The sequence below is a fragment of the Achromobacter sp. SX5 genome (genome assembly GCF_056711425.1).
The window spans coordinates 1,076,475-1,184,967 of sequence record NZ_CM160041.1 but is presented as its reverse complement, the minus strand read 5'-3'; the positions used below and the strand labels follow the sequence as shown (position 1 = coordinate 1,184,967).

At 69.3% G+C, this 108,493-nt stretch carries 117 protein-coding genes (2 of these 117 only partly in view); 64 read left to right on the top strand and 53 right to left on the bottom strand.

Annotated elements, in window-relative coordinates; genetic code table 11:
* The 9 genes from urtB to AC1M14_RS05450 form a co-directional block, all read left to right on the top strand.
* Positions 1 to 245 carry the 3' end of an urea ABC transporter permease subunit UrtB gene (gene urtB / locus AC1M14_RS05490; RefSeq protein WP_479731167.1) on the top strand. Its footprint begins 1,375 nt before the window's first position, so only the last 245 of its 1,620 coding nucleotides appear in the window; its start codon lies off the left edge, out of view; the stop codon is at positions 243 to 245.
* Positions 242 to 1,369 carry an urea ABC transporter permease subunit UrtC gene (urtC, locus tag AC1M14_RS05485; RefSeq protein ID WP_102773765.1) on the top strand — a complete coding sequence of 376 codons (1,128 nt, stop codon included), beginning with the start codon at positions 242 to 244 and terminating at the stop codon, positions 1,367 to 1,369. The genes urtB and urtC overlap by 4 nt, the downstream gene beginning before the upstream one ends.
* Complete coding sequence (urtD, locus tag AC1M14_RS05480) at positions 1,366 to 2,205, top strand: urea ABC transporter ATP-binding protein UrtD (protein WP_102773766.1); 840 nt, start codon at positions 1,366 to 1,368, stop codon at positions 2,203 to 2,205. The genes urtC and urtD overlap by 4 nt, the downstream gene beginning before the upstream one ends.
* A 1-nt stretch (position 2,206) precedes the next feature.
* The gene (gene urtE / locus AC1M14_RS05475) at positions 2,207 to 2,905 is read left to right on the top strand and encodes an urea ABC transporter ATP-binding subunit UrtE (protein WP_479731166.1); all 699 of its coding nucleotides are present in this window, start codon (positions 2,207 to 2,209) and stop codon (positions 2,903 to 2,905) included.
* A 36-nt stretch (positions 2,906 to 2,941) separates the two neighbouring features.
* On the top strand, positions 2,942 to 3,355 hold the full coding sequence (locus AC1M14_RS05470) for a DUF2946 domain-containing protein (protein WP_102773768.1): 414 nt from the start codon (positions 2,942 to 2,944) through the stop codon (positions 3,353 to 3,355).
* A gap of 188 nt (positions 3,356 to 3,543) precedes the next feature.
* Positions 3,544 to 5,745, top strand: a complete 2,202-nt coding sequence (locus AC1M14_RS05465) for a TonB-dependent receptor (protein ID WP_479731165.1) — start codon at positions 3,544 to 3,546, stop codon at positions 5,743 to 5,745.
* A 15-nt stretch (positions 5,746 to 5,760) separates the two neighbouring features.
* Complete coding sequence (locus AC1M14_RS05460; RefSeq protein WP_479731164.1) at positions 5,761 to 7,272, top strand: PepSY domain-containing protein; 1,512 nt, start codon at positions 5,761 to 5,763, stop codon at positions 7,270 to 7,272.
* 66 nt (positions 7,273 to 7,338) lie between these two features.
* A complete protein-coding gene (gene arsC, locus AC1M14_RS05455) occupies positions 7,339 to 7,767 on the top strand; it encodes an arsenate reductase (glutaredoxin) (protein WP_111825707.1) in 429 nt (142 codons plus the stop codon).
* Positions 7,768 to 7,858: 91 nt separating this feature from the next.
* Entirely contained in the window at positions 7,859 to 8,464 is a 606-nt protein-coding gene (locus AC1M14_RS05450; RefSeq protein WP_102773773.1) for a phosphatase PAP2 family protein, read from the top strand.
* Positions 8,465 to 8,466: 2 nt separating this feature from the next.
* Here AC1M14_RS05450 and AC1M14_RS05445 read toward each other — a convergent pair whose 3' ends face one another.
* From AC1M14_RS05445 to AC1M14_RS05435, 3 genes are all read right to left on the bottom strand, one after another.
* Positions 8,467 to 9,447 carry a tripartite tricarboxylate transporter substrate binding protein gene (locus AC1M14_RS05445; protein ID WP_209165726.1) on the bottom strand — a complete coding sequence of 327 codons (981 nt, stop codon included), beginning with the start codon at positions 9,445 to 9,447 and terminating at the stop codon, positions 8,467 to 8,469.
* Between the two features lie 41 nt (positions 9,448 to 9,488).
* Entirely contained in the window at positions 9,489 to 10,574 is a 1,086-nt protein-coding gene (locus AC1M14_RS05440) for a tartrate dehydrogenase (RefSeq protein ID WP_102773774.1), read from the bottom strand.
* 93 nt (positions 10,575 to 10,667) lie between these two features.
* Positions 10,668 to 11,207, bottom strand: coding sequence for a methylated-DNA--[protein]-cysteine S-methyltransferase (locus AC1M14_RS05435; RefSeq protein WP_479731163.1), 540 nt, complete (start codon positions 11,205 to 11,207; stop codon positions 10,668 to 10,670).
* 146 nt (positions 11,208 to 11,353) lie between these two features.
* On the opposite strand from AC1M14_RS05435, the gene AC1M14_RS05430 reads away from it, so the two are divergent.
* The gene (locus tag AC1M14_RS05430; RefSeq protein WP_479731162.1) at positions 11,354 to 12,799 is read left to right on the top strand and encodes an AlkA N-terminal domain-containing protein; all 1,446 of its coding nucleotides are present in this window, start codon (positions 11,354 to 11,356) and stop codon (positions 12,797 to 12,799) included.
* Position 12,800: 1 nt separating this feature from the next.
* On the opposite strand, the gene AC1M14_RS05425 is transcribed toward AC1M14_RS05430, so the two are convergent.
* The 9 genes from AC1M14_RS05425 to AC1M14_RS05385 form a co-directional block, all read right to left on the bottom strand.
* Complete coding sequence (locus AC1M14_RS05425; RefSeq protein ID WP_102773777.1) at positions 12,801 to 13,706, bottom strand: LysR family transcriptional regulator; 906 nt, start codon at positions 13,704 to 13,706, stop codon at positions 12,801 to 12,803.
* A 23-nt stretch (positions 13,707 to 13,729) separates the two neighbouring features.
* Positions 13,730 to 14,212: a YajQ family cyclic di-GMP-binding protein gene (locus tag AC1M14_RS05420; RefSeq protein ID WP_102773778.1), complete on the bottom strand. Its 483-nt coding sequence runs from the start codon at positions 14,210 to 14,212 to the stop codon at positions 13,730 to 13,732.
* Positions 14,213 to 14,280: 68 nt separating this feature from the next.
* Positions 14,281 to 15,069, bottom strand: coding sequence for a heme ABC transporter ATP-binding protein (locus AC1M14_RS05415; protein WP_479731787.1), 789 nt, complete (start codon positions 15,067 to 15,069; stop codon positions 14,281 to 14,283).
* Complete coding sequence (locus tag AC1M14_RS05410) at positions 15,066 to 16,040, bottom strand: FecCD family ABC transporter permease (RefSeq protein WP_479731786.1); 975 nt, start codon at positions 16,038 to 16,040, stop codon at positions 15,066 to 15,068. The genes AC1M14_RS05415 and AC1M14_RS05410 overlap by 4 nt, the downstream gene beginning before the upstream one ends.
* 22 nt (positions 16,041 to 16,062) lie before the next feature.
* Positions 16,063 to 16,896, bottom strand: a complete 834-nt coding sequence (locus tag AC1M14_RS05405) for a heme/hemin ABC transporter substrate-binding protein (protein ID WP_102774150.1) — start codon at positions 16,894 to 16,896, stop codon at positions 16,063 to 16,065.
* An 8-nt stretch (positions 16,897 to 16,904) separates the two neighbouring features.
* Positions 16,905 to 17,948: a hemin-degrading factor gene (locus AC1M14_RS05400; RefSeq protein WP_479731161.1), complete on the bottom strand. Its 1,044-nt coding sequence runs from the start codon at positions 17,946 to 17,948 to the stop codon at positions 16,905 to 16,907.
* Between the two features lie 55 nt (positions 17,949 to 18,003).
* Complete coding sequence (locus AC1M14_RS05395) at positions 18,004 to 20,322, bottom strand: TonB-dependent hemoglobin/transferrin/lactoferrin family receptor (RefSeq protein WP_479731160.1); 2,319 nt, start codon at positions 20,320 to 20,322, stop codon at positions 18,004 to 18,006.
* Between the two features lie 36 nt (positions 20,323 to 20,358).
* Entirely contained in the window at positions 20,359 to 20,655 is a 297-nt protein-coding gene (locus AC1M14_RS05390; protein ID WP_102773781.1) for a FecR/PupR family sigma factor regulator, read from the bottom strand.
* Positions 20,634 to 21,143: a sigma-70 family RNA polymerase sigma factor gene (locus tag AC1M14_RS05385; RefSeq protein ID WP_246842443.1), complete on the bottom strand. Its 510-nt coding sequence runs from the start codon at positions 21,141 to 21,143 to the stop codon at positions 20,634 to 20,636. Before AC1M14_RS05385 ends, AC1M14_RS05390 begins: the two co-directional genes overlap by 22 nt.
* A gap of 141 nt (positions 21,144 to 21,284) precedes the next feature.
* On the opposite strand from AC1M14_RS05385, the gene AC1M14_RS05380 reads away from it, so the two are divergent.
* From AC1M14_RS05380 to AC1M14_RS05365, 4 genes are all read left to right on the top strand, one after another.
* A complete protein-coding gene (locus tag AC1M14_RS05380) occupies positions 21,285 to 21,752 on the top strand; it encodes a CopD family protein (protein ID WP_111825714.1) in 468 nt (155 codons plus the stop codon).
* A gap of 122 nt (positions 21,753 to 21,874) precedes the next feature.
* Complete coding sequence (locus AC1M14_RS05375; protein ID WP_479731159.1) at positions 21,875 to 22,738, top strand: hypothetical protein; 864 nt, start codon at positions 21,875 to 21,877, stop codon at positions 22,736 to 22,738.
* Positions 22,739 to 22,814: 76 nt separating this feature from the next.
* Positions 22,815 to 23,507 carry a helix-turn-helix transcriptional regulator gene (locus AC1M14_RS05370; protein ID WP_102773785.1) on the top strand — a complete coding sequence of 231 codons (693 nt, stop codon included), beginning with the start codon at positions 22,815 to 22,817 and terminating at the stop codon, positions 23,505 to 23,507.
* A gap of 66 nt (positions 23,508 to 23,573) precedes the next feature.
* The gene (locus tag AC1M14_RS05365) at positions 23,574 to 23,996 is read left to right on the top strand and encodes a VOC family protein (RefSeq protein ID WP_102773786.1); all 423 of its coding nucleotides are present in this window, start codon (positions 23,574 to 23,576) and stop codon (positions 23,994 to 23,996) included.
* A gap of 14 nt (positions 23,997 to 24,010) precedes the next feature.
* Here the strand turns inward: AC1M14_RS05365 and AC1M14_RS05360 are convergent, their stop codons facing one another.
* Both AC1M14_RS05360 and kynU read right to left on the bottom strand, forming a co-directional pair.
* On the bottom strand, positions 24,011 to 25,417 hold the full coding sequence (locus tag AC1M14_RS05360) for an amino acid permease (RefSeq protein ID WP_102773787.1): 1,407 nt from the start codon (positions 25,415 to 25,417) through the stop codon (positions 24,011 to 24,013).
* 83 nt (positions 25,418 to 25,500) lie between these two features.
* Positions 25,501 to 26,751, bottom strand: a complete 1,251-nt coding sequence (gene kynU / locus AC1M14_RS05355) for a kynureninase (RefSeq protein WP_102773788.1) — start codon at positions 26,749 to 26,751, stop codon at positions 25,501 to 25,503.
* Positions 26,752 to 26,890: 139 nt separating this feature from the next.
* Here kynU and AC1M14_RS05350 point away from each other — a divergent pair, with 139 nt between their 5' ends.
* Positions 26,891 to 27,364: an Lrp/AsnC family transcriptional regulator gene (locus tag AC1M14_RS05350; RefSeq protein WP_102773789.1), complete on the top strand. Its 474-nt coding sequence runs from the start codon at positions 26,891 to 26,893 to the stop codon at positions 27,362 to 27,364.
* A gap of 175 nt (positions 27,365 to 27,539) precedes the next feature.
* Here the strand turns inward: AC1M14_RS05350 and trhA are convergent, their stop codons facing one another.
* Together trhA and AC1M14_RS05340 are read right to left on the bottom strand one after the other, a co-directional pair.
* Complete coding sequence (trhA, locus tag AC1M14_RS05345; RefSeq protein ID WP_102774151.1) at positions 27,540 to 28,178, bottom strand: PAQR family membrane homeostasis protein TrhA; 639 nt, start codon at positions 28,176 to 28,178, stop codon at positions 27,540 to 27,542.
* Between the two features lie 91 nt (positions 28,179 to 28,269).
* On the bottom strand, positions 28,270 to 29,355 hold the full coding sequence (locus tag AC1M14_RS05340; RefSeq protein WP_210405804.1) for a P1 family peptidase: 1,086 nt from the start codon (positions 29,353 to 29,355) through the stop codon (positions 28,270 to 28,272).
* A 193-nt stretch (positions 29,356 to 29,548) separates the two neighbouring features.
* Here AC1M14_RS05340 and AC1M14_RS05335 point away from each other — a divergent pair, with 193 nt between their 5' ends.
* The 3 genes from AC1M14_RS05335 (at position 29,549) to AC1M14_RS05325 (ending at position 31,863) form a co-directional block, all read left to right on the top strand.
* The gene (locus AC1M14_RS05335; protein WP_102773791.1) at positions 29,549 to 30,331 is read left to right on the top strand and encodes an amino acid ABC transporter substrate-binding protein; all 783 of its coding nucleotides are present in this window, start codon (positions 29,549 to 29,551) and stop codon (positions 30,329 to 30,331) included.
* 84 nt (positions 30,332 to 30,415) lie between these two features.
* The gene (locus tag AC1M14_RS05330; protein WP_102774152.1) at positions 30,416 to 31,096 is read left to right on the top strand and encodes an amino acid ABC transporter permease; all 681 of its coding nucleotides are present in this window, start codon (positions 30,416 to 30,418) and stop codon (positions 31,094 to 31,096) included.
* Entirely contained in the window at positions 31,093 to 31,863 is a 771-nt protein-coding gene (locus AC1M14_RS05325; protein ID WP_111825720.1) for an amino acid ABC transporter ATP-binding protein, read from the top strand. The genes AC1M14_RS05330 and AC1M14_RS05325 overlap by 4 nt, the downstream gene beginning before the upstream one ends.
* 12 nt (positions 31,864 to 31,875) lie before the next feature.
* Here the strand turns inward: AC1M14_RS05325 and AC1M14_RS05320 are convergent, their stop codons facing one another.
* Positions 31,876 to 32,559, bottom strand: a complete 684-nt coding sequence (locus AC1M14_RS05320; protein WP_246842483.1) for a peptidoglycan DD-metalloendopeptidase family protein — start codon at positions 32,557 to 32,559, stop codon at positions 31,876 to 31,878.
* A 188-nt stretch (positions 32,560 to 32,747) separates the two neighbouring features.
* On the opposite strand from AC1M14_RS05320, the gene AC1M14_RS05315 reads away from it, so the two are divergent.
* The 10 genes from AC1M14_RS05315 (at position 32,748) to AC1M14_RS05270 (ending at position 41,165) form a co-directional block, all read left to right on the top strand.
* The gene (locus tag AC1M14_RS05315; protein WP_479731158.1) at positions 32,748 to 33,188 is read left to right on the top strand and encodes a DUF2946 family protein; all 441 of its coding nucleotides are present in this window, start codon (positions 32,748 to 32,750) and stop codon (positions 33,186 to 33,188) included.
* A 61-nt stretch (positions 33,189 to 33,249) separates the two neighbouring features.
* Positions 33,250 to 33,870, top strand: coding sequence for an SCO family protein (locus tag AC1M14_RS05310; protein ID WP_479731157.1), 621 nt, complete (start codon positions 33,250 to 33,252; stop codon positions 33,868 to 33,870).
* 33 nt (positions 33,871 to 33,903) lie between these two features.
* Complete coding sequence (locus AC1M14_RS05305) at positions 33,904 to 34,392, top strand: copper chaperone PCu(A)C (protein ID WP_102773795.1); 489 nt, start codon at positions 33,904 to 33,906, stop codon at positions 34,390 to 34,392.
* Between the two features lie 186 nt (positions 34,393 to 34,578).
* Entirely contained in the window at positions 34,579 to 35,793 is a 1,215-nt protein-coding gene (locus AC1M14_RS05300) for an ATP-binding protein (protein ID WP_479731156.1), read from the top strand.
* Between the two features lie 5 nt (positions 35,794 to 35,798).
* On the top strand, positions 35,799 to 36,350 hold the full coding sequence (locus AC1M14_RS05295) for a response regulator transcription factor (protein WP_102773797.1): 552 nt from the start codon (positions 35,799 to 35,801) through the stop codon (positions 36,348 to 36,350).
* 258 nt (positions 36,351 to 36,608) lie between these two features.
* Positions 36,609 to 37,517: a ubiquinol oxidase subunit II gene (cyoA, locus tag AC1M14_RS05290; protein ID WP_102773798.1), complete on the top strand. Its 909-nt coding sequence runs from the start codon at positions 36,609 to 36,611 to the stop codon at positions 37,515 to 37,517.
* 2 nt (positions 37,518 to 37,519) lie between these two features.
* Entirely contained in the window at positions 37,520 to 39,496 is a 1,977-nt protein-coding gene (cyoB, locus tag AC1M14_RS05285; protein WP_102773799.1) for a cytochrome o ubiquinol oxidase subunit I, read from the top strand.
* A gap of 3 nt (positions 39,497 to 39,499) precedes the next feature.
* Positions 39,500 to 40,114, top strand: coding sequence for a cytochrome o ubiquinol oxidase subunit III (cyoC, locus tag AC1M14_RS05280; RefSeq protein ID WP_102773800.1), 615 nt, complete (start codon positions 39,500 to 39,502; stop codon positions 40,112 to 40,114).
* The gene (cyoD, locus tag AC1M14_RS05275; protein WP_102773801.1) at positions 40,114 to 40,464 is read left to right on the top strand and encodes a cytochrome o ubiquinol oxidase subunit IV; all 351 of its coding nucleotides are present in this window, start codon (positions 40,114 to 40,116) and stop codon (positions 40,462 to 40,464) included. Before cyoC (AC1M14_RS05280) ends, cyoD (AC1M14_RS05275) begins: the two co-directional genes overlap by 1 nt.
* 107 nt (positions 40,465 to 40,571) lie before the next feature.
* On the top strand, positions 40,572 to 41,165 hold the full coding sequence (locus AC1M14_RS05270) for a nitrogen fixation protein NifQ (RefSeq protein WP_209165712.1): 594 nt from the start codon (positions 40,572 to 40,574) through the stop codon (positions 41,163 to 41,165).
* On the opposite strand, the gene AC1M14_RS05265 is transcribed toward AC1M14_RS05270, so the two are convergent.
* A complete protein-coding gene (locus AC1M14_RS05265; RefSeq protein WP_479731785.1) occupies positions 41,159 to 43,234 on the bottom strand; it encodes a TonB-dependent receptor family protein in 2,076 nt (691 codons plus the stop codon). The two genes, AC1M14_RS05270 and AC1M14_RS05265, sit on opposite strands and share 7 nt — an antisense overlap.
* Positions 43,235 to 43,323: 89 nt before the next feature.
* On the opposite strand from AC1M14_RS05265, the gene AC1M14_RS05260 reads away from it, so the two are divergent.
* From AC1M14_RS05260 to AC1M14_RS05250, 3 genes are all read left to right on the top strand, one after another.
* Positions 43,324 to 43,539, top strand: coding sequence for a SlyX family protein (locus AC1M14_RS05260; RefSeq protein ID WP_102774154.1), 216 nt, complete (start codon positions 43,324 to 43,326; stop codon positions 43,537 to 43,539).
* A 202-nt stretch (positions 43,540 to 43,741) separates the two neighbouring features.
* Positions 43,742 to 44,104 (top strand): DUF4148 domain-containing protein, encoded by a 363-nt coding sequence (locus AC1M14_RS05255; protein ID WP_102773803.1) that lies wholly within the window; start codon positions 43,742 to 43,744, stop codon positions 44,102 to 44,104.
* 389 nt (positions 44,105 to 44,493) lie between these two features.
* On the top strand, positions 44,494 to 44,796 hold the full coding sequence (locus tag AC1M14_RS05250; protein ID WP_479731155.1) for a hypothetical protein: 303 nt from the start codon (positions 44,494 to 44,496) through the stop codon (positions 44,794 to 44,796).
* An 82-nt stretch (positions 44,797 to 44,878) separates the two neighbouring features.
* Here AC1M14_RS05250 and AC1M14_RS05245 read toward each other — a convergent pair whose 3' ends face one another.
* Complete coding sequence (locus AC1M14_RS05245; protein ID WP_111825725.1) at positions 44,879 to 47,179, bottom strand: NADP-dependent malic enzyme; 2,301 nt, start codon at positions 47,177 to 47,179, stop codon at positions 44,879 to 44,881.
* 104 nt (positions 47,180 to 47,283) lie between these two features.
* Here AC1M14_RS05245 and AC1M14_RS05240 point away from each other — a divergent pair, with 104 nt between their 5' ends.
* From AC1M14_RS05240 to AC1M14_RS05220, 5 genes are all read left to right on the top strand, one after another.
* Positions 47,284 to 48,246, top strand: a complete 963-nt coding sequence (locus AC1M14_RS05240) for a LysR substrate-binding domain-containing protein (RefSeq protein ID WP_102776399.1) — start codon at positions 47,284 to 47,286, stop codon at positions 48,244 to 48,246.
* 176 nt (positions 48,247 to 48,422) lie between these two features.
* Positions 48,423 to 48,905, top strand: a complete 483-nt coding sequence (locus AC1M14_RS05235) for a hypothetical protein (RefSeq protein WP_111826312.1) — start codon at positions 48,423 to 48,425, stop codon at positions 48,903 to 48,905.
* Positions 48,905 to 49,393: a hypothetical protein gene (locus AC1M14_RS05230; RefSeq protein ID WP_102776401.1), complete on the top strand. Its 489-nt coding sequence runs from the start codon at positions 48,905 to 48,907 to the stop codon at positions 49,391 to 49,393. The genes AC1M14_RS05235 and AC1M14_RS05230 overlap by 1 nt, the downstream gene beginning before the upstream one ends.
* Positions 49,394 to 49,458: 65 nt before the next feature.
* Positions 49,459 to 50,262 (top strand): AraC family transcriptional regulator, encoded by an 804-nt coding sequence (locus tag AC1M14_RS05225; RefSeq protein WP_479731154.1) that lies wholly within the window; start codon positions 49,459 to 49,461, stop codon positions 50,260 to 50,262.
* An 87-nt stretch (positions 50,263 to 50,349) separates the two neighbouring features.
* Entirely contained in the window at positions 50,350 to 51,246 is an 897-nt protein-coding gene (locus AC1M14_RS05220) for a DMT family transporter (RefSeq protein WP_102773806.1), read from the top strand.
* A gap of 19 nt (positions 51,247 to 51,265) precedes the next feature.
* On the opposite strand, the gene AC1M14_RS05215 is transcribed toward AC1M14_RS05220, so the two are convergent.
* On the bottom strand, positions 51,266 to 51,748 hold the full coding sequence (locus AC1M14_RS05215) for a MarR family winged helix-turn-helix transcriptional regulator (RefSeq protein WP_102773807.1): 483 nt from the start codon (positions 51,746 to 51,748) through the stop codon (positions 51,266 to 51,268).
* 100 nt (positions 51,749 to 51,848) lie between these two features.
* Positions 51,849 to 52,748: a LysR substrate-binding domain-containing protein gene (locus tag AC1M14_RS05210; protein WP_111825728.1), complete on the bottom strand. Its 900-nt coding sequence runs from the start codon at positions 52,746 to 52,748 to the stop codon at positions 51,849 to 51,851.
* Between the two features lie 152 nt (positions 52,749 to 52,900).
* Here AC1M14_RS05210 and AC1M14_RS05205 point away from each other — a divergent pair, with 152 nt between their 5' ends.
* Positions 52,901 to 53,671: a sulfite exporter TauE/SafE family protein gene (locus AC1M14_RS05205; protein ID WP_479731153.1), complete on the top strand. Its 771-nt coding sequence runs from the start codon at positions 52,901 to 52,903 to the stop codon at positions 53,669 to 53,671.
* A gap of 19 nt (positions 53,672 to 53,690) precedes the next feature.
* Here AC1M14_RS05205 and AC1M14_RS05200 read toward each other — a convergent pair whose 3' ends face one another.
* Positions 53,691 to 54,470 (bottom strand): SDR family NAD(P)-dependent oxidoreductase, encoded by a 780-nt coding sequence (locus AC1M14_RS05200; RefSeq protein ID WP_111825730.1) that lies wholly within the window; start codon positions 54,468 to 54,470, stop codon positions 53,691 to 53,693.
* Between the two features lie 162 nt (positions 54,471 to 54,632).
* Positions 54,633 to 54,788, bottom strand: a complete 156-nt coding sequence (locus tag AC1M14_RS05195) for a hypothetical protein (RefSeq protein ID WP_168202170.1) — start codon at positions 54,786 to 54,788, stop codon at positions 54,633 to 54,635.
* A 149-nt stretch (positions 54,789 to 54,937) separates the two neighbouring features.
* On the opposite strand from AC1M14_RS05195, the gene AC1M14_RS05190 reads away from it, so the two are divergent.
* The gene (locus tag AC1M14_RS05190) at positions 54,938 to 55,270 is read left to right on the top strand and encodes a hypothetical protein (RefSeq protein ID WP_102773811.1); all 333 of its coding nucleotides are present in this window, start codon (positions 54,938 to 54,940) and stop codon (positions 55,268 to 55,270) included.
* A 3-nt stretch (positions 55,271 to 55,273) separates the two neighbouring features.
* On the opposite strand, the gene AC1M14_RS05185 is transcribed toward AC1M14_RS05190, so the two are convergent.
* Positions 55,274 to 55,810 (bottom strand): GNAT family N-acetyltransferase, encoded by a 537-nt coding sequence (locus tag AC1M14_RS05185; protein ID WP_102773812.1) that lies wholly within the window; start codon positions 55,808 to 55,810, stop codon positions 55,274 to 55,276.
* Between the two features lie 7 nt (positions 55,811 to 55,817).
* Positions 55,818 to 56,390, bottom strand: coding sequence for a helix-turn-helix domain-containing protein (locus tag AC1M14_RS05180; protein ID WP_479731152.1), 573 nt, complete (start codon positions 56,388 to 56,390; stop codon positions 55,818 to 55,820).
* 80 nt (positions 56,391 to 56,470) lie between these two features.
* Between AC1M14_RS05180 and AC1M14_RS05175 the strand changes: the two genes are divergently transcribed.
* From AC1M14_RS05175 to AC1M14_RS05160, 4 genes are all read left to right on the top strand, one after another.
* Complete coding sequence (locus AC1M14_RS05175; RefSeq protein WP_209165705.1) at positions 56,471 to 58,015, top strand: phospholipase D family protein; 1,545 nt, start codon at positions 56,471 to 56,473, stop codon at positions 58,013 to 58,015.
* 8 nt (positions 58,016 to 58,023) lie between these two features.
* On the top strand, positions 58,024 to 58,683 hold the full coding sequence (alkB, locus tag AC1M14_RS05170) for a DNA oxidative demethylase AlkB (protein WP_479731151.1): 660 nt from the start codon (positions 58,024 to 58,026) through the stop codon (positions 58,681 to 58,683).
* A gap of 91 nt (positions 58,684 to 58,774) precedes the next feature.
* Entirely contained in the window at positions 58,775 to 59,764 is a 990-nt protein-coding gene (locus AC1M14_RS05165; protein ID WP_479731150.1) for a formylglycine-generating enzyme family protein, read from the top strand.
* Between the two features lie 48 nt (positions 59,765 to 59,812).
* Positions 59,813 to 60,559, top strand: coding sequence for an SDR family oxidoreductase (locus AC1M14_RS05160; protein ID WP_102773817.1), 747 nt, complete (start codon positions 59,813 to 59,815; stop codon positions 60,557 to 60,559).
* Positions 60,560 to 60,566: 7 nt separating this feature from the next.
* Here the strand turns inward: AC1M14_RS05160 and AC1M14_RS05155 are convergent, their stop codons facing one another.
* Positions 60,567 to 61,085, bottom strand: coding sequence for an MgtC/SapB family protein (locus AC1M14_RS05155; protein ID WP_479731149.1), 519 nt, complete (start codon positions 61,083 to 61,085; stop codon positions 60,567 to 60,569).
* A 130-nt stretch (positions 61,086 to 61,215) separates the two neighbouring features.
* Between AC1M14_RS05155 and AC1M14_RS05150 the strand changes: the two genes are divergently transcribed.
* Complete coding sequence (locus AC1M14_RS05150) at positions 61,216 to 61,998, top strand: SDR family oxidoreductase (RefSeq protein ID WP_111826313.1); 783 nt, start codon at positions 61,216 to 61,218, stop codon at positions 61,996 to 61,998.
* Positions 61,999 to 62,002: 4 nt separating this feature from the next.
* Here AC1M14_RS05150 and AC1M14_RS05145 read toward each other — a convergent pair whose 3' ends face one another.
* From AC1M14_RS05145 to AC1M14_RS05135, 3 genes are all read right to left on the bottom strand, one after another.
* On the bottom strand, positions 62,003 to 62,695 hold the full coding sequence (locus AC1M14_RS05145; RefSeq protein WP_102773820.1) for an HAD family hydrolase: 693 nt from the start codon (positions 62,693 to 62,695) through the stop codon (positions 62,003 to 62,005).
* A 66-nt stretch (positions 62,696 to 62,761) separates the two neighbouring features.
* Positions 62,762 to 63,004: a hypothetical protein gene (locus tag AC1M14_RS05140; RefSeq protein WP_102773821.1), complete on the bottom strand. Its 243-nt coding sequence runs from the start codon at positions 63,002 to 63,004 to the stop codon at positions 62,762 to 62,764.
* Between the two features lie 198 nt (positions 63,005 to 63,202).
* Complete coding sequence (locus AC1M14_RS05135) at positions 63,203 to 64,090, bottom strand: prohibitin family protein (protein ID WP_102773822.1); 888 nt, start codon at positions 64,088 to 64,090, stop codon at positions 63,203 to 63,205.
* Between the two features lie 352 nt (positions 64,091 to 64,442).
* Here AC1M14_RS05135 and AC1M14_RS05130 point away from each other — a divergent pair, with 352 nt between their 5' ends.
* Both AC1M14_RS05130 and AC1M14_RS05125 read left to right on the top strand, forming a co-directional pair.
* On the top strand, positions 64,443 to 65,504 hold the full coding sequence (locus AC1M14_RS05130; protein WP_479731148.1) for a M4 family metallopeptidase: 1,062 nt from the start codon (positions 64,443 to 64,445) through the stop codon (positions 65,502 to 65,504).
* Positions 65,501 to 65,830 carry a protealysin inhibitor emfourin gene (locus tag AC1M14_RS05125; RefSeq protein ID WP_111825737.1) on the top strand — a complete coding sequence of 110 codons (330 nt, stop codon included), beginning with the start codon at positions 65,501 to 65,503 and terminating at the stop codon, positions 65,828 to 65,830. Before AC1M14_RS05130 ends, AC1M14_RS05125 begins: the two co-directional genes overlap by 4 nt.
* A gap of 15 nt (positions 65,831 to 65,845) precedes the next feature.
* Here AC1M14_RS05125 and tam read toward each other — a convergent pair whose 3' ends face one another.
* On the bottom strand, positions 65,846 to 66,619 hold the full coding sequence (tam, locus tag AC1M14_RS05120) for a trans-aconitate 2-methyltransferase (RefSeq protein WP_102773825.1): 774 nt from the start codon (positions 66,617 to 66,619) through the stop codon (positions 65,846 to 65,848).
* Between the two features lie 120 nt (positions 66,620 to 66,739).
* Entirely contained in the window at positions 66,740 to 67,738 is a 999-nt protein-coding gene (locus tag AC1M14_RS05115) for a TerC family protein (protein WP_102773826.1), read from the bottom strand.
* A 108-nt stretch (positions 67,739 to 67,846) separates the two neighbouring features.
* Here AC1M14_RS05115 and AC1M14_RS05110 point away from each other — a divergent pair, with 108 nt between their 5' ends.
* From AC1M14_RS05110 to AC1M14_RS05100, 3 genes are all read left to right on the top strand, one after another.
* On the top strand, positions 67,847 to 68,740 hold the full coding sequence (locus AC1M14_RS05110; protein WP_102773827.1) for a LysR family transcriptional regulator: 894 nt from the start codon (positions 67,847 to 67,849) through the stop codon (positions 68,738 to 68,740).
* An 83-nt stretch (positions 68,741 to 68,823) separates the two neighbouring features.
* Positions 68,824 to 69,222 carry a hypothetical protein gene (locus tag AC1M14_RS05105; protein WP_209165698.1) on the top strand — a complete coding sequence of 133 codons (399 nt, stop codon included), beginning with the start codon at positions 68,824 to 68,826 and terminating at the stop codon, positions 69,220 to 69,222.
* Positions 69,223 to 69,274: 52 nt separating this feature from the next.
* Positions 69,275 to 69,874 (top strand): hypothetical protein, encoded by a 600-nt coding sequence (locus AC1M14_RS05100; protein WP_479731147.1) that lies wholly within the window; start codon positions 69,275 to 69,277, stop codon positions 69,872 to 69,874.
* A 28-nt stretch (positions 69,875 to 69,902) separates the two neighbouring features.
* On the opposite strand, the gene AC1M14_RS05095 is transcribed toward AC1M14_RS05100, so the two are convergent.
* Positions 69,903 to 70,304: a hypothetical protein gene (locus AC1M14_RS05095; protein WP_102773829.1), complete on the bottom strand. Its 402-nt coding sequence runs from the start codon at positions 70,302 to 70,304 to the stop codon at positions 69,903 to 69,905.
* Between the two features lie 122 nt (positions 70,305 to 70,426).
* Between AC1M14_RS05095 and AC1M14_RS05090 the strand changes: the two genes are divergently transcribed.
* Positions 70,427 to 71,020, top strand: a complete 594-nt coding sequence (locus AC1M14_RS05090; RefSeq protein ID WP_479731146.1) for a hypothetical protein — start codon at positions 70,427 to 70,429, stop codon at positions 71,018 to 71,020.
* Positions 71,014 to 72,057: a histone deacetylase family protein gene (locus tag AC1M14_RS05085; RefSeq protein ID WP_102773831.1), complete on the top strand. Its 1,044-nt coding sequence runs from the start codon at positions 71,014 to 71,016 to the stop codon at positions 72,055 to 72,057. Before AC1M14_RS05090 ends, AC1M14_RS05085 begins: the two co-directional genes overlap by 7 nt.
* Here the strand turns inward: AC1M14_RS05085 and AC1M14_RS05080 are convergent.
* Positions 72,045 to 72,944: a LysR family transcriptional regulator gene (locus AC1M14_RS05080; protein WP_111825742.1), complete on the bottom strand. Its 900-nt coding sequence runs from the start codon at positions 72,942 to 72,944 to the stop codon at positions 72,045 to 72,047. The genes AC1M14_RS05085 and AC1M14_RS05080 overlap by 13 nt on opposite strands.
* Positions 72,945 to 73,086: 142 nt before the next feature.
* Here AC1M14_RS05080 and AC1M14_RS05075 point away from each other — a divergent pair, with 142 nt between their 5' ends.
* Both AC1M14_RS05075 and AC1M14_RS05070 read left to right on the top strand, forming a co-directional pair.
* Positions 73,087 to 74,415, top strand: a complete 1,329-nt coding sequence (locus tag AC1M14_RS05075; protein ID WP_479731145.1) for an aspartate aminotransferase family protein — start codon at positions 73,087 to 73,089, stop codon at positions 74,413 to 74,415.
* A 52-nt stretch (positions 74,416 to 74,467) separates the two neighbouring features.
* On the top strand, positions 74,468 to 75,484 hold the full coding sequence (locus AC1M14_RS05070) for an amino acid ABC transporter substrate-binding protein (RefSeq protein WP_111825744.1): 1,017 nt from the start codon (positions 74,468 to 74,470) through the stop codon (positions 75,482 to 75,484).
* Positions 75,485 to 75,579: 95 nt separating this feature from the next.
* Here the strand turns inward: AC1M14_RS05070 and AC1M14_RS05065 are convergent, their stop codons facing one another.
* Positions 75,580 to 76,914: an MFS transporter gene (locus AC1M14_RS05065; RefSeq protein ID WP_209165694.1), complete on the bottom strand. Its 1,335-nt coding sequence runs from the start codon at positions 76,912 to 76,914 to the stop codon at positions 75,580 to 75,582.
* A 222-nt stretch (positions 76,915 to 77,136) separates the two neighbouring features.
* On the opposite strand from AC1M14_RS05065, the gene cyoA (AC1M14_RS05060) reads away from it, so the two are divergent.
* The 7 genes from cyoA (AC1M14_RS05060) (at position 77,137) to AC1M14_RS05030 (ending at position 84,694) form a co-directional block, all read left to right on the top strand.
* Positions 77,137 to 78,180 carry a ubiquinol oxidase subunit II gene (gene cyoA / locus AC1M14_RS05060; RefSeq protein ID WP_479731144.1) on the top strand — a complete coding sequence of 348 codons (1,044 nt, stop codon included), beginning with the start codon at positions 77,137 to 77,139 and terminating at the stop codon, positions 78,178 to 78,180.
* 48 nt (positions 78,181 to 78,228) lie between these two features.
* Positions 78,229 to 80,235 (top strand): cytochrome o ubiquinol oxidase subunit I, encoded by a 2,007-nt coding sequence (gene cyoB / locus AC1M14_RS05055; protein WP_102773836.1) that lies wholly within the window; start codon positions 78,229 to 78,231, stop codon positions 80,233 to 80,235.
* On the top strand, positions 80,228 to 80,869 hold the full coding sequence (cyoC, locus tag AC1M14_RS05050) for a cytochrome o ubiquinol oxidase subunit III (RefSeq protein ID WP_479731143.1): 642 nt from the start codon (positions 80,228 to 80,230) through the stop codon (positions 80,867 to 80,869). Before cyoB (AC1M14_RS05055) ends, cyoC (AC1M14_RS05050) begins: the two co-directional genes overlap by 8 nt.
* Positions 80,866 to 81,267 (top strand): cytochrome o ubiquinol oxidase subunit IV, encoded by a 402-nt coding sequence (cyoD, locus tag AC1M14_RS05045; protein WP_102773838.1) that lies wholly within the window; start codon positions 80,866 to 80,868, stop codon positions 81,265 to 81,267. The genes cyoC (AC1M14_RS05050) and cyoD (AC1M14_RS05045) overlap by 4 nt, the downstream gene beginning before the upstream one ends.
* Positions 81,267 to 82,043, top strand: coding sequence for an SURF1 family protein (locus AC1M14_RS05040; RefSeq protein ID WP_102773839.1), 777 nt, complete (start codon positions 81,267 to 81,269; stop codon positions 82,041 to 82,043). Before cyoD (AC1M14_RS05045) ends, AC1M14_RS05040 begins: the two co-directional genes overlap by 1 nt.
* 102 nt (positions 82,044 to 82,145) lie before the next feature.
* Entirely contained in the window at positions 82,146 to 83,252 is a 1,107-nt protein-coding gene (locus AC1M14_RS05035) for a porin (protein ID WP_479731142.1), read from the top strand.
* 119 nt (positions 83,253 to 83,371) lie between these two features.
* Entirely contained in the window at positions 83,372 to 84,694 is a 1,323-nt protein-coding gene (locus tag AC1M14_RS05030; protein ID WP_479731141.1) for a ParB/Srx family N-terminal domain-containing protein, read from the top strand.
* Between the two features lie 96 nt (positions 84,695 to 84,790).
* Here the strand turns inward: AC1M14_RS05030 and AC1M14_RS05025 are convergent, their stop codons facing one another.
* Both AC1M14_RS05025 and AC1M14_RS05020 read right to left on the bottom strand, forming a co-directional pair.
* Positions 84,791 to 85,420: a DNA-3-methyladenine glycosylase I gene (locus AC1M14_RS05025; protein ID WP_209165691.1), complete on the bottom strand. Its 630-nt coding sequence runs from the start codon at positions 85,418 to 85,420 to the stop codon at positions 84,791 to 84,793.
* A 13-nt stretch (positions 85,421 to 85,433) separates the two neighbouring features.
* A complete protein-coding gene (locus tag AC1M14_RS05020; protein WP_102773843.1) occupies positions 85,434 to 85,859 on the bottom strand; it encodes a lysozyme inhibitor LprI family protein in 426 nt (141 codons plus the stop codon).
* A 115-nt stretch (positions 85,860 to 85,974) separates the two neighbouring features.
* Here AC1M14_RS05020 and AC1M14_RS05015 point away from each other — a divergent pair, with 115 nt between their 5' ends.
* The gene (locus AC1M14_RS05015; RefSeq protein WP_102773844.1) at positions 85,975 to 86,793 is read left to right on the top strand and encodes a metallophosphoesterase; all 819 of its coding nucleotides are present in this window, start codon (positions 85,975 to 85,977) and stop codon (positions 86,791 to 86,793) included.
* Between the two features lie 36 nt (positions 86,794 to 86,829).
* On the opposite strand, the gene AC1M14_RS05010 is transcribed toward AC1M14_RS05015, so the two are convergent.
* Together AC1M14_RS05010 and AC1M14_RS05005 are read right to left on the bottom strand one after the other, a co-directional pair.
* Positions 86,830 to 87,261, bottom strand: a complete 432-nt coding sequence (locus AC1M14_RS05010) for a YciI family protein (protein WP_102773845.1) — start codon at positions 87,259 to 87,261, stop codon at positions 86,830 to 86,832.
* A 109-nt stretch (positions 87,262 to 87,370) separates the two neighbouring features.
* Positions 87,371 to 88,420 carry an NADP(H)-dependent aldo-keto reductase gene (locus AC1M14_RS05005; protein WP_102773846.1) on the bottom strand — a complete coding sequence of 350 codons (1,050 nt, stop codon included), beginning with the start codon at positions 88,418 to 88,420 and terminating at the stop codon, positions 87,371 to 87,373.
* Between the two features lie 133 nt (positions 88,421 to 88,553).
* Here AC1M14_RS05005 and AC1M14_RS05000 point away from each other — a divergent pair, with 133 nt between their 5' ends.
* Positions 88,554 to 89,330, top strand: coding sequence for a bestrophin-like domain (locus tag AC1M14_RS05000; protein WP_479731140.1), 777 nt, complete (start codon positions 88,554 to 88,556; stop codon positions 89,328 to 89,330).
* On the opposite strand, the gene AC1M14_RS04995 is transcribed toward AC1M14_RS05000, so the two are convergent.
* The 3 genes from AC1M14_RS04995 to AC1M14_RS04985 form a co-directional block, all read right to left on the bottom strand.
* Positions 89,302 to 90,297 (bottom strand): Dyp-type peroxidase, encoded by a 996-nt coding sequence (locus tag AC1M14_RS04995; RefSeq protein WP_102774156.1) that lies wholly within the window; start codon positions 90,295 to 90,297, stop codon positions 89,302 to 89,304. The genes AC1M14_RS05000 and AC1M14_RS04995 overlap by 29 nt on opposite strands.
* A 96-nt stretch (positions 90,298 to 90,393) precedes the next feature.
* Positions 90,394 to 91,377, bottom strand: a complete 984-nt coding sequence (locus tag AC1M14_RS04990) for a tripartite tricarboxylate transporter substrate binding protein (protein ID WP_168202172.1) — start codon at positions 91,375 to 91,377, stop codon at positions 90,394 to 90,396.
* A 14-nt stretch (positions 91,378 to 91,391) separates the two neighbouring features.
* Positions 91,392 to 92,378 carry an alpha/beta hydrolase family protein gene (locus AC1M14_RS04985; RefSeq protein WP_479731139.1) on the bottom strand — a complete coding sequence of 329 codons (987 nt, stop codon included), beginning with the start codon at positions 92,376 to 92,378 and terminating at the stop codon, positions 91,392 to 91,394.
* 124 nt (positions 92,379 to 92,502) lie between these two features.
* Here AC1M14_RS04985 and AC1M14_RS04980 point away from each other — a divergent pair, with 124 nt between their 5' ends.
* Positions 92,503 to 93,438, top strand: coding sequence for a LysR family transcriptional regulator (locus AC1M14_RS04980; RefSeq protein ID WP_168202174.1), 936 nt, complete (start codon positions 92,503 to 92,505; stop codon positions 93,436 to 93,438).
* Here the strand turns inward: AC1M14_RS04980 and AC1M14_RS04975 are convergent.
* From AC1M14_RS04975 to AC1M14_RS04955, 5 genes are all read right to left on the bottom strand, one after another.
* Positions 93,435 to 94,217 (bottom strand): alpha/beta fold hydrolase, encoded by a 783-nt coding sequence (locus tag AC1M14_RS04975; protein WP_479731138.1) that lies wholly within the window; start codon positions 94,215 to 94,217, stop codon positions 93,435 to 93,437. The genes AC1M14_RS04980 and AC1M14_RS04975 overlap by 4 nt on opposite strands.
* A gap of 61 nt (positions 94,218 to 94,278) precedes the next feature.
* Positions 94,279 to 94,575: a DUF1634 domain-containing protein gene (locus AC1M14_RS04970; protein ID WP_102774157.1), complete on the bottom strand. Its 297-nt coding sequence runs from the start codon at positions 94,573 to 94,575 to the stop codon at positions 94,279 to 94,281.
* Positions 94,572 to 95,435, bottom strand: a complete 864-nt coding sequence (locus AC1M14_RS04965) for a sulfite exporter TauE/SafE family protein (RefSeq protein WP_111825751.1) — start codon at positions 95,433 to 95,435, stop codon at positions 94,572 to 94,574. The genes AC1M14_RS04970 and AC1M14_RS04965 overlap by 4 nt, the downstream gene beginning before the upstream one ends.
* Positions 95,432 to 96,172, bottom strand: coding sequence for a GntR family transcriptional regulator (locus AC1M14_RS04960; protein WP_102773851.1), 741 nt, complete (start codon positions 96,170 to 96,172; stop codon positions 95,432 to 95,434). The genes AC1M14_RS04965 and AC1M14_RS04960 overlap by 4 nt, the downstream gene beginning before the upstream one ends.
* 60 nt (positions 96,173 to 96,232) lie before the next feature.
* Complete coding sequence (locus AC1M14_RS04955; protein WP_102773852.1) at positions 96,233 to 96,997, bottom strand: class II aldolase/adducin family protein; 765 nt, start codon at positions 96,995 to 96,997, stop codon at positions 96,233 to 96,235.
* A gap of 175 nt (positions 96,998 to 97,172) precedes the next feature.
* On the opposite strand from AC1M14_RS04955, the gene AC1M14_RS04950 reads away from it, so the two are divergent.
* The gene (locus tag AC1M14_RS04950) at positions 97,173 to 97,883 is read left to right on the top strand and encodes a hypothetical protein (protein ID WP_479731137.1); all 711 of its coding nucleotides are present in this window, start codon (positions 97,173 to 97,175) and stop codon (positions 97,881 to 97,883) included.
* Positions 97,884 to 97,887: 4 nt separating this feature from the next.
* On the opposite strand, the gene AC1M14_RS04945 is transcribed toward AC1M14_RS04950, so the two are convergent.
* Genes AC1M14_RS04945 through AC1M14_RS04935 form a run of 3 tightly spaced genes read right to left on the bottom strand, consistent with a single transcriptional unit; the run spans position 97,888 to position 101,526 of the window.
* The gene (locus AC1M14_RS04945) at positions 97,888 to 98,826 is read right to left on the bottom strand and encodes a VOC family protein (protein WP_102773854.1); all 939 of its coding nucleotides are present in this window, start codon (positions 98,824 to 98,826) and stop codon (positions 97,888 to 97,890) included.
* A gap of 30 nt (positions 98,827 to 98,856) precedes the next feature.
* Positions 98,857 to 100,632: an FAD-dependent monooxygenase gene (locus tag AC1M14_RS04940; RefSeq protein WP_479731136.1), complete on the bottom strand. Its 1,776-nt coding sequence runs from the start codon at positions 100,630 to 100,632 to the stop codon at positions 98,857 to 98,859.
* Positions 100,633 to 100,686: 54 nt separating this feature from the next.
* Complete coding sequence (locus AC1M14_RS04935) at positions 100,687 to 101,526, bottom strand: fumarylacetoacetate hydrolase family protein (protein WP_102774158.1); 840 nt, start codon at positions 101,524 to 101,526, stop codon at positions 100,687 to 100,689.
* 210 nt (positions 101,527 to 101,736) lie between these two features.
* On the opposite strand from AC1M14_RS04935, the gene AC1M14_RS04930 reads away from it, so the two are divergent.
* Positions 101,737 to 102,453 carry a GntR family transcriptional regulator gene (locus AC1M14_RS04930; RefSeq protein WP_102773856.1) on the top strand — a complete coding sequence of 239 codons (717 nt, stop codon included), beginning with the start codon at positions 101,737 to 101,739 and terminating at the stop codon, positions 102,451 to 102,453.
* 8 nt (positions 102,454 to 102,461) lie between these two features.
* Here AC1M14_RS04930 and AC1M14_RS04925 read toward each other — a convergent pair whose 3' ends face one another.
* The 4 genes from AC1M14_RS04925 to AC1M14_RS04910 all read right to left on the bottom strand — a co-directional run.
* Positions 102,462 to 103,541, bottom strand: coding sequence for a formylglycine-generating enzyme family protein (locus tag AC1M14_RS04925; protein WP_479731784.1), 1,080 nt, complete (start codon positions 103,539 to 103,541; stop codon positions 102,462 to 102,464).
* Positions 103,542 to 103,560: 19 nt separating this feature from the next.
* Positions 103,561 to 105,279, bottom strand: a complete 1,719-nt coding sequence (locus AC1M14_RS04920) for an arylsulfatase (protein WP_479731135.1) — start codon at positions 105,277 to 105,279, stop codon at positions 103,561 to 103,563.
* A 209-nt stretch (positions 105,280 to 105,488) separates the two neighbouring features.
* Complete coding sequence (locus AC1M14_RS04915) at positions 105,489 to 106,097, bottom strand: LysE family translocator (RefSeq protein WP_102773859.1); 609 nt, start codon at positions 106,095 to 106,097, stop codon at positions 105,489 to 105,491.
* A 92-nt stretch (positions 106,098 to 106,189) separates the two neighbouring features.
* Positions 106,190 to 108,493 carry the 3' portion of a carbohydrate-binding family V/XII gene (locus tag AC1M14_RS04910; protein ID WP_479731783.1) on the bottom strand. It continues 180 nt past the right edge of the window, so only the last 2,304 of its 2,484 coding nucleotides appear in the window; its start codon lies off the right edge, out of view; its stop codon occupies positions 106,190 to 106,192.

Here is a 108,493-nt window from a genome sequence, read left to right as displayed (position 1 = left end):
GCAACGTCGGACCGGACCTGGGCCGCGGCTACATCGTGGATTCGTTCATGGTGGTGGTGCTGGGCGGCGTGGGCCAGCTGGCCGGCACCGTCGTCGCCGCGCTGGGCCTGGGCGGGGTCAATAAATTCCTGGAACCTTACGCAGGAGCCGTCATGGCCAAGATCATCATCCTGGCGCTCATCGTGCTGTTCGTCCAAAAGCGGCCGCAAGGCCTGTTCGCCCCGCGCGGCCGGAGCGTCGAATGAAATCGAGTTTCCCGATCGATCCGACCCTGCCCGTCCGCGCCCCGCTGTACTCGCGCCGCGCCTGGGCGGCGCTGGCCGCGGCCGCCGCCGCGCTGGCGCTGCTGCCGCTGCTGAACCTGGCGTTCCCGCCCGGCCATCCGCTGCACGTATCGGCCTATGCCGTGGCGCTGCTGGGCAAGTTCATGTGCTACGCCATGGCCGCGCTGGCGCTGGACCTGGTGTGGGGCTACGCCGGCATCCTGTCGCTGGGCCACGGACTGTTCTTCGCGCTGGGCGGCTATGCGCACGGCATGTACCTGATGCGCGCCATCGGCCGCGACGGCGTCTACCAGAGCGACCTGCCCGACTTCATGGTGTTCCTGGACTGGAAGGACTACCCCTGGTACTGGTCCTTCACCGAGCATTTCTGGTACGCCATGCTGCTGGTGGTGCTGGCGCCCGGCGTGCTGGCCTTCGTGTTCGGCTACTTCGCCTTCCGCTCGCGCATCAAGGGCGTGTACTTCTCCATCATCACGCAGGCCCTGACCTTCGCCGCCATGCTGCTGTTCTTTCGCAACGACACGGGGTTCGGCGGCAACAACGGCTTTACCGACTTCAAGCGCATCCTGGGCTTCGACATCACCGCTCCGGGCACCCGCGCCGCGCTGTACTGGATCACGCTGGCGGCGCTGGCCGGCGCGCTGATCGCGGCGCGCCTGGTCACCCGCAGCAAGCTGGGCCGCGTGCTGACGGCGGTGCGCGACGGCGAAAGCCGGCTGCGCTTTCTCGGCTACGACCCGCTGGGCTTCAAGCTGTTCGTCTGGACCCTGTCGGCCGTGCTGTGCGGCATCGCCGGCGCGCTCTACGTGCCGCAGGTCGGCATCATCAATCCCAGCGAAATGTCCACGGAAACTTCCATCGAGATGGTGATCTGGGTCGCCACCGGCGGACGCGGCACGCTGATCGGCCCCATCGTCGGCGCGGGCGCGGTCAACGGCCTGAAGACCTGGTTCACCAGCGTGCTGCCTGAATTCTGGCTGTATGCGCTGGGCCTGATTTTCGTGCTGGTGACGCTGTTCCTGCCCACCGGCCTGGTCGGCCTGGCGCGCCGCGCCGCGCAGCGCATCCAAGGGAGAAAGGCATGAACGCGCCCCGCATCGACTCCGCCGCGCTGGACGGCGGCCCCAGCGGCGAGGCCGGCTACGGCCGGGTCAGCCCCAAGGGCCTGGACACCAGCCACGGCGCCATCCTGTACCTGGAAGGCATCACGGTCAGCTTCGACGGCTTCAAGGCCCTCAACGACCTGACGCTGGACATCGGCGTGGGCGAACTGCGCTGCATCATCGGCCCCAACGGCGCGGGCAAGACCACCATGATGGACGTCATCACCGGCAAGACCCGTCCCACCGCGGGCAGCGCCTACTTCGGCCAGAGCATCGACCTGAGCACGCTGAACGAAGCGCAGATCGCGCACGCGGGCATAGGCCGGAAATTCCAGCGGCCCACCGTGTTCGAACAGCACACGGTCTTCGAAAACCTGGAACTGGCCATGAAGACCGACAAGCGCGTGCGGCCCACGCTGTTCGCCCGCCTCAGCGGCGAGCAGGCCGACAGGATAGGCGAAACGCTGGACCTGATCCGGCTGCGGCCCGAGGCGGCGCGGCCGGCCGGGCTGTTGTCGCATGGCCAGAAGCAATGGCTGGAAATCGGCATGCTGCTGATGCAGGAGCCGAAGCTGCTGCTGCTGGACGAGCCGGTGGCCGGCATGACCGACGCCGAAACCGAGCGCACCGGCGAACTGCTCAACGAACTGCGCGGGCGCCATTCGCTGATGGTGGTCGAGCACGACATGGATTTCGTCAATCAGATCGCGGACGGCGGCAAGGTCACGGTGCTGCACGAGGGCTCGGTGCTGGCCGAAGGGCCGATGAGCAAGGTGCAGGCCGATCCGCGCGTGATCGAAGTTTATCTGGGGCGCTGAAATGCTGGACGTGAACGCGATCGACCAATACTACGGCGGCAGCCATACCCTGCGCGGCGTCTCGCTGTCGCTGCGGCAGGGCGAATGCCTGACGCTGCTGGGGCGCAACGGCGTGGGCAAGACCACGCTGCTCAAATGCGTGATGGGCGTGCTGCCGGTGGCCCGCGGCAGCATCGTGTTCGACGGCGCCGACATCACCCGCCTGGCCCCGCACCAGCGCGCCGCGCGCGGCATCGCCTACGTGCCGCAGGGCCGCGACATCTTCGCCCGCCTGACGGTCGAAGAGAACATCCTGATGGGCATGGCGGTCAGGCCGGCGGCGCGCGCGCGCCGCATCAAGGAAGAGGTGTTCGAACTGTTTCCGGTGCTGGCCACCATGCTGTCGCGCCGCGGCGGCGACCTGTCCGGCGGGCAGCAGCAACAGCTGGCGATCGCGCGCGCCCTGGTGGCCGAACCCAGGCTCATCATCCTGGACGAGCCCACCGAGGGCATCCAGCCTTCGATCATCAAGGACATCGCCCGCGTCATCCACATGCTGCGCCGGCGCGGCGACATCGCCATCCTTCTGTGCGAACAGTATTTCGATTTCGCCCGCGAGCTGGCGGACCGGTTCGTCGTGCTGTCGCGCGGCGAAGTGGTGGCCAGCGGCGAGCGCGAGGCGATCGACGGCGACGACGTGCGACGGCATTTGTCCGTATAGAAAGAAACGTGGCGCCCTCCGATATAATTTCGCGCCATGAGCTTCGCATCGTTCCTGACCCGCCCCGCAACATGGATCGCACTCGCCGCGATCCTGTGGGCGTCGTTGGCGCCATCGCTGGCTCATGCGCTGGGCCTGCCCTCGGACGCCCACGGCGCGCATCGCAGCATCAGCGTCGATTACTGCGTCGGCGGCGACCAGGCGCCGGCCTCCCTGACCCTGGACGTGCCGCCGGCCGGCGACGGCACCGCGACCGACACGCACGGCGACAGCCACCACTGCCCGCTCTGCCGCAATCCCCATGCCGACGTGGGCATCCTGCCCGCGCCGGTGCCGGTGGTGCCCGCTCCGGTCGGGCGCGCCGTCACCTACCCGCCGCTGTTCTTCCTGGCGGCGCACCCGCTTCATGCCTGGAGCGCGGCCCAGCCGCGCGCCCCGCCCGCGAACTGAGCCCGCGCCGCCGCGCCGCCTGAAGGCGGACCGCGCGCGCCCGTCCGCTCGTTTCCCCGTCGCCACGTTCCCGCCGCGCGCCCTGCGCCGGCGGCGGCGCGCCGTCATCCCGGCCCTCGCGATCCGACCCGCCCTGCCCGTTTTCGGCAGCGCAGCCGGGCGCGCGGGACGGACCACCGGTTCCAGACATGAAGAAAACCACCCGCTATACCCTGCTGCTCGGCGCGCTCGCCGGCGGCAACGCCTGCGCCCAGGGCGCCGAACCCGCCGTGCAGACGCTGGCCCCGACCACCGTGGTCGGCGCCGCCCACGAGGCGCCCGCGCCCAACGGCCCGATCGACCTGGACGTGCAGGACAGCACCGGCAGCCGCCTGGGCCTGACCCTGCGCGAGACGCCGGCCAGCGTCACCGTGATCACGCGCGACCAGATCGAGGCGCGCGGGTCGCTGAACACCCAGGAAATCGCCCGCGGCATCGCGGGCGTGGACAACGCCTCGCCGCCGGGCAACCCCGGCGCGGTGAGCTACCGCGGCTTCTCCGGCGGCCAGGTCGGGCAGCTGTTCAACGGCATCTCGGTGCAGTACGACGCCGTCGCGGGCCGGCCGGTGGACAGCTGGATCTATGACCGCGTCGAGGCGATCGGCGGGCCGTCCACCTTTCTGTTCGGCGCGGGCGCGGTCGGCGGCGCCATCAACTACGTCACCAAGCTGCCGCAGCGCGATACCTTCTACGAAGGCCAGCTGCGGATCGGTTCGTTCGACAGCCGCCAGGCTTCGGTCGGCCTGAACCAGCAGCTGGCCGGCGAGCCGGGCGGGCGCGGCCATTACCTGCGCCTGGACGCCAACACCGGCTCCAGCCACGGCTGGATCGACGGCAACCACAGCCGCGCCAGCCAGGTGGCGGTGTCGCTGCTATCGGACCTGGGCGCCGACGTGACCCAGACCTTCGCCTTCGAATACCAGCGCGAGCAGGTGGACCGCCCCTACTGGGGCACGCCGCTCAAGACCGGCCCCGACGGCGTGGTGCGCGGCACCGGCCACATCCTGGACGGCACCCGGTTCAAGAACTACAACGTCAACGACGGCCTGTACGAGCAGTCCGTGCTGTGGGCGCGCTCGCTGACGGAATGGCGCGCCGGCGCCAACCTGACGCTGAAGAACACGCTGTACTACTACCGCGCCGAACGCGACTACCGCAACCTGGAGAATTACCGCCTCAATGCCGGCAACAGCCTGGTGCTGCGCTCCGGCGCGCTGTTGCAGCGCCACGAGCAAAGCCTGCTGGGCAACCGTGTCGAAGGCCTGTACCGCTCCACGCTGGCCGGCCTGCCCAGCGACTGGTCGTTCGGCGCCGATTTCAGCGAGAACAAGGTCACGCGCTATCCCACCAGCCTGCCCGCGCAGGTGGACGCGGTCGATCCCTACGACTTCGCGGCCGGGGACTTCTACGACATACCCGGCATGACGCGCGGCCACGTCGCCGACCGCGACAACCGCATCCGCACCCTGGCGCTGACGCTGGAAAACCGCACCGAAGTGCTGCCCGGCGTGGCCATCGTGTCGGCGCTGCGCAAGGACTTCATCGACCTGGACCTGACCAACCGCCGCGCCGTCACCGCCGCCTCGCCGGCCAGCGCGCAGCGCAGCTATTCGCCCCTGACCGGCAGGCTGGGCGTGAACTGGGAGCTGAGCCCCGAGGCCTCGCTGTACGCGCAGTACGCCACCGCGGCCGATCCTCCCTCGGGCCTGCTGGCCACGGCCTCGTTCGCCGACGTGCTGAACAACGACAAGCTCACCACCGGCTGGCAGGCCGAGGCCGGCGCCAAGTTCAATTTCTGGGACGGCCGCGGGTCGGCCACCCTGGCCGTGTACGAGATCAGGCGCAAGAACATGGCCACCTCCGACCCGGACAATCCCGGCGTCAGCGTGCCGGTGGGCGCGCAGTCGGCGCGCGGCATCGAACTGGCCGGCGGCCTGCAGCTGAGCTCCAGCCTGTCCCTGCAGGCCAACGCCGCCTTCGTCGATCCGCAGTACGACGATTTCTCGCAGGCGGTGGGCGGCGTGCCGGTCTCGCGCAACGGCAACGTGCCGGCCAACACGCCGCGGCGCCTGGCCAACGTCTGGCTGGACTACGCCTTCGCGCCCGACTGGAGCGCCAGCCTGGCCGCGCGCTACGTGGGCCGCATGTACGCGGACGCCGCCAACACGGTGCAGACGCCGTCCTACACCGTGTTCGACGCGGCGCTGTCGCACCGCATCAACCGCAGCCTCAGCGTCACGGCGCGCGTGCGCAACCTGACCGACAAGGTCTATGCCGCGTACGCGACCCCGACCATGTACTACCTGGGCGCGCCGCGCTCGGTGGAACTGAGCCTGCAGGCCCGTTTCTGACCAGGCGCGCCCATCATGAAAGCCTCCTCTTCCGCGCCGCCCGCCGCCCGCGTCAAGCGCTGGCTCTACCTGACCCACCGCTGGGCCGGCATCGTGCTGTGCCTGTTCTTCGCCATGTGGTTCGTTTCGGGCGTGGTGATGATGTACGTCGGCTATCCCAAGCTGACGCCGCAGGAGCGGCTGGCCCACCTGCCCGCGCTGGACGCCGCCGCCATCGCCGTGACGCCGGCCCAGGCGCTGGCGGCCGCGGGCGCGGCCGACGCGCCCGGACTGACCCTGGCCGCCGCGCGCGGCGGCGCCCCGGTCTATTTGGTGCCCGGCGGCCGGCGCGAAGCGCCCAAGGTGGTGGACGCGGCGACCGGCGCGCTGCTGCCCCGCGCCGACGCCGCGGTCGCGCAGGCCACGGCCGCGGCCTGGTCCGGCGGCCGTTACGCCGCGCGCTACGACGGCCTGGTCGACGAGGACGCCCATACCCATTCCCGCGCGCTCGACCCCGACCGCCCGCTGCACCGGCTGGAGCTGGACGATCCGGCGGGCACGCGCCTGTACGTGTCCTCGGCCACCGGCATGGTGGTGCGCGACGCCACGCGCGCCGAACGCATGTGGAACTACGCGGGCGCCTGGATCCACTGGCTCTATCCGCTGCGCGGCAACGCCCTGGACCCGTGGTGGCACGACGCCGTCGTGTGGCTGTCCGTAGCCGGCGTGCTGCTGGCGCTGACCGGCACCGTGGTGGGCCTGCTGCGTTGGCGCTTCTCGCGGCCCTACGCCAGCGGCAGCCGCTCGCCCTACCGCGAGTCCATGATGCGCTGGCACCACCTGAGCGGGCTGCTGTTCGCCGTCATCACCATCACCTGGATCTTCAGCGGGCTGATGTCCATGAATCCATGGAAGATCTTCTCGGGCCACCAGGCGCCGCTGGCGACGGCGGCCTACGCCGGCCAGCCCGAGGCAGGGCCGCCGCTGGCCGCGCCGGAGGCGCTGATCGCCGCCCTGCCCGCGCCCCCGCGCGAATTGACCTGGGCCCGCGCGCAGGGCCGCGACCTGGCGCTGGCGCGCAGCGGGCCGGGCGCGCCGCAAGTGCTGTCGGCGCGCGCCGCCGCGCCAATCAGCCTGGACCCGGCGGCGCTGCGCGACGCGGCCGCCCGGCTGCTGCCCGGCGCGCCGCTGCTGCGCATCGAAGAACTGGACGCCTACGACTTCTACTACTACGCGCGCGATGCGCACGCGATGCTGGGTCACGTCGAAAAACCGCTGCCGGCCTGGCGCGCGGTGTTCGGCGACGCGCGCGCGACCTGGGTCTACCTGGACCCGCGCACCGGCCAGATCCTGGCACGCCAGGACAGCGGCGCGCGCGCCAGCCGCTGGCTGTTCGCCTTCCTGCACAGCTGGGACTGGACCGGCCTGCTGGCCCGCCGCCCGCTGTGGGACGCGCTGCTGATCTTCCTGAGCCTGGGCGGCGCGGCGCTGAGTCTGACGGGCGCGGTCATCGGCTGGCGCCGCCTGGGCAGGAAGCTGCGTGCCTGAAGCCCGGGCGCGAATGCACTATGCTCACTGCCTCGCATGACGATTCACCGGAAAGAGGAGCCTGACATGTCCGACGTAACCATCTATCACAACCCCAAGTGCGGCACCTCCCGCAATACCCTGGCCATGATCCGTAACGCCGGCATCGAACCCGAGGTCGTGCTGTACCTGGAAACCCCGCCCTCGCGCGACACCCTGAAGGCCCTGTTCAAGCGGGCCGGCATCGGCGTGCGCGACGCCCTGCGGGAAAAAGGCACGCCCTACCACGAACTGGGCCTGGACGACGCTTCCCTCTCTGACGAGGCGCTGCTGGACGCCATCGAGCAGCACCCGATCCTGCTCAACCGCCCCTTCGTCTCCACGCCGCTGGGCGCGCGCCTGTGCCGCCCGTCGGAACTGGTGCTGGACATCCTGCCGGCCCCGCAAAAAGGCGCTTTCGCCAAGGAAGACGGCGAGCCGGTGATCGACGCGCAGGGCAATCGCATCCAGAAGTAAAACCACGGGATTCGGCGCATTTTGTAAGCAGACTGACGGGAATCCTCACTACCATCGTGGCTATTCATTTATTACGCTGCGATGACGTGTCATGAATTCCCTGGAAAACCTTAACCAGTCCCTGTTCCTGCTGCTCAACGCCGACCCGGCCACGCCGGCATGGCAGCTGCACGCCGCCATGCTGGTGGCCAACCGCTTGATCCTGCTGGTCCCGGCCGGATTGGCCGCGGCCTGGCTGTGGGGCGGCGCGGCCCAGCGCGACCTGGCGCTCAAGGCCCTGGCCAGCGTGGCCCTGGGGCTGTTCGCCAGCTATCTGTGCGGCGCGCTGTGGCCGCACCCCCGCCCCTTCGTCATCGGGCTGGGCCATGCGTTTTTCTCGCATGCCGCGACTTCGTCGTTTCCCAGCAACCACACCATCATCATCGCCACCCTGGCCTGGGCGCTGATCTTCGACCGGCGCTGGGCGGGCCTGGGCTGGGCCGCGCTGGCGCTGGCCGTGGCGGTCGGCGTCTCGCGGGTGTACCTGGGCGTGCATTTCCCGCTGGACATCGCCGGCGGCCTGGCCCTGGCTCCGCTGGCCGCGGCGGCGGCCGTGCCGCTGTGGAACCGCGCGGGCGCGCCGCTGACCGACTTCGCCCAGGCCGTGTACCGCAAGCTGCTGGCCCTGCCCATCGCGCGCGGCTGGATCCGCGCCTGACGTCAGTTGATCGCGACCTTGGCTTCCTTGACCAGCTTGGCGTAATTCGCGGTGTCGGTCCCGATGCGGGCCTGCATTTCGGCCGGGCTGTCGCCGATGGGCACGGCGCCGATCTCCGCCATGCGGCGCGAGAAATCCGGCGAGCGGATGATCTTCACCATCTCCGCATTCAGCCGCTGCACCACCTCCTTGGGCACGGCCGCCGGCGCCAGCACGCCGAACCACGTGCCCATGTCGAAGGGCTTGAGGCCGGCCTCCTCCATCGTGGGCACGTCGGGCAGGGCCGCCGAACGCTTGTTCGTGGTCACGGCCAGCGCGCGCAGCTTGCCGCTCTGGATGTGCGCCAGCACCGGCGTGATGGTGTCGAACGACATGTCGATCTGCCCGCCCAGCAAGTCCGTGGTCAGCGGGCCGCTGCCCTTGTAGGGCACGTGCAGCAGCTTCACGTGGCCTTCTTTCTCGAACTGCGCGCCGATCAGGTGCTGGCCGGTGCCCATGCCGTTCGATCCGAAGGTCAGCTTGCCGGGCGCGGCCCGCGCCATCGTCAGCAGGCCCTGGACGTCCCTGGCCTCCAGCCTGGGATTGACCACCAGCACGTTGGGCACCAGGGCCACCGTCGTGACCGGCGCGAAATCCTTCTGGAAGTCGTAATGCAGGCTCTTGTAGACGCTGGTGGCGATGGTGTGGTGCACCGCCCCCATCAGCAGCGTGTAGCCGTCGGGCGCGGCCTTAGCCACGTAGTCGGCACCCAGCGTGGAGCCGGCGCCCGGCTTGTTCTCCACCACCACCGGCTGGCCCAGGCTCTTGCTCAGTTCCTGGCCCAGCGCGCGGGCCAGCACGTCGGTGGTGCCGCCGGCCGGGAACGGCACCACCAGGTTGATCGGCCGCGCCGGATAGGTTTGCGCCGACGCGGCGCCGGCGAAAGACAGGCCCAACAGACAGGCGAACGCCAGGGCGCGCGCGCGAACGGCTTTCTTGTGCATGGTTGTCTCCTCGTTATGGGTATGGCCGTGTCGCCGGCGCCTCAGGCCGCGCGGGCCGGCGCCAGCGCGGCCAGCTTGGCGCAGACCGCCGCAGTGACCTGCTCCGTGGTCGCGCTGCCGCCCAGATCGCCGGTGTGCAGCGCCGGATCGGCGGTGACGCTTTCGATGGCCTGCATGAGCCGCGCGGCCGCCTGGGTTTCGCCCAGGTGCTCCAGCAGCATGACCACCGACCAGAACGTGCCCACCGGATTGGCCAGGCCCTTGCCCATGATGTCGAAGGCCGATCCGTGGATGGGCTCGAACATGGACGGATAGCGGCGCTCGGGATCGATGTTGCCGGTGGGCGCGATGCCCAGGCTGCCGGCCAGCGCCGCCGCCAGGTCGCTCAGGATGTCGGCGTGCAGATTGGTGGCGACGATGGTGTCCAGCGACGCCGGGCGGTTGACCATGCGGGCGGTGGCGGCGTCGACCAGTTCCTTGTCCCAGGTCACGTCCGGAAATTCGCGGCTGACCTGCAGCGCGATCTCGTCCCACATCACCATGGCGTGGCGCTGCGCGTTGGATTTGGTGATGACGGTCAGCAGCTTGCGCGGGCGCGACTGCGCCAGCCGGAACGCGAAGCGCAGGATACGCTCGACGCCGGCGCGGGTCATGATGGACACGTCGGTCGCCGCTTCGATGGGATGGCCCTGGTGCACGCGGCCGCCCACGCCCGAATATTCGCCTTCGGAGTTCTCGCGCACGATCACCCAATCCAGCTGCGCCGGCGCGCAGCGCTTGAGCGGGGCGTCGATGCCGGGCAGGATGCGCGTGGGGCGCACGTTGGCGTACTGGTCGAAGCCCTGGCAGATCTTCAGCCTCAGGCCCCACAGCGTGATGTGGTCGGCGATGTGCGGATCGCCGGCGGAACCGAACAGGATCGCGTCCTTGTCGCGCAGCGCGTCCAGGCCGTCGGCCGGCATCATGACGCCGTGCTTGCGGTAGTAGTCGCCGCCCCAGTCGAAATCCTCGAACTCGAAACGCAGGCCGCCCTGTCCGGCCAGTTCCTGCATGACCCGGCGGCCGGCCGGAATCACTTCCTTGCCGATGCCGTCGCCGGGAATGGTTGCGATGCGGTAAGTCTTCATATGCCGACAGGGCTCCTTGCAGGTGAGGGTCTGTCGGCACTGTACCGAGGCGCTTTGTTCGCGGCCGCCCCGGAATTCAAAACAACTTTAACTTCAGGTTGAAGATCGCGGGCACCAGCGCGCCTCGTGCTCCAGCAGCCAGCGCTTGCGGTGCAGGCCGCCGCCATAGCCGGTCAGCGACGCGTCCGCGCCCACGACGCGATGGCAGGGCACGACGATGCCCACCGGATTGGCGCCGTTGGCCAGCCCCACCGCGCGCACGGCCGTGGGCCGCGCGATGCGCTGCGCGAGCGCGCCATACGTGATCGGCGCGCCGACGGCGATGCCGCGCAGGGCCTGCCAGACCTGGCGCTGGAAAGCGGTGCCGCCGGTGGCCACGTCCAGCGCGTCGATGGCGCGCACCGCGCCGTCGAAGTACGCCTCCAGCGCGCGGCGCGCGGGCGAGGCCTGTGCGGCGTCGCGCAGCGCGATGGGCTGCCGGCGGTACTGCGTGCGCAGCAGCCTGTGCATACGCGGCTCGTAGTCCTCCCAGTCCACCGCGCGCAGCTGCCCGCGCTCGTCGCCGAGGATCAGCATGCGGCCGATGGGCGTGGGCGCCCGTTCGAGAAAAAAGATCTGCGGCTGCACGGACATGCGGGCTCCGGTTATGCGATGGACATGGGCAGAATATAGAACCGGCCGCGGACCGGCGCTCGCGGTTTTCGGACAGCAATGCCGCGTGCACAACAATGTCCGAAAACCGCTAGATCGGAGCCGCGCGGCGGCGTTAGCATGGCCGCATGGACTTGAACCACGACGCCTGCTACAGCGCCATCCAGGTGCGCGACGCCCGTTACGACGGCCGCTTCTTCACGGCCGTCAAGACCACGGGCATTTATTGCCGCCCGGTCTGCCCGGCGCGCACCCCGCTGTCGAAGAACGTGACGTTCTACGCCACGGCGGCCGCGGCGCAGGAGGCCGGCTACCATCCCTGCCTGCGCTGCCGGCCCGAAACCGCGCCGGAGCTGGGCCCGGGGCACGAACTGCCCGACAGCGTGTCGCGCGCGCTGCAGTTGATCGAACTCGGCGCGCTGGACGAGGACGGCGTGGACGCGCTGGCCCGGCGGCTGGGCGTGGGCGAACGCCAGCTGCGGCGCCAGTTCCGCCAGCACCTGGGCGCTTCGCCGGTGGCCGTCGCCCAGACGCGGCGCGTGCTGCTGGCCAAGCAGCTGATCCACGAAACCCGGCTGCCGATGGCCGAGATCGCCTTCGCCTCGGGCTTCGGCAGCATCCGCCGCTTCAACGAGATATTCCACGATCTGTTCGGCCGCGCGCCGGGCGAGCTGCGGCGCTCCGGCAAACCCGAGGTCTCCGCGCAGCAGGACGGCGAGATCAGGCTGCTGCTGCGCTACCGCCCGCCCTACGACTGGGACGCGATGCTGGACTTCCTGCGGTTGCGCGCCATCCCCGGCGTCGAGCGGGTCGAGGGCGACACCTACGCGCGCACCATCTGCCTGGACGGCAGCCAGGGCACGGTGAGCGTGCGGCCCGGCGCCGGCAATGCCTTGCAGGCCGTGGTGCGTTTTCCGCGGCTGCAGGCCCTGCCCGCCATCATCGCGCGGCTGCGCCGCGTGTTCGACCTGGCCAGCGACCCGGTGGCCATCGCCGCGCAGTTTGCGCGCGACCCGGTCCTGACCGCGCTGATCCAGGCCAGGCCGGGGCTGCGCGTGCCCGGCGCCTGGGACGGCTTCGAGCTGGCGATGCGCGCCGTGCTGGGGCAGCAGATCACGGTCGCCGCCGCGATCCGGCTGGCCGGCAAGCTGGTGGCCGCGCACGGCGCGCCCATGGCGCAGCCCGACGGCGCGCTCACGCACGTGTTTCCGCTGCCCGAAGCCGTGGCCGGCGCCGAGCTCGCGTCGCTGGGCATGCCGCGCAGCCGCGCCGCCACCCTGTCGGCGGTGGCCGCCGCGGCGGTCGCCGACAGGCATTTGTTCGAAGCCGGCGGCAGCCTGGCCGAGTCCGTGCTGCGGCTGCGCGAGATCCGCGGCATCGGCGAATGGACGGCGCAATACATCGCGCTGCGCCAGCTGCGCGAGCCCGATGCGTTTCCGTCGGCCGACATCGGCCTGATACGCGCGCTGGAACGGCTGGAATCGCGCGCCTACACGCCGGCGCAGCTGCTGGCGCGCGCCGAGGCGTGGCGGCCGTGGCGCGCCTACGCGGCGCAGCACCTGTGGGCGGCCTGAATTACCACTGCCCTTCGGCGCCTTTCTGGAAGTACCCCACCAGGAAGTCCACGAACACCCGCACCTTGGTGGACAGGTGGTGCCTCTCGGGAAACACGGCGTAGATGTCCGCCTGCGGCAAGGCGTAGTCTTTGAGCACCTGCACCAGCCGGCCGCTGCGCAGGTAGCGCGCCAGATCCCATTCGGCGCGCTGCAGAATGCCCAGGCCCGCCAAGCCCCATGTGAGGGTGACTTCGCCGTCGTTGCTGCTGAGGTTGCCGCGCACCTTCACGGTTTCGCTGCGGCGTCCCTTGGTGAAGCGCCACAGGCCGTAGGCCGCTTCGTTCTGGCGCAGCACGATGCACTGGTGCCGCGTCAGGTCATGCGGCGCGGCGGGCACGCCGTGGGCTTTCAGGTAGCCGGGCGATGCGCACACCAGGCGGCGGTTGGGCGCGATCTTGCGGGCGATCAGGCGCGTGTCGGGCAGGTCGCCGAAGCGCACCGCCACGTCGAAGGCGTCCTGCACGAAATCGGCCGGGCTGTCGGTCAGCTGCAGTTGCAGCGACACCTCGGGATATTTCTGCGCGAACTCGGCGATGGCCGGCGCGATATAGCTGCGGCCGAACCCCAGCGGCGCGTTGACCTTGAGCAGGCCGCGCGGACGGTCCTGGCGGCTGGCGATCAGCTGGTCCAGGTCTTCGATCTCGCCCAGGATGCGGCGGGCGTTTTCCAGGTAGAGCTCGCCTTCGGCCGTCAGGCTCAGGCGCCGCGTGCTGCGGTTGACCAGCCGCACGCCCAGGCGCGCCTCGATCTGGGCCAGCCGCTTGCTGACCGCCGCCGGCGTGACGCCCAGCTCGCGCGCCGCGGCCGACATGCCGCCGGCGCGCGCCAGTTCGACGATCAGCAGCAACTCACTGGAATGTCCCATCGGCCGCGTCCCGGAGCCGGGCTTCAGTCGCGGAAGTTCTCGAACTGCAGCGGCAGGTCGACGTCGGTCTTTTTCAGCAGCGCGATGGCGGTTTGCAGGTCGTCGCGCTTCTTGCCGCTGATGCGCAGCTTGTCGCCGTTGATCTGCGATTCCACCTTGAGCTTGGCGTTCTTGATGGCCGCGATGAGCTTCTTGGCCACCGGCTGTTCGATGCCCTGCTTGATGGTGACCTTCTGGCGCGCGCCGCCCAGGTTCTCCAGCGGATCGGCCACGTCCAGGCAGCGCACGTCGATGCCGCGCGCCGACAGGCGGCCGCGCAGGATGTCGAGCATCTGCTTGAGCTGGAATGCGCTGGAGGCGACCTGCGTCACGACGAAGCCTTCCAGTTCGAACTTGGCGTCCGTGCCCTTGAAATCGAAGCGGGTGGACAGTTCGCGGTTGGCCTGGTCGACGGCGTTGGTGAGTTCGTGTTTGTCGACTTCGGAGACGACGTCAAAAGTAGGCATGACACGGGTCCTGTGCAATGGTGGGTGAAATGGGATTCAGCGCCATTTTACCGGCGCCCGGCCCCGCGTCACGCCGTCACCACCAGCAGGCGCCCGGCCTGCAGCGGATGCGCGATCACCTGCGCGTCGATGCCGTAGGCCAGGCGCAGATTGGCCGGCGTCAGCACCTCGGCCGGCGCGCCGGCGGCGATGGCGCGCCCCGCGCAAAGCAGCAGCAGGCGGTCGCACCAGCGCGCGGCCAGGTTCATGTCGTGCAGGATCACCAGTACGCCGGTATGGCCCGCGTGCGCCAGTTCCGCCGCCGCCCGCAGCAGTTCGCCCTGGTGCCTGGGGTCCAGGCTGGCGGTGGGTTCGTCCAGCAGCAGATAGCGCGCCTCGCCGGGCACGCGCGCGGCCTCGCACTGCGCCAGCACGCGGGCGAACTGCACGCGCTGCTGTTCGCCCCCGGACAGTTCGGGATAACGCCGGGCGCGCAGATGGCCGGCGTCGGCCCGCCGGAGCGCCTGCTCCACCAGCGCGTCCACGGCCGCCGGCGGCAGCTCGGGAAACGGGTAGGCGCCCATCGCCACCACCTCGCGCACGTCCAGGTCGAAGCTCAGCCCGGGCTTTTGCGGCAGCACGGCGCGCCGGCGGGCCTGCAGCCGCTGCGGCAGCCGCGCCAGGGAGGTCCCGTCCAGCCCCACCCGGCCGCCGTCGGGCGGCAGTTCGCACGACAGCGCGGCCAAGAGCGAGGACTTGCCCGCGCCGTTGGCGCCCAGCAGGCCCACGACCTCGCCGGGCCGCAGCGCCAGCGACACCCGGTCCAGGATGCGGCTGCCGCCGCGCGACAGCGTGAGGTTTTCGGCCGCCAGCATCAGCCCCGCCGCCTGCCGCGCGCCAGCAGCCACAGGAAGAACGGACCGCCCACCAGGCTGGTGACCAGGCCGATCGGCAGCTCGGCGGGCGCCACGGCCACGCGCGACAGCCAGTCGGCCAGCGCCAGCACCAGCGCGCCGCCCAGCACGCAGGCCGGCAGCAGCCAGCGGTGGTTGGCGCCCAGCGTCATGCGCACCAGGTGCGGCACCACCAGGCCGACGAACGCGATGCCGCCCGTGGCCGCCACCAGCGGGCCGACGATCAGCGCGCAGGCCAGCACCAGCCCGGCCCGCACGCGCCTGAGCGCATAGCCCAGGTGCTGGGCCTCGCGCTCGCCCAGCAGCAAGGCGTTCATCACGCGCCATTGGCGCATGAGCCACAGCGACACCAGCAGCACCCACGGCCCCAGGAATGCCAGCAGCGTCCAGTTGGCGCCCGCCAGGCTGCCCATGCTCCAGAACGTCAGGTCGCGCAGCTGGGTATCGTTGGCGACGTAGGTGAACAGGCCGATCGCCGCGCCGGCCACCGCGTTGATCGCGATGCCGGCCAGCAGCAATCCGGCCACGCCCGGCACGCGCCGGCCCAGCGCATAGGCGCAGAACGTCGCCAGCAGGCTGCCGGCGAACGCGGCCGGCGCCAGAATCCAGAAGCCGCCGGAGGTCAGCACGATGGCCCCGACCGCCCCCAGCGCGCCGCCGGCCGACACGCCGATCAGGCCCGGCTCGGCCAGGGGATTGCGGAACAGCGCCTGTATGGCGGCGCCGGACACGGCCAGCGCGGCGCCGGCCACCAGCGCGAACAGCACGCGCGGCAGGCGGATGTCGATCAGCACCTTGCGCCAGAGTTCGCCGCCGGGCGCCGGCGTTCCCCACAGCAGCGCGGGCAGTTCGGTCAACGGAATGCGGACCGCGCCGCTGCTGCTGGCCGCCAGCGCCGCCACGATCACGGCCAGGGCCAGCAGCAGCAGGGCCAGCGGCGGCGTGATCCGGTCGGCGCTAGCGCGCCATCGCACCGGCGACCTCGCGCTTGAGTTCGGTCAGGGCCTGCGGCAGCCGCGGCCCCATGCCGAGCAGCAGCGGATCGTCCATGACGATCAGGCGCTGGCGCGCGGCGGCCGGCGTGGACGCGATGCCGGGCGTGGCAAGCAGCCCGGCCTTGCCGCCGCTGGCCGCCAGCGAGGATTTCGTGACCACGATCACGTCCGGCGCCAGCGCGCTGACCGCCTCGGCGGAGATCGGCTTGTAGCCTTGCTGGTCATGCAGCACGTTGACCAGGCCCGCCATCGTCATGACCTTGTTGGCGGCGGTGCCGTTTCCGGCGCCGCGCAGCACCCCGCCCAGCTTGAACAGCAGGATGGCGCGGGCGCGCGAAGCCGGAACCGCCTCGGCCCGTTCGAGTTCGCGCGCGACGCGCTCGACCATGCGCTCGCCCTGCGGGGCCGCGTCCAGCGCGGCCGCGACGTTGCGAATGCGCGCCTGCAGCGAATCCACCGAGGGCCGGTCGGGCACGGTGACCACGCGCACGCCGACCTCGGCCAGGCGCCGCAGCGCCTCGGGCGGGCCGGCCTGTTCGGACGCCAGCACCAGGTCGGGTTCCAGCGCCAGCACGCCTTCCACCGGCACCGCGCGGTAGTAGCCGACATGCGGCAGCCGCGTGGCCGCCTCGGGGTAAAGGCTGGAGAGGTCGTCGCCCACCAGCCGCCCCTCCTGCCCCAGCCCGTAGACGATTTCGGTCACGCTGCCGCCCAGCGTCACCACCCGCTCGGGCGCCCCCGCATGCGCGGCCACGGCCATCGTCCATCCGGCCGCCAGCGCCAGCCAGGTCTGCATCGCGCGGCTCACGCGGCCAGCGGCACGCTGCACAGGCTTTCCACCAGCGTGCGCCACTGCGTCAGTTGCCGACGGCCGGGCCGGCGTTCGCCGAAGAACTGCGCGATCAGTTCTCCGGAGCCGGAGTACAGCTCCAGCGAAGTGATCCAGCCATCGACGGTGGGCCTGTGCACCACCCAGGCCGCCGCGATCGCCTCGGTGTCCAGGTGCAGGTTGAAGGTGGCGTCCAGCACGTTGAACCAGGCGCCGGTGCGGCGCAGCTGCCGCATCGGACCGGTATGGATCTGGACCATGCCCCGGTTGCCCACGAAGCACATGATGGACAGCCCCGACTGCGCCGCCGATTCCAGGATGCGCACGACTGATTGCGCGGGCACGGGCTGCGCCAGGTCGGGGCCGGCGGCGGCCAGCCCGGCCAGGCGCGACACCTTGAACTTGCGCAGCAGCGGAAAGAATTCGTGTATATCCTGCATGGCCAGCCAGTCTGCGCGCCATTGCGCCTCGTCCGCCACGCTGTCGGCGTTGGCCGCCGGCGCGTAAGGCTCGGGTTCGGGCCATTGCGGCGCGCCCGCAAAGCGGGCGACCAGCGCGTCATAGGCCGCCGCCGAATCTTCATCGGTGTACACCTTGTGCACGGCCACGCCCTCGCCGTCGAAGAACTGCAGGCTGCGCCTGCCGTCGCGTTCGACCGCCCAGGCCGACTTCCAGCGCCTGAAGAACATGCGCAGGTCGATGTCAGGCCCCAGCACCATCCCCACCATGTTCTCGGCATGGATGTCCTGGTAGACGCCGTGGCGTTCGTGCACGCACCACTCGTTGCGCGTCAGCGCCATGACCCTGCCCAGCGTGCCGAGCTGCCGGAAGATTTCCTGGGGCACGCCCTGCAGGGCCGTGGCCTTCAGGCCGCCGCAGCCGGCGGCCACCCACTCGGCTTCGGAGACGCCCAGCTCCCGGGCCTGGTCGCGGGCGCGCAGGCCCGGCCTTGCGGCGGCCAGCGCCTCGTCGCGCGCTCTGAGCGCCTGCGCGCGGGACGTGAAATCGGTATGGCTCATGGTGGTCCTCCGACCGATGCAACAGGTTGCGCAAGCCGCCGCCGACGGCTCGGGATCAGTACTGGTATATCAGCGAAACACGGGCGCTGCGACCCGATTCGGTCTGCCAATCGATCGGCCGCGACGACATCCAGGGCGCGCCAGGGCTTTGCACGGTAAGGGCGTCCCAGTACTTCTTGTCGAACAGATTGAAGACGCCCGCCCGCAGCAGCAGCCCCTTCACCGCCCCGGGCCGCCAGTACGCCGTCAGGTCGGCCACGCCATAGCCCGGCGCGTAGAAAACCGGCGGCGGGGGCTGCCTGGGCCGGGCCCGGCGGACCGCGGGCTGTTTGGCGCGCAACACCGCGGTCAACAGCGCCTCCAGGCCCCAGGCGTCGCGACGGTAGCCCACGCCCAGCACCGCCTTCAGCGGCGCCACAGAGGGCAGCAACGTGCCCGTGTCGGTTTCCTTGCCCACGGCCCAGGCCAGCGAGCCCCAGGCGCGCCAGCCCGGCGCGAACTGCCAGTGGGCGCTGGCGTCCGCGCCGTAGATGCGCACCCTGGCCCGGTTCTGGGTCGCGTAGATGCCCCATGGGAACGCGCCCGCCCATTCCGGCTTCCACAACGCCGAACCCGGGGTCACCACCGCGCTGGCGTCGATGAAGTCGCGGTAGCGGTTGTCGAACCACGACAGCGAGGCGCCCAGCGCGTCGGACCCGAGCCTGGCGCCCAGCTCCCAGCCCCTGCTGGTCTCGGGTTTCAGGTAGGGGTTGCTCGCGCGCAGCAACGATTCGGGGCCGCCGTAGTTGATGAAGAGCTGCGTGGCGTCGGGCGCCTTGAAGCCGTGCGCGTACTGCGCGTAGAAGCGCAGATGGCGCGCGGCCTTCCAGGTGGCCAGCAGCTTGGGCGAAAGCCGGCCGCCACGGTTGCGCGGCGGCAAGGGGGACGCGACCGGATTGTGCTGGTAGTCGGTAGTGGACAGCGGCCGCTGCTCGTAACCGTCGTAGCGCAGGGCGGCCAGGATCGTGTAGCGGCCGTCGACGAAGCTGAATTCGTCCTGCGCCCACACGGCCCATTGCCTGCCCCGAGAGCGGGGCCGATCGGCCTGGTTGGTATGCAGCAGTTCGCAGGATCGCGGGCCGTACCTCCTCGGCAGGTCCGGAAGCATTGTCGGGCAGTTGTCGTAGCCGCTGGAATTCTGGCTGGACTGGCTGCTGCGCCATTCGGCGCCCAGCGTCCACAACTGCGCCACGGCGTCGTGGGTAATGCGCGCGGTGGCTTCGGCGCTGGCCCCGAATTGCGCCAGCCAGGTGGCATTGCGACGGCCATAAGGGCCGTTGGGGAATCCGTAGCCTATCGGGTCGCCCGGCTTGAGGTAGGCGCGGCGATCGACGCTGCGCAAGCCGTCGGCCGAGTGCACCAGGTGCTGGCGCTGCCAGTAGACGAGGACGCTTGCGGTATCGACCAGGCCGCCGGCCGCCGGCGCCTGATAGGAATAATCGAACGACACGCGCTGGCGCTGCGTCTGCCTGCGGTTGCGTTTTTCGCCGAGTTCGTACTTGGTGCCGGGTCCCTGGTCCGAGCGGCTGTCGATGTCGGTGTTGCGCTTGAAGAATTCGCCCGTCAGGCCGACCCTGTGCCCGCCTTCGAAGCGCTGCTGCAGCTTGAGCAGGAGACTGCGCTGCCGGTGATTCGCGGGGTCGGGTCTGTCGCGATCGGGGCCGTAGCCGCCGACTTCGCCACGGTTATCGCGTTCGTGGCTTTCGCGCTGCCGCGCCAGCACGAGCCACAAGGTGTTGCTGCGGATGCGGCCGGCCAGCGCCGCGCTGCCTATCCAGCCGGTGTCGGCGGAATCGTGGCCCGCCCCGGCCTGCGCGCCGAAGTCCCTGCCGCCGCGCAGCAGGTCGGAGGGATCGAGCGTGTACATATTGACGACGCCGCCAAATGCGCCGGAACCGCCGCCACTGGCGTCGGCGCCGCGCGCGACGTCCAGCCGCGCAAGGCTGTTGAAATCCACCGCTTCCAGTCCGCCCTTCACTTCGCGCACGCCGTCGTCCAGCCATGGCAGGCGGATGCCGTCCACCCGCGTCAGCACGCGGTCCTGGTCCAGGCCGCGGATATTGATGCTGTGGTTCTGGCGATTGAAGCTCACGCCCGGCTCGGCGCGCCTGCCCAGATCGGTCCAGTCCTGGATTTGCAGATCGTCCAGGCGCTCGCGGCTGCTGCGGGTTTCCCAGGCGGGCGCGGCTTCTACGCCCTCGCCCTCCACGATGACGGGCGCGAACTGCCGCAAGGCGTCCGCGTTCTGGGCCAATGCGCCGGCGCTTGCGGCCGACAGCAGCGCCGTAGCGGCGAGTCGGAAGCCGCTTGCGCGGCCTGCGGGAAAGTAAGCCATGGTCGTCCTCTTGATCCACGAGGCAAAAACATGCCTCTAGAGACCATGACCGTCGGCAGGCCCGAACCGGCCACGGCGGCCCAGCGTCGCCATGCCCACAGCAGGCGGAATCAGTCCGAAACGCGCGTACACGCGCTGCGCGCGCTGCCAGGCATGTTCGTGCTCGGCCCTGCTGGCCCGCCACCGGCAGCAGGCCAGCCAGTCGGCCTGCGTGGCCCGCGGCGAGCTCAGGCGCAGCAGCCAGCGCGCGGCCTGGCGCGCCACGCGGCGCGGCACCGCCGGCAGTTCGCCCGCGGTTTCGCGCAGTGCGTTCAGGCCGCCGCCATGATGCATTGTTCGAGCCCCTTGGCCACGTAGCGGCGCACCGAACGCAGGGACACATTGAGCCTGGCCGCGATTTCGTGGTGGCTGCGGCCTTCGAGCTGCGCCATCAGAAAAGCCTGGCGCACCGGCGCGGACAGGCCCGCCAGCATGTCGTCGATGTCCTGCAGCGCCTGCAGCACGATCGCGCGCTGCTCGGCGGACGGAGCCGCCTGATCGGGCAGCAGCGCCAGGGCCTCGAAATAGGCCTGCTCCACCGAGCGGCGCCGGTGATGGTTGATGAGCAGGCGGCCGGCGACCGTGGTCAGGTAGGCGCGCGGCTCGCGCAGCGCGCCCACCTCGTGGCGGTGCCGCAGCACGCGCACAAAGGTGTCCTGCGCCAGATCGGCGGCGTCGCAAGCATTGCCCAGCCGGCTCCCCAGCCAACCGCGCAACCAGCCATGATGCGCGCGATACAGGAGGTGGACGGCGTCGCTCGGGCCGGGTACGGGATTCAGCACGTCAGGCTCCTTGAGGCTTGATTTACGAATAACAATCAATCTCATTCTAGAGCCGCCGAGCCGAGCCGCGCGCCGCATCGGTCGGAGATATGATGGGGACAGATTTCGCCGTCCCGACGGCCTCATGCAAAGGCGGGTTCCATGCTTTACAGCGCGCTCAAGTTCGTCCATGTCATGGCCGTGATTCTCTGGGTCGGCGGCATGCTGTTCGCCCACTGTTTCCTGCGTCCCGCCGTCGCCCGGCTGGAGCCGCCCGTGCGCCTGCCGCTGATGGCCTCGGTGCTCGGGCCCTTCCTGAACGCCGTGCTGGGGGCCATCGTGCTGATCCTGCTGTCGGGCGTCGCCATGATCGGCCAGGAGGCGTCCCAGGCGGCGCAGACGGGCGGCGCCTTCTTCATGCCGCGCAGCTGGACGGCGATGGCCGCGGGCGGCCTGGTCATGATGGCCATCTATGCCTACATCCGGGCTGCCCTGTACCCGCGGCTGAACGCGGCCGTGGCGCGCTCGGACTGGCCCGCCGCCGGCGCGGCCCTGGGCGGCGTGCGCCGCTGGGTGGGCGTGAACCTGCTGCTGGGCATCGCCATCGTCGCCATCGTCTTTCTGGGCTAGTGCGCTGGCATCGGCCTAGCGGGGGCTGGCATCGGGATTCTTTTGTTTGCTGCAATATGCATTACATCCGCGCGCCGCACACTGCGGATGCCTCTCACGGCCTGCCGCCCAAAGGAATCCCCATGATCAAGCGCGTGTTCTTCAAGCTGGCCGCTTTCGGCCTGTTCGCCTCCACGTCCGCCGCGCACGCCGCGGCGCCCATCGACAACAGCGCGCTGGACCAGCCCGGGTTCCGCGAACACCAGGCCACCTACGGCGTGGTCTACCGCCTGCCCCAGGACGTCAATGCGGTACTGGACGCCAAGATCCGGCCCACGCTCAAGGCCGATCTACTCAAGCTGGGCCTGAAGACCGAAGCCGACACGCCCAACATGCCGCACGTGACCGTGGTGCACATCCACAGCGCCGATCCGGCCACGCCGGCCCGCATGCTCAAGGCCCTGCCCAAGCCGCCGGCGCCGCTGCAGGTGACGCTGAAGAACTTCTATCCCACCGAAGCCGCCAAGGGCGCCGGCCATCCGTGGTGGCTGGACCTGGGCGTGGTCAAGAGCGGCCAGGGCTTCGAGGACATGATGCGCTACAACACCGTGGCCACCGCCGCGTTGGCGCCGCTGCGCGACGGCCCGCTGCCGCGCGTCACCGGCCCGGTCTACGCCAAGATGGGCGACGCCGGCAAGGAACTGGTCAAGTCCGTGGGCGTGAGCGGCGTGAACGTCATGAAGGACGGCCAGGAGGTGCGCGCGCACAACCCGCACACCACGCTGGTCTACAGCATGGCGCAGTACGACGCCCGGCTGCAGGAGGCCATGGCGCAGGAGGCCGCCAAGTTCAACGCCGTGCTGCCCGAGGGCATCCCCGCCACGTTCAAGGACGTGTCCATCGTCGAGATCGGCTTCGCCGGCAACGTGGTGCGCGAGATCTACCGCATCAGCCTGGAAGACGCCTCGGTGCTGGACGTGGCCAGCGGCAAGCCGGCAAGCCGCTGAAACGCCGGGGCGGCGCGGCCCCGGATGCTGCCATTTCGTGGCAGCATTACGTAATTCCGGCCCGTCCGCCCGCCCCATGTCCCGCACCGCCCGACTCCTCGATCTGCTGCAGACGCTGCGCTGCCATCGCCGCCCCGTCAGCGGCCGCCAGCTGGCCGCCGACCTGGGCGTCAGCATCCGCACCCTGTACCGCGACATCGCCACGCTGCAATCGCAGGGCGCCGAGATCGAGGGCGAGCCGGGCGTGGGCTACGTGCTGCGGCCCGGCTTCATGCTGCCGCCGCTGATGTTCAGCACCGAGGAAATCGAGGCCCTGGTGCTGGGCACCCGCTGGGTCGCGGGCCGCGCCGACCCCCGGCTGGCGCAGGCCGCCAGCAACGCGCTGGCCAAGATCGGCGCGGTGCTGCCGGCGGAACTGCGCGACGGGCTGGACGCCATCCCGCTGCTGGTCGGACCCAGCATGATGACCGTGGTCGACCGCGTGGACCTGTCGCTGATCCGCCAGGCCATCCGCGACGAGCGCAAGATCGACATCAGCTACCGCGACGACAAGGGCGCGGATTCGGCGCGCGTGATCTGGCCGTTCGCGCTGGGCTTTTTCGACAGCGTGCGCATCGTCATGGCCTGGTGCGAGCTGCGCCAGGATTTCCGCCATTTCCGCACCGACCGCATCGCCGCGCTGACGCCCGGCCCGCGCTATCCCAAGCGCCGCCATGCGCTGCTCAAGGAGTGGCGCGCGATCGAGCGCGGCCGCAGCCGGGCGGCTTGAACACTACTGCCAAAAACTGACAGTACCGCTGTCTAAGATGAGCGCGTCACTCACCTGGAGCGCATCATGTCCGACACCAATTTCGTCATCCTCTATGTGGACAAGCCGGCCGCCAGCGCCGCGTTCTACAGCGCGCTGCTGCAGCGCCCGCCGATCGAAAGCTCGCCCACCTTCGCGCTGTTCGCGCTGGATTCCGGCCTGATGCTGGGCCTGTGGTCGCGCCACACCGTGGAGCCCGCCGCCGCCGGGCGCGGCGGCGCCTCGGAACTGGCGTTCACCGTGCCGGACGCCGACACGCTGGACCGCCGCCACCTGGACTGGAGCCTGCGCGGCCTGCCCATCCTGCAGCCGCCCACCGACATGGACTTCGGCCGCACCTTCGTCGCGCTGGACCCCGACGGCCACCGGCTGCGGGTGTTCGCGCCGGCGCCGCAGGAACCGGCCGCCGCCGCGCCGGCGGGCGGCGCAGACCGCCTGGCGCACGCCTGAAGCGGCCCGTCCCGTCAGGCGCCCGGCTGGCGCGAGGGCAGCGCCGCCGGCGCGGCGCGCTTGCGCAGCAACAGCCCGTAGGCCCCCGCCAGAATCAGCAGGAACGGCACGCCGAACACCAGCGTCATCTTGAATACGCCGGTGAAGTACGTGGTGCCCAGAATGGCCAGCATGGCGGCCGCGCCCAGCAGCGTCAGCACCGGAAAGCCCGGCATGCGGAACGACAGCGGCGCGCCGCCGTCGCGGGCCCAGCGCCGCCGGAAGAAGTAATGCGTCACGAAGATCATCATCCACGTGAACAAGGCGCCGAACATCGAAATCGCCATCATCAGCGTGAACGCGGTTTCGGGATACAGCACGTTCAGCACCGCCGCGATGGCGATGCCGCTGGTCGACACCAGCAGCGCATTGAGCGGCGTGCCGCTGCGCGACAGCCGCCCCAGCGCCGCCGGCGCATGGCCGGCGCGCGACAAACTGAACATCATGCGCGTGGTGATGTAGAGCTGGCTGTTCATGGCCGACAGCGCCGCCACCAGCACGATGAAATTGATGACGTCGGCCGCGCCCGGAATGCCCAGCGACTGCATCACCTTCACGAAGGGGCTGCCGCCCTTGCCGGCCTCGTCCCAGGGCACGATGGCCAGGATCAGCGCCAGCGTCAGCAGGTAGAACACCACCAGGCGCGCGATGGTGGCGCGAAAGGCCTGCTTGACCGCGCGTTCGGGGTCCTCGGCCTCGCCCGCGGCCACCGCGATCATCTCCACGCTCAGGTAGCTGAAGATCGAAATCACCACCGCGATCCACATGCCCCAGACGCCGTTCGGGAAGAAGCCGCCATGCGAGGTGTACAGCGCCGCGCCGTACTGGGGCTCGCCCCAGACCACGTAGGCGCCCAGGATGATGAAGGCCACGATGGCGCTGACCTTGACGGTCGAGAACCAGTACTCCACGGTGCCGAACGCCTTGACGCTCATGGCGTTCACGCAGATCAGCAGCGCCGAGAACAGGCAGACCCACTGCCAGCCGGGCACGCCCGGGAACCAGAGCTTCATGTATTCGGCCACGGCGGTGACCTCGGTGCCCACCGCCAGCACCACGCAGGACCAGTACGCGTAGCGCACCAGGAAACCGGCCAGCGGGCCGATGTAGTGTTCGGCATAGGCCCCGAAGGACCCCGAGGTGGAATGCGCCACCGTCATTTCCGCCAGGCAGCCCATCAGCAGCAGCGTGATCACCCCGCCGATGGCGTAGCTGAGGATCACGCTGGGACCGGCGAAGCCGATGGCGAACTTGCTGCCCAGAAACAGCCCCGTGCCGATCGCGCCCCCGATGGCGATCATGCTCATCTGCCCCGAGGTCAAGCGCCGCTTGAGCCCCTGTTCGCGTTCGGCGATGCGGCCGAATCCCTGTTGTTGCGGCATAGTCTCCTCCTTGTACTGCGCTCTCTATCTGGATACAGGGCCTTTGCGGCCCGCGCTCGGATCTGTCGCTGCCGTGTCCCGGTTCAGGTCACGGCGGCGCGCAGCTTGAACTCGGGCCGGTCCCAGGCGCGGCTGTCCAGCACGTCCTTCAGGATGTCGACCGCATCCCATACGTCGGCATAGCCGAAGTACAGCGGCGTGAGGCCGAAGCGCAGCACCTCGGGCTCGCGGTAGTCGCCGATGACGCCGCGCGCGATCAGGGCCTGCATCACCTCGAAGCCGTTGGGATGGCGGAAACTGACGTGGCTGCCGCGCTCGGCGTGGTTGCGCGGCGTCACCAGCGTCAGCGGATGGTCCGCGCAGCGCGCCTCGACCAGCGCGATGAACAGGTCGCCCAGCGCCAGCGACTTCCTGCGCACCTCGGCCATGTCGGCCGCCAGCGCCACGTCCAGGCCGCACTCCACCAGCGACAGCGAGACGATGGGCTGGGTGCCGCACAGGTAGCGCCGGATGCCGCCGGCCGGCTCGTAGGCCACCGCCATGTCGAAGGGACGCGTATGGCCCCACCAGCCGGACAGCGGCTGCCGGAAGTCCTTGGTGTGGCGCGGCGCCACCCAGATGAAGGCCGGCGATCCGGGGCCGCCGTTCAGGTACTTATAGGTGCAGCCCACGGCGAAGTCGGCGTCGGCGCCGTTCAGGTCCACCGGCACCGCGCCCGCGGCGTGCGCCAGGTCCCAGATCGCCAGCGCGCCGCGCTCGTGCGCCAGCGCGGTCACGGCGGCCATGTCGTGCATCTGGCCGCTGCGGTAGTTCACATGCGAGAGCAGCATCACCGCCACGGAATCGTCCAGCGCGGCCTCCAGCGGCAGCTGCTCGTCGATCAGGCGCATTTCGTAGCCCTGCTGCAGCAGGTCGATCATGCCCTGGATCATGTACAGATCGGTGGGGAAGTTGTCGCGCTCGGACAGGATCACGCGGCGCGCCGGCTGCTTCTGCTGCTGGATGCGCAGCGCGGCGGCCAGCGCCTTGAAAATGTTCAGCGAGGTCGTGTCGGTGACCACCAGCTCGCCTTCGCGCGCGCCCAGCAGGCCGCCCAGCTTGTCGCCCAGGCGCGCGGGCAGCTCGAACCAGCCGGCGGTGTTCCAGCTGCGGATCAGGCCCGCGCCCCATTCCTGGCCGATCACGGCGGCCGCGCGGCCGGCGGCGGCCTTGGGCAGCACGCCCAGCGAATTGCCGTCCATGTACAGCACGCCCGGCGGCAGGTCGAAACGGTCTTTGAGGGGTGCCAGGGGGTCCTGGCGGTCGGCGTTCACGCAATCTTCGCGGGTATTCATCACGGCTCCATCTCGGGCATATTTCCCGATAAATACTATCAGCGCCGGCAGGCTGATATATTGCAAATCCGGGCGCGGAATACCCTAGGTTTCCGCAGCCAATTGCACGAAACCGCCTTTTTCAGAATTTGATTGCGCCATGCAGATAGACGCCATAGACAAGCGGATTCTTTACCGCCTGCAGGAAGACGCCCACCTCAGCAACCAGGACCTGGCCGAGCAGGTGGCGCTGTCGCCCTCGGCCTGCCTGCGGCGCGTGCGCGCGCTGGAAGAAGCCGGCCTGATACGCGGCTACCGCGCCGTGCTCGACGGCGAAAAGCTGGGCTTCGAACTGGAGGCCGTGGTGCACGTGTCGCTGGACCAGTCCCGCCCCGGCTGGCACGAGGAATTCCTGGCCGGCATCGCGCTGCACGACGAAATCACCGAGGCCTCCATCGTGACGGGCGCGTCCAACTACATCCTGACCGTGCGCACCCGCAATCTTGCGGCGTTTTCGCAGTTCGTGGAGGACAAGCTCAGCAAGATCCCGGGCGTGCGGGATCTTTGCTCGCATATCGTCATGCGCAAGGTGAAGAGCCGCGGCGGGATGTTGCCGTTGGGAGGGTGGCGGTGAGTTAGGGTGGGTTTGGGGCTGATGGGTTTCGCGCGCTCACTTGGGTTCTTGCGTCGGGGTTCTCGCGCTGCACCCATCCTACGAGTCGTCGAACATTCGCCGTTCGGGGATCGTAGGATGGGTGCAGCGCGAAATTCCTTGCGCAAAAACTCAGATATCGAGCGCGCGAAACCCGTCAGGCGGCGAAAGCCGCCCCCGCATGCAGAAACCCGAACACCGTCACGAAATGGCAGGCCGTACCGCCCATGACGCACAGATGCCAGATGCCATGCGCATGGCGCCAGCGCTTGTCGTTGACGTAGAACAGCGTGCCCGCGGTATAGATGGCCGCGCCGGCCAGCAGCCAGGCCAGCCCGGCCGACGATAGCGAGCCCGCGATGGGCGCGGCGAACGCCACGCCCAGCCAGCCCATCGTCAGGTAGAGCGGCAGCGCCGGCGGCGCCCCGCGCGCCCACCAGAGTTCGCGGCCGATGCCCAGCGCGGCCAGCAGCCAGATGGCCACGCCCATGGCCGCGCCCCAGCCGTGCTGGACCGGGCCGAACGCCAGCGGCGTGTAGGTGCCGGCGATCAGCAGGTAGATGGCGCTGTGGTCGGCCTTGGCCCACAGCGCCTTGCGCCGGCCGCGCGACCAGTGGAACAGCACCGACGAGGCGTAGACCGCGATCATGGAGGCGGCGAACACGGCGCAGCCGACGATCTGGCGGGTATTCACGTTGAGTTCGGCGGCGCGCGAAATGAGCGCGCCCGACGCGGCCACCGCCAGCGCCAGGCCCGCCAGATGCGTCGCGCCGTTGAGTCGTTCGCCTTGGTACATGCGCCCCTCCACGCCGGCCATGCGCCGGACCTTGAATCATGAGCCGATTCTGTGACAAAGGCGGGTCAGGCGGACGAACGAACCCGCAATATCAGACGATGAAATCCACCGCGGCCGGATAGCCCTCCAGCGCGCGCGCCGACAGGATGGCGCGCTGCACCGCGATGGCCATGGCCTCGGCCGCCATCACGCCCAGCAGCGTGACGTTGGCGGTCTTGCCGGAAGCCCCCGTGCCCAACGCAAAGATCGTGTCGCCGTCGAGCATGGTGTGGATCGGGTTGATGGTCCGGGCCAGACCATCGTGCGCCATGGCGGCGATCTTCTGCGCCTGCGCCTTGGTGAGCCTGGCGTCGGTGGCGACCGCGCCGATGGTGGTGGCCGCGCCCGGGCGCATCGACTTGGGCAGGTCGCCGGCCAGGATGGCGGCGCGGGTGTCCAGCAGCATCTTGCCGTCGGCGGTGCGCGCGCCGGCCAGGATGCGTCCGGTCGACGGGTCCAGCACGTCGCCCACCGCGTTGACCGCCACGATGGCGCCCACGGTCACGCCGGCCACGCGCAGCGAGGCGCTGCCCAGCCCGCCCTTCATGGCGCGCTTGGGACCGTACAGCTTGCCCACCGTCGCGCCCGCCCCCGCGCCGACGTTGCCCTCTTCGGAGGCCTGCTCGCTGGCCGTCTTGCAGGCCTGGTAGCCGGCGGCCGCGTCCGGGCGGATCGAGGCGTCGCCCACCCCCAGGTCGAACAGAATGGCCGCCGGCACGATGGGCACGTGCGCCACGCCCACGTCGAAACCGATCTTCTTTTCCTCCAGGTAGCGCATGACGCCGGAGGCCGCGTCCAGGCCGAACGCGCTGCCGCCGGCCAGCAGGACGGCGTGCACCTGCTCCACCATGTTCATCGGATTAAGCAGGTCGGTTTCACGGGTGCCGGGCGCCGCGCCGCGCACGTCGACCCCGCCCGTGGCGCCGGCCTCGGCGATGATGACCGTGCAGCCTGTCGGGCGGCGCGTATCGGTGTAGTGGCCCACGCGCAGGCCGGCCACGTCCGTGATGCTGCCTCCGCCCGGCATGCGCCGCGCGCCGTCGGCGCCCCTGGCCGGCATCGCCCCGGCCGCCGCGGCGCCCGCGGCCGCCATCATGAAAGCCCGCCTGTTCCATCGCTGTTCCACACCGATCTCCATCAAGGTCCCGCATGAAAGAGCCCGGCGGCTGGGCGCCGGGGCTTGGGTAACACCATATGACTTGCCGCTATATTTTTACTATTCCTTATGCTTTGTGGAAAAATAGGCCAGTTGTTAGAGTGCGGCTACGCCGGAGGGCATCGCAGCCCCGCATGCTCTCCACAGTGATACCCACCATCCGTGGAGCACCGCCATGAAACTCTTCCGTACCCTGCTGGCCGCCGGCCTGGTCCAGTTCGCCGCCCTGTCCGCCGCCCATGCCCAGTCCGGCCTGGACCAGATCAAGGCCGCGGGCGTCTTCAAGATCGGCACCGAAGGCACCTACGCTCCCTTCACTTTCCACGACGCATCCGGCGAGCTTACCGGTTTCGACGTGGACATCGGCCGTGCCATCGCCCAGCGCCTGGGCGTGAAGGCCCAATTCGTCGAAGGCAAGTGGGACGGCCTCATCGCCGGCCTGGACGCCAAGCGCTACGACGCCGTGATCAACCAGGTGGGCATCACCGACGCGCGCCGCGCCAAGTACGACTTTTCCGATCCGTACATCTCCTCGGCCGCCGTGCTGATCGTGCGCGACGACAATACCAGCATCAAGTCCTTCGCCGATCTCAAGGGCAAGAAGTCGGCCAACACGCTGACCAGCAATTTCGGCAAGCTCGCGCAGAGCCACGGCGCGCAGGTCATCGCGGTGCAGGGCTTCAACGAGGCCATCGACCTGCTGACCTCGGGCCGGGTCGAAGCCACGGTCAACGACAACCTGTCGTTCCTGGATTTCAAGAAGCAAAAGCCGAACGCGCGCGTCAAGATCGCCGCCACCGACAAGACCGCCGAATTCAGCAACTCGGGCGTGCTGATCCGCAAGGGCAACCCCGAGCTGCAGGCCGCCATCAACAAGGCGCTGGCCGACATGAAGGCCGACGGCACCTACAAGACCATCTCGGTCAAATACTTCGGCACCGACCTGTCGGCCCAATAAGCCGCTGGAGCCTACATGACGCCACCTGCCTGGCTGCAAGCGGTGATGCCCGACTGGCTGCTGGCCCAGGTCGCGGCGTGGACGATGCCGGCCTGGATCCAGCTCATGGCCGATTCGTTCTGGCCGCTGCTCATGGCCGGGCTGACGTTCACGGTGCCGCTGACGCTGCTGTCTTTCGTGCTGGGCCTGGCGCTGGCCTTCGTGGTCGCGCTGATCCGGCTGTTCGGCCCGGCGCCGCTGGTGGCGGTGGCGCGTTTCTACGTGTGGCTGATCCGCGGCACGCCGCTGCTGGTGCAGCTCTTCGTGATCTTCTACGGGCTGCCCAAGGCGGGCCTGGTGCTGGACCCGCTGCCGGCCGCGCTGATCGGCTTCACGCTCAACGTGGGCGCCTACAACTCGGAAGTCATCCGCGGCGCCATCGAATCCATCGGCAAGGGCCAATGGGAGGCCGCCTATTCGCTGAGCATGACGCGCGCGCAGGCGCTGCGCCGCACCGTGCTGCCGCAGGCGGCCCGCGTGGCCGTGCCGCCGCTGTCGAATTCCTTCATCGCGCTGGTCAAGGACACCTCGCTGGCCGCGGCGATCACCGTGCCCGAGATTTTCCAGGCCGCGCAGCGCATCGCCGCGGTCACCTATGAACCGCTGATCCTCTACACCGAGACCGCGCTGATCTACCTGGCGTTCAGTTCCGTCCTGTCGGCCGCCCAGGTCCGGCTGGAAAGGCGCTTCGGCCAGCACGCGGTGTTTGCGGAGAAGAACCGATGATCCGCCTGGAAAAGATAGAGAAAGCGTTCGGCGGCAACCCGGTGCTCAAGCAGGTCGACGTGAGCATCGCCGAAGGCAGCGTCACCGCCCTGATCGGCCCGTCCGGCAGCGGCAAGAGCACGCTGCTGCGCTGCGTGAACCTGCTCGAAGTGCCCGACCGCGGCCGGCTCGTGATCGGCCCGGAAAGCGTGGATTTCGAACCCGGCCGCAAGCTGCCGCGCGAGCAGGTGCAGCGCGTGCGCATGCAGACCGGCATGGTGTTCCAGAACTTCCAGCTGTTTCCGCACCAGACCGTGATCGGCAATGTCATGGAAGGCCTGGTGACGGTGCAGAAGTGGCCGGCCGACCGGGCCCGCGCCCGCGCCGAGGAACTGCTGCAAAAGGTCGGCATGCTGCCGAAGGCCGACGCCTGGCCCGCCAACCTGTCGGGCGGCCAGCAGCAGCGTGTGGCCATCGCCCGCGCGCTGGCGCCGGCCCCGCGCGTGCTGCTGTGCGACGAGCCGACCTCGGCGCTCGATCCCGGCCTGGCGGCCGAGGTGGTGGACGTGCTGCGCCAGCTGGCGGCCGAGGGCATGACCATGCTGATGGCCACGCACGACCTGCGGCTGGCGGCCAGCGTATCGCGCGAGGTGGTGTTCCTGCTGGACGGCGCCGTGGTCGAATCCGGCGATTCGGGCCAGCTGTTCAGCCGGCCCGCGGACCCGCGCACCGCGGCGTTCATCTCCACCCTGACGCAGGAGGCGGCGCACGCCGCCCCGGGCGTCTGAGGGCGGCGCGGCTTACTTCGGCGGCAGCGAGCCGGCCGGATCGACGGCCTGGCCGTCGTAGCGCAGCTCGAAATACAGGCCCACCTGCTTGCTGTCGCTATTGCCCATTTCCGCGATCTTCTGCCCCTGGCTGACGCGCTGGCCTTCAGTGACCAGCAGCTTGCGGTTATGGGCGTAGATGCTCAGGAAGCTGGCGTTGTGCTTGACGATGACCAGATGGCCGTAGCCGCGCAGCCCGCTGCCCGAATAAGCCACCGTGCCCGGCGCCGCCGCCACCACCGGCGTGCCGGCGGAATTGCTGATGACGATGCCGTTGGACCCCGAGCCGTCGTAGCCGCGCGTGACCTTGCCCTGCGCCGGCCAGATCAGCGAGATCGCGCCCGGCGGCGCCGTGCGCCGCCGCGCCGACGAGGTGGCCGCCGGCTTGCGCGTGGTCTGCGCGCGCGTCTTGGCCTTGGTGGGCGTGGACGTGCGCGCCTGGCCGGCGGGCGGTTCGACGCGCAGCACCTGGCCGACCTCGATGGCGTTGGCGTTGGACAGGCGGTTCCAGCGCACCAGGTCGCTGACGCTGGCGCCCTGCTTGCGCGCGATCTGGTAGAGCGTGTCGCCCGACTGCACGCGGTAATAGCCGGGCTGGACCTTGGTGGAACCGCAGGCCGACAGCAGCACCAGCAGCGCGATGCCGGCCAGCCCCAGCCAGCGGCGCAGGATGGACCGGTGCCGCGACGGCCGGGGCCGGCTGGCGCCGGCATGCGGCGCGCCTATGAGTGGGACAGGGGACGAGGAAAGCGCTGAAACCTGGGGCACTGAAAATCGGTGGTCGGGACGAAGTGCGTTCAAGGGTACCAAGATTTTCGCGCGGCGGCGCGGGTAGAATGGCCGTCATGCCAGCCACGTCCCGCCAGCTCCGTCGCCAGCCCGCCGCACGCGCCGCGCGCGCCACGGCCCTGCTGTGGCTGGCGCTGATGGCGCTGGCGCTGCGCGCGCTGGTGCCGGCCGGCTATATGCCCGACGTGGGCGCGCTGCACGACGGCCGGCTCGAAGTCACCTTCTGCTCGGCCGCCGGCGCCCCGCCGGCGCTGGCCCTGCAGCTGGCCGCCAAGTCCCGGTCGGGCAAGAACGCCGGCCACGATAACGCCGGCTCCGGCGCGCAGTGCCCCTTCGGCCTGCTTGCGCATCTCACGCCCGCGCCAGCCGCCGCGCCCGCCGTCCTCGTTCCCCCCGCCGCGCGGCATGCGCCGCCGCGGCCCGCCGCCCGCGCCCTGCCCACGCAAGGCGCCCAGGGCCCGCCGCTGGGCTCGCGCGCTCCGCCTTTCCTCGCCTGACGCCGCATAACCGCGCGGCCGCGCCGCGCGCCCTGCCCGAACGTCAACCGACGAGGTAAACATGTTTTCCCGCTTCCTGCGCGCCCCCGCCGGCGCGCCCTCGCACGCGCCCGATCCGCGGCGCCGCGTGCTGCTGTCCTCGCTCGCGCTGCTGGCCCTGAGCGGCTGCGGCCCCGATGCCCCGAAACTGCACGGCATGGATCTCTCCGAAATGCCGGCCGGCGATTTCCAGCTGCAGGACACCGACGGCAAGCCCCGCACGCTGGCCGACTACCGCGGCCATCCGGTCATGCTGTTCTTCGGCTTCACCCAATGCCCGGACATCTGCCCCACCGCGCTCACGCGCGCCGTGGAAATCAAGAACTTGCTGGGCGCGGACGCAGAACGGCTGCGCGTGCTCTTCATCAGCGTGGACCCCGAGCGCGACACGCCCGAGATCCTGCGCGCCTATACCCAGGCCTTCGATCCGGGCTTCATCGGCCTGCGCGGCGACGCCGAGCAGACCCGCGCCGCCGCCCAGTCGTTCAAGGTCTATTACCAGAAGGTCGCCACGGGCTCGTCCTACACCATGGACCACACCGCCCTGACCTACGTCATCGACGCCCAGGGCAAGCTGCGCCTGGCCCTGCGCCACCAGCAAAGCGCGCAGGAATGCGTCGAAGACCTGCGCACCGTGCTCTGACCCGCCCGCTACTAATAGAGATAGGAACAAGCCATGCAAGCAACCGCATTCAAATCCCTGGCCGCCGCCTTCGCCCTGTGCGCCCTGGCCGCCGCCCCGACCGCCTACGCCCAGGACGCCTCGCTCTCGGTGCAGGAACCCTGGGTCCGCGCCAGCGTGCCCAACCAGCACGCCACCGGCGCCTTCATGCGCCTGACCTCCACCGCGCCGGCGCGCCTGGTCGCGGTGGAGTCGCCGGCCGCCCGGAACGTGGAGATCCACGAAATGGCGATGCAGGACAACGTCATGAAAATGCGGCAGGTGGCCGGCATCGACCTGCCCGCCGGACAGGCGGTCGAGCTCAAGCCCGGCGGCTACCACGTCATGCTGATCGACCTGGTCAGCCAGATCAACGCGGGCCAGCACGTGCCGCTGACGCTGGTGATCGAGGACGCCCAGCGCCAGCAGCGCCGCATCACGGTGGACGCCGAGGCGCGGCCGCTGGGCGCGGCGGCCAAGCCCGCGGCCGGCCACGCGCATTGAAGCGGGACGCCGGCGTCCGAATAATTGGGGACATAATAAATCCCCCTGGCGCCGGAGTCCGCCGCCGATTCGCCATACAATGCCTGCACATCCGCGCCGGCGCCCCCGCCGCGCCCCGGATGCCAGCGTCGCGCACAGCCGGACGCTGGCCCCGCCGGCCCGCTGGCCGGCCCTCTGTGTCTGGATATGCCCGGTAGTTCCGCCTTTTCCTTCCTGCGTACCCTCTGCAGTCTGCGCTGGCTCGCCATCGCGGGCCAGGCCGCGACCATCCTGCTGGCCAGCGGCGTGCTGGGCCTGGCCCTGCCGCTGGAGCCGCTATGGCTGGGCGTGGGCGCGCTGATCGGGTTCAACGTCTACGCCAGCCTGCGGCTGCGCCAGCGCCGCGACCTGTCGCACGCGACCGCGTTCGGCCATCTGCTGGTGGACATGGCCGTGCTGGCCTGGATGGTGGGCTGGAGCGGCGGCATCAACAATCCGTTCGGCATGATGTTCCTGATCCTGACCGCGCTGGCGGCCCTGGCGCTGCCGCGCAACTGGGCGCTGGCCGCGGCGGTGGCGGGGATCTCCGGCTACGCGGCGGCCGCCATCTTCGGCCAGCCGCTGCGCGGCGAGGTGGATTCGCACAACCTGCTGCTGTGGGGCATCGGCGCCAACTTCCTGATCTCGGTGGTGGTGGTGCTGGTGTTCTCCACCCGCCTGGCCTCGGACCTGCGCGCCCGCGAGCGCGAACTGGCCCGGCTGCGCGAGCGCTTCACCCGCAACGAGGGCATCGTGGCGCTGGCCACCCACGCCGCGGCCATGGCGCACGAGCTGAACACGCCGCTGGCGACCATGACGCTGCTGGCCGACGAGATCGCCGCCGAGGTCAAGGACGAAGATCTGCGCGCCGACGTGTCCACGCTCAGCCAGCTTCTGGCCCTGTGCCGGGAACGTATCCGCAATCTGGCGGTCCCAACCGCCGTGGACCTGGTGCGCGTGGTGGGACAATGGCGCCTGATCCGGCCGACCATCGATCTGCAGCGCTCGGGTGCCCTGCCCGGCAGCCTGCGGGTCGATCCGGCCATCGCCCATCTGCTGCAGGCGCTCCTGAACAACGCGGCCGACGCCGGCGAAGCCGTCAACGTGCCGCGCGTGGACCTGCATCTGGAGTACGGCTATGGCGCCTTGCGCGGCGAAGTGCGGGACTACGGCCAGGGTTTCGACCCCGACCACACCGTGCTGCCGGCCACCAGCCTGTTCAACAGCGGCAAGCCGGGAGGGTTGGGCGTGGGCCTGGCGCTGTCGCACGCCACGGTCGAGCAGCTCGGAGGAGAAATGACCATGACCGCCGCCGAAGGGGGAGGCACGCGCATCCGCTTTTACCTGCCGCTGGGCCAGACCCAGGGCAGTCCAGGGACTTGAATGTGATGAATCCAACCGATCTTGGCCTGTTGATCGACGACGACGAGCTTTACGTCCGGACGCTGCAGCGCAGCCTGTCGCGGCGCGGCCTGGAAACCCGCACCGCCACCGGCATCGCGGAAGCGCTGCGCGTGGCCGAAGAGATCCGCCCCGCCTTCGCCCTGGTGGACCTGCGCCTGGGCGAGGACTCCGGCCTGACCCTGATCCGCCCGCTGCGCGCGCTGCGCGCGGACATGCGCATCCTGCTGGTCACCGGCTACGCCAGCGTGGCCACCGCCGTGGAGGCCATCAAGCGCGGCGCCGACGATTACCTGCCCAAGCCGGCCACCGCGCCCATGATCCTGCGCACGCTGGGGCTGGTGAAGCCCGAGTCCGTGGCCATCGAAACCACCATGACCCCGCTGCACCGCCTGGAATGGGAGCACATCCACCAGGCCCTGCACGAAACCGGCGGCAACGTCTCGGCCGCCGCCCGCCTGCTCGGCATGCACCGCCGCTCCCTGCAGCGCAAGCTGGCGAAAAAACCGGGGCCGGAACGCGAAGTGCTGGTGGACTGATTTGTGCAGGTGCGACATAAAGTCGCACCCCGGCTTTGTGCAGGTGCGACATATCGTCGCACCCCGCCCCCGGCGCTAAACCCTTCTCCCGCCAGGGAAAACCCCTAAGCCCGGACAATGGGGCCGGCGCCGCGCCAGGCAATGCGACCATTCGTCGCAGGCTTGACCCAGATCAAACCGATAGGATGGACGTTGCTGCCTAGCAGCATTCCAGTCTGCTGCTACGCAGCATTTCCCATCATCCATCCAAGGCTGTACGTGAAACACCCCCTCCTTGCGACCCTTACGCGCATCATTGGCGTCGGCGCGGTCATGCTGCTTGGCGGCTGCAACATGGAAATCCTCTCCCCCAAGGGAGACATCGGCATGCAGGAAAGGACGCTGCTGTTCACGACGACCGGGCTCATGCTCATCGTCGTGATTCCGGTCATCGTCATGATCCTGGCATTCGCCTGGAAATACCGCGCATCCAATACCAAAGCCGATTACCAGCCCAAGTGGGCCCACTCCACCGCGATCGAAGTCGTGGTCTGGAGCGTGCCCTGCATCATCGTGGCGATCCTCGCCGTGATCACCTGGCGCTCCACGCATGCGCTGGACCCCTACAAGCCGCTCGTCTCCGAGCACAAGCCGGTGACCATCGAGGTGGTTTCGCTGGATTGGAAGTGGCTGTTCATCTACCCCGAGTACGACATCGCCACGGTCAACGAGATCGCCTTCCCGGTGGACGTTCCGGTCAATTTCCGGATCACCTCGGCCACGGTCATGAACTCGTTCTTCATCCCGCAGCTGGGCAGCCAGATCTACTCGATGGCCGGCATGGAGACCAAGCTGCACCTGAACGCGCGCGAAATCGGCACCTACGCCGGCATTTCGGCCAACTACAGCGGCGGCGGTTTCTCGGGCATGCGCTTCAAGGCGCACGCCATGTCGCAAGAAGGGTTCGACAACTGGATCAAGGAAGCCAAGGCCGCTCCCGGCGCGCTGACCCCCGAGGTCTACGCCGAGCTGACCAAGCGCAGCGAACACAATCCGGTAGTCAAGTATTCGTCGGTGCCGCCCTCCATGTTCGAGTACATCCTGGGCAGCACGATGACCAAGATGGCCGGCGTGGACTCCGCCACGTGCACTCCCACGTCGAATAATCTGATCGCAGGAATCAACTAACAATGCTCGGGAAACTTACCCTCGAGGCCATTCCGTTCCATGAACCCATCGTCATGGTTACGCTGGCCGCCGTGTGCCTGGGAGGCGTAGCGCTCCTGGGCGCCATCACCTACTTCCGCAAGTGGAAGTACCTCTGGACGGAATGGCTGACCTCCGTCGACCACAAGCGCATCGGCGTGATGTACATCATCGTCGCGCTGATCATGCTGCTGCGCGGCTTCGCCGACGCCATCATGATGCGCACCCAGCTGGCGGTCGCCTCCGCCGACTCGGCCGGCTTCCTGCCGCCGCACCACTACGACCAGATCTTCACCGCCCACGGCGTCATCATGATTTTCTTCATGGCGATGCCCTTCATCACCGGGCTGATGAACCTGGTGGTGCCGCTGCAGATCGGCGCCCGCGACGTGGCCTACCCGTTCCTGAACTCGCTGAGCTTCTGGCTGTTCGGCGCCGGCGTCGCGCTCATGATGATCTCGCTGTTCGTCGGTGAATTCGCCGCGACCGGCTGGCTGGCCTATCCGCCGCTCTCGGGGCTCGACTACAGCCCGAGCGTCGGGGTGGACTACTACATCTGGGCGCTGCAGATATCCGGGCTCGGGACCACGCTTTCCGGCATCAACTTCATCGTGACCATCCTGCGCATGCGCGCGCCGGGCATGAGCCTGATGAAGATGCCGATCTTCACGTGGACCTCGCTGGTCACCAACGTCCTGATCGTCGCCGCCTTCCCCGTGCTGGCCGCCACGCTCGCGCTGCTGACCATGGACCGCTACCTGGGCACGCACTTCTTCACGAACGACATGGGCGGCAACGTCATGATGTACGTGAACCTGATCTGGATCTGGGGCCACCCCGAGGTCTACATCCTGGTGCTGCCCGCTTTCGGCGTGTACTCGGAGATCGTCGCCACCTTCGCCCGCAAGACCCTGTTCGGCTACAAGTCCATGGTCTACGCCACGGCCGCCATCGGCGTGCTGTCGTTCCTGGTCTGGCTGCACCACTTCTTCACCATGGGCGCGGGAGCCAACGTCAATGCCTTCTTCGGCATAGCGACAATGATCATCTCGATCCCGACGGGCGCGAAGATCTTCAACTGGCTGTTCACCATCTACCGCGGCCGCCTGCGCATCACCACGCCGGTGCTGTGGACGCTGGGCTTCATGATCGTGTTCGTCATCGGCGGCATGACCGGCGTGATGCTGGCCATCCCGGGCGTGTCGTTCGTGCTGCACAACAGCCTGTTCCTGATCGCGCACTTCCACAACACCATCATCGGCGGCGTGGTCTTCGGCTGCATCGCGGGCATGACCTACTGGTTCCCCAAGGCGTTCGGCTTCAAGCTGAACGAGCGCCTGGGCCGCTATTCGTTCTACTGCTGGTTCGTCGGCTTCTTCCTGGCCTTCATGCCCCTGTACATCCTGGGCTTCAAGGGCATGACGCGCCGCCTGAACCACTACGACAACCCCGAATGGCAACCGTACCTGCTGGTCGCCCTGGTCGGCGCCGCGCTGATCATGCTGGGCATCTGGTTCCTGCTGCAGCAAGTGTTCGTCTCGATCTACCAGCGCAAGCAGAACCAGGACCTCACCGGCGATCCCTGGGATGGCCGCACGCTGGAATGGTCGATCGCCTCGCCGGCTCCTTTCTACAACTTCGCCCACGTTCCTCACGTCGATGAACTGGACCAGTTCTGGGAAGACAAGCAGAACGGCAAGGCGTACAAGCGTCCCGCCAAGTACGAGGACATCCACATGCCGAAGAACACCGCCGCCGGCGTCTTCATCGGCGCGTTCGGCCTGGTCATGTGCTTCGCCCTGATCTGGCACATCTGGTGGCTGTCCATCGTCGGTTTCGTCGGCATGATCGGTTCGTTCATCGTCCGCGCCTATGACCGCGACGTCGACTACTGGGTCCCGGCCAAGGAAGTCGAACGCATCGAAAACGCTCACTTTGACAAAATGCAGAAGGCCGCCTGAGCCATGATTCAAGCCGTAGCCACTCTCCCCCACGCGGGTCACGACGATCACGCGCATCATGACGATGGATCCAAGACCGTATTCGGTTTCTGGGTCTATCTGATGAGCGACCTGCTGATCTTCTCGGTCCTGTTCGCCACGTTCGCGGTGCTGTTCAACGCCACCGCGGGCGGCCCCACGGGCAAGGAACTGTTCGACCTGAAGTTCGTGCTGGTCGAAACGCTGTTGCTGCTGTTCTCCAGCTTCACCTTCGGCATGGCCAACCTGAACGTGCACGCCGGCAACAAGAGCCGAGCCATGGGCTGGCTCATGGTGACGTTCCTGTTCGGCGCGGGCTTCATCGCGATGGAAGTCTATGAATTCCATCACCTGATCTCGATCGGCGCCGGCCCGGGCCGCAGCGCGTACCTGTCGGCGTTCTTCACGCTGATCGGCACGCACGGCCTGCACGTCACGTTCGGCCTGATCTGGATCATCGTCATGCTCGACATGATCCGCCGCCACGGCCTGGACTCGATCAACAAGCGTCGTCTGGCGTGCCTGAGCCTGTTCTGGCACTTCCTGGACATCGTCTGGATCTGCGTCTTCACCTTCGTCTATCTCATGGGAGCCATCTGATGTCGCACTCCGCTGCGGCCGCACACGGCCACGACGATCACGCCGCCGACCACGGCACCGTGAAGTCCTACATCATCGGTTTCGTGCTTTCGCTGCTTCTCACCTTCGGCTCCTTCGGCCTGGTGATGAACGGCGCGCTGTCCCATACCGCCACGATCATCGGCGTGGTGGCGCTGTGCGTGCTCCAGCTGCTGGTGCAGCTGGTGTACTTCCTGCACATGGGCGCATCGAAGTCGGCCCGCGACAACCTGGCCACGTTCGTCTTCACCGTGCTGATCATCGCCATCATCGTCGGCGGTTCGGCATGGGTGCTGTACAACATGAACGTCAACATGGGCCACCCCATGTAATGGCGGCCAGCCGTTGAAGCAGAAAAACAGGCGCTCCGGCGCCTGTTTTTTTTCGCCTGCGCGGTTTCGTTATATATTCACATACATAACGAAACCGCGCATCCGCCATGCAAACTCCCGCACTTGCCGACACCGATCGGGCCGAACGGCTCGCCCAGACGCTGCTGCGCCACGCGCCGCCGTGCCATCCCGACGCCGGCTTCTTCGCGGCGGTACTGGGCAAGCGCCTGGCGCTCGGCGACCTGGGCGGCTGCGGCCTGACGCCGCAGGAACTGGATGGCCTGCTGGCGCGGCTGTTCCCGGGCGCCGCGCCGGCCGAACTGCGCGCACAGCGCGCCACCCTCGCCGCGCCGGTCCTGGACGCGGAGCAGGCGGCGTTCAAGCGGATGCTGCGCGGGTTGCTGCAGGCCTGGAGCGTGCCGGCGGCCGACATCACGGCCTGGGTCACCGGCGCGCTGGCCCATGCCTGCCTGCGCCCCGACCACCTGTGGCGCGACCTGGGCCTGTCCGGCCGCGAAGACGTGACCGCGCTGCTGGCGCGCCACTATCCCGGCCTGGTGGCGCGCAACGTGGGCAACCTGCGCTGGAAGCAGTTCCTGGCCTATGCGGCCTACGAACGGGCGGGCCTCGCGCCGGCGCAGGCGCCGGGCTGCCCGGCCTGCGAGGACTACGGCGTCTGTTATCCGCAGCCGCTTCAGTAGCGGTAGGTGGCGCCGACGCCGGCGCCCAGGCTGCGGGCCGCGGCCGGTTCGTAATAGCGGCCGTTGACCTCGTTGACGATCACCGAGCCGGCGTAGCGGCGGTCGAACAGATTGTCCACGCGGGCATAGGCGTTCAGCTCCCACGGCCCCAGTTGCTTCACGTAGCCCAGGCTCAGCGCCGCCACGAAATAGCCGGGCGCGTCGCCGTCGTTGGCGTCGTCGACGTAGACCTGGCTCAACAGGCGCGCCTCCACCGAGGCCTGCCATCCCTCGGGCGGCGCCCAGGCCAGCGACGCATAGGCCGCCTGGCGCGCAATGCCCGGTATGCGGTTGCCGGCGCGGATCGCGCCGGGCCCGTCGTCGACGTAGCGCGCGTCCAGCCAGGTATAGGCAAACCGGGTGCGGCCGTGGCGCGCGAACTCGCCGGACCAGCCCAGCTCCACGCCGTCGCGCCGCGTGCGCCCGGCGTTCTGGTAACTGGTGCGACCGCCCGCGCTGCCGGCCGCGACGATCTCGTCGTCGGTGCCGGTATGGAACACCGCCACGGTCAGCAGGCCGCCGGCGAGCTGCGCCTTCACCCCTGCTTCCAGATTGTCGCTGACGGCCGGCGCCAGCCCGAAATTCAGGCCGGGCGCGCCGCCGGGCCGGTACGAAAGCTCGTTCAGCGTCGGCGTCTCGAAGCCGCGCCCGTACGAGGCGTAGAGGCTGAGCGCCGGATCGGGCGCATAGCGCAGCGCCGCCACCGGCAGCGCCTTGCGGTAGCGCGCCGCGCCGCTGTCGTCGGCGTTGCCGGGCGCGACGTAGCGGTCGTCGGAATCGAACTTGACCGTGCTGTAGCGCAGGCCCGCGTCCAGCGTCCAGCGTTCGGCGAACTGCCAGGACGCCTGCACGTAGGGATCGGCGTTGTAGACGGTATTGGTTTCGTCGCGCCGCAGCGCGCCGCGCACGCCCAGCTGGCGATTCGCCCCGTCGCCGGTGTAGTTCTGGTAACCCTTGCGGTCCTCGCTCAGCGTGTCGTAGGAAAAGCCGCCGATCAGCGTCAACGGCCGGCCCGCCAGCGAGACATCCGAGGTCCAGCGCAGGTCGGCCCCGCCGTAGCGGCGCTTCAGCTCGATGACGCCGCCGGCCTGCGACGGCGCCATCTGCGCGGCCGGCGGGATGGACTGGTACTGCGTGGTGTCGCGCTGGCCGTAATAGACCATCAGGCGCAGGCTGTTGCGCCCGTCGATGGCGCGCTCGTAGACCGCGCCGCCCTGGGTCTGCCTGACGCTTTTGCGCGTGTCGTACAGCTCGGCCAGCGGCGCGGCCCTGGGATCGTCCTGGAACTGGCGATATGTCAGGCCCAATGGGTCCTGCGCCTTCAGGTCCACGCTGTTGGCCACCAGCGTCAGCCGGCTGGCGTCGTCCAGCTGCAGGCCCAGCTTGGCGTTGCCCAGGTTCTTGCGCGCGGCGCTGTGGTCGCGGTAGCCGTCGGTGGTGAACCGGGTCAGGTCCAGCACGTAGTCCAGCCCGCCGGAGGCCCCGTTGGCGCGCAGGCCGTAGCGCCAGGTGGCGTAGCTGCCGCCCCAGCCGCTGGCGGACAGCGAGGGCGGCTCGACCCCGTCTTCGGTGTTCACCAGGATCACGCCGCCGGATGAATTTCCGTACAGCGCGGAGAACGGGCCGCGCAGCACCTCGACCTGGCCGATCGAGCCGATGTCGACGTTCGAGGTCTGGCCCTGCCCGTCCGGCATGGTGGCCGGTATGCCGTCCACGTACAGGCGCACGCCGCGCACGCCGAAGCTGGCGCGCGCGCCGAAGCCGCGGCTGGAAATCTGCAGATCCTGGGCGTAGTTCTGGCGGTTCTGGATCTGCAGCCCGGGCACGCCGGCCAGCCCTTCGGACAGGTTGATCCCGGGCTGGCCGCGGCGCATCTGCGCGCCCTCGACCACGTCCACCGAGGCCGGCGTCTGCATCACCGGACTGCCCAGACGGGTGCCGGTGACCACGACGGCCGGGAGTTCGGCGGAGCCGGGGCCGGGCGCGGCCGGCTGCGCCCAGGCCGCGGCCGCCGGCGCCGAGGCCAGCAATCCCTGCAGCACCCGGCGCCGCGCGCCGCGGTCCAACCATCCTGCCAAATCCGCCTCCTCGATTCCGGGAATCGGTTCTAATGGCGCCCATGGATAACATGCAAGACATCGAACGCCGCCTGCTGGAGCTGGAAGTCAAGGCCAGCTTCGCCGACGACCTGCTGGACCAGCTCAACCAGATCATCGTCCGCCAGCAACAGCAGATAGACCGCCTGATGCGCGAAGTCGCCGAGCTGCGCCAGCAGGCGCCCGAGGGCGCCGCGCCCTTTCGCAGCCTGCGCGACGAGCTGCCGCCGCACTACTGAGACGCCCGCCAATCGATCCCATTAATGGAAACTATAGCCTTAAAATAGGCCGTTCTTTCCATCTATGGAATTATCTTTTACCGATACCAGGGTTTATCCCTACTCCGATTCCGCGCAATATTGAGCCATCGGGAAACAGCAACGAAGCACGACGGATAGGCCGCCGAATTCGCTCCCAAGCTCTTGAAATCGGAGATTTATCATGAAGACCACGAAGACCCTTGCTACCGCCCTGGTGATGTCCCTGGCCGCGCTGAGCGCCGGCGCCTATGCCGCCTCGCCCAACATCGAACCCAACAACGTCCCGTTCCAGGGCGTCTACGGCACCCCGTACGAAGGCCCGACCCGCGCCCAGGTGCAAGCCGAACTGGCTGCCGCCAAGGCCGCCGGCCAGGTCAGCGATGTCGAACCCAACGACATGCCCTTCGCCGGCGTCTACGGCGCCCCCCAATCGGGCAAGACCCGCGCCGAAGTGCGCGCCGAACTGGCCGCCGCCAAGGCTGCCGGCCTGGTCAGCGGCGTCGAACCCAACGACATGCCGTTCGCCGGCGTCTACGGCGAATAAAGCCCGCACGAATCCACCCTTCCCCTTGTTGTACCTTGGCCGCCGGCAGTTCGGGCGGCCTTTTTTGTCGCCGGGCCGCCCCAAGACAAAAACGCCCCCTCGGGGGGCAGCAAGCACGCGTAGCGTGCGCGGCGTAGGGGCCTTTTTTGTCGCCGGGCCGCCCCAAGACAAAAACGCCCCCTCGGGGGGCAGCAAGCACGCGTAGCGTGCGCGGCGTGGGGGCCTTTTTTTCGTTCATCGAGGCGCGCTGCGGTACTATCGCCCCGAGATCCGGCATCACATAACGACTTTACGAATCAGGGAGCCACATCTTGAAAACCACCCGCGTTCTTGCCTCTTTGCTCGTGGCATGCGGCGTCTCGACCACGGCGACCGCTGCGCCGCCGGTCATGCTGAACAATGCCATCATCACCCAGATCCCCAAGGCCGACCGCAGCTCGTTCCACGAGGCCGTCGCGCAGGCGCTGAACAATTCAGCCGACGGCCAGCGCACCGAATGGACCAGCACGCACCAGCCCAAGAAAGCCGCGCCGATCACGGTGCAGCTCACGCCCACCCAAACCACGACGGTCAAGAACGACCAGACCTGTCGCTTCCTGGTGGGCGATTTCGCCCGCGCCGCCACCACGGAAAAATGGCAGTTCTGGTTCTGCAAGCAGCCCGACGGCACCTGGAAGGCCAGCAGCCACTAAGCGCGCCGGCTCGCCAGAAAAAAGCGCGCTGCGCCCATCCTGCGATGGGGCAGCGCGCTTTTTTTGCAGGCTACGCGGGCGATCAGGCCTGGGGCTCGATCCGGTTGGCGTCCAGCACCGTCATCGCCGCCATGTTGATGATGCGGCGCACGGTCGAGCTTGAGGTCAGGATGTGCACCGGCGCGTTCGCGCCCAGCAGGAACGGACCCACCGCCACGTTGCTGCCCGCGGTGGTCTTGAGCAGGTTGTAGGCGATGTTGCCGGCGTCCACGTTCGGGCACACCAGCAGGTTGGCCTCGCCCTTGAGCGAGGACGAAGGCAGGATGCGCATGCGCAGCGCCTCGTCCAGCGCGCAGTCGCCGTGCATCTCGCCGTCGATCTCCAGCTCCGGATCGATCTCGCGCACCAGCTCCAGCGCGCGGCGCATCTTCGCGCCCGAGGCCGAGCTGCCGGTGCCGAAGTTCGAGCGCGACAGCAGCGCCACCTTGGGCGCCAGGTTCATGCGCGCCATTTCCTGCGCCGCCATCACCGTGAACTCGGCGATCTGTTCGGCCGTGGGCTCGTCGTTGACGTGGGTGTCGACCAGCACCACCGTGCGCTCGTTGAGCAGCAGGATGTTCATGGCCGCGTACACGTTGTGGCCCGGACGGCGGCCGATCACCTCGTCCACGAAACGCAGGTGATCGTGGTAGGCGCCGACCGTGCCGCAGACCATGCCGTCGGCGTCGCCCAGGCGCACCATCATCGCGCCGATCAGCGTCAGGCGGCGGCGCATCTCCACCCGCGCCATTTCCTTGGTGATGCCGCGGCGGCACATCAGCTCCCAGTACGTGGTCCAGTACTGATGGAAGCGCTCGTCGTATTCCGGGTTGGTGACTTCCACGTCCTCGCCCAGGCGCAGGCGCAGGCCGAATTTCTCGATGCGGGCCAGCAGCACCGACGGGCGGCCCACCAGGATGGGGCGGGCCAGACCTTCGTCGACCACCACCTGCACCGCGCGCAGCACGCGCTCGTCCTCGCCTTCGGTGAACACGATGCGAGCCTTGCCGCCCTCGCGCACGATGTTTTTGGCCGCCGCGAACAGCGGCTTCATGAACGCGCCCGAGTGGTACACGAACTGCTGCAGCTGCGCCTCGTAGGCCTCCAGGTCGGCCAGCGGGCGCGTGGCCACGCCGTCTTCCATCGCCGCCTTGGCCACCGCCGGCGCGATGCGCACGATCAGGCGCGGATCGAACGGCTTGGGAATCAGGTAGTCCGGGCCGAACGAAATGTCATAGGTGCCGTAGGCCGCCGCCACCACTTCGTTCTGCTCTTCCTCGGCCAGCTCGGCGATGGCGTACACCGCCGCCTTTTCCATCTCGCGCGTGATGGTGGTGGCGCCCACGTCCAGCGCGCCGCGGAAAATGTACGGAAAGCACAGCACGTTGTTGACCTGGTTCGGGTAGTCCGAACGGCCCGTGGCCATCACCACGTCGTCGCGCACGCCGTGCGCCACTTCCGGCAGGATCTCCGGCGTCGGGTTGGCCAGCGCCAGGATCAGCGGACGCGGACCCATCGCCGCCACCATCTCCGGCTTGAGCACGCCGCCGGCCGACAGGCCCAGGAATACGTCGGCGCCCTGGATCACCTCGGCCAGCTTGCGCGCGTCGGTCTTTTGCGCGAAGCGCGCCTTGTCCGGGTCCATCAGCGCCGTGCGGCCTTCGTAGACCACGCCTTCGATGTCGGTGACCCAGACGTTCTCCAGCGGCAGCCCCAGGTCCACCATCAGGTCCAGGCAGGCCAGCGCGGCCGCGCCGGCGCCCGAGGTCACCACCTTGACCTGCTTGATGTCCTTGCCCACCACCTTCAGGCCGTTGATGAAGGCCGCCGACACGGTAATGGCGGTGCCGTGCTGGTCGTCATGGAAAACCGGGATCTTCATGCGGTCGCGCAGCTTGCGCTCGACGATGAAGCATTCGGGGGCCTTGATGTCTTCGAGGTTGATGCCGCCGAAAGTGGCTTCCAGGCCGGCGATGATCTCGACCAGCTTGTCCGGGTCGGTCTCGTTGATCTCGATGTCGAACACGTCCAGGCCGGCGAACTTCTTGAACAGCACCGCCTTGCCTTCCATCACCGGCTTGGACGCCAGCGCGCCGATATTGCCCAGGCCCAGCACCGCGGTGCCGTTGGTGATCACGCCCACCAGGTTGCCGCGGCCGGTGTAGCGGAACACGTTGGCCGGGTCGGCCACGATTTCCTCGCAGGCCGCCGCCACGCCGGGCGAATAGGCCAGCGCCAGGTCGCGCTGGTTGACCAGCGGCTTGGAAGCCACGACCGAGACTTTCCCCGGGGTGGGATATTCGTGATAGTCCAATGCCGCCTGGCGGTCCGACTGGTCATTCATGGAGCTGTGCCTCCTGGTTGAGATAGAAAAATTCTAGGCTCCAAGACATAAGTAGATCATTCGGATTTAATATCGTCCCATTACGTTTACCTTATGTATCCCCTATGACCGCCTTCGATCCGGACCTGGTGGTCCGGAAACTGACCTCGCGGCTGAAGATGCGCCACCTGATGCTGCTGTTGCAGATCGAGCAGCACGGCTCGCTGACCCGGGTGGCCGAGCACATGGCCACCAGCCAGCCGGCGGTCACCAACGCCCTGGCCGAGCTGGAAAACATGTTCGGCGTGCCGCTGTTCGACCGCTCCGTGCGCGGCATGACGCCCACCGCCCTGGGCGCCGTAGTGCTGGCCCGGGCCCGCGCCCTGGTCCACGACCTGGGCCATCTGGTCCAGGAAATGGAGGCGGTGGCCGCCGGCCACGCGGCCCATCTGCATATCGGCGTCATCCCCTTCGTGTCGGGCCAGATGCTGTCGGCGGCCATCGGCCGCACCCTCCCGCAGGGCCGCCACATCACCGCCACCATCCACGAAGGCCAGGGTCCGGCCCTGCTGCGCCAGCTGCGCGACCACAGCCTGGACCTGGTGGTGGGCTGGGCCACCCCGTCGGTGGACATGACCAACATCGCCTTCGAGGTGCTTTACCGCCAGCAGCCGCGCCTGATCGCCAGCCGCCGGCTGGCCGCGCGGCTCGCCCGGTCGCGGCTGGAATGGAACCGGCTGGCCGACCTGGACTGGATACTCGGCACGCCCGGCAGCCCGATCCGCGAACAGGTGGCCGACATCTTCCTGCGCGCCGGGCTCGCGCCCCCGCCGCCCTCGGTGCAGAGCGATTCCTCCAAGCTGATCGGGGAAATGGTGGTCGCCAGCGACCGCGCGGTCACCATCCTGCCGGCCGACATCGCCGACGAACTGGTGCGCATCGCCGGCGCGGCCATCGTGCCGTATTCGTTCGACTGGACCCTGCCGCCGATCTCGCTCTTCACGCGCTCCGACGGCCTGCGCCGCAACGTCGACGCACTGTTCGCCGCCGCGTTGCGCGAGGTCTACACCAAGGGCGCGCGCGTCTAGTGTGCTGTCCCGTAGATACGCCCGCAAAATTGCCAACAAATGCAAATCCGCTACCGGCGCGCAGGCGCGCGCTCCTATACTTGCCGCGCCAGGCATCACGCAGGAGGGCAGGTAGTTTGTCGTACATTTTTTCGCCCGGCGCCGCGGTCCGCGGCGCGCTCGCCCTCGCCGCGCTCATGGCGCTGTCGGGCTGCAGTTCGCTGCTGAGCGAGGGCACCGGCGCGGCCGCCGGCATCGCCGGCACCGCCATCGCCAACAAGGTCACGGACAACCCCACGGTGGCCACCGGCATCGGCCTGGGCGTGCAGGCCGGCGCGCAGGCCGCCCTGGCCTATGCGCAGCGCAAGACCCGCGGCGAGGAGCAGGACGCGATCGCCGCCGCCGCCGGCCCGCTGGCCGTGGGCAAGGTGGCCAGCTGGCAGGTCAGGCACCAGCTTCCCATCGAAAGCGACGCGCAGGGCCAGGTCACCGTCAGCCGGCTGATCGGCGGCGTGGACCTGGAATGCAAGGAAGTGGTGTTCTCCATCGACACCCCGGCCGAACAGCGCGGCGCACCGCCCGCGCGCGAGTTCTACGTCACCACCGTGTGCCGCGACGGCGCGCGCTGGCGCTGGGCCAGCGCCGAGCCGGCCACCGCGCGCTGGGGCTCGCTGCAGTGATGCGCGCCGCAAGCCTGCTGGCGGCCGCCAGCCTGGGACTGGCCGGCTGCCAGAGCTCGTCCATCGGCGGCGCGGCCGGCGCCGTGGTCGGCACGGTCAGCGGCGCGGCCACCGCCAATCCGGTGGCGGGCTACGCCATCGGCGTGACCGTGCAGGCCGCGGTCGACGCCAGCGTGAAATACGTGCTGCGCGAATGGAAGAACGACCAGCAGAACGTCATGGCCAACGCCGCCGGCGAACTCGCCATCGGGCACGTGCGGCAGTGGCAGATCCGCCATGCGCTGCCGGTGGGCAACGAGCGCGGCGCCATCCAGGTGGTGCGCGACATCGACACCCCGCTGACGCGCTGCCGCGAAGTGCTGTTCACGGTCGAGCAGGACCAGGCGCCGGCGCCCGCCTACACCAGCCTGATCTGCCGCCAGCCCGGCGGCCAATGGAAATGGGCCGCGGCCGAACCCGCCGTGGCCCGCTGGAACGGCCTGCAATAGCTTGATCGCGCCGGCCCGGGCGGGCGATACTGCCTGGGGTCCGACTACGGAGGCCGACCGCTCCCATGAACCCAGGCCAGTTCCTCATGCAGCGCAGCGCGCTCGCCGGCGTGCAGGCCGTGGCCGCGCACAGCCGGCACCGGTTCGCGCGTCATACGCACGAGCAGTACGGCATCGGCGTCATGCGCCTGGGCGCCCAGGTTTCCCATAGCGGCCGCGGCCAGGTCGAGGCCGGCCCGGGCCACGTCATCACCGTCAATCCGGGCGAAGTGCACGACGGCGCGCCGCTGGGCGACGGCCTGCGCGCCTGGCAGATGCTGTACCTGGACCCGCAGGTGGTGGCCGAAGCCGCCGCCGGACTGCCCGCCGCCCTGCGCGGCTACGAATTCGAACACCCCGCGCAGGACCGCCCCGAACTGGCCCGCGACGTGCTGGCGCTGTACGCGCAGGCGACGGCCGGCGCCGCGCCGCTGGCTTGCGACGTGCTGCTGCTGCGCATCCTGGCGCGGGCGGGCGCGGCGCCGGCGCGCGGCCGCGACCGGCCGCGCGGCGCGCCCGACGCGATCCGCCACGCGCGCAGCCTGATCGACGACGATCCGGCCGCCGCGCTGTCGCTGGCCGACCTGGCCGCGGCCAGCGGCCTGAGCCGCTATCAGGTGCTGCGGGCCTTTTCCCAGGCCACCGGCCTGACGCCGCATGCCTACCAGATGCAGCGCCGGCTGCTGCTGGCGCGCAGCCTGATCCGCCAGGGCACGGCGCTGGCCGAGGCCGCGGCGGCCGGCGGTTTCGCCGACCAGAGCCACATGACCCGGCTGTTCGTGCGCGCCTACGGCGTCTCGCCGGCGCGCTACGCCCGGGCCGCCGGCTGAGCGCGGGCCGGGCTGCAATTTCGTTCAAGACCTCGCGCGGCCGCCGCGCCTACGCTGCAGTTTTCCTGACTTCACGCGTATCGAGACATGAACAGCCGGATGCAAGGCTATTGCTGCCTGGCGGCCGCCATGGCGCTGGTGGGCAGCACCGTGGTGGCCAGCAAGATCATCGCCACAGGCCTGCCGCCCTTTACCGCCACCGCGCTGCGGTTCGCCCTGGCCCTGCCCTGTTTCGCCCTGCTGATGGCGCTGTCCGGCGCGCGGCTGCCGCGGCTGGACCGCCGCGACTGGCTGCTGCTGGCGGCGCAGGCCATCGCCGGCAGCGTGGGCTACACCGCGCTGCTGATCGCCGGGCTGCAACGGACCTCGGCCGTGGACGGCGGCATCATCCTGGGCACGCTGCCGCTGGTGTCGGCCGCCATCGCCGTCGTGCTGCTGGGCGAGCGCCCGGGCAAGGCCACGCTGGCGGCCATCGCCGCCGCCGCTTTCGGCGTGTGGCTGATGACGCGCCACGCCGCCGATGACGGCGGCGGCTCCTCGCTCGCGGGCAACGCGCTGATCCTGGGCGCGGTGCTGTGCGAAGGCCTGTTCATCCTGCTCAACAAGCGGCTGCGCGTGCCGGTGGCGCCATTGGCGCTGTCGACCATCATGGCGGCCTGCGGCCTTGCCTTCTCGGCGCTGGCCAGCCTGGCCGAGGCGCCGTGGACCCTGTCCCTGCCCGGCCCGGCGCTGGCGGCCACGGCCTATTACGCCCTGGTGCCCACGGTGGGCGGCTTTCTGCTCTGGTATGCGGGAGCGGCCCGCGTGAAGGGCGCCGAGGCCGCGCTCTTCACGGCGCTGGCCCCGGTGGCCGCGGTGGCGCTGGCCGCCGGCCTGCTGGGCGAGACGCTGGCCGGGCAGCAACTGGCCGGCATGGCCTGCGTGCTGGGCGCCGTCGCGATGCTGGGCATCGGAGCAAGGCGGACCAGGGCCGGTTCACCCTGACTGGAGCCACGCACAGGCCCTAGCCGCGGCTGAAGGCCAGCGCGAACTCCTCGGAGAAGATCTCTGCCAGCGCGCGCCGCAGGGCGGCCGCGCGCTCGGCGCCATAGGCGGCCTCGAAGCGGCGCTGCGCCTCGCGCCACAGGCGCCGGGCCTGCGCCAGCTTGGCGCGCCCGGACTCGGTCAGCGCCACGCGGCGGCTGCGGCCGTCCAGCGGATCGCGCGAGGTCTGCACGTAGCCGTCGCGCTCCAGCGGCTTGAGGTTGTGGGCCAGCGCGGAGCGGTCCAGCACCATGGCCCGCGCCAGATCGGTCAGCGAGGGCGTGCCCGCCCGCGCGATGTGCAGCAGGATCGAATGCTGCGACACCTTCAGCCCGCAGGGCGCCAGCACCGAGTCGTACAGCTGCGATACGCGCCGCGTCGCCTTGCGCAGCGCGGCGCCGTTGCAGAGCTGCGGATCGGGCGCATGGAACGGGACGGCGGCGGGGGACGGATCGTCGGGCATGGCGGGCGCGAAAGAAAACCGGGGAGCGGAAGCCGGCCGCGGAGGCCGGCAAGGCCTTAACGCTAACGCCGGCTGGCGTCCGCGTCCAGCCGGGCGGCATTCAGCCGGCCCGCGCGCCAGGCGCGTCGCGCAGCGCGTATTCCACCAGCTCGGCGGCATAGGCCGGCAGCGCGTCGCGCGTGCACAGCACCAGATCGCGCGCGGCCCAGCCGTCGGCCAGCGCCACGCGCCGCACGCCGGCCGCGCGCCCGTAGCGCGCCGCCGCCACGCGCGGGACGATGCCTATGCCCACGCCCTGCCCCACCATCCGGCACACGGCGTCGAAGCTGCGCAGCCGCACGCGGTAGGACAAGGCCTTGCCGCCGCGCCGCGCGTGATGCGCGATATGCTCCTGCAGCGCGCTGCCTTCCACCAGGCCCACGAACTCCTGATCCGCCACCTCCGCCAGCGTGAGCGAGGCGCGCGCGGCCAGCGGATGGCCGGCAGGCACGATGAGGGCCAGCGGATCGTGGCGGAAGGTGACCGTGCGCAGGCCATGCAGGTCGGCCGAGTCCGCCAGCACGCCGATATCGCAGGCGCCGGCGCGCAGCGCGTCGGCGATCTCGTGGCTCAGGCGCTCTTCCAGGTCGACCGACACGCGCGGATGGTCTTTGAGGAAAGCGCCCAGCACCGGCGGCAGGTACTCGCTCATCGCGCTGGTGTTGCACAGCATCCGGACGTGGCCCTTGAGGCCCTGGCCGTAGTGGTCGAGTTCGCCGCGCATGCGGTCCATCTGCGCCAGCACCACCCGCGCATGGTGCGCCAGCGTGCGCCCGGCCGGCGTCGGCTCGACGCCGCGCGGGCCGCGCAGCAGTAGGGGCACGCCCAGCGTGTCCTCCATGCCGCGGATGCGCTCGCTGGCCGAGGCCAGCGTCATGTGCGTGCGCCGCGCGCCGGCCGTGATGGAGCCGGTCTCCTGTACGTTGAGGAAAAGCCGCAGGTCGGTCAGGTCGAATCGCATGCAAAAAGCGTAGCACGCCAGCCTCAGGCCAACCCATAGGCTTGCTACGCGAGATCCCGATTCCGGCCCGGCGATCTCCGACGGACAATGAAGTCCCTGCCACTCGAATGGCCCCGCCCGACGCCCATCGCCTCAGGCGCGGGCATAGCCTCATGACGACCTACGATCTGCTGCCCGGCGCCACGCCCGCCCTGTTCGCCGCCACCCTGTCCATCTTCATCCTGGCCGGCGTGGTCAAGGGCGTGGTGGGACTGGGACTGCCCACGATTTCCATGGCGCTGCTGGCGCTGCTGATGGCGCCGGCCCAGGCCGCCGCCCTGCTCATCGTGCCTTCGCTCATCACCAACCTGTGGCAGGCCCGGCCGTGGCCGTCGCTGCCGGCCGTGCTGCGCCGCGTCGCCGGCATGCAGGCGGGCATCTGCGTCGGCACGATAGGCGCGGCGCTTTGGCTGGGCGCGCCTTCCGGCCGCTGGGCCGGCGTCGGCCTGGGGCTGGCGCTGGTGGCCTATGCCGCCTGGGGCCTGTTCGGATCGCCGCCCAGCGTGCCGGCGCGGCGCCAGGGCTGGCTGGGCGCGGCGGTCGGCGCCGTCACCGGCGTGATCACCGCGGCCACCGGCGTGTTCGTGATTCCGGCCGTGCCCTACCTGCAGGCGCTGAACCTGGGCAAGGACGGCCTGATCCAGGCCATGGGGATTTCGTTCACGGTCTCGACCGTGGCGCTGGCCGCGGGGCTGGCGATCAACGGCGGCTACACGCCCGAGGCGGCCGGCGCGTCGGTGCTGATGCTCGCGCCCGCGCTGGCCGGCATGGCGCTGGGCCAGTGGCTGCGCGCCCGGCTCTCGGCGCGCGCCTTCAAGCTGGTCTTCATGATCAGCCTGGCGCTGCTGGGCGCGTACCAGGCCGCGCGCGGGCTGGCGGGCTAGCGTCCCGTCCCATCCCGTTTCAGGCGGCGATCCGCCTTTCGTCGGCCAGGCCGATGGACACCGACATCTCGCGCCAGCGCGCCAGTTCCTGCTGCACCGCGTGGATCTTGGCGCGCGCCTGGTCGAAGGCGTCGCGCCCCAGGAACAGATGCAGCGGCGCGTACTGCGCCTGGGCCGCGTCGATCAGCACCTGCGCCATCTTGGCCGGATCGCTGCCCTGCCCATGGGGCGCATCGGCCGCGCGCATCGCGCCCGGATACACCAGCGTCACGCGCAAGCCGTCGGGCGCGGCCTGCGCCGCCAGCGCCTCGGTCAGGCCGCTGACCGCGAACTTGGCCGCGCTGTAGGCGCCCCAGTCCGGATGGCCGCCGTCGAAGCCCAGGATCGACGAAATATTGAACACATGCCCGCCGCGCCGCGCGCGCAGGCGCGGCAGGGCCGCCCTGAGCACGTTCAGCATGCCGAACACGTTGACGTCGAAACTGCCGCGCAGCTCCCGGTCCGACAGGCCGTCCAGCGCGCCCTGCAGGCCGCAGCCGGCGTTATTGACCACGACGTCCAGGCCGCCGAAGGCGACCGCCGTGGCTTGCACCGCCCGCCGCACGCCGCGCTCGTCTGCCAGGTCCACCGTCAGCGGCAGAAAGCGGCCTTCCAGCTTTGCGCCCACCGCGTCCAGCAACGCGTCGCCGTCGCGCGAGGTCGCCGCCACTTTGTGTCCCTGCTCCAGCAGCAGCCGGACCAGGCTCAGGCCCAGCCCCTTCGACGCGCCCGTCACCAACCAGATTTTCTCGGTATTCATGCAACCCCCTGCGTTTGCGGGCCCCGCCGGCCACATGCCGCGGGGCTGACGGACCGGGAGTCCCGATTCCGTACAGGGATGGTAAGAATCGCGAGCCGGGGCGTACAGGCTCGTTCTTGCTTGAAATCTGCCTATTCCTGCGCCGTTGCGGCGCAGGTTCCATCAGCCCAGCGCGCTGCGGTAATGCTCGCGATCGAAGCTGGGCGCGGTGCCCGGCCCCTGCGCCTCGGGCGCGGCGGCGGGTTCGTCGACGACGGGCGCGGCGACGCCGAAAAGAGTCAGTTCCGCGCTCACCAGCGCCAGGATCAGATTCGACATGACAGCTCCTTGTCCAGGGTTTCGAGGTGTCATGGTGCGCGCCACGGCGCGACGCGTCCATTTGGTTTGTTCAATGGCGGCGATTGGCGCAGGGCAAGCGCGCGGAATGGCGGATAATTCGGACTGAAACCAGATTTTGGAGCAACGCCATGTATCGCGGCATCGAGGCGATCGAACATTTCATGGAATCCATCGGCCTGCAATGGCGTCCGGGCGCGACCGAGCGCGCCGAGCTGAAGGCCAGCTACCGCATCGGCAATACGCGGCCGCTGGGCATAGACCGCACGCTGGTGGAGTTCCACTGCGATCCCAAGCGGCCCAAGGTCTGGGTGCCCGAGTTCTCGCGCACCAGCTTCCACCAATGGTTCGAAGTGCCCTACCAGGAATTCGAATTCACGCCCGGCGGCTCGATGCTGAAGATCAAGGCCGCCGCGCGCGGCAACGCGCCGCCCTACAGCGTGGGCATCAAGCCCCTGGCCTGAGCGTCACAGCTGCTTGTACATGACCGTGGTGGCGTCCAGCCTGGACGGGTCGCGCGGATCGCGGCTGAATCCCGGGATCCTGCCCGCCGTCCGGTAGCCCGCGGAAGCGTACAGCGGCTCCGCCTTGTCGCCGGTGCGCGTATCCAGCGTGATCAGGCTGCGGCCGCGCCGCGCCGCCATGGCCTCGGCCTCGCGCAGCAGCGCGCGCGCCAGGCCGCGGCGGCGGAAATCCGGATGCACCAGCAGCTTGCGCAGTTCGGCGCGGTGGGGCTGGTTGGGCGGCATGTCGCAATCGAGCTGCACCGATCCGGCGACCCGCCCGTCCAGGCGCGCCACCCACAGCGCCAGCGTGCCGGCGGCGACGCCCGGCAGCACCTTGGCGCGCCAATAGGCCTGCGCATCGGCCGGCGCGTAGGGCAGCACGAAGCCGACGCTGGCGCCGTCCTGCACGCAGGCGCGTAGCAGCTCGGCCAGATCGGCCAGCAGGGTCTCGGCGGCGTCGGCCGGCAGCAGCGTCAAGTCATATGTCGATTCGGGCATGGCGGCCTCAGACGATGAAAAGCAGATAGCGGGCGCCGGCGTCCGGCGGGGTGGAGAATTCGCTGGCGCCGAACAGCTGGTAGCGCAGGCAGTCGCCGGGAGCCAGGCGGTAAGCCTGGCCGTCCACGGTCAGGTGCAGCCGGCCCTCCAGCATCAGCAGATGGTGCTCCAGGCCCGGGCGCGGCGAGCGCTCGTAGGCGATGCGCGCGCCGGCCTGCAGCTCGCAGGCCAGCACTTCGCCGGCCAGCTGCTGCGCGGGCGGCGACACCGAGCGCCGGCGAAAACCGGCGCTCTCGTCCGTCCACACGGCCTGCGCCTGCTGCGGCACCAGCGGCGCGAAATCGTCCTCGACCATCAGCATCAGCCGCGACATGGTCAGGCCGTAGGCCGCGCACAGCTTGCCCAGCACGCTGGCGGTGGCGCTGACCTCGGCGTTCTCCAGCCGCGACAGCGTGGCGCGGCTGACGCCGGCGCGGCCAGCGAGTTCGTCCAGCGACCAGCCGCGCTCCTGGCGCAGCGTCTTGAGCCGGGCGGCGATGCGCCGGTCCAGCCCGGCGTCGGCAATCGGTGAATTTTCCATATTAGGGAATTTCTCTCAAATCAGGAATTCCGTCAAGAACCGGAGCGGGCCCGCCGCGCGATTTCGGCACAATACGGGGCATGCACCTGGCCAAACCCCTGATCATGACCGCCCTCTGCCTGAGCTTTCTGAGCGGCTGCGGCCTGCCCTCCCTGGACAAACGCAGCGAATCCCGCGCCCTGACGCCCGAGGCGTCGCAAGACACCGCGCTGGGCCGCGGCATCGCGCCGCTGGCCGCCGCCCATCCCGGCAAGTCCGGCATCCATCCGCTGGCCGACGCGCACGACGCCTTCGCCGCGCGCATGATGCTGGCGCGCGCGGCCCAGCGCAGCCTGGACGTGCAGTACTACATCTGGCACAAGGACATGACGGGCACCATGCTGCTGCAGGCCCTGCACGAGGCCGCCGGCCGCGGCGTGCGGGTGCGGCTGCTGCTCGACGACAACGGCACCTCGGGGCTGGACGAGGAGCTGGCCGCGCTGGACGCCCACCCCAACATCGAGGTGCGGCTGTACAACCCCTTCGTGCTGCGCTGGCCCAAGCCGCTGGGCTACGTGACGGAATTCCGCCGTCTGAACCGCCGCATGCACAACAAGTCCTTCACCGCCGACAACCAGGCCACCATCGTCGGCGGGCGCAACGTCGGCGACGAATACTTCGGCGCGACCAGCGACGTGCTGTTCACCGACCTGGACGTGCTGGCCATCGGCGCGGCGGTCAACGACGTCTCCACGGATTTCGACCGCTACTGGGCCAGCGAATCGGCCTATCCGGTGGACCGCCTGCTCAAGCGGCCGGAGCCCGGCAGGCTGGAGGAACTGGCGCAGGCCGCCGCAAGCGTCGAACGCTCGCCCCAGGCCGCCGCCTACGCCCAGGCCATGCGCGAGCTGCCCTTCATCCAGGATCTGCTGCAAGGCCGGCTGGAACTGGAATGGGCCGACACGCGCATGGTCAGCGACGATCCCCGCAAGACCCTGGGAACCGCGCCGCCCGAAGCCATGCTGCCGCATCAGCTGCACGAGATCCTCGGCGCGCCGGCCACCGACATGGAACTGGTGTCGCCCTATTTCGTGCCCACGGCCAGCGGCACGGAGGCGTTCGCGCAGATGGCGCAGGGCGGCGTCAAGGTCAGGGTGCTGACCAACGCGCTCGAAGCCACCGACGTGGCGGTGGTGCATTCCGGCTACGCCAAGCGCCGCAAGGACCTGCTGGCCAGCGGCGTGGAACTGTTCGAAATGAAGCGCATGGCCGGCGACGTGGAGCGCAGCAAGGGCGTGGGGCCGTTCGGCAGTTCCGGCTCCAGCCTGCACGCCAAGACCTTCGCCGTCGACGGCCGCCGTATCTTCGTGGGCTCGTTCAACTTCGACCCGCGCTCGGCCAGACTGAACACCGAGCTGGGCTTCGTCATCGACAGCCCCACGCTGGCGCGGCGCATCGCCGAATCCTTCGACCGCGACATGGCCAAGGTGGCCTACCGGGTCTGCCTGGACGACCGGGGCGGCCTGTACTGGCTGGAACAGCGCGACGGCCAGACCGTGCGGCACGATACCGAACCGGGCACCACGCTGTGGCAGCGCGTGTCGGTGTGGTTCGTGTCGCTGCTGCCGCTGGAGCCGCTGCTGTAGGCGCGCGCATGGCCCCGAACCTGGACCTCTTCGCCGACGACGCGCCCGCGCAGGGCGGCCGCGTCGTGCTGGGCCCGCAGTCGGTGGTGCTGCGCGGCTATGCGCTGGCGCGGGCCGAGGCCCTGCTCGCCGGCGTCGACGCCGTGACGGCCGAGGCGCCGTTCCGGCAGATGCAGACGCCGGGCGGCTACACCATGTCGGTGGCGCTGACCAACTGCGGCAGCCTGGGCTGGACCAGCGACGCCCACGGCTACCGCTACACCCGCCGCGATCCGCTGTCGGGCCGGCCCTGGCCCGACATGCCCGCGGCCTTCGCCGAACTGGCCCGCGACGCGGCCGCCGAAGCCGGTTTTCCCGGTTTCGCGCCGGACGCCTGCCTGGTGAACCGCTACGAACCCGGCTCGCGCCTGTCGCTGCACCAGGACCGCAACGAGCGCGACTACGGCGCGCCCATCGTGTCGGTATCGCTGGGCATGCCGGCCGTGTTCCTGTTCGGCGGCCTGGCGCGCGGCGACAAAACCTCGCGCACCACGCTGTTCCACGGCGACGTGGTGGTCTGGGGCGGCGTCGACCGGCTGCGCTACCACGGCGTCATGCCCATGCAGGACCTGCCGCACCCGCGGCTGGGCAGCCTCCGCATCAACTTCACCATCCGCAAGGCGGGCTGAGCCCGCCGGCGCGGCATGAGGGTTGTCCGCGGCTGGCCGGCGCGCCGCGGCCGCTCTACCATTGCGCACCTCCCCGCCGAGCCCCACGCCCATGCGATCCCTACTGGCCCTGCTTTGCACCCTGATCCCCGCCTGCGCCTGGGCCGCCGCCCCGCCCGCGGCGCAGGTCGAGAACTCGCTGGGCATGACGTTCGTGCGCATCCCGGCAGGCAGCTTCCAGATGGGCAGCGACGAAACGCCCGAGGCGCTGGCGCGCGCCTATCCGCAGTACCCGCCCGACCGCTACGCCCAGCTGTCCGACGAGGCGCCGGTGCACACCGTGCGCATCACGCGCCCGTTCTACCTGCAGCGCACCGAGGTCACGGTGGGGCAGTTCCGCCGCTTCATCGAGGCCTCGGGCTACGTGGCGGAATCCGAGGCCGACGGCACCGGCGGCTACGGCTACAACCCGCAATACGATCCCGCCCGCTCGGAAAGCGGCGACGCCTTCGAAGGCCGCGACCGCCGCTATTCCTGGCGCAATCCTGGCTTCGCGCAGGGCGACGACCATCCGGTCGTGAACATCAGCTGGAACGACGCCGTGGCGCTGGCCCGCTGGCTCACCCAGCAGGAAGGCCGGACCTACCGCCTGCCCACCGAGGCCGAATGGGAATACGCCTGCCGCGCCGGCGCGCGCACGCGCTACCAGAACGGCGACGATCCCGCCGCCATGCCCGAGATCGGCAACGGCTTCGACGCGCAGGCCGCGCCGCGCTGGCCGCAATGGGCCGCGTTCGCCTCGGTCCGCGGCGACGGCCACGCCTTCACCGCGCCGGCGGCCAGCTACGCGCCCAACGCCTTCGGCCTGTACGACATGCACGGCAACGCCTGGGAATGGGTGGCGGACTGGTATGGCGAGGACTACTACGCGCTATCCCCGACGGACGATCCGCAAGGCCCGGACAGCGGCAACGTGCGCGTGCGGCGCGGCGGCTCGTGGCACACCTGGGCGCTGTACACGCGCGCCTCGTTCCGCAACTGGAATACGCAGCAGACCCGCTACCCGCTGGTCGGCGTGCGGCTGCTGCGCGAGGCCGACTGAACTTGCGGTTAGCATAGCCGCAGCACCGGATACGACCAGGAGAAAGCCATGTCCAAAGTCATGCTCGTCACCGGCGGCAGCCGCGGTATCGGCGCCGCCATCGCCAGACTGGCCGCGCGCCGCGGCTACGCGGTGGGCGTCAACTACCATGCCCAGGCCGGCGCGGCCCAGGCGGTGGTGGACGCCATCCGCGCCGAGGGCGGACGCGCCGTCGCGCTGCAGGCCGACGTCTCGCAGGAGGCGCAGGTGCTGCGCATGTTCCAGGCGCTGGACGACGAACTCGGCCGCATCGACGCGCTGGTGAACAACGCCGGCATCCTGGAGCAGCAGATGCGCGTGGAGGCCATGAGCGCCGAGCGCCTGCAGCGCGTGCTGGCCACCAACGTGATCGGCGCCTTCCTGTGCGCGCGCGAGGCCGTGCGCCGCATGTCCACACGCCACGGCGGCCCGGGCGGCGCCATCGTCAACGTGTCCTCGGCCGCCGCGCGCCTGGGCTCGCCCAACGAATACGTGGACTACGCCGCGTCCAAGGGCGCGCTGGACACCATGACGATAGGCCTGTCCAAGGAAGTCGCGCCCGAGGGCATACGCGTCAACGGCGTGCGCCCCGGCACCATCTACACCGACATGCACGCCAGCGGCGGCGAGCCGGGCCGGGTCGACCGGCTCAAGAGCGCGATCCCGCTGCGCCGCGGCGGCACGGTGGAGGAAGTCGCCGGCGCGGTGATGTGGCTGTTCTCCGACGAAGCCGGCTACACCAGCGGCTCGTTCATCGAAGTGTCCGGCGGCAACTGAGGCGCGCCTATTCGGAGCCCGAGGAGATCACGCGCTTCTCGTGCCTGGACGAGATGCGCGCTTCGACCCGGCGCAGCACCGCCAGCACGAACAGGGCCAGCAGCGTGCTGAGCACGGCGGTGGCCTCGCGCCCCATGCCCGCGGCCACGCCGATGGCGGCCGTCATCCAGATGCCGGCCGACGTGGTCAGGCCGTGGATTTCGCGCTCCGAGCCGAGCTTGATGATGGCGCCCGCGCCCAGAAAGCCGATGCCGGCGATCACGCCTTGCAGCACGCGGCTGAGGTCGCCCACCGCCATGCCGCCCTGCAGCGGCACCAGCACGAAAATGGCGGCGCCCAGCGCCACCAGCATGTGGGTGCGCAGGCCCGCCGCCTTGCCGCTGCGCTCGCGCTCGTAGCCCAGCAGGCCGCCCAGCAGCACCGCCATGCCCAGCCGCAGCACGATGCGCGTGGCCTCGGTCACATCCGGGATGTCGGAGAATTCGCTGCGCGCCGCGGACCAGATTTCCAGCCAGACTTCAGACATCGCCGCCTCCTCGTGGGCCTCGATGCAGGCAGCATAGCAGGCGGCGCGCGCGCTGGCATGCCCGGCCCAACTGGTTTACAACCGACAGGTGTCCCGCAATGCCGCGGGCGCGTATCGGGCGGAGGACTACATGGATCTGCAGCTGGGCGGTAAACGCGTGCTCATCACGGGCGCTTCCAAGGGCATCGGGCTGGCCTGCGCCATCGCGTTCGCGCGCGAAGGCGCGCAACCCATACTGGTGGCACGCGACGACGCCGCGCTGCGCGCCGCCTCCGAGGCCATCGGCGAGCACACCGGCAAGCCGGTGCAGGCGCACACGCTGGACCTGGCGCAGACGGGCGCGGCGCAGCGCCTGACCGAGATGGCCGGAGACGTCGACATCCTGGTGAACAACGCCGGCGCGGTGCCGGGCGGCGCGCTGGAACAGGTGCAGGACGAGCGCTGGCGCGCCGGCTGGGACCTGAAAGTGCACGGCTACATCGACCTGGCGCGCCACTACTATCCGCGCATGCGCGCGGCCGGCGCGGGCGTCATCGCCAACATCATCGGCATGGCCGGCTCGGCCCCCCGCGCCGACTACATCTGCGGCGCGGCGGCCAATGCCTCGCTGATCGCCTTCACCCGCGCGCTGGGCGGCGAGGCGCCGCGCCACGGCGTGCGGGTCTTCGGCGTGAATCCCTCGCGCACCCGCACCGACCGCGTGCTGACGCTGGCGCAGCAGCGCGCGCAGGCCCGCTGGGGCGATGAAAGCCGCTGGCAGGAAACGCTGACGGACCTGCCCTTCGGCCGTCTGATGGAGCCCGCGGAAGTGGCCGACATGATCGTCTTCGGGGCCTCGCCCCGCGCCGGCTACCTGAGCGGCACGGTGATCGACCTGGACGGCGGCGGGCAGTACGCCAACCAGGCGCGCTGAGCGCTCAGGCCGCGCGCCGGCCCCAGTCGGCCAGCAGCGCCGGCAGCTGCGCCATGTCGGTGAACACCTGCGCCACGCCCACGCCGCGCAGCGCCTCGGCGCCGCTATGGCCGTTGGCGCTCGGGCTGTAGCCGAACACCGTGGCGCCGGCGGCCACCCCGGCGGTCGCGCCGGTCACCGTGTCTTCCACGACCGCGCAGCGCCGCGGGTCCACGCCGAGCGCCTCGGCGGCGGCCAGGTACACGTCCGGATGCGGCTTGCTGCGCGGCATTTCGTGGCCGCTGAACACGCGTCCGTCGAAGCAGTCGGCGATGCCCACCTTGGCCAGCTGCAGCTCCACCTTGCGGCGGTCGGCGCCCGAGGCGACCGCGATGCGTCCGCCCAGCGCCCCGTGCAGGGCGCGCACGGCGTCCGGCGCGCCGGGGATTTCCAGCAATTCCAGGTCCAGCGCGTCGTTGCGCCGCTGGCGGAATTCGGCGAACCATTCCGGGCCGAGCGCGGCGCCGGTGCGCGCCTGGATCAGCGGCAGTTCGTCCTTCACGGCCTTGCCGGTGAAGATGCGCATGGTTTCGTCGTGCGCGATGTCCCAGCCCAGCTCGTTGAGCATCTGGGTCAGCACGCGGCAGGTAATGGGTTCGGAATCGACCAGGACGCCGTCGCAGTCGAACAGCACGGCGTCAAAGGGAAAATCAGTCATCGGGGCCAGCCGGAAATAAGCGGAACAAGCGCGTAAGCATACTTCAGCCGCGGCGCGCGGCCGGCCCTAGTAGTCCATCGGCACGTGGCATTGCGCGGCCCGCAACGCCTCGATGTGCCTTTCGGCCTCCTGCCGCTCGGCCTCCGGCGGCAGCGCGCGCCAGCTGATCATGGTGCCGCTGGCCTTGGCCGGCATCCAGCCCAGCACGCTGTACAGCGTGATCGCGGTGTATCCGGTGTCGAACCGCGTTTCGTAATAGCCGTGACGGTCCGGCAGCGTATCGCCGGGCGTCCATTCCATTTGAGACATCCCCGTCTCCTTGTTGCTGAAGCTTATCGACCCCGCGGGATCGTGGCTATCGTATCGCCGCCCACGGCGGCTCGTGACACCACGATGCGCCGGCTTTGCCATTCTTGACAGAGGGATATCCCCTAGCTTGGGGACGGCCGCGGGAGAACCCCGCGGCCGGTGTGGCGAAAATCGGACGGAAACGCCCGACGCCGATGCTTACTTGATGCCGATGAACGGCAGGGCCGCGCCCGGAACCTGCGTGGCCGGCAGCACGCCGTCCCACTTTTCCACGGCGTTCAGGCTCACCAGATTGGTGTTGGCGGCCAGCGCCTCGGCCTTGGCGCGGATCGCGGCGGCCTCGGCCTCGCCGCGCATGCGGATGCCGTCGGCCTCGGCGGTGAACTGCTGGCGGCGCGCGTCGGCCTCGGCCTTGGCCTTGACCACCTGGATCTCGGCGTTGATGGTCGCCGTTTCCTTTTGCTGGCGGGTCGTCTCGATCTGCACCTGGGCCAGCATGCGCTGCTCGATGGAATGTTCATAGGCCTGCGAAAAGCCCACTTCCTCGATCTGCACGCCCACCACCTGCACCGGCGCGCCTTCCATGGTCTTGCGCACGGACTCGTTCACGTCCAGGCCCAGCTTCTGGCGTTCCTGGATGGCGCGCACGGCCGTGTACTGGCCGAACACGTTCTTCACCGAGTCCGGCGTCTTGCGTTCCAGCACCCGCATCTGCAGATTGCTGATGGTGCCGTACTCCGAATACAGCTCGGCCACGTGCTCGGGCGGCACGCGATAGGTCACCGACACCCGCAGCGTCGCCGGCTGCTGGTCATAGCTGTAGGCCTCCAGCTTTTCGAACACGAACGTGTGGTCGCGCACCGACACCATCATCACGTTGTCGATGAACGGCGTCTTGAAATCCAGGCCGGGCTCGGAAACGCGCACCAGCTTGCCGTTGCGCAGCACCACGCCGCGCTCGCCCTGGTCCACCTGGAACCACGAATCGAAGGCCAGGAACAGGATCAGCAGGAACAGCACCGCCGCGATCGCCGCCACCTTGAGGCTGCGCGGCTTGACCGCGCCTATCGATTTGACCACTTGCATGTCTGTCGGCTTCACTTCGAATCCCTTTCTGTTTTTGAACGTTTACGGTCCGAGAGCACGGCGGCTATGCCCCGCGCCAGCAAGTAAGCGACGACAGCCGCTCCCACCAAGATCAGGAAATACCTCATCGAGCGTCCCCCCCGGAAAAGAAGCACCGGATTCTAGCGGAAGTCCGCGCCGCGCCGAATTGTGACGATTGTTGCGCCGCGCCCCTTCTACGCCCGGTAAAGTTCCTAGCATCAGGCCGCAACCTGTTACGTCCCTGCGGCCGGCCCATCTGCTACCGTTGTCTGGCTTAGACCCTGACCTACGCGCCGCGGCCCCGGTCCGGCGCTCAAGACGGAGACCGCGCATGCCACGACCTTCCCAGTCCGCGCCCCTGATCGGTGTGATTCCCCCCTTCATGCTGGACCGCCTGGCGCAGCACGCCGACGCCCGGGTCAGCATGCCCGCCGTGAAGACGCTGATCATCGACCAGCAACAGCGCAGCCTGCGCGAAATGGCGGTGCAGCCGCCCCGCGCCAAGCCGGCGCCGGGCGCGCGCGCGGGTCCCGCCGGCAAGCCGCAGCGGTCCGTGCACGACGCCGGCAACAGCACCACCCTGCCCGGCAAGCTGGTGCGCGCCGAGGGCCGCCCCGCCACCGGCGACGCGGCGGTGGACGAAGCCTACGAGTACCTGGGCGCGACCTACAAATTCTTCTGGGAGGTCTACCAGCGCCATTCCATCGACGGCCAGGGGCTGCCGCTGATCGGCACCGTGCATTACGGCGAAGACTACGACAACGCCTTCTGGAACGGCGCGCAAATGGTGTTCGGCGACGGCGACGGCGAAGTGTTCAACCGCTTCACGCTGGCGCCCGACATCATCGGCCACGAACTCACCCATGGCGTGATCGACGCCGAGGCCGCCCTGCTCTACCAGGGCCAGTCGGGCGCGCTGAACGAATCGCTGTGCGACGTCTTCGGTTCGCTGGTCAAGCAATACGCCCTGGGCCAGGACGCGCGCCAGGCCGACTGGCTGATCGGCGCCGGCCTCTTCACCGACAAGGTGCGCGCAAAAGCGCTGCGCTCCATGGCCGAGCCCGGCAGCGCCTACGACGATCCGGCGCTGGGCAAGGACCCGCAGCCCGCCCACATGGACAACTACGTGGACACGCCCGACGACAACGGCGGCGTGCACATCAATTCCGGCATCCCGAATCGCGCCTTTTACCTCGCCGCCACGGCCCTGGACGGCCCCGCCTGGGCCGGCGCGGGCCGCGTCTGGTACGACGCGCTGCGCGACGAGCGGCTGCGCCACGACGCCGACTTCAAGCAGTTCGCCGCGCTGACGCTGCAGGTCGCGCAGAACCACGACGCCGCGGTGCGCAATGCCGTCGCTCAGGCCTGGCAGGCCGTGGGAGTGCAGACATGATCGAACTGCCGCCGCTGGACCTTGCCCACCTGGTGCGCCTCACGCGCCAGGGCGGCCTGGCATATCTGCCGGGCCTGGCGCGGCCGCGCACCATAGACCTCGCCACCTGCCCGCCCGACGTGCGCCAGGAAGCCTGCGACGCGCTGGAACGCGCCGCGCCCGTGGCCGTCGCGCGCGACGCCGGCGGTGGCGGCGACCAGCGCTATTTCCATGTGGAAGTGCTTTACCGCGGCGCCGAGGTCGCGGACGTCAGCTTCGACGTGCCGGAAAGCGAGGCGCCCGACACGCTGGTGCGGCTGTGGAAGGACAAGGCGCGCCAGGAATGAAGGGCCGGCCCGCGCTCAGCCTTCGCGCGCCGTCGCCACGATGAACAGCCGCGGGAACGGCAGCAGCACCGTGCCGTCGGCCAGCGCCGGGTAGGCCTCTTCGATCAGCGATTGATAGCGGGCCAGGAAGCCGGCCTGCCCGGCGTCGTCCAGCCTGTCCAGGTAGGGGCGCAGCGCCGTGCCCTTGAACCACTCCACCACGGCCGCCGCGCCCGCCAGCGGGTGGTGGTAGGTGGTGCGCCACACGTCCAGCCGGCCGCAATGCGGCTTGAGCAGTTCGTAGTACCAGGCCGCGCTATGCCGCGGGGGATGCTTGAAGCCTCCGATGCTGGCCGCCCACGGAGCTTCGCCGGCGACCTGGCGCGCCAGGCGATGGGCCGGCTCTTCCATGTTGTCCGGCGTCTGCACCGCCAGGCTGCCGCCCGGGGCCAGCTTGCCGAGCAGGCGCGGATACAGCGTGGCGTGGTCCGGCACCCACTGCAGCGAAGCGTTGGCCAGGATCACGTCGTAGGCCTGCGGCGGGTCCCAGGTGGCGATATCGGCCAGTTCGAACTGCAGCGCGGGCAGGCGCTTGCGGGCGGCCTGCAGCATGTCCTCGGAATTGTCCATGCCGCTCAGCTCGGCGTCGGGGTAGCGCGCGGCCAGCACCTCGGTGGAGTTGCCCGGGCCGCAGCCCAGGTCCACCGCCCGCTGCGCCTGCAGGTTGGGCAAGGCGGCGACCAGGTCGCGCACCGGACGGGTGCGCTCGTTCTCGAAGGCGGAGTATTGCTTTGCTGACCAGGTGTTCATGGCGGTTCCCGACGGTGGAAAGACTCCTGGCCACTCTACGCCTGCCGCCTGCCGCCGACAAATCCCGGATGGGCGAGGCCGCCATATCCGGCGGATATGGCGGCCTCGCCGCGCCCGGGTTTACTCGGCCGCCAGTTCGGCCTTGCCGCGTTCGCCGCGCGTCTTCCACAGCGAGAACAGCACGCCGCCCGCGATCAGGCCGAAGGTCACCGACAGGGACACCACGGCCGGCACCTTGCCGATGAAGCCGACCAGGAAGATCTTGGTCCCGATGAACACCAGCACCAGGGCCAGCGCGTACTTCAGGTAGTGGAAGCGGTGGATCATCGCCGCCAGCGCGAAGTACAGCGCGCGCAGGCCCAGGATGGCGAAGATGTTGCTGGTGTACACGATGAACGGATCGGTCGTGATCGCGAAGATCGCCGGCACCGAGTCCACCGCGAACAGCAGGTCCACGAACTCGATCAGCACCAGCGCCAGCAGGAGCGGCGTGGCCCAGCGCACCGGCCTGGAAGTCGCCGGGTCCACTTCGCGCACCCAGAACGCGTTGCCGCGCAGGCCGTCGGTCACGCGCATGTGGCGCTTGAGGAACTTGAGGATGGGATTGGACGCGATGTCCGGCGTCTGGTCGGCGATCATCCACATCTTGATGCCGGTGAACACCAGGAAAGCGCCGAACAGGTACAGCAGCCAGCCGAAATTGCTGACCAGCGCGGCGCCCAGGCCGATCATGGTGGCGCGCAGCACGATCACGCCCAGGATGCCCCAGAACAGCACGCGATGCTGGTACTGGCGCGGGATCGCGAAAAAGCTGAAGATCAGCGCGATGACGAAGACGTTGTCCATGGACAGCGACTTCTCGATCATGAAGCCGGTGTAGTAGGCCATGCCGCTGGCCGCGCCCATCTGCCACCAGACCCAGGCGCCGAAAAGCAGCGCCGCGCTGATGTAGCCGGCCGACAGCAGCAGGCTCTCGCGCACGCCGATCTCGCGGTCTTCCTTGTGCAGCACGCCGAGGTCGAAGGCCAGGAGCGACACCACGATGCCGATGAAGAGCAGCCAGCTCCAGGTGGGGGTGCCGAGGAAATCGGCGGCCAGAAAGGTCAGTAGGGTTTCCATAATGTCCCGCTCGTGTTCGAAGGCCCTCATGATCCGGATCGCGCGCTTCCGTAAAAATCAGCCTGAAAGTGAGTTATGGTTCGAAAAAACCGAAGCGATCCCGACCCCATGCTGAACTACCGCCACCTTTATTACTTCTGGATGGTCGCCAAGGAAGGCGGCTTTTCGCGCGCGGCCGAAAGGCTGGACATGGCCATACAGACCATCAGCGCGCAGGTCCGGGAACTGGAGAAAAGCCTGGGCCACCAGCTGCTCAAGCCGGCCGGGCGCGGCGTGGCGCTGACCGACGCCGGCCAGGCCGCCTTCGCGCGCGCCGAAGAGATCTTCCAGATCGGCCACGCCCTGCCTCAGGAAGTGCGCGCCGCCGCCACCAAGCCGGTGATGCGGCTGGCGGTCGGCCTGTCGGACGGCATTTCCAAGCTGGCCGCCCATGCGCTGCTGGGACCGGTGCTGCACACGCCGGACCTGCGCCTGACCTGCCACGAGGGCGAGGTCCAGGAATTGCTGGGAGAACTGGCCCAGCACCACCTGGACCTGGTGCTGGCGGGCCAGGGTGCGCCGGCCAACCCCAACCTGCGCCTGACCAGCGACCGGCTGGTGTCCTCGCCGGTGGACTGGTATGGACCGGCCAAATGGGTACGCAAGGCCGATGCGCGCGATTTCCCGCGCTGCCTGGAGCGCCTGCCGGTGCTGCTGCCGACCGGTCATTCGGTGCTGCGCCAGACGCTGGACCGCTGGTTCGGCGAACAGGGCGTCCACCCCAACGTGGTCGGGGAGTTCGAGGACAGCGCGCTCATGTCGGTATTCGCCGCCCGCGGCCTGGGGGTGTTTCCGCTCAGCCGGCTGGGCGGCGGCGATATCGGACTGCTGCGCGGCCTGCGGCCGCTGGCCCGCTGCGACGACGTGCACGAGGAAATCCACGCCATCCGCAACCGCCGGGGCCAGCACCATCCGCTGGTGCAGGCCGTGCTGACGCATGCCCGGACTTCGGTTTTTTCTTAACGTTTGTCACATAGGCGCTGGTTTTTTAGAAATAGAATCGGCTTTATCGTGGCTTTCCCTTGAAATATCGGAGTACCACTTCAATGAAAAAAATCATCTGGCTCGCCTTTGCCGTGCTCGCCGCACTCTGGACCGGGCTGGTGGCGCTGACCCTGCAGCTGACCGACTGGGTGCTGGCCTCGGTGGCCTCGGCGCAGGTGCCGGGCGCCGCGCTCGACACCTCGCAGTGGGTCGCGCCCGCGTGGGCGGCCGCCTGGGTCGACCCGGCCTGGCTGCAAGGCCTGCAATCCGCGCTGGTCTGGGCCGCGCAGGGCCTGAACCAGGTGCTGCCCATGGCCGGCAGCCTGGGCACGCTGATCTCGGTCCTGGGCTGGATCTTCTGGGGCTTCATCATGGCCGGCCTGCTGGTGGTGGCGCTGATCCTGCATTGGCTGGCGGGCAAGCGCGAACAGGCCGCGCCCGCCGGCCGTCAAGTGGTGTAATAGGGCAGGCAACGCGGCCGCCCCGGCGCGCTGCCCCGCAAAGGAGCCCGCCGTGTTCGCAGTCCGCACCCCCACCCTGTTCCCGTTTCTGGCGGCGCTGTGCGCCGTCGCCGCGGCCGGCGCCGCCCGGGCCGCGCCGGCCTACGGCGTGGCGGTGTGCACGGTGGCCGGCGTCGCCGGGGAATACAGCGTGCGGGTGCGCAACACGGGCAGCGCCGCGCTGCCGCGCGCCGACGTCGCCGGCGTGCGCCTGAACGCCAGCGGACAGGCCAGCGACACCATCGGCGCCACGCTCGATGACATCCCGGCCGGCAAATACAAGACCGCCGTGCTGGGCCGCCGCGGGGATTCCGTCGCGCTGGCCAGCATCTCGACCTATGTTTCCGAACAGGGCGCCGAAACGCGCCGCGAAACCCTGTACGCGGGCAAGGTGGCGCACGTTTCCCCCGGCTCCGCCCTGCCCTATACGCTGGCGCCGCTGGCCGTGCGCGGCTGGACCGTGGCCTATGGCGCCAAGTCCGGCCCCGCGCTGGAGGCGGGCAGCGCCGTCCTGCTGGTCTATCCCGCGCGGCCGGGCAAGAAGCCCGATCCCTTGCAGCCCGAAGCCGGCCGCGCGCCGGCGGAGGTGGTGCCGCTGGAGGTGTGCAGGTAGCGGGGAAGATGGCGGCCCTGGCCGCCCCTCAAGTACCGTGCAGCAGGTCGCGCTCGTTCAGCAGCGCATAAACGATTTCAGGACGGGTGTCGAAGCTGCGGCGGATGGCCGCCGGGATGGCGGCGCGCGTCTTGCGGCACAGGCCCGGCTGGTCGTCGAGCTGGATGGCGATGCCGCGCGAGGTGCGCACTTCGTTGTCGCTGGGGATGATCGTGACCACGATGCCCAGCTGCGCCTGCATGCGTCCCTGCATGGCCCGCAGGTCCTCCAGGCTGGCCAGGTTTTCCAGTCGCGCCACCAGGCGCTTTTCCTCTTCCCGGGTCAGGCGCAGCACGCGGATGTCCGCGACCGGATCGGCCAGCAGCCGCTCGCGGTCGCACACACAGGCGCCCGGCGGGCATTCTTGGCGGATGGGAAACGGAAAATTCATGGCGCGGGCGCGCTCCGTGTCTGGCCTTTCCGGAATTCTACCCACGATCGCGCGCGGCTCGTAAACCCTCGGCCGCCTGCGGCATAATGCCCGGCACGCCTGCCGGCGCCGAGGATAGCCACATGAAAACCATATTGCTGGGAGCCGTGCTGGCCGCGATCGCCCAGAACGCCTGCGCCCGCGACTACCCGTACGAGATCGCCCCCGGCCTGCCCGCGGTGGTGAGCATCGCCGACCTGCCGCGGCAGCAACTGAGCGTGCGCGCCGGCAAGGGTCCGCGGCAGGCACTGGCGGACTTCGGCGGCGACGAGGAAGTCGACCAGTTCCAGGACGTGGACGTGGACCACGACGGCTACCGCGATTTCGTCGTCGGCCAGAGCGGCGGCAGCGGCCAGGTCCACGCCCGCATCTTCCTGTACCGGCCCGGCGAGGGAAGATTCCGCGAGCTGCGGCATCCCGACAGCGCCGCCAGCCCCTGCCGCGGCTTCGTCAATCCGGTTTTCGACCCGGCCCGCCCCGCCTTCGCCGTGGCCTGCCGCTACGCCGCGGACAATTTCGGTATCGAGGAATACACGGTGTGCTCCGACGGCACGGCGCGCGCGACCTCGTGGTCGCGGCGCAGCGGCGAGGACGAAACGCCTCTGCCGCTGCCGCCCGGGCACGGCGCCCGCTATAGTGGCGCATCGCCATCGAACAGGACCGCCTCGCCGTGCTGATTTTCCATAACCCCGTCCATCACAAACATGCCGGCCGCCACGAAATGTTCCGCGGCAGGCTGGTGCCCTGCCATGAAACCCCGGCGCGCCAGGAGTACGTGCTGCAGGCGCTGCGCCAGCGGGGCATCGGCGAGCTGCGCGCGCCGTCGGCGCCGGACATGGACCTGATCGGGCGCGTGCACGCCCCGCGCTACCTGGATTTCCTGGCCGGCGCCTGGCAGGAATGGATTGCGCTGGACCCGGCCAACGCCGAATTCGACGTGCTGCCGTCGATCTGGCCGGTGCGGGGTTTCCGCCACGATGTGTCGCCCACCAACTTCGCGGCCCGGGTCGGCCTGTTTTCGTTCGACAGCGGCTGTCCGCTGACCGCCGGCACCTGGGAGGCCGCGCTGGCCGGCGCCGCCTGCGCCATCGACGCCGCGCGCGCGGTGACGGCCGCCGGCGGACCGCGCGCGGCCATGGCGCTCACGCGGCCGCCCGGCCACCACGCCGGCCCGGATTTCTTCGGCGGCTACTGCTTCCTGAACAACGCGGCGCTGGCCGCGCAGGCGCTGCGCGAGGCCGGCGCCGCGCGCGTCGCCGTGGTGGACGTGGACTACCACCACGGCAACGGCACCCAGACCATTTTCTACGAACGCGGCGACGTGCTGACCGTGTCGGTGCATGGCGATCCGACCACGGAATATCCGTTCTACCTGGGCTACGCCGACGAGCGCGGCCAGGGCGCGGGCGCGCAATGCAACCTGAACCTGCCGCTGCCCGCCGGCACCGGCTTCGCCGGCTGGACGCAGGCGCTGCAACAGGGCCTGGACGCGGTCCGCGCCTTCGGGGCGGACGCGCTGGTGGTGGCCCTGGGCGTGGACACCTATGAAGGCGACCCGATCTCGCGCTTCAAGCTGCGCAGCGAGGACTACCTGGAAGTCGGCCGCCTGCTGGCCGGACTGGGCCTGCCGGCCGTGTTCACGCTGGAAGGCGGCTACGCCGTGGCCGAAGTGGGCGTGAACGTGGCCAACGTGCTGCAGGGCTACGCCGGCTGAGCCGAGGCCCGCATGCGGTCCCATAGCTGCTGCGCCGCCGCGCGCGTGTCGGCGCGGTCCTTGTAGGCCAGGATGGACACCTCGATGTCCCAGCCGCGGTTGGGCAGGGGCACGAGGTCGGCGCCGGCCAGGCGCTGCAGCGCGCTGTCGGCCAGCCAGGCCACGCCCAGCTCCTGGGCGGCCATGTCGCCCAGCACGTCCGACATCTCGGCCTCGAACACCCGCACGCCGTGCAGCGGCTGCGCGGCCGCCTCGATGGCGGCATCGATCAGGCGCGCGAAATACACATTGGCCGAATACATCAGCAGCGGCACCGGACTGGCCGCGGCGCCGGGCAAGTCCAGCCCGGTGCGCTCGACCAGCGCGCGGGCGGCGTACGGCCGGATCAGCTCGCGGCCCAGCGTCAGGCAGTCGTAGCGCGCCGGGTCCAGCGGCAGCGGCTGGGCCACCTGGTGAAAGCAGATGAGGAAGTCCGCCGCGCCCGAGGTGAAGGCGGAGACGGTGTCGTGCACGTTGCCGGTCTGCAGGCTGCAGCTGAGCACGCGGCCGTCGCTCCAGGCACGCCACCATTTCGGCAGGTGGGTGGTGGCCAGCGCGTAGGAAGTCGCCAGCCGCAGCTGGTTCTGGGCCGGCACGCCGGCGATGCCGGCGCGGGCCTCGGCCAGCTGGTTGACCAGCTCTATCGCCGCGTCGCGAAAGCGCTCGCCGGCCTCGGTGAGCTGGGTCGGGAAGGCGGAGCGGTCGATCAGGCGCGCGCCCACCCAGTTCTCCAGGCTCTGGATGCGGCGGCTGAACGCGGCCTGCGAAAGATTGCGCGCCTCCGCGGCGCGCGTGAAATTGCGCACCTCGGAAAGCGTGATGAAGTCCTGCAGCCATCGGGTGTCCATGAGGCTCCTTGCATATCGCACATGGGCCATGCGCGCGACGCATCGCCGCGCATGCTTACTTCGCATTGGACGGTCTGGGCGTCCTGCCGGACACTGCCTCCGTCGGTTCCGCATTGGAGCCCACCCGCCACGGAGTGTAAACATGGATAAAACCCTGCGCGACGCCGCCCGCGAGTACCTGGTCCGGTACGGCGGCGACACCTTCCCCAACCTGTTCACCTCGGCCAAGGGCACGGTGGTGCGCGACGATACCGGGCGCGAGATCCTGGATTTCACATCGGGCCAGATGTGCGCCACCATCGGCCACAACCACCCCGACATCGTCGCCGCCGTGCACCGCGCGGGCGAAACCGCCTTCCATTTCTTCAGCGGCATGATTCCGGAAACCGTGGCCCGGCTGGCCGCCACGGTGGCGCGCGACTGGATGCCCGCCGGGCTGACCAAGTCCATCTTCGTCAACACCGGTTCGGAGAGCAATGAAATCGCCTTGCGCATGGCCAAGATGCACAAGAACGGCTTCGAGATCCTGGCCATCGGCGGGTCGTGGCACGGCGTGACCAGCGGCGCGGGCTCGGTGTCGTACGCCAGCGACCGCAAGGGCTACGGCGTGCCGCCGGCCGGCGTGTTCGTCATGCCCGAGCCCAACGCCTACCGTCCGTACATCGCGGGCATGGACCCGGAGCAGTCGGCGCTGGCCTGCCTGGAGATCGGCCTGAAAATGTTCGACATGGCTTCGGCCGGCAGGCCCGCGGCCATCATCGTCGAGCCGGTCATCAGCGCCGGCGGCGTGCTGGTTCCGCCCAAGTCCTACATGCAGGCGCTGCGCCAGGCCGCCGACGCGCGCGGCATGCTGCTGATCTTCGACGAGGCGCAGACCGCGTTCGGACGCATCGGCTACCGCAGCGGCGCGGAATACTTCGGCGTCACGCCGGACATCATGAGCGTGTCCAAGACGCTGGGCGGAGGCCTGCCGCTGGCGGCCACCATCACCACGCCCGCCATCGAGCAGGACGTGCACGAAAAGGGTTTCACCTTCTACACCAGCCACGTATCGGACCCGCTGCCGGCCACCGTGGGCCTGGCGGTGCTGGAGGTCATCCAGCGCGAAAACCTGATCGAACGCGCCCGCGCGCAGGGCGACTACCTGCGCCGCGGCCTGCTGGAGCTGCAACAGCGCCACGAGGCCATCGGCGACGTGCGCGGCCTGGGCCTGCTGCTGGGCGTGGAGCTGGTGCAGGACCGCGGCACGCGCCAGCCCTTCCACGAACTGGGCGCGCTGACCACCCAGCGCTGTTTCGAGCTGGGCCTGTCCATGAACATCCGGCGCCGCCCCGAACGCGGCTCGGTCTGGCGCATCGCCCCGCCCCTGACGGTGAGCAACGCGGAAATCGACCGCGCCATCGCCATCCTGGACCAGGCGCTGACCGAGAGCCTGAAAAAAGTGTCCCGGCCCGCGGCCCGCGCCGCCTGAGGCGCGCTTTTCCAACCCCCCGGCGCCGGGCCGGTCCCGGCAGGAGAACGACATGTCGCAACGCAAACTCGCCGCCTGCGCCCTGGCGCTGGCCGCCGTGTCCGGCCAGGCCCTCGCCGGCCCCACGCTCGACGCCGTCAAGAAACGGGGATACCTGCAATGCGGGGTATCGACCGGCATCCAGGGCTTTTCCGCCCCGGACAGCAAGGGCGTCTGGCATGGGCTGGACGTGGACATGTGCCGCGCCATCGCGGCCACCGTGTTCAACGATGCGTCCAAGTTCCGCCTGACGCCGCTCACCACCCAGGCCCGCTTCACCGCGCTGCAGTCCGGCGAGGTGGACGTGCTGACCCGCAACGTCACGCCCACCATGGCGCGCGACAACACGCTGGGCCTGTTGAGCGTGGCCGTCAATTTCTACGACAGCCAGGGCGTGATGGTGTCGCGCAAGCTGGGCGTCAAGAAGCTGACGGAACTGGAAGGCGCCACAATCTGCGTGCAGCCGGGCACCGTGACCGAGCTGGACCTGGCCGACTGGTTCCGTTCGCGCTCGCTGAGCTTCAGGCCCGTGGTGATCGAAAAGTACGATGAAATCGTGCGCGCGTTCGCGGCCGGGCGCTGCGACGCCTTCACCTCCGACAAGTCGCAGCTGGCCGCCACCCGCATGACGCTGGAGAACCCCGACGGCTACGAGATCCTGCAGGAGAACATCTCGAAAAGCCCGCTGGGCCCGATGGTGCGCCAGGGCGACGACAACTGGGTCAACGTGGTGCGCTGGTCGTTCTACGCCATGCTGGAAGCCGAGGAGTTCGGCATTTCGTCGGCCAACGTGGAAGCGCAGCTCAAGGCCGTCAACCCCAACGTGCAGCGCATCCTGGGCGTGACGCCCGGCATGGGCCGCAACATGGGCGTGGACGACCGCTGGGCCTACAACATCATCAAGCAGGTGGGCAATTACGGCGAGAGCTACGAGCGCAACCTGGGGATGAGCAGCCCGATGAAACTGCCGCGCGGCCTGAACGCGCAGTGGCGCGACGGCGGGTTGATGTATGGGTGGCCGGTGCGGTGATGGCGCGCGGCCGATGGGTGCAGCGCGAGACATTCGACGCGGGAAATCAGCGGTAAAGCGCGCGAAACCCATCGGGCGGCCCCGGCCGCCACATTTCAATCCCGCGTTTCCAGCACCCGGTTGATGCGCAGCGCCAGCAGCGTGCAGGCCGACCCCGACAGCAGATAGATGCTGACCGCCACCAGCCCGAAGCGCGCCGACAGCCCCAGGGCCACCAGCGGCGCGAAGGCCGCGCCGATCAGCCAGGCCATGTCGGAGGTCAGCGCCGCGCCGGTATAGCGGAAGCGCCGCGCGAAGTTGGCCGTGACCGTGCCCGAGGCCTGGCCATACGACAGCCCCAGCAGCGCGAAACCCACCAGGATGAAGGCGTCCTGCGCCTTCGGCCCGCCGCCCAGCAGCCACGGCGTGAACAGCGCGAACACCGCGATCAGCGCGGCCAGCAGGCCCAGCGTGGTGCGCCGGCCGATGCGGTCGGCCAGCCAGCCGGAGGCGATGGTGCCCAGGATCGCGAGCGCCGCGCCGGCGATCTGCACCACCAGCACGTCGGGAATCTGCTGCGTGGCGCTGACTGCGATCCATGACAGCGGAAACACCGTGACCAGGTGGAACAAGGCATAGCTGGCCAGCGCGGCGAACGCGCCGATGAACAGGTTGTAGCCCTGCTCGCGCACCATCTGGGCGGTGCTGATGGGTTCGAGCTCGCCCTCTTCGAGCAGCTGGGTGTATTCCTCGGTGACCACCAGGCGCAGCCGCGCGAACAGCGCCACCACGTTGATGGCGAAGGCCACGAAGAACGGATAGCGCCAGCCCCATTCGAGGAAGTCGGCCTGGGTCAGCGTGACCAGCAGGAACAGGAACAGCGCGCTGGCCACCATGAAGCCGACCGGCGCGCCGAGCTGGCCCAGCATCGAATACCAGCCGCGCCGGTGCGGCGGCGCGTTCAGCGCCAACAGCGACGGCAGCCCGTCCCACGAACCGCCCAGCGCCAGGCCCTGCAGGCATCGGAACACCGCCAGCAGCACGATGGCATGCCCGCCGATGGCGTTATAGCCCGGCAGAAACGCCATGCCCACCGTGGCCGTGCCCAGCAGGAACAGCGCGATGGTCAGTTTCGTTGCGCGGCCCCAACGCCGCTGCGCGGCCATCGACAGCGCGGTGCCGATGGGCCGCATGATGAACGCGAAGGAGAAGATGACGAAGGACCACAGCATGCCTTCGAGCGGCGCTTCGAACGGGAAGAAAACCTGCGGAAACACCAGCACGCAGGCGATGCCGAAGACGAAGAAATCGAAGTACTCGGAGGCGCGTCCCACCACCACGCCCACCGCGATTTCGCCTGGCGCCACCTTGGCGTGGCTGCCTGCGCCGGCGGGCGCGGCCGGCTGCGGAAACGGGGATGCGTGGCCCGGATATTGCGTGGTGCTCGCCATGTGACTGCTCGCTGAAAGGAGGTTTGGAATACGCCTTGTCTACGATCCTGCATCACACCCGGATGCGGCTTGCGCGCCGCGTTCAGCGCTGCTTCCATACCAGAATGCAGCCCTTTCCCGCATGCGCTTTCCGCATACTTTTGTTCTTTTTACCCTAGATTTTTCGCGCCTTCCAGCGTAGTGTTGCGTTTACTTCCCACGGTTACGTTTCGGGGTGTGGTCATGCCGTTCTTCCAAAGGCTGCGCGGATTGATCCTGGTTCCTGCCCTGCTATTGCTCGCCGGATGCAATGCAGTGCTGCTGTCGCCATCGGGCGACGTGGCCTTGCAGCAGCGGAACCTGATCCTGATCTCGACGGGCTTGATGCTGCTCATCATCGTCCCGGTCATCATCCTCACACTGCTGTTCGCGTGGCGCTACCGCGCCAGCAACAAGACCGCCCGCTACGACCCGGAATGGAACCACTCCACGGTGCTGGAGCTTCTGATCTGGGCCGCGCCGCTGCTCATCATCATCGCGCTGGGCGCGCTGACCTGGGTGAGCACGCACCAGCTCGACCCCTACCGTCCGCTGGCGCGCCTGTCCGAAGGCCGCGAAGTGCCGCCTGACACCAAGCCGCTGGTGGTCGAGGTCGTGGCGCTGGACTGGAAATGGCTGTTCGTCTATCCGGAGCAGGGGGTGGCGGCGGTCAACGAAATGGCCGCGCCGGTGGACCGCCCGATCCAGTTCAGGATCACCTCGTCGACGGTGATGAACTCCTTCTTCGTCCCGGCGCTGGCCGGGCAGATCTACGCCATGCCGGGCATGCAGACGACGCTGCACGCCGTCATCAACCATCCCGGCGAATACGAAGGCCTGTCGGCCAACTACAGCGGCTCGGGGTTCTCCGGCATGCGCTTCAAGTTCCACGGCGTGGACCAGCAGGGCTTCGACAAGTGGATTGCCGAGGCGCGCGCCGCCGGCGCCACGCTGAGCCGCGAGACCTATCTGCAGCTGGAGCAGCCCAGCGAACGCAATCCGGTGCAGCGCTACGCCTCGGTCGCGCCCGGCCTGTTCGAGGCCATCGTCAACCGCTGCGTGGAGCCCAACCGCATGTGCATGCGCGACGCGATGGCCATCGACGCGCAGGGCGGCATGGGCATACCGGGCGCGCTCAACGTCACGACCCTGGACCCGCAGACGCGGGAGCGCCTGGGGCTGACCGGCACGCCGCCGCGCAAGTACGTGGGCGCGATGTGCACGGCCACGCAGGGGCTGGTGCTGTAGCGCCGCGGCGCGGAATTCATGAACTCCGGTCTTTATGGTGGAATCGAGATGCCCGATCAAGCTGAGCTCACCAAACTGATCTTCGGTCGACTGACCTGGGAAGCCATTCCGTACCACGAGCCGATCCTGCTGGCCACCTTCGTCGTGGTGGCCATCATCGGCATCGCGCTGCTGGGCGCAATCACGTACTACGGCAAGTGGGGCTATCTGTGGCGCGAGTGGTTCACCAGCATCGACCACAAGAAGATCGGCATCATGTACGTGATCCTGGGCATCGTGATGCTGCTGCGCGGCTTCGCCGACGCCATCATGATGCGCCTGCAGCAGGCGGTGGCCTTCGGCGACTCCGCCGGCTACCTGCCGCCCCACCACTACGACCAGATCTTCACCGCGCACGGCGTGATCATGATCTTCTTCGTGGCCATGCCGCTGGTCACGGGCCTGATGAACTACATCGTGCCGCTGCAGATCGGCGCGCGCGACGTGGCTTTCCCGTTTCTGAACAACTTCAGCTTCTGGATGACCACCGGCGGCGTGATCCTGGTGATGATGTCGCTGTTCGTGGGCGAATTCGCGCGCACCGGCTGGCTGGCCTACCCACCGCTTTCAGGTATCGCGCACAGTCCGGACGTGGGGGTCGACTACTACATATGGGCCTTGCAGATAGCGGGGGTGGGAACGCTGCTTTCAGGCGTCAACCTGCTGGTCACCATCGTCAAGATGCGCGCCCCCGGCATGAGCATGATGCGCATGCCCATCTTCACCTGGACCGCGCTGTGCACCAACGTGCTGATCGTGGCGGCCTTTCCGGTGCTGACCGCGGTGCTGGCCCTGTTGTCGATGGACCGCTACGTGGGCACCAACTTCTTCACCGCGGACTTCGGCGGCAACGCCATGATGTACGTGAACCTGATCTGGATCTGGGGCCACCCCGAGGTCTACATCCTGATCCTGCCGGCCTTCGGCATCTTTTCCGAAGTGGTCGCCACGTTCTGCCGCAAGCGCCTGTTCGGCTACGCCTCGATGGTGTACGCCACCGTCGTGATCACGGTGCTGTCCTACCTGGTGTGGCTGCACCACTTCTTCACCATGGGATCGGGAGCCAGCGTGAACTCGTTCTTCGGGATCACGACCATGATCATCTCGATCCCGACCGGCGCCAAGATCTTCAACTGGCTGTTCACCATGTACCGCGGCCGCATCCGCTTCGAGGTCCCGATGCTGTGGACGGTGGGCTTCATGGTCACCTTCGTGATAGGCGGCATGACCGGCGTGCTGCTGGCCGTGCCGCCGGCCGATTTCGCGCTGCACAACAGCCTGTTCCTGATCGCGCACTTCCACAACGTGATCATCGGCGGCGTGCTGTTCGGCCTGATGGCCGGCATCACCTACTGGTTCCCCAAGGCCTTCGGCTACAAGCTCGATCCGTTCTGGGGCAAGTGCTCGTTCTGGTTCTGGCTGGTGGGCTTTTACGTCGCCTTCATGCCGCTGTACGTGCTGGGCCTGATGGGCGTGACCCGCCGGGTCAACCACTTCGAGGACATGTCGCTGCAGATCTGGTTCCAGGTGGCGGCCTTCGGCGCGCTGCTGATCGCCTGCGGCATCGCCAGCTTCCTGATCCAGCTGGTGGTGAGCTACCGGCGCCGCGAATCGCTGCGCGACGACACCGGCGACCCCTGGGACGGGCGCACGCTGGAATGGTCCACCTCGTCCCCGCCGCCCAACTACAACTTCGCCTTCACCCCGCGCGTGCATGACCAGGACGCGTGGTGGCAGATGAAGCAGCACGGCTACGAGCGGCCGCGCCAGGGCTTCATTCCCATCCACATGCCGAAGAACACCTGGGCCGGCATCGTGCTGGCCGGCATCAGCGTGGTGATGGGCTTTGCGCTGATCTGGCACATGTGGCCGCTGACGGTGCTGTCGTTCGCGGCGCTGATCCTGGTATCCATCGTTCACACCTTCAACTACAAGCGCGACTACTACGTGCCGGCCGACGAGGTCGTGCGCACGGAGGATGCGCGCACGCAATTGCTGGCGAAAAACCATGTCTGATACCGTCGCTACCTCCCTGCCCGGCGGCGCCGCGCCGCCCGCGCAGCCCGTGTTCTACGTCCCGGTCGAACACCATCCCAAGAACGGCACGCTGCTGGGCTTCTGGGTCTACCTGATGAGCGACTGCCTCATCTTCGCCTGCCTGTTCGCCACCTACGGCGTGCTCGGCCGAAGCTATGCGGCGGGCCCCTCGGGCGCGGACCTGTTCGACCTGCCGCTGGTGGCGGTCAACACCTCGCTGCTGCTGCTGTCGTCCATCACCTACGGCTTCGCCATGCTGGAGATGCGGCGCAACCGCATCGGCGGCACGCAGCTGTGGCTGGCCGTCACCGGCATTCTCGGCCTGGGCTTCCTGTCGCTGGAACTCTACGAATTCGCGCATCTTATCCACCAGGGCGCGGGACCGCAGCGCAGCGCCTTCCTGTCGTCCTTCTTCACCCTGGTCGGCACCCACGGCCTGCACGTGACCTTCGGCATCGTGTGGCTGGTGACCATGATGATCCAGGTGCAGATGCACGGCCTGATCCCCGATAACCGCCGGCGCCTGATGTGCCTGTCCATGTTCTGGCACTTCCTGGACCTGATCTGGGTGGGCGTCTTCACCTTTGTCTATCTCATGGGAGTGCTGCCATGACCGCGCATACGGACCACCTGGCCCATCCGGGCGGCGACCACGGGCACCATGACGACGACGACGGCGCCGCCCACGGCACGCTAAAAAGTTACGCCACCGGCTTCGTGCTGGCCGCCATCCTGACCGCCATTCCGTTCTGGCTGGTCATGGACCGGGTGTTCGAAGATTCGCGCACCACCGCGCTCATCATCCTGGGCTTCGCCGTGGTGCAGATCGTGGTGCACATCGTGTACTTCCTGCACATGGACACCAAGTCCGAAAGCGGCTGGAACATGTTGGCGTTAATATTCACGCTGGTGCTGGTCGTCATCACGCTCAGCGGATCCATCTGGATCATGTATCACCTGAACTCCAATATGATGCCCATGTCGACGCACGACATGCGCAAAATGCCCTGATGCCCGCAGTAACAGACTCTTCTTCCGGCGACACCCCCCGTAATCCGCGCAGCGCAACCACCCTGGTCATCCTGGGGCTGGTTGCCGCCGCCATTTTCGCGGGCCTGTGCGCGCTGGGCACCTGGCAGGTGCACCGCCTGGCCTGGAAACGCGCCCTGATCTCCCAGGTCGAATCGCGCGCCCACGCGCCCGCCGCGCCTGCCCCGGGCCGCGCCGAATGGCCCGCGCTGACTTCCGACAACGCCGAATACCGCCGCGTCTTTGCTTCCGGCACGTTCCAGTACGACCGCCAGACGCTGGTGCAGGCCGCCACCGAGCTGGGCAGCGGCTACTGGGTCATGACGCCGCTGCAGCTGGACGGCGGCGGCACCGTGCTGGTCAACCGCGGCTTCGTGCTGCCCGAATGGCGCAAGGCCCAGGCGGGCGCGGCGCAGCCGCCGGCGCAGGCCAGGGTCAGCGGCTTGCTGCGCATGGGCGAACCGGGCAGCGGCTTTCTGCGCAACAACGATCCCGCGGCCAATCTCTGGTATTCGCGCGACCTGCCCGCCATCGCCGCCGCGCGCGGCCTGACCGACGTGGCGCCGTATTTCATCGACGCCGACGCCGCGGGCGGCGCGGCCGATGCCCGCAAGGCGCCGGTGGGCGGCCTGACGGTGCTGTCCTTCCCCAACAACCACCTCATGTACGCCATCACCTGGTACGCGCTGGCGGCCATGGTGCTGGTCGGGGTGTTCATCTTCGTGCGCGAAGAAAAGCGCGCGCGCCGCAAGGGCTGAACCCCGCGCCGCACCGCGATCACCACCGGGAACACCGTCGGGCGCCTGCGCCGCGTGGTGTTCCCTTTGTTTTTTCCAACCCCCAAAAAGGAGTCCCCAAGGATGAAAAAGACGCTGCTCGCAGCCGCAATGCTCACTACTTTTGCAGGCCTCGCTCAGGCAGAAACGTCGGTAACTCTCTATGGTGTCATCGACACCGGCATCGGCTACAACAAGATCAAGGGCGATGGATACGACGGCAGCAAGCTCGGCATGATCAACGGCATCCAGGCCGGCTCGCGCTGGGGCCTGCGCGGCTCCGACGACCTGGGCGACGGGCTGCGCGCCGTGTTCACGCTTGAAAGCGGCTTCGATTCCGCCAACGGGCAGCGCGGGCAGTCCGGCCGCCTGTTCGGCCGCCAGGCCACCATCGGGCTGGCCAACGACGCCTGGGGCAAGCTGGAATTCGGCCGCCAGGCCACGGTCGGCTCGAACTACCTCGCCGACATCGACCCCTTCTACACCAGCTACACCCAATCCAACCTGGGCCTGGGCTTCAGCGCCGCCAACACCATGCGCTGGGACAACATGGTCATGTACCGCACGCCCTCGGTGAACGGCTTCGAGCTGGGCGTGGGCTATTCCTTCAACGTCGACGACACCGACGCCGGCCAGAGCGGCTTTCGCACCGCCGACAACGCGCGCGGCATCACCGCCGGCCTGCGCTACGTGCAGGGCCCGCTGAACGTCGCGCTGACCTACGACCAGCTCAACGGCTCGAACCGCGCCGCCATCGACCACGACGCCACCCCGCGCCAGTACGCGCTGGGCGTGTCCTACGACCTGCAGATCGTCAAGCTGGCGGCCGCCTACGGCCGCACCACCGACGGCTGGTTCGTGGGCCAGGACCTGCCCGCGGGCACCCCGTTCAGCGACGAGTTCGGCACCTACCGCTACGTCGACGGCTTCAAGGCCAACGCCTACATGCTGGGCGCCACCGTGCCCGTCGGCGCCACCGGCAGCCTGTTCACCTCATGGCAGCACGTCTCTCCCAACAACGACAGCCTGACCGGCGGCGACGCCAACATGAACGTCTGGAGCGTGGGCTACACCTACGACCTGTCCAAGCGCACCAACCTGTACGCCTATGCCTCCTACGGCAAGGACTATGCCTTCATCGACGGCCTGAAGAGCACGGCCGCCGGGGTGGGCGTGCGGCATACGTTCTAAGCGTCTCCGCGTCCCGACCGGTCGCGGCCGGGACGCGGCGCATGGGCGGTGCAATCTGCGCGCAACAAGCGTCGGCCATCATCGGCTACCTTTGAACGCACGGACCCGTAACCGCCACCATGCACTCGACCTTCCCGACTTCGCCGCCCCCCACTCTGCTGCGCCTGCTGGCCGCGGCCCTGCTGCCGCTGGCCCTGGCTGCCTGCAACGGCGGCGACGACGATGATGGCGACGCAGGCGGCGGCGAGCCTCCCGCGGTGATCGCGCCGCTTCCCACCGAACCGGAGACGCCCGAACCCGAAACGCCTGCGCGCAACAGCGCCTACCTCGACACCAGGCCCGGCCAGGTGATCCAGGTGCGCATCGAAGAATTGCGCCCGACCCAGGCCGCCGTCGGCTACGACAAGATCTACTACAAGCTGGGCCGCTGGCAGGGCGACTTCGACCGTCCCACCTGGGCGGCCGATCCCACGCGCCAGCTCGACTACCTGAACCGCACCGTCGGCAAGAAGTTCGACGACTACTGCGAGGACATGGGCGGCGCCGAACGCGCCCGGGATTTCCAGAGCATCGCCGAGGCGCGCGCCGCCCGCCTCGACCAGCCCGACACCTACGCCTGCAAGGACGCCCCCGGCACGCATACCGCCAACCTCAAGACCGTGGTGGTGGGCTGGGACGGCAACCTCTACCTGACCGACGGCCACCATACCTTCTCCTCGCTGCGCGAGATCGCCGACGGCGGCCCCAAGCTGCCGGTGTGGGTCAAGGTGGACGCCAACTACAGCGACGTGCCCAACGCCGCGGCCTTCTGGCAGCGCATGATCGACGAGCGGCGCACCTGGCTACGCGACGGCGCCAACCAGCCCATCACCGTCGACCAGCTGCCCACGCGCCTGGGACTGGCCAGCGCCGACGAAGCCGGCGGCATGCAGGAAGACCGCTACCGCTCGCTGGTGTACTTCACCCGCGACATCGCCTACCAGAACGGCGGCCTGCCTGAATTCGCGGAATTCCTGTGGGGCGACTGGCTGCGCCGCGAGGCCGCCGGCGGCCGTCTTCCGGGTCTGGACGCCTACCGCATGGCCCCGCCCGCGGCTACGACGCAGATTCTTGCGCCCAGCACCCTGGGCAAGGACCTGGCGCCGGCCGGCGCCGACGACAGCTACGCCGCCGCGGTGCGCGACGCCGCGCTGAAGATGAGCGCGCTGGCCGACACCGACATCGTGTACGGCGACCGCGACGCCGCCAACCTGGGCCGCATCGCGCTGGTGCCCGACGCGGCCGGCGACTCGCCCACCAAGAAGGCGCGCGACACGCTGGAAGAGCTGACGCGCGACGACGTGAAGAAGGACGGCAGCCCGCGCGGAGCGGGCAAGCTGTGGTTCGCTGTCAATTACCGCAGTTGCGGCCGGCCGGCGGCGGGAAGCTGCTGGGGGTGGTAGTTGTTGCTTGCTGTCTGATGGGTTGCGCGCGTCGAGCGGTCGATTTCTTTTATCGAGTCTCTCGCGCTGCACCCATCCTACGCGCCGCAACCGCCATCACCCCGGCCGCCTGAACCCGGCCCGGGCGCGCTCGACCTCGCCGCGGCACGCGCAGCCGTGCAGATGGTCGTTGACCATGCCCACCGCCTGCATGAAGGCGTACAGGGTGGTCGGCCCGACGAAGGTCCAGCCGCGCTGCTTCAGCGCGCGCGACAAGGCCTTGGACGCGGCCGAGCTGGGATTGTTGTTCCAGTAGTCCAGGTCCACCGTGGCCGGGCGCTCGCGCGGCGGCGGTTCGTGGCGCCACAGCCAGCCCGCCAGCGTGCCGGTTTCGTCGGCCAGGTCGCGCGCGCGGCGCGCATTATTGATGGCCGACACGATCTTGCTGCGGTTGCGCACGATGCCCGGATTGCCCATCAGCCGCTCCACGTCGCGTTCGGTATAGCGCGCCACGCGCTCGAAATCGAAGTCGTCGAACGCTTCGCGGAACGCCTCGCGCTTGCGCAGGATGGTGATCCAGGCCATGCCGGCCTGGAAGCCTTCCAGGCAGATTTTCTCGTACAGCCGGCGGTCGTCGGCCACCGGGCGGCCCCATTCGCGGTCGTGGTAGTCCGGCATGGACGGCTGCCAGAAGCAGCGCGCCACGCCGGCGGCGTCCGTGATCAGGCCCGATGCCTTGTCGTCCATGCCCCGGCCGCCGTCACGGTCTGCCCGGCACCGGGCAGGTCAGGTCGCCCTCTTCGCATTCGAGGTAGGCGCGCAGTTCCTTGGTGCGGGCCTGGGTCAGCTTGTCCAGGCAGGCGCTCTGCGCCATCGGGTAGGCGCTGCTGCCCGAGGTGCCGCCCGCCGCGAACGCGCATTCGGCGTCGCGGAAAGACAGCCAGGCGCGCTGCGCGGCATGGAACTGGGTGGCGGCGGTCTTGTCGTCCTTCAGGCGCGCGTTGATTTCCTTGTAGGCGGCGTTCAGGTCCGCATCGGACTTGCGGTAGGCCTGGTCGGCGCACATGCTCATGTCGGTTTGCGTGGCCGCCTTGCTGCAGTCGAGCGGGCGCGACTGCGGCTGCGGCTGCGCATGGGCGCCGGCCGCCAGCGCCAGAATGGCCGCCGCCGTGATCGCGATACGCATGGGGTTTCTCCTGTTGGTTCTATGCGGTCGGGGCGCGCGTGCGCGCGTCCCGGCTCATAGGAGAAAGTGTCTCATGGAACGACAGGCCCCGCCGCACTCGCCTAAGATTACGGGTATGAAAATCCAACTGCTGTCCGACCTGCACCTGGAAACCGACCCCGACTTCGTGGAACGGCCCGCGCCCGGCGCCGAACTGCTGGTGCTGGCCGGGGACATCGGCTCGTACCAGCGCGGCTCCCGGCTGGAGCGCGACGACTTCGGGCTGGGCAGTTATTCGCCGCGCAACGGCTGGCCCACGCCGGTGGTGTACGTGCCGGGCAACCACGAATACGACAACCTGGATTTCGACGAGACCCACGAACGCCTGCGCGGCCTGTGCCGGGAACTGGACATCCACTGGCTGGAGCGCGAGACGCTGGTGATCGGCGGCATGCGCCTGGTCGGCACCACGCTCTGGAGCGATTTCGACGCGCTGGCCAGCGACGCCGACACCCTGGGCGCGGCGCTGAAAAAGCGCGCCAAGGCATTCCGGGCCGCCGACTTCTACCTGGAAAAAGCGGCCATGCGCCGCCACGGCGAGCCCTTCCTGGCCGAGCAGATGCGCGAGCAGGGGCTGCTCTGCCAGCAGTGGCTGGAAGCCGCGCTGCGCGTACCGTTCGACGGCCCGACGGTGGCCATCACCCATTTCGCGCCCACCCTGGCCAGCGCCGATCCGCGCTACGGCATCACCCCCGGCACCGCGGGCTTCTGCAACGCGCTCGACCGCCTGCTGCCGCTGGCCGACTACTGGCTGCACGGCCACCTGCACTGTCCGCAGGACTACGTCAAGGACGGCTGCCGCGTGATCGCCAACCCGCTGGGCTACGCGCGCAAGGGCGAACAGCAGGGTTTCGAGCCGGCGCGCGTGTGGGACCTGGGCGCGCCCGCCGGCTGACAATCCGCGCCGGCGCCGCGCTCATGCTGCGCCGCATCAGGGCGCGGGCTTGCCCGCCATCTGTTCGCGCAGCCGCTCCTCCTGCTCGCGCAGTTCGGGGGTGAACGCTGCACCGAAATCGTCCGCCTCGAAAATCTGGCGGATTTCTATCTCGGAGTCGCCCGGCATCGGGTTGGGGCAGCGCTTGACCCAGGCGATCGCCTCGTCCAGGGACGCGCACTGCCAGATCCAGAAACCCGCGACCAGCTCCTTGGTCTCGGCGAACGGCCCGTCGATCACGCGCCGGCCGCTGCCCGAAAACGCCACGCGCACGCCCTTCGAGCTGGGATGCAGGCCTTCGCCGGCCAGCATCACCCCCGCCTTCACCAGTTCCTCGTTGTACCGGCCCATGTCCGCCAGCAGCTGCTCGCTGGGCATGAGCCCCGCCTCGCTGTCGGCCGTCGCCTTCACTAGCACCATGAATCGCATATCCGTCTCCTTGGGTGTTTGTCGGAACATTCTCGCTCCAACAGGACGACGAACGACAGGGCGCCGGATCGACAACGGCCTTCAAACAAAATGTATCGGCGAACGGCGCTCAGGGCGCCGGGTTGGGCTGGCGCGCGTGGATGCGCTCGATCTCCTCCAGCACCTCGGCCGGCAGCGCCACGTCCACGCTGTCGATGTTTTCCTTCAGCTGTTCCAGCGTGGTGGCCCCGATCAGGTTGCTGGTGACGAAGGGACGCTGGTTGACCCAGGCCAGGGCCAGGTGGGTCGGCGGGATGCCGTGCGCGCGCGCCAGCTCCACGTACGCCCGGGTGGCGGCCTCGGCCTGCGGGTTGCTGTAGCGGGTGAAGCGCGTATAGAGCGTCAGGCGGGCGCCGGCCGGGCGCGCGCCGTCCAGATACTTGCCGCACAGCATGCCCATCGCCAGCGGCGAATAGGCCAGCAGCCCCACGTCTTCGCGGTGGGCGAATTCGGACAGCCCGCTCTCGAAGACCCGGTTCAGCAGGCTGTACGGGTTCTGGATGGAGGCGATGCGCGGCAGGTCCCGGCTCTCGGCATGGCGCAGGAACTGCGCCACGCCCCACGGGGTTTCGTTGGAGACGCCGACGTGGCGCACCTTGCCGGCGCGCACGAAGTCCTGCAGCACTTCCAGCGTTTCTTCGATGGGCACGGTGTGCTCGTCCTGCACCCAGGGATAGGCCAGCTTGCCGAAGGTGGCCGTGCTGCGGTCCGGCCAGTGCAGCTGGTACAGGTCCAGGTAGTCGGTCTGCAGGCGCTTGAGGCTGGCGTCCAGCGCTTCGGTCAGGTTCTTGCGGTCCAGGAAGGTCTTGCCGTCGCGGATGTGGCCCGGGCGCTTGGCGTCGCGCACGGGGCCGGCCACCTTGCTGGCCAGCACGATCTCGTGGCGGCGCTTGCTGCGCGCCAGCCAGGTGCCGATGTAGGTCTCGGTCAGGCCCTGCGTTTCCGGCTTGGGCGGCACCGGGTACATCTCGGCGGTGTCGACCAGGTTGACGCCGCGCTCCAGGGCGTAGTCCAGCTGCTCGTGGGCCTGGGCTTCGGTGTTCTGCTCGCCCCAGGTCATGGTGCCCAGGCCGATCAGGCTGACGTCCAGGCCGGTGCGGCCGAGTTTGCGGTATTTCAAATTCTGCTCCGTTCGGGGTCGCTTACAGGAAAGACGAACCTTACTCCCGGGCGGCCCGCGGGTAAATCGCTCTTGCCCGCGGCGTCCGAATCGGCATACGCTTGATGCCCCACCGACAGCCAAGAACAACGACGTGCTCCAGCAAATCGATGAGGTCTACATCTTTTTCATTTGCGTGGCCGTCTTCCTGACGGTCATCGAGCTGGGATATCGCCTGGGGCGCAAGCTGCGCCGCGCTTCCGACGAGTCGGCCAAGGCCCATATCGGCGCGCTGCAGACCGCCCTGCTGGGCCTGCTGGCGCTGCTGCTGGGCTTTACCTTCGCAATGTCGGTCACCCGCTTCGAGACGCGCAAGAACCTGGTGCCCGAAGAGGCCAACGCCATCGGCAACGCCTACTGGCGCTCGCAGCTGCTGCCGCCCGCGGCGCGCGAGCCGATCGCGGCGCTGCTGCGGGAATACGCCGACACCGCGCTGGAGTTCCACGACGCCGACAACGACAGCGCACGGCTGGCGCTGGCCGGCGCCACCTCGCGGCGCATCGAACGCCAGATCCGCTCCACCGCGGCCGGCGTGCTGGAATCGCCGCCGTCCATGGCTTCGGTCCTGTTCATCCAGGCCATCAACGACATGGCGCAGGTCAACGAAAAACGCCGCGTCGCGCTGGAGAACCACGTGCCCGAGCCGGTGTTCTACCTGCTCTTCATCGTGACCACCGGCGCGATGGCGTTCATCGCCTATGGAACCGGCCTGCAGAAACGCAGGCGGCTCATCTCGACCGGCCTGTTCGCCACCTTGATATCGCTGGTCCTGACCTTCATCCTGGACATAGATCAGCCGGCCTCCGGTCTCATTCAGGTCAACCAGGACAGCATGCTGCGGATCAAGGCGACGCTGGAGCAGGAGCGCTAGGGGCGGCGGCCTCGCTGGCGGCCGGGGCGCGCTCGGCCAGCGCTTCCAGCAGGTCGGCCGACGGCACGAAGAACAGCCCGCCCGTGACCGCGTGGCTGAAATCCAGCAGGCGGTCGTAGTTGCCGACGGGCCGTCCGACGAACATGTTCTCCAGCATCTGCTCGATGGGCGCCGGCGAGCGCGCGTAGCCGATGAAGTAGGTGCCGAACTCGCCCGAGCCGGCCCGGCCGAAAGGCATGTTGTCGCGCAGGATCTTCACTTCCTGGCCGTTCTCTTCGAGGGTGGTCAGGGAACTGTGCGACGAAGACGGCTTGATGTCGTCGTCCAGCTCCACGTTGGACAGCTTGTGGCGGCCGATGATGCCTTCCTGGTTTTCCACCGTCAGCGCGTTCCAGCCGTCCATGTCGTGCAGGTATTTCTGCACCAGCACATAGCTGCCGCCGGCGAACTCCGGGTCCTCGTCGCCGATCACCGTGAAGTCCACCGCCTCGCGTCCTTGCGGATTCTCGGTGCCGTCGACGAAGCCGATGATGGCGCGCCGGTCGAAATAGCGGAAACCGTGGACTTCGTCGACGACCGTCACGGCATCGCCCAGGTCGTTGAGCAGCAGGGTCGCGAGCTCGAAGCACAGGTCCATGGAATCGGCGCGGATGTGCAGCAGCAGGTCGCCGGGGGTCGCGACGGCGACGCGTCCGGGCGGCCCGAATTCGCGGAACGGATGCAGGGCCGCCGGGCGCGGCGCGCCGAAGACGCGGTCCCAGACGGCGGAGCCGAACGCACAGACACAGGAGAGGTTTTGTTGCGGCGCGCGGGTCGCCACGGTGCGCACGCGGGCGGCGACGTCTTCGCACCAGCCCCGCAGCGTTTCGGCGGAGCCGGCGCCCTCGTTCAGGGTGGCGACCAGGAAGATCGCGTGGCGGGTGGCCGGGTCGTGGACGGCTTGGGGAAGAGGCGGAATTTCGGGCATGGGATCGGACACCTGGTAAACGGACATGGCCCGGAAACGCCGGGCCAGTCCGATTCTAAGCACGGATCGCGGCGCTGTGAACCGCGCCGCCGCCCTTTACGAGCCCGGATTGAAGCGGGTGCGGCCGATATCGCTCTTGAGCTTGTCGGTCTGGCCGGCGATGAAGGCGGAGAACTGCGCCAGGGTCTGGGGCGGCGCGACCTCCACGCCCATCTTGCGGTAGCCCTCGATCACTTCCGGCGATTGCAGGATGGCCTGGATCTCCTGGTGCAGGCGCTGGCGCACCGGCTCCGGCGTGCCCTTGGGCGCGAACACGCCGGTCCAGATGTCGTAGTCGATGCCTTCCAGGCCCGCGGTTTCCGAGGCCGACGGAATGTTCTTGTCGCCCACGTCCCGGTTCCTGCTCATCACGGCCAGCGCCTTCATTTTGTGATTGGCGATGTGCGGCAGCATGGCCGGCAGCCCCAGCAGGGCCAGGTCGATCTGCCCGCCCATCAGATCGATGCTGGCCTGCCCCGCGCCCTTGTACGGCACGGCCACGATATCGGTTCCCGTGTCGGACTTGAGCGCCTCCATCGCCAGATGATAGAGCGAGCCCGTGCCCGGAATGCCGTAGGACAGGCTGCCGGGTTTCTGCCTGGCCAGCGCCAGCGCGCCCGCCAGGTCCGAGACCGGCAGGTCGGGCCGGGCCACCAGCACCAGGCCGCTGGTGCCGACCATGGAGATCGCGTCGAAATCCGCGGCCTGGTATTGCGCCTGCGGCGTGACCAGCGGCGCCAGCGACACGTTGGAGGTGATGCCGATCAGCAGCGTGTAGCCGTCGGGATTGGCCTTGGCCACGCGGTTGGCGCCCAGCATGCCGCTCGCCCCGGCCACGTTCTCCACCACCACCGGCTGCTGCAGGCGGCGCGACAGTTCCTCGCCCAGCACGCGCCCGATCGGATCGAGCGAGCCGCCCGGCGCGTAAGGGATGATCATGCGGATCGGACGGTCGGGATAGGCGGCTTCGGCGTGCGCGGCGGCGGCGCCGGCCAGCAGGGCGGCCGCGGCCATCAGCCTGGCGATTGCGGAAATTTTCATGGTGGGTCTCCTGTTCATATGGAATCGTTGTGGGTGCCCTGGATCCACGCGTCCAGCATGGCGGCGAGTTCGGCGTTGTTGCGGTCCATCATCGGCAGGTGCGAATTGCCGGCGATGCCCAGGGCCGGCAGGTCCATCCGGGTGACGCTGCCGCCGGCCCGCGCCAGGCCGTCGAGCCAGGCGTCGGTCTGCTCGCGGTAGCGCCGCCACAGCGGGCTGCGGTCGAAGTAGTCGCCCCACAGCACGCATACCGGCACCGCCGCCATGCGCGCGAACGCCGCGGCGTCGGCCTGCACGCCGCCGGCCGGCTCCACCAGCACCAGCGCCTTGATGCGGTCCGGCACGGCCTGCAGCACGCTTTGCGCGAGCCGCCCGCCCTCGCTGTGGGCGATCACCACGCCCGGCCCGGCGCGGCCCAGCAGCTCGGCATACGCGGCGATGGCGCGCTCGCGGTTGCTCACCCAGCGGCCGACGAACTGGCGCGCCAGCTGCGGCATGCAATCGGCCGGAAACTGCTGGCCCGGATAGCCCTGCGTCGCGCCGGGTTCGCCGATGCGGAACAGATCCCAGGCCTGCTCGATGCTGCGGTGCTCGGCCTGCCCGCCGGCCACGAGCTCCGGCGCCGGCCAGGAAGCGCGCCCGCGCTCGACCGCGTCGCTGACGTAGGTGTCGTAGCCCGCGCGCATGAAGTAGTCGTGCCAGCCGGGGCGGCCGTCCGGCGTCTGCTCCCAGGTGCAGCCGGTCATGCCGCCGCCGTGCCACAGGAACACCGGATAGGGATGGGCCGGCCGCGCCAGCGCGAAATGCTGCACGTACAGCTGGCCGACCGCGTGGCGGCCGTTGGGGTCGGAGGCGCGCGCCTCCAGGCCGGGCACGGATTGCAGCGTCCTCGCGGGCGCGTCGCTCAGTTCGACGATGGACCCGCCGACATGGAAGCCGCGTATCGACTTGAGCGGCGGCAGTTCGGCCCCGGACTGCGGGGCCAGGCTTGCTTGGGACATGGGGATTTCTTCCGGGCAACAACGTATCGGACCGCAGTTTGCCGCCGCGCCCCCTATCCGTAAAATATCTTTACCCTATACCGCCATATTGCTGAATTATGGCCATCCTCCACCCTGCCGCCCCATGCACAATGCCCGCCAGCTCGACATCCCCCGCCTGATCGCCTTTATCGCGGTCTGCGAAGAAGGCAGCATCTCGGCCGCCTCGCGCCGGCTGCACATCGCGCAGCCGGCCCTGACCGTGACCATGGCGAAGCTGGAGGCGGCGCTGGACGCGCAACTGCTGGAACGCGACATACGCGGGGTCGCGCCCACGCCGGCCGGCGTCGAGCTGCTGGCGCGCGCCTACGACATCGTGGGCCGCACGCAGGCCGCGTTCGAGGACATCCGCGGCAGCGCCCAGGAACCGCAGGGCGAAGTCTCCATCGGGCTGCCGGCTTCCGCGGCGGCGGTGCTGGCCCTGCCGCTGATCGCGCGGCTGTCGCAGGACTATCCGCGCATCCGGCTGCGGGTGGTGGACGGGTTCTCGGGCTATCTCTGGAGCTGGCTGCTGGCCGGCGAGCTGGACCTGGCGCTGGTGTTCGACCGGCCTTCCACGTCCGGCGTGCACAGCGAGCCCATCGCACACGAGGACATGCACCTGGTGGGCGTGCCGCAGCGCCTGAAGGCCGGCAAGACCGTGTCCGTGGCGGCGCTGGCGGACTATCCGCTGGCCATCTCGTCGCGCCGCCACGGCATCCGCGCCGCGCTCGACGACTACGCGCTGCGCCACGGAACCGCGCTCAACGTGGGCATAGAAATCGACGCCGGCGCCTACCTGATCCAGCTGCTCAGGACCGGCGCCTGGTTCAGCCTGCTGGCGCCCTGCGCCGTGGCCCGCGAGGTGCGCGAAGGCGCGCTGGCCACGCGCCGGCTGTCGCCCACCTTCACCCGCTCAATCTGCCTGGCGCAGCGCCGCAGCGTGCTGGGCGACGCCGCCGCGCGCAGCGTGGCCGGCACGCTGCGGCAGGTGGTGCGCGGCCTGATCGACGACCGGACCTGGGACGCGCGGCCGGCCTAGGCCTTCAGCCACTGGCCGACCAGGTCCAGCACGATGCGGCTCTGTTCGCGGTGCGGCACGTGGCCGCAGTTCTCCAGCAGCACGCTGCGCCCGCCGGTCAGTTCCGCGATGCGCTCGGGGTGCCGGCGCGAGCCGTATTCGTCCAGCTCGCCATGCAGCGCCAGCACCGGGCAGCGGACCTGGCGCAGGCGCGCGTCGAGATTCCAGTCGGCGAACGCCGGCGACAGCCAGGTATCGACCCAGGCGCGCAGCACCCAGGCGGCCTTTTCGCCGTGGTACTTCTTCAGGCGGTCCAGCTGGCCGGGTTCGGCGAAGTTGCGGCTGGCGGCGCTGATGCCGGACAGCGTGAGGTCTTCGGCGAAGGTCTGCGCCGACTCGGTGATCAGGGCCCGGCAATCGGCGGCGTACTCGCCCGCGCTGCAGATCGCCATGCCGCCGCCCACGCTGTGGCCGAAGGCCACGAACGGCCTGATGCCCAGCGCCTCGCGCAGCAGGCGGAAACCGTCGCGCGCCTCGGCCTCGACGAAGCCGGGGTCGAAGACGGCGTCGTTCGGGTCCGAGCGGCCGAAGCCGAGCCGGTCGTAGGCGATGACGCTGCGCCCGGTCTCCTGCGCCAGCTGTTCGGGAAAGTCGCGCCACAGCTCCACGCAGCCCAGCGAGTCGTGCATCAGCACGATGGGCGCGCCGGCGTCCTGCGCGCCGGCCGGGTCCCAGCGCCGCGCAAACAGGCGGCCCTGGCTGGTGGGCACGTAGACATCCTGGGGGGTGATGGAATGCATGTATCCGTCCTGGAAGGAAAAAGGCGCCCGGGGATTATAGGAAAACCGGCCGCGCCGGCCTTCAGCGCAGGCCGAACAGCACGCCGGCCGCGATGATGAGCAGCACCAGCGCGGAGATCGCGCTGTAGGCGTAATCGCGCTCGCGCAGGAAGATCGCCAGCATCAGCGCCACCCGCGCCACCGGCAGCAGGATGAAGAGCGCCACGCCGGCCTGCACCAGCCGGTAACCGCCGGCCGGCAGCAGCAGGTCCAGCGCCATGCCGATGGCGATGCAGGCCGAGGCCGCCCAGGTGCCGTACCAGAGCAGCGCCGCGATGCGGCGGTCGCGCCGCGCCTGAAGGTCCGTCGCAGCGCTCATGCCGCGCCTCCCGGAAAAGACACGCCCAACGCGCTCAGCAGCATCTGCACCGCCAGCAGCGCCAGCACGATGACGAAGAACAGGCGCAGCTTGTCCGCCGGCAGCCCGAGCAGCACGCGCGCGCCCGCCAGCGCGCCGGCCACCGAGCCCAGCGCCACCGGGCCGGCGATGCCGATGTCGATGTCGCCGCGCACGAAATACGCGCCCGCGCTGGCCGCGGCGGTCACCCCTATCATGAAGTTCGACGTGGCCGAGGACACCTTGATGGGCAGCCGCAGCGCGGCGTCCATCGCCGGAATCTTGAGCACGCCCGAGCCGATGCCCAGCAGCGCCGAGACCAGCCCGGCCGCGTACATCAGCGACAGCCCCAGCGGCACGCGGCCGACCTGGTAATGCACCTCGCGGCCCAGCGCCCTGTCGGGGAAGCTGGAATGCAGGCGCAGCGCGGTGGCCCAGCTCGCGGCCCCGGGCGCGGCGACCGCGGCGACCTCGCGGCGGCGCGCCAGCATCTGCTGCGCCGACAGCGCCAGGATGACGGCGAACAGGCCGTACAGGAACGCCGTGGGCACGATGCCGATCAGGAACACGCCGGTCAGCGCGCCCAGCGTGGTCGCGGTTTCGAGCACGATGGCCAGCCGCACGTTGGTCAGCCTTCCCTTCAGAAACGGCGCGGCGCTGCCGCAGGAACAGGCGATCACCGAGACGATGCTGGCGCCGATGGCCACGTGGATGTCCACGCCGAACAGCAGCGTCAGGATGGGCACGATGAAAATGCCGCTGGCCATGCCCAGCACGCCGCCCAGCGCGCTGGCGCCGAAGGCCGCGGCGAACAGCCAGAGGATCTGCGCGCTGTCCGTCATGGCCGGCGGGGCGCGCGCGCCAGGCGGGTGGAGAACCGGATCAGGTCGCCGCGGTAATAGAGTTTTTCGTAGTCGACGGGCCGCTGGCCCTCGGTGTAGGACGTGCGCTCGATCAGGAAGATCGGGCTGCCGGGCGGCACGCCCAGCGCCTGCGCCACGTGCGCGTCGGCGGTGACGGCTTCGAGCTGGTACTGCGCCTCGATCAGCGGCAGCGCGTAGCGCAGCTCCAGCAGGTCGAAAATCGGCTCGGCTTCCAGGTCGTTGCTGGCCACCTGCTCGCCGATCTCCAGCGGCAGATAGGTTTCGTCGAACGACATGGCCACGCCGTCGGCCAGGCGCACGCGCTCGATGCGGTAGACCTGCGTGCCCTGCGCCACGCCGAGCTGGCGGGCGACGGCCTCGGAGGCCGGCACCGGCCGCTTGTCCAGCAGGCGCGCGGTGGCGTGGCGGCCCAGCGCCGCCATGTCCTCCACGAAGCCGCTCAGCCCCGTCAGCGGCTGGGTCAGCTTGGGTTCGGCCACGAACGTGCCCCTGCCCCGCCGGATCTCGACCAGCCCGCGGGCCACCAGGTGTTCGATCGCCTTGCGCACCGTGGTGCGGCTGACGCCGAAGCGGGCGATCAGGCCGTCTTCGGGTGGAAGCTGGCTGCCGGGCGGCAGGCCGCCGGCCGCGATTTCCGCGGCCAGCGCGTTCTCGACCCGGGCGTAGAGCGGGGCGTAGTCGGTTTCATTGGGCATGCCGGCATCATAACATCAAGACATCATGATGTCGTGATGTCGTAATGACGTCCCGCCGCTCTACTCCGCGTAGCCGGGGTTGCGGCGGTCCAGCCGGCGCAGCAGCCCGGGCCAGGCCAGCGCCGCCTTGTGGGCGCGGTCGGCCGGCGATTCGACCGCGGCGCGCGCCAGCACCTCGGGCGGAATGTGGGTCAGTTCGCCGCCGCCGGCCTGGGCCCGCACCTGGACCATGCAGGCCGCTTCCAGGCGGTGCATGGCCTGGAACGCCTCCGCCATGCTCTGCCCCACGGTCAGCAGGCCGTGGTTGCGCAGGATGAGGTAGTTGTTGCTGCCCAGATCGCGCACCAGGCGCGGCTGCTCGTCGGGGTTGAGCGCCAGGCCCTCGTAATCGTGATAGCTGAGCGAGCGCAGCACGATGAAGGCGAACTGCGACAGCGGCAGCAGCCCTTCTTTCTGCGCCGAGACCGCCACGCCGTTGATCGAGTGCGTGTGCAGCACGCACATCGCGTCCTTGCGGGCCGCGTGGATACAGCTGTGGATGGTGAAGCCGGCGGGATTGATGTCGTACTCCGACTCCATCACCTTGCGGCCGTGCAGGTCGATCTTGACCAGGCTGGACGCCGTGATCTCGTCGAACATCATGCCGTAGGGATTGATGAGAAAGTGCTCGGTGCCGGGCACCTTGGCGGTGATGTGCGTGAAGATCAGGTCGTCCCAGCCGAACAGCGCCACCAGCCGGTACAGCGCCGCCAGATCCTTGCGCACCTGCCATTCCGCCTCGCCGACGCGCTCGCGCACGCTGTTTGTCTTGCCTACCGTATCCATGCCGTCTCCTGATCTGTGCTGTGAAATGCCGCCCGCGGCAACCGCGCCCGGGCCTGCCCAGCACTGTATTCGGTTTGCGCGCAAACGGCGCGCCCGGCGTCCGCCGGCCGGTCATCGCTGCCGCCGCGGCCAGGCAATGCTATGGTTGGCCGCTGCCACCTCCCCATCGCTCCCCATGAACCGCGCCCCCGACTCCCTCGCCGTCCATTACCTGAGCGGCGCAGCCATGCGCAGCCGCAGCGTGGCCGCCGCAGCGCTGACGGCCGCGCTGGACGTGCCGCCCGCGCCGGCGCGGACGGCGGCGGACTGGGAGCGCGAGATCGCGACGCGGCTGTGCCTGGAGCCCGGCGACGTCGAGCAGATGCCGCTGGCCCGCACGCGGGCGCGCTGGCCCGGCTTCGGGCTGTGCCTGGATGCGATGCGCGGCTGGACCGGCGCGCTGGGACTGGCGGCGGCGCTGGACGAGGCCGACATGGCGCTGATGGCGTGCCGCGGCGCACGCTTTCATCACGACGCCGGGCAGTACGGCGACGCGGTCTTCTGCAATCTGTTCCTGAGCGAGGACAAGGGGCTGGACGTGGTCTTTCCGGGCAGCGGCCAGCGGATCGCGCTGGCGCGCGGCACGGCCATGATTTTCGACACCGCGCAGCCGCACGCCGTGGTGCCGCGCGGCCGCGACCGGTTCCGCGAGTCGGACTTCGCCGGCGGCGCGGACCTGTCGCAGCTGTTCCTGACCTGGGAGCTGCCGGTCGAGGCGCCCGGCGTCGCGCAGGCGCTGGGCATTGTTTTCGACGTCGATGCGCCGCAGGACGAGGAACAGGTGCGCCGGGGCGGCGCGCGCGTGGAAGTCGACCCGGCATCGGGGCGCTGGCGCGCCCCGGCCTGAACGCTTACTGCCTTTCCGTGTTCTGCACGAAGTAGGCCGGCATTTCCGGCCCCCACATGTAGAGCGCGTCTTCCGGCGGGTAATCGCCCGCGGGCCAGTCGAAACCTGCCGGCACGTAGTCGATGTGGGCCGAGTACTCCCAGAACGAGCCCCAGGGATCGCGCACGTAATAGAAGTAGTTCGAGCCCAGCGTATGACGGGCCACGCCCCAGCCTTCCTTGTAGCCCGCGTCGCGCATCTGCTCGGCGCCGCAGCCCACGTCCTCCAGGCCGGGCACGTCCCAGGCGCTGTGGTGCCAGCCGCGGGCCGCGTCCTTGACGAAGGCGACCAGGTGATGGTCCGAGCCGTGGCGCGCGTGCATGAAGGCCACGATGTCGCGCGAGCGGTCGGACAGGTACAGCCCCAGCGCGTCGCTGTAGAAGCGCAGCGAGCGCTCCATGTCGGTGGTGAACATCAGCACGTGCGACAGGCGCGCCGGCCGCGCGCGCGGCCGCTTGCCGCGCCCGGCCGAGCCGCGCTGGCCCGGCGCCACCTGCACGCTGGCATTGCGGCTCTTGGTGTCCGGGCTGGTCTTGGGGCCGGGCTTGAGCTGCAGCAGGTTGCCGTCCGGGTCCAGGAACCAGAATCCCCCGGACTCGCCATGCGCGCCGGGCGCGGCGGGACGCGCGCCGGCGGCCAGCGCCTGCTCGCGGATGGCGTCGAACTCGTCCTCATAGCAGTTCAGGCTCAGATAGGCCAGCTGCTTGGGGCCGCCGCCGACGATGCGCGACCAGCAATGGTCGTCGCCCGCGCAGCGCAGCTCCAGCGCGCCGCCGGCGTGCGCGACCTCCAGGCCGAAGGCGCGCAGGAAGCGTTCGGCCTGCTCCAGGTCGGGGACCTGGAGCGCGAAATGATCGATCGAGTGCACGCCGTAGCGGGCTGAGTCAGGCTTGTTGAACGACATTCTTGTCTCCTCGGGACCGACTGGTTTCGATTATGCGAGCGCCGGCTGCGGGACGGAAGCCCGGTCCACGACGCGCGCGAACACCTCCAGCAATTGCGCGCGGGCGACTTCGGCCGTGGGCGCGGAATCGGCGCGCCAGGCGACGTGGCGGTCCGGGCGGACCAGCACGCAACCCGACTCGGAGACTTCGCGCAGGCGCGCCCAGGCGCCGTAGACGTCGGCCACTTCGCAGCCGGCGCCGATGGTGTGGACCGCGAGGTCCAGCCCCAGGGTTTGCCGGACCGCCTCGGCGGCTTCGCGCCACACGGCGTCGGAACGGCCCAGCAGCAGGGTGAAGCGGCCGTGGCCGACCAGGTCCAGGGTGGAGACGCGGCGCCGGTCCAGCTCGACCCAGGCATGCGGCAGCGAGGCGCCGGGGTAGGTGGTGGGCTGGTGGTACAGCTCGGCGTCGCGCTCGAAGGGCTTGCGCTTGCTGCCGTCGGCCACCACCGCGGACGAGGCGTAGACCTGGCCCAGTTCGACGCCGTGGCAATTGAACTGGTAGTTCTGCAATTCCACCGCCGCATCCAGCTGGGCGCGGCGTTCGCGCCCGCGCGGCGTGTCGCCGAACAGTTCGTCGATATTGGCCCAGCCCTCTTGCGCGCTCTGGCCGGGAATGAAGCCCAGCGCGTCGGCGATGGCCTTCATGTCCTGCACCGATTTCATGGCGCGGTCGACCACGCCGCGCGCCACCGGCTGGCGTTCCTGGGAATAGGTTTCCAGCAGTTGCGGGCCGGCCTGGCCCTTGAGCACCATCGCCAGTTTCCAGGCCAGGTTAAAGCCGTCCTGGATCGAGGTATTGGTGCCCAGCCCGTTGGCCGGCGGATGGCGATGCGCCGCGTCGCCGGCCAGGAACACCCGGCCCTTGCTCATCTGGCGCGCGGCGATATGGTTGATCTGCCACTTGTTGGCCGACTTGACCCTGACCTGGATGTCGGGCACGCCGATCACGCTGCGGGCATGGGCGATGATGGCCGCTTCGCTCAGGTCCGGCTCGCCCTTTTCCTTGTCGTACATGTAGAGCATGATCCATTCGTTCCACGGCTTGACGCAGACGAAGGTGCCGCTGCCGAACCAGTAGGTGTTGCCGGGTTCGGTCATCCAGTACAGCACGCCGGGGCGGTGCTGCACGTAGGGCGTGAGGTCCACCTCCAGCCAGCAGCTGACTGCCGCGCCCAGGCCCATCTGGCCGTCGAACTCGAAGCCCAGCTGCCGGGCCACGATGCTGTTGCCGCCGTCGGCGCCCACCGCGTATTGCGCGATCACGCGGATTTCCTCGCCGCTGAGCTTGTCGACCAGGTGCGCCACGACTTCGTCGCCCTGCTGCGCGATCGAGGTCAGTTCGGTGTTGAACAGGAAATGCGCGCCATGCTCGCGCGCCGCGCCCAGGATGATGGGCTCCAGAATGTGCTGCGGGATGTTGCACATCTCGCAGGGGCTCGCTTTTTCGTAGTCCGCCTTGCGCTCCCCGCCCGTGCCCCAGGTCTGCAGGCGGGCCAGTTCCTTGCCGGCGAAACTGGTGGCCCAGACGTTGTTCGACATCTGGAAGTTGGGCGTGGCCTGGGCGCGCACGCGGTCCTCGATGCCGAGGTCGCGCATCACTTCGATGGTGCGCTGGTTGGTGATGTGCGCGCGCGGCGAATTGGCGGTGCCGGGATAGCGCGTGACCGTCAGCGTTTCAATGCCGTACTTGGCCAGCAGCGCCGTCACGCTCAGGCCCGCCGGACCTGCGCCCACGACCAGCACGGGGGTTCTGAGTTCTTTCATTGGAATGTCTCCGTCCTTTTTTCGTCGGCCCGGCGCGCCGGGCCCGCGCGCGGCTCAGCGCTCCAGCCGAACCGGATTGGTCAGCGTGCCGATGCCTTCGATGGACACCTCGCACACATCGCCGTCCTGCATCAGCAGGCGCGGTTGGCGCGCCCAGCCCACGCCCGAGGGCGTGCCCGAGACGATCACGTCGCCGGCTTCCAGCGAGAACGATTCGCTCAGGACCGAGATCAGCGTGGCCACGTCGAACACCATGTCGCGGGTGTTGGCCGACTGCACCACCTTGCCGTTGAGGCGGGTCTCCAGCGCCAGGCCGCTGCCGCCGGCGGGCAGTTCGTCGGGCGTGACCAGCACGGGGCCGAAGCCGCCGGTGCCGTCGAAGTTCTTGCCCACGGTCCATTGCGGCGACTTGAACTGGTATTCGCGCACCGAGCCGTCGTTGAAGACCGAGTAGCCGGCCACGTACTTCAGCGCCTCGGCCTTGGAAATGTAGCGGCCGCCGCCGTTCAGCACCACCGCCATCTCGCCTTCGTAGTCCAGCGAGTCCGAGGCCTTGGGCCGGATCATGGGGTCGCCGTGCGCGATCAGGCTGCTGTTGAAGCGGTTGAACACGGTCGGATAGTCGGGCTGCTCGAACTTGCTTTCGGCCGTGTGGTCGCGGTAGTTCAGGCCGATGCAGATGATCTTGCCGGCGTTGTCCAGCGGCGGCAGGTAGCCGATTTCGGCCAGCGGGATCGGACGCCCGCCCGCGGCGCGTTCCTTGGCGAAGGCGGCCAGGTCCACGCCCTGGCGCAGCAGGTCCAGCACCTCGTGCCGGCCCAGGCTGACCACTTCGTCGCCCCGCAGGATGCCGAGGTGACGCTCGTTGTTGTGGGTAAAGCGTATGAGTTTCATGATGTCCTTGATGACCGCAAGAGCGCCGCGCAAAAAGCGCCGCGGCAGGGCGGCGCCGCACGGGATGGGCTACGCAGCGTCGGGCTCCATCCTTGCAGGCCAGTATAGGCAGTTTTATCTACAAAGCAAGAAAAATATATATTTTTTCGTTTGTCTACTTTCATGGCCGAGCGTAGAATCCCCCTAACCCAATCCGGATACCCCTAACCAATGAGCCACCCGACAGGCGGCGAGCCCGCCCGTGCCGCAACCCAGCAGCGTACGCAGGCCTCGCTGCTGACCGATACCGTCCTCGACGACATCATCGCCGGGCGCCTGCTGCCCGGCGCCAAGCTCAAGCTCAAAGAGCTCGCCGAACGCTACGACACCGGCGTCAATCCGCTGCGCGAGGCGCTGTCGCGCCTGGCGACCAGCGGCTTCGTCAACGCCGAAGACCAGCGCGGCTTCAGCGTGGCCAAGACCTCGCGCGAGGAACTGCTGGACATCACGCAGACGCGCCAGCGCATCGAATGCGATGCGCTGCGGGCCTCCATCGCGCACGGCGACATCGAATGGGAAGGCCGCGTCATGGCGGCGCTGCACCGCCTCAAGCGCCAGTCCATGATGGCGGCCAGCGGCGTGGGACTGGACCCGCAATGGGAAGCCGAGCACGACGCCTTCCACGAGGCGCTGCTGTCGGCCTGCCCGTCCAAATGGAGCCTGCGGTTCTCGCTCATCCTGCGCGACCAGACCTCGCGCTACCGCAACCTGTCCGTCATGGGACAGAACGAAGCCGGCGCGCGCGACGTGCATGCCGAGCACGAGGCCATCGCCAAGGCGGCGCTGGCCAAGAACGCCGACCTGGCCTGCGCGCTCCTGGCCGAGCACCTGCGCATCACCACCGCGCTGGTGCTGGAACACAGCCGGTTCGGCCGCGGCGCGGCCTGATCCGCGGCCTACCGGCCGCCCCGCCACTGGCCCGCGCTCAGCGCCAGCCGGAAGCCGACGTTGGCGGCGCTGCTGTACGGGTCCTGCCCCTGCCGCGCGCTGACGCGGTAGCCTTCGCAATAGGTTTCGCTGCACAGGAACGATCCCCCACGGATGACGCGCTGCGGCGCGTCCGGCCGGACCAGGGTGGCGTCGAACGAGGCCTGCGGACCGGCAGGGTCGAAAATCGCCCCGCCCTTGGCCGCCTGGCGCGCGAACGCATCGGGGCGGTACCAGTCGGCCACCCACTGCCAGGCGTTGCCGGCCATGTCCTGGATGTTGTAGCCATTGGGCGGATACGCGCCCACCCGCTCGGTGCCCGACATGACCTTCGGCGATTGCATTGGGAAAGGCTGGGCCGAATCCCAGGTGCGGGCCATGCTTTTGCCCTCGGGCTGCAGCACCCCGCCCCAGGCGTAGCTGGCCTGGTCCAGCCCGCCGCGCGCCGCATATTCCCATTCCGCTTCGGTCGGCAGGCGCTTGCCGGCCCAGGCCGCGTAGGCCTGGGCGTCCTCGTACGAAACCTGCACCACCGGGTGGTCTTCCTTGCCCGTGAGATCGGACGCGGGGCCTTGCGGATGGCGCCAGCTCGCGCCCGGCGCGTAACGCCACCAGCGCGCATATTCGCGCAGATCCACCGGCTTGTCGGCGCCGACGAACACCAGCGCGCCCGGCACCAGCGCCGAAGCCGGCGGACGCGGCGTGCCGGGCGGCAGCTGGGCGCGTAGCGTCTCCCAGTCGGGCGCCCGCTCCGCGGTGGTGACGTAGCCGGTGGCCGCCACGAAGCGGGCGAAGTCGCGGTTGGTGACGTGGTGGCGGTCGATCCAGTATCCCGGCAGCCGCACCTTGTGGGCCGGCCGCTCGTTGGCCTGCGCGCGGCTGCTGTCCGAACCCATCAGGAATTCGCCCGGCGGCACCCACACCATGTCGGGCGGGGCGTTGCGCCCGTCGCCGGGCTGCCCGGGCTGGGGGCCGGCCGCGATGGCCAGCCAGCCCGCCGCCACCGCCGCCGCGCCGATCGCGCCGGCCGCCGCCAGGCGCATGGACATCTTCATCGCGTGGCTCCGTCTAGCGCTCGGCGGGAATGACGACCTGCCGGGGCATGTTCTTGCGCCAGTCGAAGTAGCCGAACAGCTCCCTGTCCAGGTAATCGGTATCCCAGCGGATCACCCTGTTGGCCTGGGCCCAGGCCTCGTACTTGGCGGCCATTTCCTTGACGCGCTGCGGCTGCCGCGAGGCAAGGTCCGTGGTTTCGCCGCGATCGGCCTCGGTATCGAAAAGCTGCCACTGGCCGGCGCCGAACGGCTTGGGTATCCAGCTCAGCTTCCACTTGCCCTGGCGGTATTCCTTGTTGCCGAACAGCTCGCCGCCGCGTTCGAAATCCGCAGGCCGGGCCGACGTGGCCGTGCCTTCGAGCACATCCAGGAACGACACCCCCTTGAGCGGCGCCAGCGGCACCCCGTCGCGCTCCTGTCCGCGCGCCGCGCCGGTGATGGCCGTGATGGTGGGGAAGATGTCCTCGACCGCCAGGTAGCCGTCGTTGATCGAACCGCGCTTGGCCACCATCGAGCCCTTCACGATCAGCGGAGAAATCGTCCCGCCTTCGCTCATGAACAGCTTGAACAGCCGGAACGGCGCCGAACTCGCATAGGCCCATCCCGGTCCGAGGCCGGCGAACGAACCCGGCGCGCCCATGTTGTCGAACGAGGTGTCGAACTCCTTCGCGATCCAGCTGCCGTCCTTGTTGCCCGGATAGAAATCCATGTAGGCGCCGGAAGGCCCGTTGTCGGAGAAGAAGATGATCACGGTATTGTCGTACTGGCCGCTGCGCTTTAACTGGTCGATCACGCGGCCGATGTTGCTGTCCAGGTTGCTCACCATGCCCGCGTAGATCTCCATCAGGTGCTCCTGGTGCGCCCGCTCCTGCGCCGTCAGCTGGTCCCAGGGCTTGAAGAGCGGCGTGGTCTCGGACATCTTGGTGCCCGCGGGCACCACGCCCGCGCGCAGCATGTTCTTGTACATGGTCTCGCGGTGCTCGTCATAGCCGCGGGCGAACTTGCCGCGGTACTTGGCCACGTCGGCCGCCGGCGCGTGCAGCGGATCGTGCACGGCCTGGAACGCCAGATAGCCGAAGAAAGGCTTGCCCGCATCCTCGGCCGACTTCATGTAGCCCAGGAATTTGTCGGTATAGAGATTGGAGGAAAACTCCCCCGTGTCGCGCGGCACCGTCTTCTCGTTCTCGACGAAGCGCGTGCGCGGCTGGACCGCGAGCAGGCCCTTGTTGTCCCAATGGCTGCCGCCCGGGTTGATCAGCGCGAACGAATTCTCGAAACCGCGCGCCGCCGGCAGTTGTTCCGGCTTGCCGCCCAGATGCCACTTGCCGGCCATGAAGGTCGCATAACCCCGGTCCTTGAGCACTTCGGCGATGGTCTTGACCCGGTCATTGAGCGAACCGATGTAGTTGCCCGGGTACTTGTCCATCTCGGGTGCGTAGTACTCGCCCATCGAGCCCATGCCGGCCAGGTGGTTGTCCACGCCGGTCAGCAGCTGGGCGCGGGTCGGCGAGCAGGTGGGATTGACGTGGTAGTTGGTGAAGCGCATGCCCTCGGCGGCCAGCTGGTTCAGCGCCGGGGTCTGGATGATGTCCTGCCCAAAGGGCTGGATGTCGTTGTAGCCCAGGTCGTCGGCCAGGATGACGAGCACGTTGGGCGGGCGCTGCGGGGCGGCCTGGGCGAACGGCGCGACTGCCAGCGACGCGGCCATGGCCATGATGGAAAGGCATTTCACATTCATCTCCTCGATGTACGGGCGACGGCCGGTCGCCATCAGGGATCGTCTGCGCGATCATTGCAGCGGCAGCATAGCAAATATATATATTTTTAAAAAGAAAATATTTTATTTGCCGATCGGACAGCAGACGGGCGGACGCGCGCCGCCGCGCGCGGGGCTCGGCCCGGGCGCGGCAAGCGAGGAGGACGGGGAGACGAGAAGGAGGATCAGGAGCCCGGCAGCGCCGCGCCCATCGCGGCGAACAGGCCGCCGCAGACCTTGTTGAAGCGCCGGCCGGCGCGTTCCAGCCAGGGGCGCACACGGTGCGCCAGGCGCGCCAGCACGTATTCGACCAGGAACTCCACCAGCGCGAAGGTGGCCGCCATGATGGCGAACTGCGTCAGCAGGCTGCGGGCCGGGTCGATGAACTGCGGCAGGAAGGCGCCGTAGAACAGCAGCGCCTTGGGATTGGAGATGGCCGACAGGAAGCCCTGGCCGAACATGCGCGCGCCGCGGGCCTTCGGCATGTCGGGCGGCGGCTGCAATTGCACGCCGGGCGAGCGCCACAGCTGGATGCCGAGCCAGATCAGGTAGGCCCCGCCGCCCCACTTCAGCACGGTGAGCGCCGGGCCCCAGGCCTTGAGCAGGGCGCTGATGCCCAGCATCGACAGCGCGATCAGCGCCACGAAGCCGACCGCGCCGCCGGCGATGGTGCACAGCGCCTTGCGGTGGCCGTGCAGCGCGCCGTGGGTGAGCGCGAGCAGCGTGTTGGGCCCGGGCGTCACCGACAGGCCGATGACCGCAACCAGATAGATGAGCCAGCTATGCAGGGCCATGGCGTAAGGCAGGAAAGAAATGGGGAAGCAGGCAGTCTAGCGCCCGGCGCGGGCGCGGCGCAAACGGCCGCCCCCGCGCGCAGGAGCGTGTCTCAGCGGCGGAACCCGCCGCGGAATCCGCCGAAGCCGCCGCCCCAGCCGCCGCGTCCGCCCATGCGGTCGCGCCAGCCGCCGCCGCCTTCCATGCCCCGGTCGCGCCAGCCGCCGCCGGAATCGCCGCCGCCCATGCGGTCCTGCCAGCCGCCGCCCTGGAAATCGCTGCGCTGGCTGGAATAGTCCCGCGCCTGGCGCTGGCCGTTTAGGTAGCTGGAGTCGCCGCCTTGCACCGGCTGCCAGCCCGACGAGGTGTGCTGCTGCCAGCCGTTGTCGTTGTGCTCGTAGACGTTGCCGTTGTGGTCGGCGTAGACGTTGCCGTTGTTCCAGGCCATGCCGCTGTTGGTGTTGCGGTTGTAGGTCGCGCCGCGCCGGTCCACGTTGTCCACGCCCTGCCCGGCCGTGCCGGAGGCGGTGGCCGAGGACACCGTCGTGCGGCCGGTGCGGGCGTTGGTGCGGGCGTCCTGGCGGCCTGCGGCCCATTGGCCGTCGTCGTTCTCCACCACGCCGGCGCGCCCCGCGCCGGACGCGCCGGTGACCGGATTGGTGTAGGCGCCGCGCCGGCCGGCGGCGGCATTGCCGGTGTATTGGTTATAGGCCGCGCCGCGCGTGCCCTCGAACGCGGCGCCGGTCTGCGGGTTGTAGCCCTCGGCGTGCGCGCCCTGCCATTGCGTGCCGGTCCAGCCGTTCCAGCCGGCCGCGTGCGTGACCACGCCGGACCCGCCCCAGGCGCCATAGACGTCGACCCGGTTGACGTCCACGCCGCGCCAGTACGGCGCGCAGCAATAGGGTCCCCAGTACGGCGCGGCGCCGCCCCAGGCTTCGGCCGCGGCGAATCCGAAGGCGAAGCCGGCCGCGGTGTCGAAGGCCGCGTCGTAGCCGTAGCTGGGCGGATAGCCGACCCAGGTGTCCTGCACGATCACAGGCGGATATGCGTAGCCGGTGCCGTAGACCACCGTGCCGTCGGGCGCGACCACCACGCCCATGTAGCCGGGCGTGTAGCCGAACACCACGTTTTGCGCCGTGGAGCCGTAGACCTGCACGTAGGTCACGTAATGCAGCGGCGAATTGGCGGGAATGGCATAGATGGCCGCCGGCACGCGGTCGGCCACGCGCCACGGGCCGAAGGCCGAGTCGGACACGAACCAGACCGCGTGCGACAGCGCGTAGTAACGCCCTTCGGCCTGGATCACCGGCACCTGCGAATTGGCGGCGTAGTACAGCGCGGTGCCGGCGATGGGGCGCAGGGTCGGCGAGCCGCCGCCGTACTCGACCTTCAGGGTCGCGCCGCGCGATACGGTCGCGGTCTGGGGAATGGTGGAAGCGATGACCGCCTCCTTGGCCTGCGGCGTGCCCGGCACCGAGGCCAGCACGCCGGATTGCGGGTCCCGCGCCGGAATGCGCGCGAAATCGCGCGGCAGGCTCTTGCCCGGCACGTAGGTCCAGGGCCCTTCCAGCCCCGCCCCGCGGAACCAGCGTCCCGACACCAGCAGGTAATAGCGGTTGTCGCCGGGGTTCATGAACAGGGCGTGGTCGGCGTTGGCCACCGACAGCAGCGAGGTGCCCGGCACCGGCCGCAGTTCGGGCTGGCCCACGGTCACCAGCAGCTCGGCCGGGACGGTGGACACCACGATGGCCGGCGCGCGGTACGGCGCCTTGCCGTCATGCGGCAGCAGCGGGTCGGGCGCGGCCTTGCGCCGCGCCGCGTCGGCGGCGGCCTGCAGCGCGGCGGCGGGATGCTCGACCGCGGTCCAGGGGCCGTCGATGCCGCCGGCCTCGTACCAGTGCCCCGCGGCCTGCAGGAAATGGCGGCCGGCGCCGTCGCGCAGGATCAGCGCGCGCGTGTTGACCACGCGACGCCAGCCCGAGGCTTCAGGCACGTCGGCCCATGCCGGCGCGCCGTCGACCAGCACCAGCACGGTCGGCACGGTGCGGTAGACGATGCGCGGCGGCGCGTTGTCCACGGCCACCGGCCTGGCGGCCGGGTTGTCGCGCGACAGCGTGTAGCTGAGCTGCAGCGCGTCAAGCGGCGTGACCACGCCCTCGGCCGGCAGCCGCGCCTGCAGCGCGGCGCGCAGCCTGTCGGCCTCTTGCGGCGCGGTCGGCACCTGCACTTTTTCGATCCGGATGTCCGACAGATGCACCAGCCCCGCCGGCTTGTTGACCTCGGCGCGCGCCGAGAAATCCACCGTGCCGTAGGTCGGGTTGCCCTTGGCGGGGCCGACCGCCACCGCCATGCGCCCGCCCAGGCGGTCCGCCGTCCAGGTGTCGACCTGCGGCTGGTAAAGCTCGATGCGCGAGCC

Coding starts and splice junctions, on each gene's coding strand:
- AC1M14_RS05200 (WP_111825730.1), bottom strand. CDS start 54,470: ATGAATACCGAGAAAATCTGGTTGGTGACGGGCGCGTCGAAGGGGCTG.
- AC1M14_RS05260 (WP_102774154.1), top strand. CDS start 43,324: ATGGATAACATGCAAGACATCGAACGCCGCCTGCTGGAGCTGGAAGTC.
- AC1M14_RS05205 (WP_479731153.1), top strand. CDS start 52,901: ATGACGACCTACGATCTGCTGCCCGGCGCCACGCCCGCCCTGTTCGCC.
- AC1M14_RS05305 (WP_102773795.1), top strand. CDS start 33,904: ATGCAAGCAACCGCATTCAAATCCCTGGCCGCCGCCTTCGCCCTGTGC.
- AC1M14_RS05010 (WP_102773845.1), bottom strand. CDS start 87,261: ATGCGATTCATGGTGCTAGTGAAGGCGACGGCCGACAGCGAGGCGGGG.
- AC1M14_RS05155 (WP_479731149.1), bottom strand. CDS start 61,085: ATGTCTGAAGTCTGGCTGGAAATCTGGTCCGCGGCGCGCAGCGAATTC.
- AC1M14_RS05185 (WP_102773812.1), bottom strand. CDS start 55,810: ATGCCCGAATCGACATATGACTTGACGCTGCTGCCGGCCGACGCCGCC.
- AC1M14_RS05220 (WP_102773806.1), top strand. CDS start 50,350: ATGAACAGCCGGATGCAAGGCTATTGCTGCCTGGCGGCCGCCATGGCG.
- AC1M14_RS05465 (WP_479731165.1), top strand. CDS start 3,544: ATGAAGAAAACCACCCGCTATACCCTGCTGCTCGGCGCGCTCGCCGGC.
- AC1M14_RS05080 (WP_111825742.1), bottom strand. CDS start 72,944: ATGGACACCCGATGGCTGCAGGACTTCATCACGCTTTCCGAGGTGCGC.
- AC1M14_RS05240 (WP_102776399.1), top strand. CDS start 47,284: ATGACCGCCTTCGATCCGGACCTGGTGGTCCGGAAACTGACCTCGCGG.
- AC1M14_RS05065 (WP_209165694.1), bottom strand. CDS start 76,914: ATGGCGAGCACCACGCAATATCCGGGCCACGCATCCCCGTTTCCGCAG.
- AC1M14_RS04985 (WP_479731139.1), bottom strand. CDS start 92,378: ATGTCCCAAGCAAGCCTGGCCCCGCAGTCCGGGGCCGAACTGCCGCCG.
- urtC (WP_102773765.1), top strand. CDS start 242: ATGAAATCGAGTTTCCCGATCGATCCGACCCTGCCCGTCCGCGCCCCG.
- AC1M14_RS05400 (WP_479731161.1), bottom strand. CDS start 17,948: ATGAGCCATACCGATTTCACGTCCCGCGCGCAGGCGCTCAGAGCGCGC.
- AC1M14_RS05330 (WP_102774152.1), top strand. CDS start 30,416: ATGCCGGCCTGGATCCAGCTCATGGCCGATTCGTTCTGGCCGCTGCTC.
- AC1M14_RS04965 (WP_111825751.1), bottom strand. CDS start 95,435: ATGACGGACAGCGCGCAGATCCTCTGGCTGTTCGCCGCGGCCTTCGGC.
- AC1M14_RS05225 (WP_479731154.1), top strand. CDS start 49,459: ATGAACCCAGGCCAGTTCCTCATGCAGCGCAGCGCGCTCGCCGGCGTG.
- AC1M14_RS05460 (WP_479731164.1), top strand. CDS start 5,761: ATGAAAGCCTCCTCTTCCGCGCCGCCCGCCGCCCGCGTCAAGCGCTGG.
- AC1M14_RS05160 (WP_102773817.1), top strand. CDS start 59,813: ATGTCCAAAGTCATGCTCGTCACCGGCGGCAGCCGCGGTATCGGCGCC.
- AC1M14_RS05425 (WP_102773777.1), bottom strand. CDS start 13,706: ATGGGACATTCCAGTGAGTTGCTGCTGATCGTCGAACTGGCGCGCGCC.
- AC1M14_RS05440 (WP_102773774.1), bottom strand. CDS start 10,574: ATGAAGACTTACCGCATCGCAACCATTCCCGGCGACGGCATCGGCAAG.
- AC1M14_RS04940 (WP_479731136.1), bottom strand. CDS start 100,632: ATGAAAGAACTCAGAACCCCCGTGCTGGTCGTGGGCGCAGGTCCGGCG.
- AC1M14_RS05270 (WP_209165712.1), top strand. CDS start 40,572: ATGCAAACTCCCGCACTTGCCGACACCGATCGGGCCGAACGGCTCGCC.
- AC1M14_RS05335 (WP_102773791.1), top strand. CDS start 29,549: ATGAAACTCTTCCGTACCCTGCTGGCCGCCGGCCTGGTCCAGTTCGCC.
- AC1M14_RS04980 (WP_168202174.1), top strand. CDS start 92,503: ATGCACAATGCCCGCCAGCTCGACATCCCCCGCCTGATCGCCTTTATC.
- AC1M14_RS04975 (WP_479731138.1), bottom strand. CDS start 94,217: ATGCATTCCATCACCCCCCAGGATGTCTACGTGCCCACCAGCCAGGGC.
- urtD (WP_102773766.1), top strand. CDS start 1,366: ATGAACGCGCCCCGCATCGACTCCGCCGCGCTGGACGGCGGCCCCAGC.
- AC1M14_RS04925 (WP_479731784.1), bottom strand. CDS start 103,541: ATGTCCATGCGCCTGGCGGCGGCCGGCGCGATCGGCGCGGCGGCGGTG.
- AC1M14_RS05130 (WP_479731148.1), top strand. CDS start 64,443: ATGCCACGACCTTCCCAGTCCGCGCCCCTGATCGGTGTGATTCCCCCC.
- AC1M14_RS05390 (WP_102773781.1), bottom strand. CDS start 20,655: ATGCATCATGGCGGCGGCCTGAACGCACTGCGCGAAACCGCGGGCGAA.
- AC1M14_RS05095 (WP_102773829.1), bottom strand. CDS start 70,304: ATGAATTTTCCGTTTCCCATCCGCCAAGAATGCCCGCCGGGCGCCTGT.
- AC1M14_RS05325 (WP_111825720.1), top strand. CDS start 31,093: ATGATCCGCCTGGAAAAGATAGAGAAAGCGTTCGGCGGCAACCCGGTG.
- AC1M14_RS05360 (WP_102773787.1), bottom strand. CDS start 25,417: ATGCCGCAACAACAGGGATTCGGCCGCATCGCCGAACGCGAACAGGGG.
- AC1M14_RS04960 (WP_102773851.1), bottom strand. CDS start 96,172: ATGCCCAATGAAACCGACTACGCCCCGCTCTACGCCCGGGTCGAGAAC.
- AC1M14_RS05020 (WP_102773843.1), bottom strand. CDS start 85,859: ATGCGTATCGCGATCACGGCGGCGGCCATTCTGGCGCTGGCGGCCGGC.
- AC1M14_RS04945 (WP_102773854.1), bottom strand. CDS start 98,826: ATGTCGTTCAACAAGCCTGACTCAGCCCGCTACGGCGTGCACTCGATC.
- AC1M14_RS05245 (WP_111825725.1), bottom strand. CDS start 47,179: ATGAATGACCAGTCGGACCGCCAGGCGGCATTGGACTATCACGAATAT.
- AC1M14_RS05470 (WP_102773768.1), top strand. CDS start 2,942: ATGAGCTTCGCATCGTTCCTGACCCGCCCCGCAACATGGATCGCACTC.
- cyoC (WP_102773800.1), top strand. CDS start 39,500: ATGATTCAAGCCGTAGCCACTCTCCCCCACGCGGGTCACGACGATCAC.
- AC1M14_RS05105 (WP_209165698.1), top strand. CDS start 68,824: ATGAAAAAAATCATCTGGCTCGCCTTTGCCGTGCTCGCCGCACTCTGG.
- cyoC (WP_479731143.1), top strand. CDS start 80,228: ATGTCTGATACCGTCGCTACCTCCCTGCCCGGCGGCGCCGCGCCGCCC.
- AC1M14_RS05035 (WP_479731142.1), top strand. CDS start 82,146: ATGAAAAAGACGCTGCTCGCAGCCGCAATGCTCACTACTTTTGCAGGC.
- alkB (WP_479731151.1), top strand. CDS start 58,024: ATGGCCCCGAACCTGGACCTCTTCGCCGACGACGCGCCCGCGCAGGGC.
- cyoA (WP_479731144.1), top strand. CDS start 77,137: ATGCCGTTCTTCCAAAGGCTGCGCGGATTGATCCTGGTTCCTGCCCTG.
- AC1M14_RS04955 (WP_102773852.1), bottom strand. CDS start 96,997: ATGGATACGGTAGGCAAGACAAACAGCGTGCGCGAGCGCGTCGGCGAG.
- AC1M14_RS05190 (WP_102773811.1), top strand. CDS start 54,938: ATGTATCGCGGCATCGAGGCGATCGAACATTTCATGGAATCCATCGGC.
- AC1M14_RS05150 (WP_111826313.1), top strand. CDS start 61,216: ATGGATCTGCAGCTGGGCGGTAAACGCGTGCTCATCACGGGCGCTTCC.
- AC1M14_RS05300 (WP_479731156.1), top strand. CDS start 34,579: ATGCCCGGTAGTTCCGCCTTTTCCTTCCTGCGTACCCTCTGCAGTCTG.
- AC1M14_RS05370 (WP_102773785.1), top strand. CDS start 22,815: ATGTCCCGCACCGCCCGACTCCTCGATCTGCTGCAGACGCTGCGCTGC.
- AC1M14_RS05310 (WP_479731157.1), top strand. CDS start 33,250: ATGTTTTCCCGCTTCCTGCGCGCCCCCGCCGGCGCGCCCTCGCACGCG.
- cyoB (WP_102773799.1), top strand. CDS start 37,520: ATGCTCGGGAAACTTACCCTCGAGGCCATTCCGTTCCATGAACCCATC.
- AC1M14_RS05040 (WP_102773839.1), top strand. CDS start 81,267: ATGCCCGCAGTAACAGACTCTTCTTCCGGCGACACCCCCCGTAATCCG.
- AC1M14_RS04935 (WP_102774158.1), bottom strand. CDS start 101,526: ATGAAACTCATACGCTTTACCCACAACAACGAGCGTCACCTCGGCATC.
- AC1M14_RS05125 (WP_111825737.1), top strand. CDS start 65,501: ATGATCGAACTGCCGCCGCTGGACCTTGCCCACCTGGTGCGCCTCACG.
- AC1M14_RS05250 (WP_479731155.1), top strand. CDS start 44,494: ATGCTGAACAATGCCATCATCACCCAGATCCCCAAGGCCGACCGCAGC.
- AC1M14_RS05015 (WP_102773844.1), top strand. CDS start 85,975: ATGAAAATCCAACTGCTGTCCGACCTGCACCTGGAAACCGACCCCGAC.
- AC1M14_RS04970 (WP_102774157.1), bottom strand. CDS start 94,575: ATGAGCGCTGCGACGGACCTTCAGGCGCGGCGCGACCGCCGCATCGCG.
- AC1M14_RS05395 (WP_479731160.1), bottom strand. CDS start 20,322: ATGGCTTACTTTCCCGCAGGCCGCGCAAGCGGCTTCCGACTCGCCGCT.
- AC1M14_RS05380 (WP_111825714.1), top strand. CDS start 21,285: ATGCTTTACAGCGCGCTCAAGTTCGTCCATGTCATGGCCGTGATTCTC.
- AC1M14_RS05140 (WP_102773821.1), bottom strand. CDS start 63,004: ATGTCTCAAATGGAATGGACGCCCGGCGATACGCTGCCGGACCGTCAC.
- AC1M14_RS05210 (WP_111825728.1), bottom strand. CDS start 52,748: ATGCGATTCGACCTGACCGACCTGCGGCTTTTCCTCAACGTACAGGAG.
- AC1M14_RS05350 (WP_102773789.1), top strand. CDS start 26,891: ATGCAGATAGACGCCATAGACAAGCGGATTCTTTACCGCCTGCAGGAA.
- AC1M14_RS05375 (WP_479731159.1), top strand. CDS start 21,875: ATGATCAAGCGCGTGTTCTTCAAGCTGGCCGCTTTCGGCCTGTTCGCC.
- AC1M14_RS05145 (WP_102773820.1), bottom strand. CDS start 62,695: ATGACTGATTTTCCCTTTGACGCCGTGCTGTTCGACTGCGACGGCGTC.
- AC1M14_RS05405 (WP_102774150.1), bottom strand. CDS start 16,896: ATGCAGACCTGGCTGGCGCTGGCGGCCGGATGGACGATGGCCGTGGCC.
- AC1M14_RS05090 (WP_479731146.1), top strand. CDS start 70,427: ATGAAAACCATATTGCTGGGAGCCGTGCTGGCCGCGATCGCCCAGAAC.
- AC1M14_RS05110 (WP_102773827.1), top strand. CDS start 67,847: ATGCTGAACTACCGCCACCTTTATTACTTCTGGATGGTCGCCAAGGAA.
- AC1M14_RS04915 (WP_102773859.1), bottom strand. CDS start 106,097: ATGGCCCTGCATAGCTGGCTCATCTATCTGGTTGCGGTCATCGGCCTG.
- AC1M14_RS05365 (WP_102773786.1), top strand. CDS start 23,574: ATGTCCGACACCAATTTCGTCATCCTCTATGTGGACAAGCCGGCCGCC.
- AC1M14_RS05230 (WP_102776401.1), top strand. CDS start 48,905: ATGCGCGCCGCAAGCCTGCTGGCGGCCGCCAGCCTGGGACTGGCCGGC.
- AC1M14_RS05420 (WP_102773778.1), bottom strand. CDS start 14,212: ATGCCTACTTTTGACGTCGTCTCCGAAGTCGACAAACACGAACTCACC.
- AC1M14_RS05195 (WP_168202170.1), bottom strand. CDS start 54,788: ATGTCGAATCTGATCCTGGCGCTGGTGAGCGCGGAACTGACTCTTTTC.
- tam (WP_102773825.1), bottom strand. CDS start 66,619: ATGAACACCTGGTCAGCAAAGCAATACTCCGCCTTCGAGAACGAGCGC.
- AC1M14_RS05315 (WP_479731158.1), top strand. CDS start 32,748: ATGCCAGCCACGTCCCGCCAGCTCCGTCGCCAGCCCGCCGCACGCGCC.
- AC1M14_RS05295 (WP_102773797.1), top strand. CDS start 35,799: ATGAATCCAACCGATCTTGGCCTGTTGATCGACGACGACGAGCTTTAC.
- AC1M14_RS05435 (WP_479731163.1), bottom strand. CDS start 11,207: ATGTCCGTGCAGCCGCAGATCTTTTTTCTCGAACGGGCGCCCACGCCC.
- AC1M14_RS05030 (WP_479731141.1), top strand. CDS start 83,372: ATGCACTCGACCTTCCCGACTTCGCCGCCCCCCACTCTGCTGCGCCTG.
- cyoD (WP_102773801.1), top strand. CDS start 40,114: ATGTCGCACTCCGCTGCGGCCGCACACGGCCACGACGATCACGCCGCC.
- AC1M14_RS04995 (WP_102774156.1), bottom strand. CDS start 90,297: ATGCCCGAAATTCCGCCTCTTCCCCAAGCCGTCCACGACCCGGCCACC.
- arsC (WP_111825707.1), top strand. CDS start 7,339: ATGTCCGACGTAACCATCTATCACAACCCCAAGTGCGGCACCTCCCGC.
- AC1M14_RS05450 (WP_102773773.1), top strand. CDS start 7,859: ATGAATTCCCTGGAAAACCTTAACCAGTCCCTGTTCCTGCTGCTCAAC.
- AC1M14_RS05180 (WP_479731152.1), bottom strand. CDS start 56,390: ATGGAAAATTCACCGATTGCCGACGCCGGGCTGGACCGGCGCATCGCC.
- AC1M14_RS05445 (WP_209165726.1), bottom strand. CDS start 9,447: ATGCACAAGAAAGCCGTTCGCGCGCGCGCCCTGGCGTTCGCCTGTCTG.
- AC1M14_RS05255 (WP_102773803.1), top strand. CDS start 43,742: ATGAAGACCACGAAGACCCTTGCTACCGCCCTGGTGATGTCCCTGGCC.
- AC1M14_RS05175 (WP_209165705.1), top strand. CDS start 56,471: ATGCACCTGGCCAAACCCCTGATCATGACCGCCCTCTGCCTGAGCTTT.
- AC1M14_RS05075 (WP_479731145.1), top strand. CDS start 73,087: ATGGATAAAACCCTGCGCGACGCCGCCCGCGAGTACCTGGTCCGGTAC.
- AC1M14_RS05165 (WP_479731150.1), top strand. CDS start 58,775: ATGCGATCCCTACTGGCCCTGCTTTGCACCCTGATCCCCGCCTGCGCC.
- AC1M14_RS04950 (WP_479731137.1), top strand. CDS start 97,173: ATGAACCGCGCCCCCGACTCCCTCGCCGTCCATTACCTGAGCGGCGCA.
- AC1M14_RS05340 (WP_210405804.1), bottom strand. CDS start 29,355: ATGGAGATCGGTGTGGAACAGCGATGGAACAGGCGGGCTTTCATGATG.
- AC1M14_RS05025 (WP_209165691.1), bottom strand. CDS start 85,420: ATGGACGACAAGGCATCGGGCCTGATCACGGACGCCGCCGGCGTGGCG.
- trhA (WP_102774151.1), bottom strand. CDS start 28,178: ATGTACCAAGGCGAACGACTCAACGGCGCGACGCATCTGGCGGGCCTG.
- AC1M14_RS05430 (WP_479731162.1), top strand. CDS start 11,354: ATGGACTTGAACCACGACGCCTGCTACAGCGCCATCCAGGTGCGCGAC.
- AC1M14_RS05070 (WP_111825744.1), top strand. CDS start 74,468: ATGTCGCAACGCAAACTCGCCGCCTGCGCCCTGGCGCTGGCCGCCGTG.
- AC1M14_RS05235 (WP_111826312.1), top strand. CDS start 48,423: ATGGCGCTGTCGGGCTGCAGTTCGCTGCTGAGCGAGGGCACCGGCGCG.
- AC1M14_RS04990 (WP_168202172.1), bottom strand. CDS start 91,377: ATGAAAATTTCCGCAATCGCCAGGCTGATGGCCGCGGCCGCCCTGCTG.
- cyoD (WP_102773838.1), top strand. CDS start 80,866: ATGACCGCGCATACGGACCACCTGGCCCATCCGGGCGGCGACCACGGG.
- AC1M14_RS05215 (WP_102773807.1), bottom strand. CDS start 51,748: ATGCCCGACGATCCGTCCCCCGCCGCCGTCCCGTTCCATGCGCCCGAT.
- AC1M14_RS04930 (WP_102773856.1), top strand. CDS start 101,737: ATGAGCCACCCGACAGGCGGCGAGCCCGCCCGTGCCGCAACCCAGCAG.
- AC1M14_RS05135 (WP_102773822.1), bottom strand. CDS start 64,090: ATGCAAGTGGTCAAATCGATAGGCGCGGTCAAGCCGCGCAGCCTCAAG.
- urtE (WP_479731166.1), top strand. CDS start 2,207: ATGCTGGACGTGAACGCGATCGACCAATACTACGGCGGCAGCCATACC.
- cyoB (WP_102773836.1), top strand. CDS start 78,229: ATGCCCGATCAAGCTGAGCTCACCAAACTGATCTTCGGTCGACTGACC.
- kynU (WP_102773788.1), bottom strand. CDS start 26,751: ATGAATACCCGCGAAGATTGCGTGAACGCCGACCGCCAGGACCCCCTG.
- AC1M14_RS05115 (WP_102773826.1), bottom strand. CDS start 67,738: ATGGAAACCCTACTGACCTTTCTGGCCGCCGATTTCCTCGGCACCCCC.